Below are 113282 nucleotides of genomic sequence, written 5' to 3'. Positions count from 1 at the left end.
TGCCTTTCAGGCCGCAGGCCAAACCGATATCGACGTTGCGGTCTTCATAAGACGCAATCCAGGGCGTGTTCTTGATGTCGCCCTTGGGCAGCATCGGCCCAGCCTCCATCGAAGTGTGAATTTCATCGCCAGTGCGATCCAGAAAACCGGTATTGATGAAGGCGACGCGCGATTTCGCGGCGCGAATGCACTCTTTCAGGTTCACCGACGTGCGGCGTTCCTCATCCATGATCCCCAGCTTTACGGTGTTGCGCGGCAAGCCAAGGATGTATTCGACCATGTCGAAAATCTCGACCGCAAACGCAACCTCTTCCGGCCCGTGCATCTTTGGCTTCACAACATAGACCGACCCTTCGACCGAGTTACCCCCATCCCGTTGCAGGTCATGCATTGCGATCACAGTGGTGCAGAGCGCGTCCATCAGCCCCTCGCCAATCTCGCGCCCTTCGGCGTCCAGAACGGCCGGGTTCGTCATCAAGTGGCCGACATTTCGCACCAGCATCAGCGAACGACCTTTCAGGGTCGCCTGCTCACCTGTCGGTGTGGTGAAGGTCAGATCTTCTGCCAGTTTGCGGGTAAATGTGGTGTCGCCCTTGGTGACGTCTTCGGTCAGATCGCCCTTCATCAGGCCCAGCCAGTTGCCATAGGCCACGACCTTGTCTGCCGCATCAACACAAGCGACCGAGTCTTCGCAGTCCATAATCGTTGAAAGGGCGGATTCCAGCCGGACATCGGCGATACCTGCGCGATCAGTGGCACCGATAGCGCCAGTCGGATCGATCATGATCTGAATATGCAGGCCATTGTTTTTCAGAAGCACAAAATCCGGCTTGTCTGCCGCGTCACCGAAACCAACAAATTGAGCAGGGTTTGCCAGTGCCGGGGAAAGAACACCTTCTTCGACATGCAGTCCCGACACGTCGACCCAAGACCCACCAGCCAGAGGAACAGCGTCATCCAGAAAAGCTTTCGCCCATGCAATCACCCGTGCACCGCGCGCCGCATCATACCCACCGCCTGTTGGCAGATCGCCTATCGCATCGGTGCCATAAAGCGCATCATACAGGCTGCCCCATCGCGCATTCGCCGCGTTCAGCGCAAAGCGCGCGTTGGTTATCGGCACAACCAGCTGCGGACCCGGCGTCAGCGCAATCTCGGGGTCGACATGCGTCGTGTCGATCTGAAACCCGTCGCCTTCCTCGACCAAATAACCGATTTCCTTCAGAAAAGCCCGATAGTCAGTGGGATCAATGCTCTGACCCTCGCGCGCAATATGCCAGCTGTCGATGCGCCCTTGAATCTCGGCGCGCTTGGCCAGAAGCGCGCGGTTCTTCGGCCCCAGTTCAGACACCAGTCGCGCCAGACCCGCCCAGAAATCCTGCGCCGACACACCCGTACCCGGCAATGCCCGCGTCTCGATAAACTCTGCCAGTATTGGATCGATCTGCAGCCCGCTCAGGGTTTGTCTGCCACTCATCTTCCTGCTCTCCCGCGATTGTGTGCCATTGTATGCGTAAGTGACTTAGGCCGAAAGTTTCCGATAGGCAACTTTCGACTTTGCGTTAGGGTTATTCGGATCGAAGGGAAGCTGTTTCAAAAACAACAAGGGAATGGCGGGGGCCAGTTGCAGCTCTGGAACGATGCCCCTAACGTCGCGCCAGACACGAACCGATGCGAGGCCCCCATGCGCGACGCTGCCCCCACCACGATCTTCCTGAAAGACTACACTCCGTTTGGTTATCTGCTGGACAGCGTACACCTGACCTTCGATCTGTCCGCACATGCAACACGGGTCACGTCGCGTATCGCGTTTCGTCCAAATCCCGACGCGACCGATCGCACCTTTTTCCTGCACGGCGAAGATCTGAACCTGATCCGCGCGTCCATCAACGGATCCGAAGTTTCGCCTGACGTCACGGACAAGGGCCTGACCTCCGATGTTCCCGACGCCCCGTTCCTCTGGGAAGCCCAAGTTGAGATCGATCCGGGTAACAACACGGCGTTGGAGGGGCTTTATATGTCGAACGGCATGTATTGCACCCAGTGCGAGGCGGAAGGTTTCCGCAAGATCACATATTACCCGGATCGCCCCGATGTCATGTCCACCTTTACTGTGCGTATCAATGGCGACCTGCCGGTTCTGCTGTCGAACGGCAACCCCTCGAACAAGGGCGAAGGATGGGCCGAATGGACCGACCCGTGGCCCAAGCCTGCCTATCTGTTTGCGCTTGTCGCTGGTGATCTTGTGGCCCATCCCGACCGGTTCACCACCAGATCAGGCCGGGATGTGGCGTTGAACCTGTGGGTGCGTCCGGGGGATGAGGGCAAATGCGCCTTCGGCATGGAGGCGCTGAAGAAGTCCATGAAATGGGACGAAGATGTCTATGGCCGGGAATACGATCTGGACGTCTTCAACATCGTCGCCGTCGATGACTTCAACATGGGCGCGATGGAAAACAAGGGGCTGAACATCTTTAACTCTTCGGCTGTTCTGGCCAGTCCTGAAACCTCGACCGATGCCAATTTCGAACGGATCGAGGCGATCATCGCGCATGAGTATTTTCACAACTGGACGGGCAACCGCATCACCTGCCGCGACTGGTTCCAGCTGTGTCTGAAAGAAGGTCTGACCGTCTTCCGCGATGCACAATTCACATCCGACATGCGCTCGGGCCCTGTGAAACGCATTCACGACGCCATCGACCTGCGCGCGCGGCAATTCCCCGAGGATAACGGCCCGCTCTCGCACCCGGTCCGGCCCGAAAGCTTTCAGGAAATCAACAATTTCTACACGGCCACGGTTTACGAAAAAGGTGCCGAAGTCATCGGCATGTTAAAGCGGCTGGTCGGGGATGAGGCCTATGCAAAGGCGCTGGACCTCTATTTTGACCGCCATGACGGGCAGGCCTGCACGATCGAGGATTGGCTGAAAGTGTTCGAAGACACCACGGGCCGCGACCTGACCCAGTTCAAACGTTGGTACAGCCAGTCGGGCACACCGCGTTTGACCGTATCTGAAGATTGGGCCGACGGGACCTATACCCTGACGCTGAAACAGCGCACCGATCCCACACCGGGTCAGGCAGAGAAACTGCCCCAGGTGATCCCGGTCGCCATTGGCCTGCTGGGGTCAAACGGGGATGAGGTCCGCGCGACCGAAGTGCTGGAACTGACAGAGGCCGAGCAGAGTTTTCAGTTCACCGGGCTTGCGACAAGGCCCACAGCTTCGATCCTGCGCGATTTCTCGGCACCGGTCATTCTGGAACACGATCATTCAAACGCCGAACGCGCGTTTCTGCTGGCGTATGACACAGATCCGTTCAACCGCTGGCAGGCTGGCAGATCGCTGGCGCAGGACACCTTGCTGCGGATGATCTTGGACGAAGCAACCCCGGACGCCGATTACCTTGACGGGCTGCTGGCCGTGCTGCGCGACGACACGCTGGACCCGGCCTATCGCGCCTTGATGCTTGGGCTGCCGACGCAATCCGAACTGGCTGCGGCGTTGCATGAACGCGGCCAGACGCCCGATCCGATGGTAATCTGGTCAGCGGTCGAAACGCTGCGGCAGTCCACGGCGCAGCATGTGCAGGATCTGCTGCCCCGCCTGCACAGCGAGGCGTTGGTTGATGGCCCCTACAGCCCGGATGCCGAGCAATCCGGCAAACGCGCCCTTGGCAGCGCGGCATTGGCGCTGACCTCTCGGCTGGACGGGGGGGCAATGGCGGCCAATGTGTATGCCAACGCGGATAACATGACCCTGCAACTGACAGCCCTGTCCTGCCTATTGCGTGCCCGCAAGGGCGAGGCCCAACTGACCGCCTTCTATGACCAATGGCATCATGACCGGCTGGTCATGGACAAATGGTTTGGCTTGCAGGTGACCATGGCCGCCCCCGAGGCGACACCGGAAACGGCGAAGGCATTGACCGGGCATCCCGATTTCAACTGGAAGAACCCGAACCGGTTCCGCGCTGTCATGGGGGCCTTGGCGATGAACCACGCAGGGTTCCACCAGCCGGATGGTGCCGGGTACAGCCTGCTGGCCGATTGGCTGATCCGCCTTGATCCTGTGAACCCGCAAACCACGGCACGGATGTGTTCCGCCTTCCAGACCTGGAAACGGTACGACACCGGGCGTCAAGGCCAGATGCGCGCGCAGCTTTCTCGCATTGCAGAAACACCGAACCTGTCGCGCGACACGACGGAAATGGTATCCCGCATCCTCGGCGCATGACACCCTACAGCTTTACCCGCCGCAACCGGAACACACGAACACTGGTCATTCTGGCCAGTGTCTACGCGGCCCTGCTGGCGCTGGTCATCCTGTTCGACGCGGCTTGGTGGGTTGTTGGCTTGCTGTCTCTTGCCACTCTCCCCGCAATCTGGGACGTGATCCAGAATACCAGCGCTGGCGTGCATCTGGACCGGGATGCGGTGCGCTGGTTCACGGGCAATCGTAAGGGAGATATCCCGATGCGGGATATCGACCATTTCCGATTTGACACCCGGTGGGACTTTTCCGTTCGCGTATCCATCGTCCTGAAATCCGAGAAACGAATCCGGCTGCCAGATGAGTCTCTGCCACCGCATCGGAATCTGGAAACCATTCTAAAACAGGAAGGTTTTCGCGTAGACCGTCATCATTTCACTGTTTTCTGAAACACTGCGTGATCTACGGGCTCATTGGACACAAAAAACAAAGTTTATTAAGCAAATTACTTGAATTGAACCCAAGACCTCGCCAGAATTCGGACTCAGTTAAGTGTTTTTACAGTTTTGAGTTTTACCATGTTTCGGTCGATAAGGGCGCTGTTTGCCCAGCCTTCATCCAATCCCACGGACGCCTCAGAAGATCTGTGCGCAACGAAATCCGCGTTGGCTGCTGCACTGCCTGAACATGGGCAGCTCAACATTCCAGTGGCAACGTCGAATTGCGACAATCTGATTGGACACTCAACAATCGAACATGGGCGCTATCTGGCCAGACAGGATCGCTGGACCGAGTTGTCCGACGAAATGCGTGCAGCGGATCAGGATCGTGCTGCCGTGTCGGATGGTATGCCGATTGCCGATCTTTTGGCGTTCGGGGCCCGATCTGACGTGGTTCTGGCTGCGGAACATGCGCTGTCGGACGGCAAGGCCATATCTGACTACGATTTGCTGGGTGGTATTTCGGAACTGGAAGGCGAGTTGTCAGACAATCCCGGCGATCCGATGATCGCTGCTGTTGTGGCGCTGGCCCATATCGATCTGGCCTGGGCTTGGCGCGGGAACGCCACGGACACGGCCTTGCCGCCCTTGCACCGCTCGCGATGCGCCGCTCATTTCGACCGGGCCGCTGCGATCCTTCCCAAATGCAAGGCGGATGCACCGGACAGCCCTCTGATTGCGGCCGCCGGTTGTGCCCTGTTGGCCGGGCAGCGCAAGTCAAACGCCCGCGTTGCCGATGAGTACGAGCGCCTGATCACACTGGACCCGCGCAATCAGCGTCACATGCGCGCGATGGGCAGCCACCTTTTGCCCCGGTGGTTCGGCAGCTACGCAGAACTGGAATTGCAAGCCTTGCGCAATGCCGTCCGGACACAGGATGTCTGGGGCGCAGGTGGATATACGTGGGTGCAATTCGATGCCATCGCTTTGGACGAAGAGGCCTGCGCGCAGGTCGATGTCGAATATTTCCTTGAAGGATTGCGCGATATCGTAGGTTTGCGCCCTGACCAACAGATGATCAATATGTTGTCGGCCTATTGTGCAATCACCATTCAGAATGGTCGCGGGCTGAACGAAAAGGCAGACAATGTCCGTGCCCATATGCGCGACACCGCAAACTGGCTGATCCGCGATCACCTGACCGAGCTTCACCCCCTGATCTGGGCCCATGCCGCCAACGGGTTCAACAACTCTGTCCGCATCAACTCGCCCGAGCGGTTTGCTGCGCGCGGTCAGCGCGACGCGCTGCGCGCCATCTCGGATTTGTTCCGGGATGAACTGCGCAGCGGCAAGGATGTAACCTTCACACCGTCCGGTCTGCAGTTTTCCAAGAACTGAACGCGTCAGGATTCCCCCTTGCCCCTAGGCCCTGCCGGGCCTAATACGCAGGTTTAGACTTCTGCGGAAATGAGGCGCGCCATGCTCGACCTGACATACGAAATGCCCAAACCCAAAACCATTGCCGGGGCCAAGCACGATTGGGAACTGGTGATCGGGATGGAGGTGCATGCGCAGGTGTCATCCAATGCCAAGCTGTTCTCGGGCGCGTCCACAAAATTCGGGGCCGAGCCGAACTCGAACGTGGCTTTCGTGGATGCGGCAATGCCGGGAATGCTGCCGGTGATCAACGAGTTCTGCGTGGAACAGGCAGTGCGCACCGGGCTGGGCCTGAAGGCGGATATCAATCTGAAATCGGCCTTTGACCGCAAGAACTATTTCTACCCTGACCTGCCGCAAGGTTACCAGATTTCCCAGCTTTATCATCCCATTGTGGGCGAAGGCGAGGTTCTGGTCGAGATGGGTGACGGCACTGCGCGCATGGTGCGGATCGAACGCATTCACATGGAGCAGGACGCCGGCAAATCGATCCACGACATGGACCCGCACATGTCCTTTGTCGACCTGAACCGGACCGGTGTTTGCCTGATGGAGATCGTCAGCCGCCCTGATATTCGCGGGCCAGAAGAGGCTGCGGCGTATATCGCCAAGCTGCGCCAGATCATGCGCTATCTGGGCACCTGTGACGGCAACATGCAGAACGGCAACCTGCGGGCGGATGTCAACGTCTCCATCTGTTTGCCGGGCGCGTATGAGAAGTATCAGGAAACACAGGACTTTTCGCATCTGGGCACCCGTTGCGAGATCAAGAATATGAACTCGATGCGGTTCATCCAGCAAGCCATTGAGGTCGAAGCCCGCCGCCAGATCGCTATTGTCGAAGCCGGTGGCAAGGTCGAGCAGGAAACCCGCCTGTATGATCCGGACAAGGGCGAAACCCGGTCGATGCGGTCCAAGGAAGAAGCGCATGATTACCGCTATTTCCCCGATCCCGACCTGCTGCCGCTGGAGATCGAGCAGGCATGGGTGGACGATATCGCCGCCCATCTTCCAGAGCTGCCTGACGACAAAAAAGCGCGCTTTATCAGTGAGTTCGGCCTGACCGACTATGACGCCTCGGTACTGACTGCCGAAGTTGAATCGGCGGCCTATTTCGAAGAGGTCGCGCAGGGCCGCAATGGCAAACTGGCCGCGAACTGGGTGATCAATGAGCTTTTCGGACGTCTGAAAAAAGAAGACCACGACATCACGGAGTCGCCCGTTTCTCCGGCGCAGCTGGGTGGGATCATCGACCTGATTTCCTCTGATGCCATCTCGGGCAAGATCGCCAAGGACTTGTTTGAAATCGTCTATACCGAAGGCGGTGACCCGGCGCAGATCGTCGAGGATCGCGGGATGAAACAAGTCACCGACACCGGTGCGATCGAGGCCGCACTGGACGAGATCATCGCGGCCAATCCGGCCCAGGTCGAGAAGGCCAAGGTGAACCCGAAACTGGCGGGTTGGTTCGTGGGTCAGGTGATGAAAGCGACCGGCGGCAAGGCCAACCCGAAGGCCGTTAACGATTTGGTCAGCAAGAAGCTGAGTTCCTGAACCTTACATTTTGTACAAGCCTGCCAGTGGCAATTGTCAGGTTTGTACAATCAGATTTCCACGATTTTTTAAGAAATGGGGTCAGCTCATCGGCTTGACTTCGCCCGTGATTGCACCCTTTCTTCCGCCCCAGAGAGGTGAGGTATCATGCAGAACAGATTTGATCAGGAACTCGAAGATCGGCTGGTGCGTTACGCGGCGATCGACAGTCAGAGCGACGAGACCTCGGCGACCACGCCGAGCACCCCGATACAGTTCGACATGCTGAACCTGCTGAAGCAGGAACTGACCGAGATCGGCGCTAGCGATGTGACGCTGACGGGTGACAGCGTGGTCGTCGCGACCATCCCCGGCACCGCACCCGGCCCGACGGTGGGCTTTCTGGCGCATGTGGATACGGCCCCCCAGTTCAATGCAACGGGCGTCAAGCCGCGGGTGATCAAGGGATATAACGGTGGCGACATTTCCTTTCCGGACGACCCGGATCTGGTGCTGTCCCCGGACGAGAACCCCTATCTGGCCGAGAAGATCGGACATGATCTGATCACGGCATCGGGCACCACCCTGCTCGGCGCGGATGACAAGGCCGGGGTGTCGATCCTGATGACCATGGCCCGGCATCTGATCGAAAACCCGGATATCCCGCACGGACCTATCCGCATTGCCTTTACCCCGGATGAAGAAATCGGGCGCGGCGTTACCGAACAGCTGCCCAAGGATCTGGGGGCGGATTTCGCATATACTCTGGACGGTGCCGAAGTGGGCGAGATCGAATATGAAAGCTTTTCGGCCGACCGTGCCGTGATCCGGATCGAGGGGGTATCAATCCACCCCGGACTGGCCAAGGACAAGATGGTGAACGCAGCCCATCTGGCGGCGAAGATCGTGCAGACTTTGCCGCAGGCCACCATGACGCCCGAAACAACCGATGGCCGCGACGGGTTCATTCATGTCACCGACATGAGCGGTGGATCGTCCGAGATGGAAATCAAGCTGATCCTGCGCGATTTCGAGATGGAGGGCCTTGAGGCACAACGTGACATCGTACGGCAGGTCTGTGCCGCCGTGCAGGCCACGGAACCGCGCGCGACCATCACCTGCGATATCAGCCACCAATACCGGAACATGCGCTATTGGCTGGAAAACGACATGACACCGGTTGATCTGGCGCGCGACGCCTGCCGCGAGCTGGGGATCGAGCCGCTGTCGGTCCCGATCCGCGGCGGCACCGACGGGTCGCGCCTGACCGAGTTCGGCACCCCCTGCCCCAACCTGTTCACCGGAATGCAGTGCATTCACGGGCCGCTGGAGTGGATATCGGTACAGGACATGGCAGTGGCGACCGAGCTGTGCCTGTCGGTTGTGACCAAGGCGGCACAGGCTGGCGGCAATAATCAGGGCTGAAAACCGACGGTCGGGCGACGGCTCTTTCACCCGGGGGTCAGCGTGGTAAGTTGGCGTGAACAGGTATTTAGGAACACTTGATGCAGCTTTTTGAATACAAGGTCGTCCCCGCGCCGCAAAAGGGCGTGAAAGCCAAGGGCGTGAAAACGGCCGAGGGCCGCTTTGCGGTCTCGGTCGAACAGGTTCTGAACCAGATGGCGCAGGACGGCTGGGAATACCAGCGCGCCGAGCTGCTGCCCAGCGAGGAACGCTCGGGCCTGACCGGATCGACCACAAACTGGCGCAATGTGCTGGTGTTCCGGCGGGTCGTGGCCGAGGAAGTCGATGCGTCGGTGATCGGAGACGTACCCGAGTTTGACGACACCCCATTGGCCCAACCGATCCCCGGCCCCGGTGTGGTGGCCGCGCCGAAACCAATTTCGGAAGACGCGAATGAGCCGCCCTTGTCGTTGAAAAGCCGGGAACAGGTTGACCAGGACACGGATACCGCGGGCGACAAGAAAGACGCCTGAGACGGATCAGGGTTTGACGTGCGGTTACACCTGCAACACGGTGTGCATCGCAGTTTGAGCAGCCCGCCCGCGGGCAGGTTTGGCGCTGCGGGCGCGATATGTGCTTATCAACCCAGCGAAATCTGTGGCATGTTAACCGGACAACCGGGAGGGACTTTGAAATGGGTATTCGGCAGACACAGGGGCGGGCACGCCTGTATGACAGCATCCTTGATACAGTCGGCGACACGCCCTGTATCCGGATCAACCGGATCGCGCCGGAGCATGTGACCGTTTATGTGAAGTTCGAAGCGTTCAACCCGGCAGGGTCCGTCAAGGACAGGCTGGCGCTGAATATCATCGAGGCGGCAGAACGGGATGGGCGGCTGAAACCCGGTCAGACGGTTGTCGAGGCGACATCGGGCAATACCGGGATCGGGCTTGCCATGGTCTGTGCGGCCAAGGGATATCCGCTGGTTGTGACGATGGCCGAAAGCTTTTCGGTCGAGCGGCGCAAGCTGATGCGCTTTCTGGGCGCGAAGGTTGTTCTGACCCCCAAGGCACAAAAGGGGTTCGGCATGTATACCAAGGCCAAGGAACTGGCCGAGGAAAACGGGTGGTTTCTGGCCAGCCAGTTCGAGACTGCCGCCAATGCCGATATTCACGAGAATACGACCGCGCGGGAAATCCTTGCGGATTTCGAAGGCAAGCAGCTGGATTACTGGGTGACGGGCTATGGCACCGGTGGCACGGTCGCCGGAGTATCACGGGTGTTGCGCAAAGAGCGCCCCGATACGAAAATCATCCTGACCGAACCGGCAAATGCCGCCATCGTGTCATCAGGCTATGTAAACACGCGCAACGACGATCACCAGCCCACCGAAAGCCACCCCAATTTTGAGCCGCACCCGATTCAGGGCTGGACGCCGGATTTCATTCCATGGGTCCTTCAGGAAGCCATCGACAACGCCTATAACGACCAGCTGATCCCTGTTCCGGGGCCGCAAGGGATTGAATGGTCACGCCGCCTTGCCTCGGAAGAGGGGATATTCACCGGCATCTCGGGCGGGTCGACCTTTGCGGTGGCGATGAAGCTGGCCGAAACCGCAGCGCCGGGATCGGTCATGCTGGTGATGCTGCCGGATACGGGCGAGCGTTACCTGTCGACGCCTCTGTTCGAAGGGGTCGAAGACGTCATGACGGATGAGGAATATGCGATCTCGGCCTCGACCCCATCCGCGCAGATGAGCGCAGAATAGGGCGCAGCGTCAGGTTCCAATATCCAGCGCCAGCGCGTGGATGCGGGGCACGATGTCGCCCAGCGCCTTGTGCACGGCCCGGTGGCGGGCGACACGGGATTGACCGGCGAATGCGGCGGCGCGGATGCGGACGTTGAAATGGCTTTCGCCGCCTTCCCTGTGGCCTGCATGGCCGCGATGGCTTTCGCTGTCGTCGATCACGTCAAGTTCATGCGGGTCAAAGGCGGCTTGCAGGCAGGTTCGGATTTCGTCGGTCACGCTCATTTTTTTGCTCAGCGGCAAAATTTTTGCCGCCCCCCTCTTCTACTTTCGGCTGCTTAGACTAAACTGCTGCCTCCGAGTCGAAAAGATGCGTTCGTGAGGATAGAGCATGGCGAAATCAGACCCCTTCGGATTCGATATGTCCGTTTCCAGCGCCAAGAAAAAGAACCCGCGTGGGCGCCGGGGCATGTCGGGCGCGTCCGAGACCTCGGTCCGGATCTGCGATCACGACGGGTGTGACGAGCCGGGCAAGTTCCGCGCGCCCAAGGCACCGGATGTGCTGGATGACTATTTCTGGTTCTGCCAGCAGCACGTGCGCGAGTATAACCAGAAGTGGAATTTCTTCGACGGCACCACCGAGGCCGAGCTGAACGCGCAACGCTCGAAGGACAAGGTTTGGGAACGTGAGACCAAGCCGATGGGAGACCCCGAGGCGCGCGCCTGGGCCCGTCTGGGCATTGAGGACCCGCATCAGGTACTGGGCGCCAACAGCACGCAGAACAAGGGGCGCACCTCGGGTGGAGGTGGACGTCGCCTGCCCCCCACTGAACGCCGCGCAATCGAGATTCTGGAGGCCAATGACAGCTGGACCAAGGCCGAAGTGCGCAAAGCTTACAAGAAGCTGATCAAGGTGCTGCATCCGGACATGAATGGCGGCGACCGGTCGCAGGAAGAGCAGCTGCAAGAGGTCGTCTGGGCCTGGGACCAGATCAAGGACAGCCGGAATTTCAAGTAAGGTCACCGTCAGTCGCCAGCTGTTTACACAGTTTGAACGGATTGTGAGGATGCTGTCTGGAAACCTGTTTCAATTCCCGCGATAGTGGCAGGGTATAGAACCAGAGCTTTTCCCGGAGCGTCCACCGTGCGTATGCCTTTCTTACTGTTGCTTGCCTCTCTTTTCGGGCTGGTCGTGGCGCAGTTCTATCCGACCGAGATGGACTGGCTGTTTCTTTTGTCCCTGCTTTGTGTGTTCGCCAGTACGATCCTTTTGATCCGGGCTTGGTTCGACTGGCGCAGGGCCAACACATGGATCATCGTGGACGGGTCAAACGTGATGCACTGGAAAGACGGCGCCCCGGATCTGGCGACGTTGCGGCAGGTTCTGGCCAGTCTGAAGCAAGCCGGGTTCAAACCGGGCGTCGTGTTCGATGCGAATGTCGGGTACAAGGTTGAAGGGGAATACATGAACGACCGGGCGCTGAGCCGCGCCCTGGGCTTGCGGGCCAAGCGGGTCATGGTCGCGCCCAAAGGCACGCCGGCAGATCCGCTGATCTTGCAGGCCGCGCGGGACAGCAGGGCGCGTATCGTGACAAATGACAGGTTCCGCGACTGGGAGGACGAGTTTCCGGATGTGTTGAAAGCGGATCGCCTTGTGAAAGGTGGTTTTCGCAAGGACGAGCTTTGGTTTTCGCTTTGACCACGCGACCACAGCTTTACGCAACGATCCGGGTTTCGTAGCGTTCAGGAGTGATACCGACGGGCCCCTGCCCCGAAATAACCGTGTTGGATGCAAGCACCGTGGCACGCAAAGAGCAGAAACCGCCAAAAGCCAAGATCCCGCCGGATCATCCGTTTTCTGACATCGTCAGCGAAGCCTACAGGGTTTTCGCCTATCCAAAGCCGAGCAGTATCGAGGTTTGCGAAGGCTGCTGCATGGACGCCGATATTGAGGCGGATTTCTTTACACCGCCCATTTCCGAGCTTCCCCTGCATTACGTTCAGGACTGGTTCTTTGCCGCTTGTGATCCTGCGGGGATAGCCCGCGACACATGGGGGTACCTGCTGCCCCGGATCCTTGAGATTCTGGCCGTGGACGAAGACCCCGCCAGCGTTGGGCTGGAGGTGAGCCTGAACCGGTTTGAAACCGGCAACCCGAAGAACTGGTCGCCCGAGGAATGGCAGGTTCTGGACCGGTTCCAGCGTGCATATCTGAAACGCGAAATGGAACGGGAACGCGGCTGCCTGGACGATACGCTTTGCATGTTCGCCCTCGCAGGATGGCCGCTGGAGTCGCTGTTCGAACAGGTCGCCGCAAGCCCGGATACCGAATTGGTGCTGCGTCTGTGGCGCGATTGGTGTGCATATTGTATTCCGGGGCGGGACTCGATCTGGATTACCGCATTCTGGAACAGCCCCGGCAATACGCGGGCCTTTGAGTTTTACACCTCGGAAGCGATGCACGACAGGATGACCCGCATCGCGTTCGCCGAGGTCACACCGGAGGATATCGCGGAAAAGGCGCTGGCCGTAGCCAGTGTTATCGAGACCCATGCCGATTGGGCAATGGGTGGGTTGTCGACCTAAGGTCTGAGCCATGCGCGAATGATGTTGGGTTGATGTCCCGGAGGATGAAGGCGTCAAACCTTGTTCGGTTGATCCCCGATTGGCAACTACTGCACTAATGCTGTTAACAGCGCGGCGTGATCCGGGTGCGCACCAACAATGGCGCCACGATTTCCGCAACGTGGGCCTAACCTGCGAACATGCCTCGCAACGCGCGTGCCTCGCGCCCGGTCAGGCAGCTTAGGCGCGTTTGGGGGTGTGGTCCTGCGTCTGAACGCAACACCGGAAAGAGCGCGCGCAGTTCCTCGACATCGTCGCGATGCAGTGATTTCAGCGCCATGTCACCCGGAAACAGGCTTTCGCTTTGCAGACCGTGCGATGTGAGGATCACATGTTCGGCGCAGGCGATGTGATAATATGTCACCGCCTCGCCCGTGGTCACCTGCCGGATGGTATCATCGTTGACCAGATGAATGGCCGCGCAGAACACGCTTGGTGCGCCAAAATAAAGCTCGGCCCGCCAGCCCCCCAGCACAACCCGGTGTTGCGGAGAGAGGTAAAGATCCCTGTCCGGCAGGCCCTTGCCCAACGCATCGCGCCGGATGCAGACCGGGTTGAATTGGGGCCGAACCCGCAGGATTTGCGCGCTGAGCGTTCGTTTGCCGATCCATTCGATGGGCAGCGGGGTCCCACCGGCCACGCAAACCCTGTCACCCACGGTCAGATCTTCGACCGGGCGCAGGCCGCAATCCGTTTCGATCAGGGTGCCCGAAACAAAACAGGGCGGATCGGTCGGGTTCAGATCATTCGGGGTGATCTTCCAGTTGCCCGTGGTCATCGGACCGGTTGGGTTATTGGCATCCCAGGCGTAAATCTGTCCGCCGACCTGAATGAATTCTCCGGTTTCCCCGGTTCCGCGATAGTTTCCCTGACCAAGATAGGTGTAAGGCTGGAAAGTCGCGCCCCCGTCAAACGACACCATTGATCCGCTGATGATTGCGGATTGTGTCGTGTTCTGGACGATGAGATCGTTCTGGCCCGTTGTTCTGGCCGTATGGAGAAGAACGTTAAACGCCACCGGGCGTCACCAAGGCCATGCTGGCAGATATCGACGCCTGCTGATCACTCGACCCAGAGCAACATTGCAGACGGAGCCGCACCCGGCATTCCCGTTTCACCAACACCCGATCACTTATAAAACGCCCCATAAGACCATTTTATATGTCTGATAAGGTCACTTTCCACAACATATAGTTTACCGAATGCCCACCTGCATGCAGCATTTCGGACACATGGTTCGGCATCTGCATCCGATCAGGCCGCGCTGTCATTGAGGAATGCAGCGTGATCTGTGCCTTGTACCCGTCGCAGTTGAGGATCACCCGCGCGTCGATAGGGCCAGTTTGAAAGAAAAACCTGCTCACCTTTCCGAGCGGGCGGCTTTCCCTTGCCCTTGCCCGCAATATGTTGCACCACACACGGGTTCAAACCCGGCAATGCGGGCCAAAGGATAAGGACAAGGCGAATGGCTGACGGATCGATCGATGTAAACGCAAAACCCACCGAAGATATCTCGGTCCGTGACGTATTTGGCATTGAGACGGATATGAAGGTCAAAGGGTTTGCCGAAGCCACCGACCGAGTGCCCGTCATCGACCCGACCTACAAGTTTGACCCAGAGACGACATTGGCGATCCTGGCGGGTTTTGCCCATAATCGCCGGGTGATGATTCAGGGTTATCACGGCACCGGCAAATCGACCCATATCGAGCAGGTCGCCGCCCGTCTGAACTGGCCCGCCGTGCGCGTGAACCTGGACAGCCATATCAGCCGGATCGACCTGATCGGCAAGGACGCGATCAAACTGCGCGATGGCAAGCAGGTGACCGAATTCCACGAGGGCATCCTGCCCTGGGCCCTGCGCAACCCCGTCGCCATCGTATTCGACGAGTATGACGCGGGCCGGGCCGACGTGATGTTCGTGATCCAGCGCGTGCTGGAACATGACGGCAAGCTGACCCTGCTGGACCAGAACGAGATCATCACGCCGAACCCGTGTTTCCGCCTGTTTGCCACTGCAAACACCGTGGGTCTGGGCGATACCACGGGTCTGTATCACGGCACGCAGCAGATCAACCAGGCGCAGATGGACCGCTGGTCGCTGGTCTCAACCCTGAACTATCTGAGCCATGATGCCGAGACGATGATCGTGCTGTCGAAGGCGCCGCATTACAACACCGCCGAGGGCCGCAAGACCGTCAGCCAGATGGTCACCGTGGCCGACCTGACCCGGACCGCCTTCATGAATGGCGACCTGTCCACCGTCATGAGCCCGCGGACCGTGATCAACTGGGCGCAGAATGCCGAGATTTTCCGCAATGTGGGCTATGCGTTCCGCCTGTCGTTCCTAAACAAGTGCGACGAGTTGGAACGTCAGACCGTGGCCGAGTTCTATCAGCGCTGCTTTGATGAAGAGCTACCCGAAAGCGCCGCGAGTGCGAGCTTGGGCTAAGCGCCCGGATTGCGCCCGTTCCGGGCGCAATGCCTCCGGCGGGGATATTTTTGGCCAGATGAAGTCGGATCCGTTACAGTTTTCCGCGCCGGGCAGGTCACTTTGATGAGGGCTTAAGGACATGGCACAGAAGAACGACAACCCTGCCGATCCCTTCAAGAAGGCCTTGGCCGAGGCCACCAAGGTCATGGCCGATGATCCTGAACTGAACATTTCATACACGGTCGATCCATCGGGTCTGTCCGGAGAGTCGATGCGGCTGCCGCAGGTGTCTCGGCGTATGACGCGGGAAGAGGTTCTGCTGGCGCGCGGCACGGCGGATGCTTTGGCGTTGCAGCGCCGGTATCATGATGATGCAACCCATGCGCGCTATGCGCCTCCGGGGGATATGGCGCGGGATTTGTACGAGGCGATGGAGACGGCGCGTTGCGAGGCGATGGGCGCGCGGGATATGCCCGGCACCGCCAGCAACATTGACGTCAAGATCGGGCATGAGGCGATCCGGCGCGGCTATGACCAGTGCAAGCAACCAGCCGATGCGCCTTTGTCGGTCGCGGCGGGTTATCTGATCCGGCATCTGGCCACCGGGCGCGATCTGCCGCCTGCGGCCGAGAATATCATGAACCTGTGGCGCGGGTTCATCGAGGAACAGGCCGGTGGCGTGTTGGAGAACCTTGATGACGTGCTGTCGGATCAGGCGGAGTTTGCCAAGTTCGCGCGGCAGATGATCAAGGATCTGGGCTATGGCGACCAGCTGGGTGATGACCCTGATGAGCTGGACGACGAGCAGGAAGATCAGGCCGAGGACGACGCCGAGGAACAGCCCGATCCCGACAGCACCGGTCAGGATGATCAGGACGAGCAGGACGCGGATGCGACGCCTGAGCAGACGCAGGAAGAGCAGCAGGATCAATCTCAGGCGCAGGTCTCGATGGATGAGATGGCCGAGGATGAGCTGGGTGACGAGGCGGAGATGCCTGATGGCGAAGCCCCGCTGGAGCCGCCTGCCCCGCCGCCCGCATCCGAGGCCGATCCGGATTACAAGGTCTATCTGAGCACGCATGATGAAGAGATTGCCGCCGAAGATCTGGCCGAACCTGCGGAACTGGAACGGCTGCGGGCCTATCTGGATCAGCAGCTTGAACCTTTGAAAGGGGCGGTTTCGCGCCTTGCCAACAAGTTGCAGCGCCGGTTGCAGGCGCAACAGAACCGCAGTTGGGAGTTCGACCGCGAGGAAGGCATTCTGGATGCGGGCCGTCTGGCGCGCGTTGTCGCCAACCCCACCACACCGCTGAGTTTCAAGGTCGAGAAGGATACCGAGTTCCGCGATACGGTGGTCACGTTGCTGCTGGACAATTCGGGGTCGATGCGGGGGCGTCCGATCTCGATCGCGGCCATCTGTGCCGATGTTCTGGCGCGGACGCTGGAGCGCTGCAATGTGAAGGTCGAGATTCTGGGCTTTACCACGCGGGCGTGGAAAGGCGGTCAGGCGCGCGAGGCGTGGCTGAACGATGGCCGCCCGCAGCAACCCGGCCGTCTGAACGACCTGCGCCACATCATCTACAAGGGGGCCGATGCGCCGTGGCGGCGGGCGCGGCCCAATCTGGGTCTGATGATGAAAGAGGGTCTGCTGAAGGAAAACATCGACGGCGAGGCGCTGGAATGGGCGCATCGCCGGATGATCGCGCGGCGCGAGCAGCGCAAGATTCTGATGGTGATTTCGGATGGGGCTCCGGTTGATGATTCAACCCTGAGCGTGAACCCCGCCAACTATCTGGAAAAGCACCTGCGCGATGTGATTGCCATGGTGGAGAAGCGCAAGATGGTCGAGTTGCTGGCGATTGGGATCGGTCATGATGTAACCCGGTATTACGACCGTGCGGTGACAATCACCGATGTGGAACAGCTGGCCGGTGCGATGACGGAACAACTGGCGGCCCTGTTCGACAGTGATCCGCGCGCGCGGGCGCGGGTGATGGGGATGAAGAAGGTCAGCTAGGCTGGCCTTGCCTCCGGCGGGAGTATTTCCCAAAAGATGAAAAGGCGGCGATATCGACCGCCCGGCTTAGGGAGGTGTAGTATGTTCCAGTCCTTTGAGGTGACCGCGCGGCCCGAACAGGGGCCGCCGCGTCTGGCTGCGTTGCGCGCAGAGCTGGCGCGCGAAGGGTTGGACGGGTTTCTGATCCCGCGTGCTGATGCGCATCAGGGCGAGTATGTGGCCCCGCGGGATGAACGACTGGCCTGGTTGACCGGATTTACGGGATCGGCCGGGTTCTGTGCTGCGCTGACCGGCATGGCTGGCGTATTCGTCGACGGGCGGTATCGCACGCAGGTCAAGGCGCAGGTCGCGGATGTGTTCACGCCGGTGCCGTGGCCTGACGTGAGCCTGAGTGCATGGCTGAAAGAGCAGTTGCCCGGTGGTGGCAAGGTGGGTTTCGACCCGTGGCTGCACGCGGCAGGGCAGATCTCGTCCACGCTGGGTGAGCTTGAGGGCGCAGGCATCGAACTGGTGCGCTGCGGCAATCTGGTGGACCGTATTTGGGCGGATCAGCCTGAACCGCCGATGCAGGCCGTCAAGGCGCATCCGATCGAGTTTGCGGGCGAAACCGCTGACAGCAAGATTGCCAGACTGGCCGCAGACCTGCGGCAGGCCGGACGAAAGGCCGCGGTGATTACATTGCCGGATTCGATCATGTGGCTGCTGAACATTCGGGGGTCGGATATCGCTTACAACCCCGTGGCCCACGGGTTTGCGATCCTGCATGACGATGGCTGGGTCGATCTTTTCATGGCTGCGGCAAAACTGTTGGACGTGCAGGATCATCTGGACCCGAAGGTGACGGTGCACAACCCTGCGGAATTTCTGGAGGCGGTGAAAGCGCTGGACGGTGTGGTACAGGTGGATCTGAGCACGGTGCCGCAGATCGTGGCCGATGCGTTGGGTGATGCCACGGTGGATGGTGGCGACCCCTGTGCCCTGCCCAAGGCCTGCAAGAACCCGGCCGAAATCGCGGGCAGCGCCGAGGCGCATTTGCGTGATGCGGTGGCGGTGGTCGAAACCCTGTGCTGGCTGGACGCACAGCCCCCCGGCAGCCTGTCCGAGACGCTGGTGGTCACGCGGCTGGAAGAAAACCGCCGCAGGGACAATGTGTTGCAGGATATCTCGTTCGATACCATTGCCGGGACGGGTCCGAACGGAGCGATCATGCATTACCGCGTGACGGACGAGACCGACAGCCGGTTGCAGGATGGTCATCTGCTGGTGCTGGACAGTGGCGGGCAATATCTGGATGGCACCACCGATATCACGCGGACGCTTGCCATCGGCACTGTCGGGGCGGAGGAAAAGACCTGCTTCACCCGCGTGCTGAAGGGCATGATTGCCATGTCGATGCTGCGCTGGCCCGCAGGGCTGGCCGGGCGCGACATCGAATGCGTGGCCCGCACGCCGCTATGGGCGGCGGGGCAGGATTTCAACCATGGCGTCGGACATGGCGTCGGGGCCTATCTGAGCGTGCATGAAGGGCCGCAGCGCCTGTCGAAGGTCAGCCATGTCCCGCTGCAACCCGGCATGATCCTGTCGAATGAGCCGGGATATTACCGCGAAGGGGCCTTTGGCATCCGCATCGAAAACCTTGTGGTGGTGGAAGAGGCCCCGGCCCTGCCCGGTGGCGACGTGGAACGCGCGATGCTGTGCTGGCGCACCCTGACATTTGTGCCAATTGACCGCAGGCTGATCATGGTGGATATGTTGACGCCTGACGAACGCGGCTGGCTGAACGCCTATCATCGCGACGTCGCGGAAAAAATCCGCCCAAGGCTGGGACATGACGCGCAACTGTGGTTGGATGCCGCAACTGCGCCGATCTGACACCCGCCTGTTACATAGAACGGGCAGAGGAGAGGCCCCAATACGTCGACGGAAGGACCAGAGATGACTGAGATCACGATCCAAAAAGCGCCGGGCAAATGGACTGTCCGTTCGGGCGGTGCGATTCTGGGCGAAACGAGCAACGCGCTGGAACTGCACGAAGGCGACAAAGCTCCGGTGATTTACTTTCCGCGTGGCGATGTTGCGATGGCGTTTCTGGACCAGACCGACAAGGTGACGCATTGCGCCGGCAAGGGTGACGCGACGCATTTTTCCATCGTCAACAAATCCTCGGTGACCGAAAACGCGGTCTGGAGCTATGAGGACCCGATTTCCGCCGTGGCCGAGATCAAGGGATATCTGGCGTTTTATCCGGTAGACTCGGTGAAGGTGGAGCAGATCTAGAGGTGCCGGACAGGGTTTCAGCGGAGGCTTTGGGAACGCTTGTCCCGGTCGCGGGAGCCTTATGAATGTTCCTCGGCCGCGGTGGCTGCAAGGGCCCGGTTGTACGCCTTGAGCGCGTCGACATGGTAGAGCGCGCCGACGGGTGTCTCGGACCCGTCCTGTTCCAGAACGATAACCGGAATGCAGGGTATGTCGTCGCGGTCGAAATAGAGCATCGCGGCCTCAAGCGTGGCGCTGGCCTGAATGCACAGGCCCTGTTCGATCAGGGCGCGCGCCTCGTCCGCAGTGATTGAGCGGTCATCCCCGATGGGGCGCATCACCGCCCCGGCGCGCAGCATCGCCAGCAGATAAGCCTGCGGCCCGGCGGCCAGGTGGACATCGCGGCGTTCCAGCTGGGTCAGGAAGAACGACCGGTCCACAAGGCGCGACGCCAATGCGGTGGATATGGATACAGTCACCATCACGGCAAGGCCGATCTGCCAGTCTCCGGTCAGTTCAAAGACGATCAGAGTGGTCGAGATCGGGGCACCCAGAACGGCAGCAGCCACCGCGCCCATTCCGGCAAAGGCATAAAGCGTATGCGTGCCGGACACATCCGGCAGCAGCCCAGTGGCGATCAGTCCGAACGCCAGCCCGGTCAGCGCGCCGATCATCAGGGACGGTGAAAACACCCCGCCCCCCATGCGCCCGCCCATGGTGATCGCCACAGCCACTGTCTTGGTCACCGCAAACAGGATCGCGGTAGTCAGCACCAGATCACCGGTCAGGGCGCGGATCGTGGTTTGGTAGCCGACACCGATGATATGCGGGAACCAAATCGCCATCAGCCCCAGCATCGCGCCGGACACGGCCGGGCGCAGCCAGCCCGGAATGGACAAGCGGTTCTGGATATGGCTGCCGATATCTTCAGCAAAGAAGATCGACCGCATAAGCAGCAGCGCGACAAAGCCGCAGATCAGGCCGAGGATCAGGAAGGCGGGAAGTTCGACATAGAATTGCAGCGATCCGGGCGTTTCCAGCGTGAACTCGGTAACGTCGCCATATTCCAACCGGTTGATCACCGTTCCGGCGACCGAAGCGATGACGATCGGGGCAAAGGCATGCACGGCGAAGTGGCGCAGCACAACTTCGAGCGCGAACAGGGCCCCGGCGATGGGGGCGTTGAAGCTGGCTGATACGGCGGCTGCGACAGCACAGCCCAGCAGGTCGCGGCCCGTGATCCCGTCGGCATGGATGCGGTTGCTGACCCAGGTGGAGATGACCCCGGCCATATGCACCACGGGGCCTTCGCGGCCCGTTGACCCGCCCGAACTGAGCGTGATCAGCGAGGCAAAGAACGAGGCGATGCCGGCCTTGACCTCGACCCGCCCGTCGGTGATGGCGGACCCTTCGATCACATCAGCGACGGACCTGACGCGCCCGTCATTGGTGAACCGGTTCAGGATCAGGCCCACGACCAGCCCACCGATGATCGGGATGATCAGGATCATGAACCACGGCAGTTTCTCGGCATGGCTGTGCAGCAGCAGAACGTCGTCGGTGTCATAGAGATAGGCCTGCAACGCGCGGATGGCCTTGCGGAATCCAAGCGCCATGAAACCGGCAGCGATACCGATGACCAGCGCGATGAACCAGAACTGGATCTGGCTTGGTCCCCGGCGCAGCATCACCCGCCACGCATCCCTGATCGCGGCCAGAGCCTGATTGAGCTGGTTGCGCAGAACGGTGCGGGTCGACTGGGTCATTGGCCCTCGGGGATCATCACGTAACCCTTAGTAAGCCACGGAGCACCCTAATAAAAGTGAGATAGCGACAGTGTGAGGCCATTTCGTGCCACGGGCGCATCAGGCCTGCAGCAGGGCCCGGGCGGCGGCGCGGGCCTCGTCCGTGATGGTGTCGCCCGCCACCATGCGCGCAATCTCGTCCACCCGGTCGGGTTGGGCCAGAGGGATGACGGTGGACAGGGTTTGCCCGTCCGTGACCTGTTTCTGCACCCGCCAGTGATGCGCCGCACGGGCGGCGACCTGCGGGGAATGGGTGACAACCAGCACCTGCCCGCCCTGCGCCAATGACGCGAGCCTGCGCCCGACCGCGTCGGCAGTGGCCCCGCCGACGCCGCGGTCAATCTCGTCAAAGATCATCGTGCGGGCGCTGTCATCGCCCGACAGGCACACTTTGAGCGCCAGCAGGAAGCGACTGAGTTCACCCCCTGACGCGATCTTGTTCAGAGGCGCGGCAGGTGCACCGGGGTTGGTGGCCACGGTAAAGGCCACCGCGTCGGTTCCTTCGGGGCCGGGTTCGGCTGGGCTGAGTTCGGTCCGAAACACCGCGCGTTCCATCTTGAGCGGGGCCAGTTCCGCCATGACGGCGGCATCCAGCTGCCCGGCAGCCGTCGCGCGGGCCGCGCTGAGGTCGGCGGCGGCATTATCATAAGCCTTCTGCGCGGCGTCCACGGCGGCACGCCTGTCTGCCAGGTCGGCATCGCCTGCTTCCAACTGGTTGAGGCGGGTGCGCAGAGTGTCGGCAAACGCGCCCAGATCATCCGGGGCCACGTCATGTTTGCGGGCCAGTGCGCGGATGGCAAACAGGCGTTCCTCGGCCTGTTCCAGTTCCGAGGGGTTGAAGTCCAGCGCCTGAAGGCAGGCGTTCACGCCATCCTGCGCCTCGCCTAGCTCGATCATCGCGCGCCCCAGCGCGGCAATCGGTTCGTCCAGCTGACCACCTGCGTTGCCGGACACACCTTCCAGCCAGCGGATAGCGTCGGACATCGCCCCTTCGGCACCGTCCCCGGTCAGCATGGCATAGGCGCGGGCGACATCATCGCGGATACGCTCGGCCCCCTGCATCATGCGGCGGCGGGCATCAAGTTCGGCATCCTCACCGGGCTGAGGATCAAGCTGATCCAGCTCGGCAACCGCGTGGCGCAGGAAATCTTCCTCACTTCGGACGGCAGCCAGAGCGGCCTCGGTCTCGGCCAGTGCCTTGCGGGCGCGTGACATGTCGGTCCAGGCCGCACGAACGGATGTCAGCCCGTCCGAAACCCCGGCGAAATCGTCCAGCATGGCCCGGTGGCCACGCGGGTTCAGCAACCCGCGGTCATCATGCTGGCCATGCAGTTCGATCAGGGTTTCCGACAGCGCCCGCAGCACATCGCCCGAGCAGCGGCGGTCATTGACCCAGGCGGTCTTGCGCCCCTCGGCGGTGTTGATCCGGCGCAGGATCAGCTCATCCCCGCCCGGCAAGCCCGCTTCGGCCAGTATCGCATGTGCGGGATGATCGGGGGAAAGTTCGAACTCGGCCACAACCTCGCCCTGCGCCGCACCCTGCCGCACCAGTTCGGCCCGCCCGCGCCAGCCCAGAACAAACCCCAGAGAATCCAGAAGGATCGATTTGCCCGCGCCGGTTTCGCCGGTCAACGCATTCAGGCCCGGCTGAAAACTGAGTTCCAGCCGGTCGATGATCAGCATGTCGCGGATATCAAGGGCGCGCAGCATCGGGTCTTCAGCGTCCCAAGCCTAATGCCATGGCGATTACAACCACTCACCCTTGATGGTCTGACGATAGATCGTGCTGAGCCAGTTGTTGCCACGGCTCTTGAGCTGGAGCCCGCGTGAGGTCAGCAGCTTGTAGGCATCGTCATACCATTCCGAGGATTGGTAGTTGTAGCCAAGGATGGCACCTGCGGTTTGCGCCTCATCCAGCAGGCCGAGGGACAGATAAGCCTCGACCAGACGATAAAGCGCTTCGGCGGTGTGGGACGTGGTCTGGAAATCCTCGACCACGACGCGGAAGCGGTTGATGGCGGCGACAAAGTGATCCTGACGCAGGTAGTAGCGCCCGATCTCCATCTCTTTGCCGGCCAGATGGTCAAAGGCCAGATCGAATTTCAACACTGCCGAGGTGGCATATTCGCTGTCGGGATAAACCTCGATCACGGTTCGCAGCGATTGCAGCGCCTGAAAAGTCAGCCCCTGATCGCGCCCGACCTCGTCAATCTGGTCATAATAGCTGAGCGCCAGCAGATACTGGGCATAGGCCGCGTCTTCGTCCGTTGGATAGAAGTCGATATACCGCTGGGCCGCGGCCCGGCTTTCTTCGTAGTTCTTGTCGGAATGGAAAGAGAACGCCTGCATGATCAGCGCACGCTTGGCCCAGTCGGAATAGGGATACAGACGCTCGACCTCGGAGAAATACCAGGCCGCGTCATCCGAGCGATTCTGCGACAGTTCGTATTCGCCACGGGTGTAGATCTGTTCCGGTGTGAACCCTTCCAGATTCTGATCCCGGTCCGCGCCCTTGTTGCCAAAAAGGCCGCCTGCGTTTCCACATGCCGTCAAAACTGCTGCCAGAAGAACCGCGCCTGCGAATCTGACTGCCGCCTTGCTGCCAACCATACCGCCCATCCTTGTCGTCTTACTTAAGAGGGTTCGCCCCGAATTGAGCCATGGTCTAGCACAGAAAATTCCGGTGCAAAACGCCTTATGCAACATCTGGCGCAAATGTCGTCAGAGTTGATCTGATCAGGCGACTTCGGGAATTTCGTTTACGATCAGGCCCTGCCCCGGCAGACGCGCGGCCTGTTCCGGTGTGCACAGAACCGGACGCACAGCACCGGGTGTTTCAAACAGATTGCGCAGCAATGTGTTGGTCAGCGAATGACCCGACTTGTCGCCCGTGAAATGGCCCAGAATCGGCCCGCCTGCCAGGTAGAGATCACCCAGAGCATCCAGCATCTTGTGGCGCACGGCTTCGTCGGCGCGGCGGAACCCGCCGGGTGTCAGCACCTCGTTGCCCTGCACCACCACGGCGTTATCCAGGGTACCGCCAAGGGCCAGCCCGTTTTCGCGCATGGCTTCGACATCAATGCGGCGGCAGAACGTGCGGCAATCGCTGAGTTCGCGCGCGAACGACCCGTTGCGCATATCCAGTGTCTTGGTCTGGCTGCCGATTGCGCTGTCTTCGAAATCGATGTGAAAGTCGATGATCAGCCCATCCGCGGGCGCGATGCTTGCGCTGGCCCCTTCACGCGATGCGGTGACGGTCTTCAGCACCTCATAGGCCAGCACCGGGCTGGCCTGACGGCGCACGCCCCGGGCCATGATACCGCGCACGAAATCGATCGAAGACCCGTCCATGATCGGCACTTCGGGGCCGTCGATTTCAATCAGTGCGTTGTGAACGCCGCACCCGGCCAAAGCAGCCATGATATGTTCGATTGTGGATACCGACACCCCGGCGTCATTGACCAGACGGGTGCAAAGCGGGGTCCGTTCGACCACGTGATAGATTGCCGGGATCATCGCATCGCCCAGATGGATATCCGTCCGTTTGAACCAGATGCCATGACCAGCTGCAGCCGGTTTCAGGATCATGGTCGCAGGCTTGCCGCTGTGCAGCCCGACGCCTTTAAACGTGACCGGAGATTTGAGCGTATGTTGCAAAATGGGCCTCGGCGAGTGGTGTCCAGCCTTCTGGGGCTGTGTTGGACACTCAGTTAAGGAAGCCCGCGTCAAGGCTCAACTCACTCTTTGTAACCGAATGAAACATGTATGTAACAGATCGGCAAAACCCTGCTTACCTATTCGTAAGCCACTGTTTTAAAAAGAATTAGGGCCGCCAAATGGCGACCCCATGAGTGGATTTTGTTACCGCGATCAGTTGGCCTGACGGCGCAGGAAGGCCGGAATTTCGATACGATCCTGATCCGGGTCGGCCTCATCGTGAATCGGTGCCGTGGCCTCGGACTGGCGCAGAACGGGCTGCTGACGCGGCGGTTGGGCCGGTGTGTCAGAGGCGTGCCCGGTCATCCGGTCGATCAGCCGATTGAAGCCAAACCGCGAGCGTTCTTCGGGTTCGTGATGCGAAACCGCCGCTTGCGGGCGGGGCGCTGCGGCGCGCTGAGCTGCCGAGGGAACCTTCTGAACCGCTGCCTGCAAACGCTGGAGCGCTTCCGGCGACGGGGTGCCTGCGACAGGCGCGCGTGGGGCAACAAATGCCTCGGGCGCCGGTTCGACCTGCTCGGGCTGCGGCTCGAATTCGGCGACGCGCGGTTGATAGGCCGGGGGCGGCAGGTCATCCTCATCCCGCTCGTCAAGCGGCTGGAACTGCGGCTGGGCGGGCTCTTCCGCGGCTTCAAACAGCGAAGGTTCGCGGTTTTCTTCCATCTGCGGCGCGGGCTCTGCCATTTCGGCGGCTGCGGGTGCTTCTTCGCGACCATATTCTTCGGCCGAAACGGTGCGGGTCAGCGGCTCGGACATCGAGCGGCGCGCGACCGGGACATCAGCCGTTTTTTCGGTGGCGTCGATGCCGGTTGCAACAACCGACACGCGCATACCGCCTTCCATGGCAGTATCCAGCGTCGAGCCGACGATGATGTTCGCCTCGGGGTCCACTTCCTCGCGGATGCGGTTGGCGGCTTCGTCCAGCTCGAACAGGGTCAGGTCGTGCGAACCGGTGATGTTGATCAGAACGCCTTTGGCGCCCTTGAGGCTGATTTCGTCCAGCAGCGGGTTTGCAATGGCTTTTTCCGCCGCCTGGATGGCACGGTCTTCGCCTGTTGCCTCGCCGGTGCCCATCATGGCTTTGCCCATCTCGTCCATTACGGCGCGCACATCCGCAAAGTCGAGGTTGATCAGGCCCGGACGCACCATCAGGTCGGTTACGCCTTTGACACCCTGATACAGGACATCGTCGGCCATCGAGAACGCCTCGGTAAAGGTGGTCTTTTCATTGGCGAGGCGGAACAGGTTCTGGTTCGGAATGATGATCAGCGTGTCGACGACCCGTTGCAGCGCCTCAACGCCGTCTTCGGCCTGACGCATCCGCTTGGCACCTTCGAACTGGAAAGGCTTGGTTACGACACCCACGGTCAGCACACCCAGCTCACGCGCGGCCTGCGCGATGATCGGAGCAGCGCCGGTGCCTGTGCCGCCGCCCATGCCTGCAGTGATAAAGCACATATGCGCGCCTGCCAGATGGTCGACGATCTGTTCGATGCTTTCTTCGGCAGCTGCGGCACCCACGGCCGGACGGGCCCCTGCCCCCAGACCTTCGGTGACCTTCACACCCAGTTGAACCCGCGCCGAGGACTGGCTTTGCTGCAGCGCCTGCGCGTCGGTGTTGGCGACGACAAAATCGACGCCGTCCAGCTGTTTTTCAATCATGTTGTTGACAGCGTTACCGCCCGCACCGCCAACGCCAAATACTGTAATCCGAGGCTTCAGTTCGTCTTGCCCGGGCATCGAAAGATTCAATGTCATGCTCTGTCCGCCTGTATTTATGTTCCGCCAAAGCGGTGTTTTTCTTACCTATCCTTGCTCGATTCTAGCGGGCTGATGCGAAAAGGTCACGTCAAAAATCGCGATTCACCACAAAATATGGAGGAAATAAGGCAGAAACCGGCGGCATTTCGCAGGTACTGCCAGATATAGCGGAAACGCCGGCGACCATCACAAGGCAGACGGTCCCGGCGCGAGGACTCAGCCGTTCGTCACGCTTTGGTCGACCGTCATTTACACTGCGGAAAACTGCTCAGGTCCTGCCGCGAGGCCTCTGCCGGGCCTTGTGGATATCTTGAGGGATAAATCGGCGCGCCGCAACCGGATTTTTCAACTGAGCGGCGCACTTGGACAGTTCAGGCTGGTTTCGGTGATGCTGCGCACCTCCTGGATTTCGCTTTCTGCAAACGAGGCCAGACGCACCATCAGACGGCCTTCGTGCAGGAAGGGCCACCAGCAGACGGGAATACCATCCGGGTCGTTGTCATAGAGAAAGCAGATCTGACCGTTTGGCGTGGTGATCTGCCCATAGACACAGCCCTGCCCTTCTTGCCGCCAGACCGAGATGTGACGGTTCAGAAATTGCTCGGTCCCGACGAAATAGCCGCTGCGAATCTCATGGAAGGTGAGCGTTTTGCCGACGGCGGCATCCAGAAATGCCTCGGGTGTGATGATGGTCTGGGCCGAAACCCACCCCGGCAACAGGGCCGCACACAAAGCGGCCCGGTACAGGGGGCTACCAATTGTCACGGAACCACCGGACGGCCCGCTTGAACGGGCGCGCGGCGTAGGTGTCGACCGGGATTTCGAAATCCCACCATTCGTCCTGTGGGTGCGCCGCAAATAGGCTGAGCCCCACAGAGGACGAGAACGCCGGACCTGTCGCCGATTGCGGCAGGCCATGCACCCGCAGCGGGCGGCCCAGACGCACGCGTTGACCAAGGATGCGGGTCGCCAGACCGTCCAGCCCCATGATCTGACTGCCGCCACCGGTCAGAACGATCTGCTGGCTTGGCATGTGTTCAAACCCGGCCGCATCCAGACGCACGCGGACCTCTTCTAGAATTTCCTCGACGCGCGGACGCATAATGCCGATCAGTTCGGCCCGACTGACTGTGCGGCGGTCGTGTTCCCAGTCACCGGTATCGCCGCCGATATCGATCATGTCGCGGTCATCAGCGCCGGTCGCATGAACGCCGCCATTGAACGTCTTGATCCGCTCCGCAACTGCTGCGGGCACACCCAACCCCATCGAGATATCGGCGGTCACGTGATCGCCGCCCATACGCACGCAATCGGCATAGATCATGTGTTTCTTCATGAAGATCGAAACGCTGGTGGTACCGCCGCCCATGTCGATACAGGCCGCGCCGAGTTCCTGCTCATCTTCGACCAGCGCGGAAATTCCCGAGACATAGGCCGAGTTCGCAATCCCGGCGAGTTCCAGATCGCAGCGTTTGATACAGCGCACGATGTTCTGGATCGCCATCGCATCGACGGTCAGCATGTGCATATCGACCGCAAGGCTTTGGCCCATCTGCCCGCGCGGGTCGATCAGGCCCGAGCGGTTGTCGAGCGCAAAGTTGACCGGCTGTGCGTGCAGCACCTCGCGCCCGTCGCCGTAATCCGGCACGTCGCATGCGTTCAGAACACGACCCACTTCGGCCTCGGTCACCAGCTGGCCATCCAGATCAACCTGTGCGTCCAGCCCGTAAGAGCGCGGGTTGGCCCCCGAGAAACAGGCGATGACGTGATCGACACGGATATCGGCCATCTTCTGTGCGGCCTGAAGCGCGGTGCGGATGGCGCGTTCGGTTTCCTGCATGGCGGTGACTTCGCCAAACTGTACGCCGCGCGAACGTGTCGTTGCGGCCCCGATCACCCGAAACCCCGTCTGCCCCGCCATTGAGCCGATGGTGTTATCTTCACTCAGCCGGCCCGATCCGTCAAAACGCAGAACGAGGCAGGCAATCTTGGAACTGCCCACATCCAGAATCGCGATCACACCGCGTTGCAATGCCTGGCGCCGCATCTGACGCATGGCGCGTTGGGACTGATAAAGATCGGTCATCATGCTCGTTACTGCCCGTTACTCATTGTCACTTTTGTATTCCACCAGTCTTCGCTGGCGGCTTTGGTCATTCGAATGGTGGGACGCTGGCCAAGGCGCATGTCGACCACGGCCACGTCGCGTTCCAGAAGGTCCTGCACCTCGTTCACCGCAAGCACGCGTTCCAGCGCGCGCACCGGGCGTTCGGTCGGCAGCATGATGCGCTGGCCACGGTCCAGGACCAGATCCCAGCGTCGTTCACCTACGCGCACCAGCCCGCGCACACGGTTGCCCAGGCTGCGGGCGGTCTGGAAAATCTCGAGCGCCTGCGCCACATGGGCATCCGCACCCGCGCCCGCGATCAGCGGCAGGTCGGCATGGTCCTTGCGAGAGGTGGTTTCCTTGACATGCGCGCCGGTCTCGTCGAGCAGTTCGAGGCCGTCATGCGTCCGCCAGACAATCACTGGCTGACGCTCGACCACGTTGACCTGAAGGATGCCGCCCGGACGGATGCGTACGGTTGCCGATTTCACCGGATCAAGCCCGGTGATCGTGTCGCGCATCTGTTCGACATCCAAATCCCAGGAACTGATCGGAAAATCCAGAGGCACGACCTCGCGGATATCATCGGACAGGCTGGTGCCTGCCCCGTCGATGGCCATCAGGTTAACCATGAACTCGGGGCGTTCCTGAATCGAGGTGCGAATATCGGCGATATACGTGCCAAGCGCTTCGCGCCGGTCCTGAGAGGCAAAATAGACACCAACTGCCGCAGCAATGGCACAGATCGGCAGGCCAAGCTTGACGCCCAGACGGATGCCCGGTGTCAGCATCCAGCGCTGAAGACGATAGCTGAGGCGCGACGGGGCCGGATCGCTGCGGCGTGCGGTGCGGGAAAACACCCGCGCCCCGCGCAGACGCAGAATGGGCTGGGTGTCATGCGGTTCCGTATCGGCCGAGGCAAAATCGGCATCCGGCCCGGCAAGGGGTTTGGTGCGATGGATTTCCAGAGAGCGGCTGGCGATTAACGGTTGCATGAGGCGTCCTCAACCATCCAGGCGCAGAGCTGGCCAAATGTCATGCCCAGATGCGCGGCCTGTTCCGGGGCCAGTGAAGTGGGCGTCATGCCCGGCTGGGTATTGGTTTCCAACAGAAACAGCCCATCAGCACCCGCGCTGTCATCCCAGCGAAAATCGGTGCGGCTGACGCCCCTGCAGCCCAAAGCATCATGCGCGCGCAGGGCATAATCCATGCAGCGATCAAAGATGTCCTGCGGGATATCGGCGGGGACCACGTGCCATGATCCGCCGGGTTTGTACTTGGCGTCGTAGTCGTACCAGCCGCCATCGGTCATGATCTCGGTTACGGTCAGGGCGCGGTCGCCCATCACGGTCACGGTCAGTTCGCGCCCGGCCACGTATTTCTCGACCATGATCTGGTCGGGCATGTCTTCGGACAGCTGCGGCGGGCCATTGGCGTTTTCGTGGACGATGTAGATGCCGACGCTGGACCCTTCGTTATTGGGTTTGGCCACATAGGGCGGTTCCATCACGTGGGCGCGGGTCACCTCGGCCCGTGGAACGATCACGCTGGGAACTACGGGCAGACCCTCGGCCTGATAGACGTCCTTGCTGCGTTGCTTGTCCATGGCCAGGGCCGAGGCCAGAACGCCCGAATGGGTATAGGGAATCCGCATCCATTCCAGCATCCCCTGCACGCAGCCATCTTCGCCCCAGCGGCCATGCAGGGCGTTGAAAACTACATCCGGCTGAATATCCAACAGGCGCGCATAGAGGTCGGGACCAGCGTCCAGTACGACCACTTCAATACCTTCTCCCACAAGGGCGGCCGCGCATTCGCGCCCAGAGCTGAGAGACACCTCGCGTTCCGCCGAGGGGCCACCCATCAATACCGCCACTTTGGGGTTTGTCCTGCTCGACATACCCAACGTGCGCCTCAATGTCCCCGGACCTTATGTGGTGGTCCGTACTGCGTTTATGCCTTTGATCCGTCGCCTGAATTTGCCTGTTTTGGTCTGACGGTCGGGGCTTTATTCTTTTAGCGGATCACCGACCCGCATGATTTCCCACTCTAGCGTGATGCCGCTTGTTTCGTAAACCTTTTTTCGCACCTCTTCACCCAGACCTTCGAGGTCATCAGCGGTGGCGGTGCCGGTATTGATCAGGAAGTTCGAGTGTTTCGGGCTCATCTGCGCCCCGCCGCGTGTCGCGCCGCGCATTCCCGCATCATCGATCACTTTCCACGCCTTGAGGTCATGCACGTCATCAGCCTGCCCGGTCGAGGAAAACCCGGCCGGGTTGCGGAAGGTCGATCCGGCACTGCGGTCTTTGGTGGGTTGGGTTTCGTCACGCTTTTTCAGTTGCGCTTCCATTCGGGCATGAAGGTCATCGGGATCGCCGGACGGGCCTTCGAACGTGGCCGAAATCAGAACGGCGCCTTCGGGCAGGTCGGACTGGCGATAGCGAAAGTTCAGATCCTCGGGCGTCAGGTCCCGCAGGTCGCCCTGTCGGGTGACAATGGTGGCCTTGCGCAGCACATCCGCTGTGTAGCTGCCATAACAGCCCGCATTCATCCGCACCGCGCCCCCGATCGAGCCGGGGATGGTGCGCAGAAAGGTCAGGTCCACGCCCGCATCCGCCGCCTTGCGCGCAACATGTGCATCCAGCGCCGCCGCGCCCGCGGTGACGGTGTTGCCCTCAACCGAGATGGCGTTGAACCCACGCCCCAGCCGGATCACAACGGCCCGCATGCCGCCATCGCGCACGATGAGGTTCGAGCCGACCCCCATCGGAAAGACCGGCACATCATCCGGCAGATCGCGCAGGAAGACCTGCAAGTCTTCGATATCGGCAGGTTGAAACAGGTAATCCGCCGGCCCACCGACGCGGAGCCATGTGAGGTCGTTTAGGGGTCGGTTTTCAGTGAGTTTGCCGCGAGGTATCGGGATACAAGTCATGGCACGCTGGTATTACGCTACAGATGATTTGTCACCTGTCAGCTCCCTGTTTTTGGCAAGACTGGCAAACATGCGTCTGACTAGACCTGTCGTAATGCCAAAGGTTAATCCGAGCGCCAAAGGGACGGCTGTACCGCTCAAGTAAGTCGACGTTACGTTGAACTCATGCACTGAACTTCCTGGTGTCGCAAGAAGCTCAAACGATACAGCAAGCGCATAAACCCCCGAAATCACCACAAACAGAAACAGAAAAACCGGCCCTCGAATCTTGCCCCGCATAACAAACTTATGAGAAGCTATCAGAGTTAGTAGGGTCACGGGTGATGTTCCGATAAGCATCCCCGAAACGATATCCATATTGTTAGGCATATTGATTCCTAGTCTTCATCTCCGCCTGCAAATGACGCACCGATTCTTCTTAGGCTTGAGCCAGCACGAGCACATGCAATAAACCGTAGAAGTTCGAGGCTGCGCTTTCGGAAATTGGTTCAGGCATCCGATCCGGTATTCCTGTTTGGGTGCGCTCCGCAGAACCATCGCATCAGGGCGCGATGCAATAGACCCGTGCATATGCCAACACTCAATCCAGCACCCAGCGGTATAAGAGTTGCAATGAGATAAGTGGCAGATGCGTATTTATAGACAACCGGGTCAAACCCATAGAGCATCCTGTCAAATGACAATGCCGTACCTACCGGCACTGATAAAATTAGAAATAACAGAATGTATACTGGCCCTCTGAACTTTCCCTTTTTTAGACGTATGTGAGCCGCCATCCAGATCAGAAAGAAGGGTATTGCACGTGCGATGCTAAAAAAGGTAGCGCTTCCCAATTCAACCCCCAAAGCCCGAGCGCAACCAACGGGTCAGATAAATCACCGGCCAGCGCAGCACGGACATGCCCATTGCCAGCACCAGCAGCCCGATCCAGGGGCCGTTTTCATAGGTGACATAGCCGACGATTGGAATGCCCACGATGATCAGGATATAGGCGCGCGTCCAGTGGTTGTCTGTGCTGGGGATCAGCGCAAGAACGTTGGCGGCAATGCCCCACAGGGCTGCCAGAGCGATAGACCATGTCATTCTGCGACCTCGCGCCCTGCCCATTTGCGCCAGTAATACCGGATGGGGTTGCGGAACATCGACACGAACCCTGCAAATGCCGCGACCGACCAGAACCAGCCGTGGACATACCCAAGCCACACGATAAGCATTGGTGCGCAGACCAACAGGACAAACCCCGGCGGGAATTGCAGCCGCATCGGCAACATTGCCACAATGGTGGCGCAGATCACCCAAAGCGCTGCAAAGATCATCGAATAGTCCATTCGCCCCTCCGAGGACACGCGACTGTTGCGGTCAGAGTATCACACCTTTAAGTTGTGCGACAAAACAAATGACGCGTCAAACAGCTTGTTTTCTTTGCAATCTCTCGGGCAGGCCATTGGCCCAGGCGCTGATCGTACCGGCGCCGAGGCAGACGACCATATCGCCGGGACGGGCCTGTTCGCGGACGAGGCGTTCAAGGTCGTCTTCATCCAGCAGCGCGCGGGCGTGGCGGTGGCCGTGACGGATCAGGCCCTGCACCAGATCGTCGCGTGACGCACCTTCGACCGGGTCTTCGCCAGCGGCAAAAACCTCGGCAATGGCCACGACATCGGCGTCGTTGAAACAGGTGCAGAAATCGTCAAACAGGTTGGACAGGCGCGAATAGCGGTGCGGCTGATGCACGGCGATCACGCGGCCTTCGGTCGCCTGACGGGCGGCCTTGAGAACGGCGGCGATTTCGACCGGGTGGTGGCCGTAATCGTCGATGATGGTGACACCGTCGATTTCTCCGACCTTTGTAAAGCGACGGTTGACGCCGCCGAAATTGGCCAGCGCGTCGCGGATTTCCGCAGCTTTCATACCCAGATGACGGGCGACGGCAGCGGCGGACAGCGCGTTTGAGACGTTGTGATCGCCGGGCATCGGCAGGGTGCAGCCTTCGATCATCTTGTCTTCGTATTGCAGATGGATGTCGAAATGCGCCACGCCACCTTTGTAGGTCAGGTTCACAGCCCGCACATCCGCCTGCGCGTTGAACCCATAGGTTCGCACACGGCGGTCGGTGATGCGGCCGACAAGGGCCTGAACCTCGGCATGATCGGTGCAGCAGACGGCCAGACCGTAGAATGGCAGGTTCGAGACGAATTCGTAAAAGCCGTCGCGCAGCCTGTCGAAATCACCCCAATGCTCCATATGCTCGGGGTCGATATTGGTAACAATGGCGATGGTTGCGGGCAGCCGGTTAAAGGAACCGTCGCTTTCGTCGGCTTCGACCACCATCCATTCGCCCTGCCCCATCCGAGCGTTCGATCCATAGGCGTGGATGATGCCGCCATTGATCACGGTCGGATCGAAATCGCCTGCCACCATCAGTTCGGCCATCATGGTCGTCGTGGTGGTCTTGCCGTGCGTTCCGGCAATGGCAATGTTCGAGCGCAGGCGCATCAGTTCGGCCAGCATGTCGGCGCGGCGGACAACCGGCAGACCTTGGGCGCGGGCTTGGTCCAGCTCCGGGTTGCCCGGTTTGATCGCAGTCGAGACGACCACGACGGCCGCGTTTTCAAGGTTTTCGGCGCGCTGGCCGACGAAAATCTCGGCCCCCAAACTGGCCAGACGGTCAGTGATCTTCGAGGCTTTCAGATCGGAGCCCTGCACCTGATACCCCAGGTTCAGCAGCACCTCGGCGATGCCCGACATACCAATCCCGCCGATGCCCACGAAGTGGATCGGCCCTACGTCCTGCGGCAGTTTGGTTGCTGGGTTCATGTGGTCTCCTTCTGCGCCAGCTGCTCGACCAGAGCGACCAGACGCTGGGTGGCATCGGGCGCCCCGACCGACAGAGCGCCATGGGCCATTTTCTGTGCGGCTTCGGGGTTCGTAAGAACCGTGGTGATTTGCTGTGTCAGCGTGGGAACGTCAAGCGCATTTTCCGGGATCATGATGGCCCCGCCGGCCTGCACCAGCCCGCGCGCGTTGGCGGTCTGATGATCCCCGGCGGCAGCAGCAAACGGAATCAGGATCGAAGGGCGACCGATGACCGAGATATCGGCCACGCTGGACGCGCCCGAGCGCGAGATCACCAGCTGCGCATCCGACATGCGGCGGGGAATGTCATCGAAGAAGGGCTGAACGTCGGCGCGGATACCATGGTCTTGGTAGAATGCGCTGACCCGTTCGCCATCTTCATCCCGCGCCTGATGCGAGACACGGATATGCGCGCGAAGGTCTTGGGGCAGCGCGGCAATCGCACCGGGCACTATATCGCTGAGGATGCGCGCGCCCTGCGAGCCACCCATCACCAGAACCGACATCGGATAGTCACCCGGCGGGATATACCCGGCGGCGGCACGGTCCAGGACCGCGGCACGCACCGGGTTGCCGGTGTGAATGCCATGCGCGCCTTCGGGCAGATCCGTCGGCCAGACGCCGCAGGCCACCTGCGCAACGCGGGTTGCAAACAGCTGGTTCACGCGGCCCAGTACCCCGTTCTGTTCATGGATCATCCGCGGTATTTTCAGCAGGGTCGCGGCGCCCAGCGCCGGGATCGACGGATAACCGCCAAAGCCCACGACAACATCGGGTTTGTCGCGCATCATCTGGAAGATCATGCTGGTGACACCACCAGCGATAATCGGGCCAACCATCGCCTTTGCCGCCAGGCCGCCACGGGCGAAGGTGGCCGAGGACGCCTCGACAATTTCAGTCGAATGGGGAAAGCCACCGGTATAGCGCGCACCGCGCGGGTCGGTGGACAGGCGCACGCGCCAGCCCTTGTGCAGCATCGCCTCGGCCAGCGCCTGAGCGGGAAACATATGGCCCCCGGTGCCGCCAGCCGCAATCAACAGGTAAGGGTTCCCCATTATCCTCGTCCGCGCAGAATATCGCCTAGTTCGCCCTGTGGGCGGGTTCGGGTGAAGGCCAGCAGCATGCCAACGGCAATACCGCCAGCAATCAGGGACGAGCCGCCATAGCTGACGAACGGCAAAGTCATGCCCTTGGCGGGCAGCAGACGTACCGCAACACCCATGTTGATCATCGCCTGAACGCCAAACATGCAGGCCAGACCGGTACCGGCCAGACGAATGAACATGTCGCGTTCGCGCATCAGCCGCAGCAGCGAGCGCACGACGATCAGCGCGTATAGCGCAATGATGATCATGACAAGGATCAGGCCGTATTCCTCGGCCGCGACGGCGATGATGAAATCGGTATGGGCATCGGGCAGCGACCATTTCACCTGCCCCTCCCCCACGCCGACGCCGAACAAGCCGCCCTCGCGGATGGCATTGGTGGCATAGCCCAGCTGGGTGGTCGGATCGACCTCTTGATTCAGAAAGCCGTCGATGCGGCGGGCAAAGTGTTCAGAATTCGAATAGGCCAGCATCCCGCCCAGAACGACAACACCGGCCATGCCCAGCAACAGCAGCATCGGGGCCCCGGCCACGAAATACATAACGCCCCAGCCGAACAGGATCAGGCAGGCCTGACCGAAATCGGGTTGCATCACCAGCATGGCCACGATGGCCATGCAGAGCGCAAAGGACCACAACCGCCCCGGAGGGCCGTTGATTTCCTGTGAGGCCGCCAGCAGCCAAGCGGCCACGACGACAAAGCCGGGTTTCAGAAACTCGGACGGTTGCAGCGAGGCAAAGCCCAGCGAATACCAACGCACCGCACCCTTGCCGAAATCCGTTCCGAACACCGGCAGGAAGACCAGAGCGACGAAGGCCCCCAGAAAACCAAGAACGGCCAGACGCCGCACCAAGGTTGGAGACATCATCGAGGTCAGCAGCATCGCGATCAGCGCCAATCCGCCGAACAAGGCCTGACGCTCGACATAATGGAAGGGGTCGAACCCGTTGCGACCGGCCAGTGGCGGCGAAGAGGCCAGCCCCAGCAACAGCCCGATGGTAAACAGGATCAGAACGCAGGACATCGTCCAGCGATCGATAGTACGCCACCACTTCGGTAGAATCGGTTCTCCGCGCTGGTCCTGGACCGCGCCATACACCATCTCAGTCATGAGATACCGCCACTCTCTGCCTCGTTAACGCCCCGTTCTCGGGGTCTGGCTACGAGTCTACATGCAATTTGGCGATCAGGCCAGCCTGTTCGCGGGCAAATCGGGATTTCCCGCGCAAGACCCGCGCCGCAGACCCAGACCGCCTGTCAACCGTGTTGCGACGGCCACCGGGCGGGAGGCGGCGGGCTGTCAGACTTTGGTCAGCAGCAGCGGCACATCCAGCAGCCCCGCCACACCGAACAGTTCGGCCCTGGGGGGAGGCGTGTAACCGTTGATCGCGTCAGCTTGCAGGGTTCCTGCGGCAGAGGACCAATACCAGTGGGTGTTGTCGAAACGCGTTGCAGATGTTTCGAGGTTCTTGAAGATGGCTTTGATCTGCACCCCATTGAGAACATTGGGCGACTTTCGTTGCATCATCGCGATTGCCCCGGCAACGAGGGCCGAAGCCCCCGAAGTGCCGCCGAATTCGGTATACAGACCGGCGGGATCGTCCACGGCCTTTTTTCGGGTTTCGACAGCCGCGGCAAGGCTGCCTTCGACATAACCCCGGGGGCCCGGCACGTCCAACGTCACCAACCGTTGAGGTGCAAAATCGACAATCGGGATCGCGTCACCACTGCCATCGCGTTTGAGGTGATGTTTGGGAAGAGCGGCCCGATCCTCCAGATGGAAATCAGTGGCCGAGGCCGCGTCCCGGTCCAGACGTATTTGATAGCGGTTGTAAATCTCACCGTCATCCGAGGGGGCGGACACGGTCAGATCAGCAGAATAGTTCGAATACCCGGACCGGTAGCCATTATAGTTGACGGCCCCCACGGAAATGATCCCGTTGGCTGGATCACCGGACAGGCTGGCGGGGTAAATCAATTCACTTCGACCGTCATTGCCAGCCGCGCAGACCACCGGAATTTTCGTGCTGACCCATTCGACGACCTTGTGGAGCGTCGACCACGCCACTGAAATATCGCGCGCGTCACCGTCGGGTTCATCGCGCATCGTCTCGTGCAGGCGCGTCTTTTCGTGCCTGTCCAGACCCGGATAGAACGCTTCGGTAACAGTGGCAGGACGGTCATCATACCCGGGCCAATGGTCCGGGTTCGCTATGTCGCGCGGAAACAGGATGACATGAACATCCTTTTCATGAGCATATAGAAACGCCGCAATCAACTCTTCCGGGCTGGGTGAGATCGACGTCGTGATCGGAATAATCCTGCTTTTGGGATCAACCCCATAATATGCCGCGATATTGCCGGTATTGCCGAATTGATCCGCCGCAAAGCTGGTTCCGCAGGCCAGCCCGGCACAGCTGGTGCCGTGCCCGGCATAGCGATCATCATAAGCATCGATGTAACGCTTGACACCGAACCCCGATCTCAATCCGGCAATCACCCGCTGTTCCTGCGACGTCAGGCCCGGAATGCCCAAGGGGTTCTGAATGCCCGACAGATGTTGCACATGTTCTTCGATATGTTCTGCCCCTGCCCCAACGGCCGACCGGTCGATGTATTTGACACCGAACGGGTGGCTGGCCAGATCAAGGGCTTCGTCCCGAATGACCCTGTCCGCCGGAACCGGTCCGGTGTCCGGCGCTTTCAGGTTTGGGTGATGCGGGGCCACGCCCATGTCGATCAAGGCGATCTTCGCCTCGGCCAGAGCAGGGCCTGTGAAATCCCAGATCGCGCTGTCAATTTCCGGGCAGGTCTCTCCGTCAGCGGGCGGGGGCGCCTTGACGGTCAAGGCTTTGATCGCGACCAGGTGCCAGAGATAGTAATATCGTGCGTAGTCTTCGTTTCCTGCGGTCATTTCGTCACCTCGCGTTGATCCTTAACCCAGCCATTCGTCTTGTGCTTCGTCCATCAGTTCGTCCAGAACCTCGGTCAGGTAAGCCACGGTTTTTCTGGCCAGACTTCGCCCGGCGGCTGTGTCGCTTGGGTAGTGCAGACCAGCCCATTCGCGGTTTTCAGCAATCCGCTGGGCGCGGTGGAACAAAGCGACAGTGCCCGGATGTTCAGGGATCAGCCGCGAGAACAGTTCGGCAATTGCGAAGGATTGGTAGGAATGGTTCGAGGGGTAAGCCGCATGAAAAGGCACCGGGATAAAGGGCCGGATCAGCGGCTGGATGATATTGGGTCTGGGCCGACTGAAGCGGTTCTTGTAGGTCAGGCCAATCTCATTCGTCAGTTCCAGCAGGATCGTCATCAGCGCACGTGTCGCATCAAAGCCACCCTGCTCGTCAATGCCCAGCGGGCTGAGATAGTCATCAATACCAAAGCCAGCCTGCGCCACGATTTCCTCGCGCCGTGTCGCCTGATTTGACCATTTGAGCCGACCTTGCAGGATCAGCAGGTATTCGGTTTCCTTCATGCTTTCGTCAGGGCCCGGGGGCGGCAGAAGGTCGATGTTTTCCCAGACCTTGCCCAGCAGACCGGATGCGGGCAGCATTCCGATCCGGCACAGATCGCGCATCTCGCGCCAGCCGAAGGAGGCATCACTACCGCCAAAGTCAAAATCGCTGCGGTTCCGGTTGCGATTGCGATTTCTGTTTCGGTTGCGGTTTCTGTTGCGATTGCGGTTTCTGTTGCGATTCCTGTTTCGATTCAAAGCAAACGCCGAAGATGCGCTCATCGCGATTGAGGCCGCGCCGAGGGCAGAACGTTTCCCGATCTCATCGTCTTTTGCATCTTTTACGCGGCTGTCGGATCTGAAGGGATCAATGAACTCTTCGTTCTCCATGAAATCAGTAAGGTCGCGCAGTTTCCTATTATCCACCAAATCGGGATTCAGTTCATGGATAACATTGAGGTATTCAATAAAGGTTTTCCGCTGCGCGTCGTAAATGAAGTTGTCCAGCGCTGATCGGTTCTCTCCCGATGTGGTGCTGAGGCCTCTGGAGTTTCTGGCAAGGTTCATCAATCTGATTACTTTGCACGAGATCAGCTCACCACGTCGGACCATCATGCCAAAACCGTTGAGCGTGGAAACGTAAGACATAAGTAAACCCCCTACTTTTACCCCTACTTCAAGCGTGTTGCGGCAATCCGATCCTGGACAGGCCGCTTTCCATCAGTTGCGCGCTGAACCGTGTTGGCACCGGGAACCGGTCCTGCTGGATGCAGGCCAGCGACATGTCCGGTTCCAGATTGGTCAGCCGCTGCAAGGCGAACTCGCCTCGCTGCTGGTCACCTGCGTGCCCGTAAGCCGCAGCCAGATAGCGCATGACGGTCTTGAACTGCGGTTGAACCTCCATCACGGATTCGCCGAACCTGATGGATTTCTCGAACTCGCCATTGACCAGCGCGGCGACACATCCTGCCCCGTCAAACAGATGCCGGTACGGGCTGTGCCGTCCGATAAGCCGTGCCTTCTGCGCAGCTTCCACTGCCAACGCCGGACGATCCGTGTAGCAATAGAGCATGGCGGCGGAATCCCAGCTCATCGCACGATACGGGCTGAGCTCGAGCGCACGGTCGACAAGATCCTGCGCCACCGAAAACTCTCGAAACACGTAGGAATGCACGTGGGCGACAAGGCCCAGAACAGTGCCGTTATCCGGGTCAGCCTCGACAGCGCGGCGGGCCAGATCGCGCGCCTGCGCTTCCAGTGTAGCATCCCAGGTTCCGTACCGTTCGCCGACCTTGAATGTTGTGACATAAGCCAGCCACGCAAGGTAGACCGGCTTGGGATCAAGCTCGTAAGCCGCCAGAATATCCGCCTCGAGCTGGTCCAGCCCCGGCCCGGTCATCGTCAGCAGGTGATGCACGGCGGCAACGGCGGTTTTCGCCGCGTGATGGGAGGCCGGGTCGCGCATGTGACGCCCGTTCAGCAAAGCCGTCAGCAAAGCGTCGGTGGCATAGCTGATGAACGATGTCAGACCCGAGCAGTTTTGCCCCAGAAAGTCACCCTGATCGGCCACCACATTCTGGCTCCAGATCACTTTTCTGTCTTCTGACCGCATTGCGGTGGCGGACACTTGTAACATGCTGCCACAGGTCGAAGCGCGACACTGAAGGAAAAGATCAGGCCCAGCCGACAGTGGTTCCTTTGGAAGCGCGACCTGCGGCACCCGGTAATCCTGAACCTCGAGCGCTTCGGTTTCGGTAAGGGATTTGGACAGCTGTTCCGCAACGATGTTGGACACGAATGTCGCGGTTTCGGAACTGCCACCGACATCCGGAGACAACAGACCTATCACGAAATTCGGGCGCGGTAAGGTGTACGACAGCCGTTCGGACCGGAAGGCCGTTGGGTTGGCGGGAACAGGAACCGGCTGTTCTTTTCCGTCCTTCTCATATGGAACGTCGATTGTTGCGCGGGCCACTTTGAACAGCTCGAGCGAGGCACCGATATTCTTGAGATTGGGCCGCCCGATCGAGTTGAACAGGAAATCCTGCCGCCCGCGCAACGCATTGCGCACAACGCTTGAGACCAGAACCTCGCCGGATGAGCCGACGCTTTCGATCCGGGCCGCCGTATTCACAGCGTCACCGATGATCTGCTGGTCAACCTCGAACGTGTCGCCCAGATGTATCCCAATTCGATACCCTTTGGCGTAGCGGTCGGGGGCATGGGTCAGGACATCCTGCACCCCCAGCGCAGTTTCGACGGCGGCACGCGCACTTGGAAAGACGGCGCACAGCCCGTCACCGGTCAGGCCGGTCACCCGACCCCGAAAGCTGTTAACCAGATCGCTGACGCAGTTCAGATCGCGGCGGATTCTGGCCAGCGTTTCAAGCTCGTCCTCGCGGACGGCGGCAGAGTAATCACATGCATCAAGGAACAGGATCGCCCTGAGCCGCGCCTTGGGAAGGTCGCCTGGATTGTTCAAATTCAGATTAATACCCATGATCGTGTCTCGGAACTCTTTAACTTGTTGAAATGTGCCACCCCGAAAACAGGCAGGCTGGCACGCATCAAAGGCGTGTTGCGATTGCAAATGCAGCCGACGGGTGTGAATGGCGCTGCATTGCGCGGGACGGGCCACGGGCCTGAATGGAAATCACGAGGCATTAATCGGCCCGCTGATGAGATTTGGTTTCTAAAATGCGTTAAGTTCAAAATAATAAGGGTTATTGTATTGTTTTAGTGAACTTCCGTCGACATATTTTTATTTTTGCACATATTTTTCGGTGCAATTTGGCCAAATTACCCGGCATCTGTGGCGCTTTGTGCTTGGCGGGAAAGACGGGCTGACGCGGCAAGACTTCCCGTTAGGAGTGCGCGAGGGCTGATCCCGGTCAAGCACTTGGTATTGAACCGGCCCGATACTTTCGAACCAAGCGGGTGGCCCGACACAGTTGCGGCTAACTGGTTCCGAAAATCGATTCTCCAAAAAGTATCCGAAAGTTGTAATGCCTTCACCGTTTCTGCCAGACATGCCTGCCACCACCCTGTTCGGTGGCCCCACTTGTGGTGGGATCAAGTGCCTTGCACAACCTGAACGGTGCCGCAATTTGACCGGACTAGGGAGTGGTTTTCTGCGATCTGCACCCTTCCAATCCCGCCCCGAGACGCGCGCGCAAAATCCTGACAACCAGCCCAAACCGGCCCCCGTGCAAGGGTGTCACCGCCCGCAGGCCCCGAATTTCCGGGAATCATTCACCTGACAACTAAATCCTTTGCCTCGGGCCCGATGCGCCGGGTTTCACCCTTGTCATCGCCGAAAATCCACGCCAAGGGCGGTGCATGAGGTTCGATACGATCATATTGGGTGCCGGAGCAGCAGGCATGATGTGTGCGGTCCGTTGCGGTGGGCGGGTGCTGGTAATCGACCACGCCAAGGCGCCGGGCGAGAAAATCCGCATCTCGGGCGGAGGGCGGTGCAACTTCACCAACATGTATGCGGGGCCGGGCAACTTCCTGTCGCAAAACCCGCATTTCTGCAAATCCGCGCTGGCGCGGTTTACGCAGTGGGATTTTGTCGATCTGGTGAACCGGCACGGCATCAAATGGCATGAGAAAACGCTGGGGCAGTTGTTCTGTGATGGCTCTTCAAAGCAGATCATCCAGATGTTGCTGGACGAGATGAGCCGCGCCGGCGCGGAGCTTTGGGTGCAGACCGCGCTGCGTGATCTGCGCAAGGAGGACGCCGGATTCGCGCTGGAGGTCGAGCGTGAGGGGCAGCGCCTGCATCTGACCTGTGCCAATCTGGTGCTGGCCACGGGGGGCAAATCCATCCCCAAGATGGGCGCGACCGGGCTGGCCTATGACATTGCCCGACAGTTTGGCTTGCGGGTGACCGACACCCGTGCGGCGCTGGTGCCGTTCACCTTTTCGGATGGCCGGTTCAAGGACCTATCCGGTGTTTCCCTGCCCGTGCGGCTGTCCAATGACCGCACAAGTTTTGACGAAGCGCTGTTGTTCACCCATCGCGGCCTTAGCGGACCGTCCGTTTTGCAGCTGTCCTCTTATTGGCGCGAAGGTGAGGAGATCGGCGTGAACCTGATCCCCGAACTGCCCCTGTTCGATCTGCTGCGCGCGCAACGGCAAAACGCTGGGCGCAGGGCGCTGACAACGGAACTGGCGCGGCATCTGCCGTCCCGGTTGGTTGAATACCTGAGCCAAGTCATCCCGATGTCCGGCAATCTGGCTGATCAGTCGGACGCGAAGCTGTCTGAACTGGTCGCGGCCCTGTCAGATTGGCGGCTGGTACCGTCGGGAACCGAAGGGTATCGCACCGCCGAGGTCACACTGGGCGGAATAGATACCGATGATCTGTCGTCGAAAACGATGGAGGCCAAGGATGTCCCTGGCCTCTATGCGATTGGCGAAGCGGTGGATGTCACCGGGTGGCTGGGCGGCTACAACTTTCAATGGGCATGGTCATCAGGCCATGCCGCAGGTGTCGCCATTGCCGCCATGAATTAACCTACGACGTTGTAGCCGCGACCGCGCATGCAGTTGCGCACGATCACTTCCTGATTCTGGGTGTTGCTGATCGCACTGGCACCCACACCGACCAGAGCACCAGCGGCCGCCGCACGACCCAGATCGCTGGCGCTGTTGTCGATAATTGCCGTGGTTGCCGCAGCACCGGCCGCGCCAATGGCGGCAGCGCCCGCGGTGTTGCTATCCAGCGTCGGACGGGACCGGGCCAGCGCCTGACAATTGGCCAGATCGGACTGGTAGTTCGGGCCCACAGGCCCGTCGATGATAGGAACATAATTCGCCCCGCTATTGGCGCAGGCCCCGGCCAGCGCAACAACGGGAAGGATGGAGAGAATTTTGCGTGCAGACATTTTCCGCTTCCTCTTTATTGAACTTAAGGTGACGCAACCTCAATTCCAACAAAGTGTCAATCTGACTGAAAAATGTCCACACGTACCGGCGGGCTGTTGCAGGTGCGGTGTTAGCCCAGCCGTTTTTGCACCTGCGCTGTGAAATCGTCGCCACGCTGTTCGAAATTGTCATATTGATCGAAACTTGCCGCGGCCGGGGCCAGCAGAACGGTCTCGCCCGCCTGCGCATCCTCCATAGCCTGCGCCACTGCCGCCTCCATCGTGGTACAAACCTGTGCGTCGGACGTCAGCTGCATCGCAAAGCCAGCTGCCTCACGGCCGATGACATAGGCTTTGATCACTTGATCCGCTGCTGCGTTCAGGGCTGCGACACCGCCTTCTTTCTCAAGCCCGCCACAGATCCAGCGGATCTTTTTGAACGCCATAAGCGCTTTCAGGGCGCTGTCGACATTGGTCGCCTTGGAGTCGTTGACATAGGTTACTCCGCCCGCCTCAGCGATGATCTGGCTGCGGTGGGGCAGGCCCGGGAACGAGTGCAGCGCGTCTTCGATCACGCGCGGCGCAAGGCCCAGCGACCGGCAAGCCGCATAAGCCGCACAGGCGTTCTGGTGGTTATGGGCACCGGGAAGGCCCTTGATCGCGCGCAGGTCGATAGACCCGGCCTGCCGCCCCTTGCGGTATTCCGACAAAAACCCCTTGCGCGCAAAGACCTGCCATCCCGGCCCGGTCAGCTTTCGCGCTACCGAGATACGGATCACCCGATCATCCGCCGGCCCTTCGGCCAGCTGGCCAGCCAGAAAGGCGCCTTCGGTTTCATCGATGCCAACGATCGCGCGGTCCGGGCCGCCTTCGGCAAACAACCTTCGTTTGGCCGCGAAGTATCCGCCCATGCCACCGTGGCGATCCAGGTGATCTGGCGAAAGGTTGGTGAACACCGCCACATCCGGGGTCAGCGCACGGGCCAGTTCCGTCTGATAGCTGGAAAGTTCCAGCACCACGACCGAGCCATCGCCACCCGGATCGATATCCAAAACACCGCGCCCTATATTTCCGGCCAGCTGCGCCTCGCGCCCGGCCTCGGTCAGGATGTGATGGATCAGCGCCGCGGTGGTGGATTTCCCGTTCGAGCCGGTGACCGCGATGACCCGTGGCGGAGTGTCATAATTGCTCCATTCCGGCCCCGCAAAAGAGCGGAAGAACAGCCCGATGTCATTGTCGACCGGCACGCCTGCGTCCAGAGCTGCGGCAACCACGGGGTTGGGTTCGGGATAAAGATGCGGAATGCCCGGTGAAACGATGAGCGTGGCAATCGTGTCAAACGCCCCCTGTTTGCGCAGGTCGGCAAAGGAGAACCCTTCGCCCTCGGCGTTGGCGCGGGCTGTGGGGTTGTCATCCCAGCAGACCGGTTCCGCCCCGCCTGCGCGCAAGGCGCGTGCGGTTGCCAGACCGGACCGGCCCAATCCCAGAACCGCAACTTTTTGCCCTGAAAAGCCTTTGACCGGGATCATTCTAGCCACCTTCTTTGATTTGGATTTGGAGGCCACACTGCACTGAAGAAATTCACAATGACAAGGGGCGTGTCAGGCTTGCGCTGTGGCGCGAGCCGGGCCCAACAGGTGGCAGGAGGGCCGCAGGCCCACCGAACCTGGCGGGAGCCTTACCGCACCTTCAGCGTTGCAAGACCGATCATCGCCAGGATCAGCGAGATGATCCAGAAGCGGATGACGATTGTCGGCTCGGCCCAGCCCTTTTTCTCATAATGGTGATGGATCGGGGCCATCAGGAAGACCCGCTTGCCGGTGCGTTTGAAGTAGAGGACCTGAATGATCACGCTCAGCGCCTCGACCACGAACAGGCCGCCGACAACAGCCAGAACAAGCTCGTGCTTGGTGGCCACGGCAATAGCGCCTAGCGCGCCGCCCAGCGCCAGCGATCCGGTGTCGCCCATGAATACCGCCGCCGGGGGGGCGTTATACCATAGGAACCCGAGACCCGCGCCAAAAAGCGCTGAGGTGAAGATAAAGATCTCACCCGTGCCGGGCACGTAATGCACATCGAGATATTCGGTAAAGTCGACGCGGCCCACCGCATAGGCGATCACGCCCAGCGTCGAGGCGGCGATCATCGCTGGCATGATGGCCAGCCCGTCCAGACCGTCGGTCAGGTTTACTGCGTTGGCGGCCCCTACGATCACGACAATCGCAAACGGAATATAGAAGATGCCCAGATTGACCAGCGTGTCCTTGAATACGGGTACAGCCAGCTGGTTCTGCAACGCTTCGGGGTGGTGCAAAGTCGCCCAAAGCGATGCCAGCACGGCAATAATCACGCCCAATGCGAGGCGCATCCTGCCTGAAACCCCCTGCGTGTTCTGTTTTGAGACCTTCGCGTAGTCATCCGCGAATCCGATGGCCGCATAAGACAGGGTCACGAAAAGCACCATCCAGACATAAGGGTTATCCAGACGCGCCCAGACAAGGGTCGAGGTCACAAGAGCCCCGACAATCAGCAAACCGCCCATTGTTGGCGTGCCTGCCTTGGAAAAATGCCCCTCGGGGCCATCATTACGGATCGGCTGGCCCTTGCCCTGCTTTCTGCGCAGCACGTTGATCAGGGGTTTTCCGAAGATGAACCCAAAGATCAGTGCCGTCATGAAGGCACCGCCTGCGCGGAAGGTGATATACCGGAAGAGGTTCCAGAAATCCCCACCATCCGACAGGGCGGTCAACCAGTACAGCATGACAATACCTTTCTCACACGAGGCGCATGGGCGTGATCACCCATCAAGCGCGCCCCCTTGCCCCATTTTGCGCAGACCGTCAACAATCGAGGCCAATCCCATGCTGAGAGAGCCCTTGGCCAGCACAGTATCGCCGTCCCTGACCAGCGAAGGCAACCGTTCGGCCATCTCGGCGCTGGTTTCAGACCAGAGGCCGCGTTTCGCCGGGGGCAGAGCGTGGTGCAGTGCCCGCATCAACGGGCCGATACAATGCACCTGATCGACATGCGCCATAGCTTTGGCATCGGCCATGGCGGCGTGCATCGCCTCTTCCTGCGTGCCGAGCTCTTTCATATCGCCCAGAAAGGCGATGCGGCGTTTGCCTTGTGAGGCGGCGAGCACGTCCAGCGCGGCCTCCATCGAGGTCGGGTTGGCGTTATAGCTGTCATCCAGCAGTTCGATCTGCCCGCCGCCGGGCAGAGGAATGCTTTCCCGTACACCGCGCCCCTTGACCGGGGACCATGCACGCAGCCCCGCGATAGCGTCATCCAGATCGACACCCAGTTCCACGCAGGCAGCCAAGGCCCCCAGCGCGTTCATGGCGAAATGCGTACCGGCAGAGTTCACCGCAAAGCGGAGTACCTGATCACCAACGGCAGCTTCGACAGTCACGGTGTTCGCCCCCTGCTGAACGTCGGTCAACCGGTAATCCGTTGCGCCTTGGCCGAAATCCACGATCCCGGCCCCCTGCCCAAGTGCCGTTTGGCGCAGGATGTCCGCGTGCTCGATATCTGCGTTGACGATTGCCGCGCCACCGGGTTCGAGCCCTTCAAAGATCGCAGCTTTTTCATGGGCGATGCCAGCCACATTCTCGAAGGCTTCCAGATGCACCGCCGCCACGGTTGTAACCAGCGCCACATGCGGGCGGGCCTGCCGGGCCAGCGGGGCAATCTCGCCCGGATGATTCATGCCAATCTCGATCACCGCGAATTCAGTGTCGCGCGGCATCCGTGCAAGGGTCAGCGGAACGCCCCAGTGGTTGTTGTAACTGGCCACGCTGGCATGGGTTTTGCCTTGCGCTTCAAGGATCACGGCCAGCATTTCCTTGGTCGACGTCTTGCCGACACTGCCGGTCACCCCTACCACACGTGCATTCGTTCTGGCGCGTGCTGCCTGCCCCAAAGCCTCGAGCGCCGCCTGCACATCATCAACGATCAGCAGTGGTGCGTCTGGCGATACGTTGTCGGGAATATGCGAGACCAAAGCCGCGCCCGCGCCTTTCTCAAGCGCTTGGGCAACGAACTCATGCCCGTCCCGCGCCGCTTTCAGCGCAACAAACAGATCACCGGGTTGAAGGGTGCGCGTGTCGATGGAGACACCATCAGCGGTCCAGTCGGTCGTGACCCGTCCACCCGTTGCCTGAGCGGCCTCGGATGCTGTCCAGAGCGTCATGCGACCCTCCCGTCCAGCGCGGCGACGGAAATGCTGGCCTGTTCGGCATCATCGAAGGGCAGCACCTGATCGCCAACGACCTGCCCGGTTTCGTGGCCCTTGCCCGCAATCAGCAGTGCGTCGCCGGGTTGCAGGGCATCGATGCCGCGCAGAATGGCTTCGGCGCGGTCGCCGACCTCGGTCACGCTGACGTCGCCCGCTGCCTCGAGCGCACCTGCCATGACAGCGGCGCGTATGGCGGCGGGGTCTTCGCTGCGTGGGTTGTCGTCGGTGACGAAAACCATATCTGCGTGGTTGGCAGCTGCCTTTCCCATCAGCGGGCGTTTCGTGGCATCGCGGTCGCCGCCCGCGCCGACAATGGCGATCAAACGACCCATCACATGCGGACGCAGCGCCTTGAGAGCGGTGGCCACGGCGTCGGGGGTGTGCGCGTAATCCACAAAAACCGTCGCGCCGTTTTCGCGGGTTGCGGCCAGCTGCATACGCCCGCGCACGGTGGTCAGATGCGGCAGCGTTTCAAAAACCCGTTCGGGGCTGTCGCCCGCGGCAATCACCAGCCCGCAAGCCAGCAGGATGTTTTCGGCCTGGAACCCGCCGATCAGGTTCAGGCGGGTCTGGAAGGTCCGGCCCTGCCACGCAAATCGCAGATCCTGCCCGGTGGCATCGAACCGCTGGTTGATCAGGCACAGATCGGCGTCGCCCAACCCGACGGTCAGCACCGATTGACCGCGCGCCTCGGCGATCCGGCGGACCCGAGACCCCTTGGGATCGCTCAGATTGATGACCGCGGTGCCATCCTGCGGCAGAACCCGGTCGAACAACCCAGCCTTGGCTGCGAAATACGCTTCAAAAGTCTCGTGGTAATCCAGATGATCCTGCGTGAAGTTCGAAAACCCGGCAGCGGTCAGGTGCACGCCATCCAGGCGGCGCTGTTCGAGGCCGTGGGACGAGGCCTCCATCGCGGCGTGGGTCACGCCGTTTTCGGCGGCTTCCGCCATACAGCGATGCAGGGTGATTGGCTCGGGAGTGGTATGGGCCAGCGGTGCGGTCCATGCCCCTTCGACACCGGTTGTCCCAAGGTTGACGGCGGCATGGCCCAGTTCGGTCCAGATCTGGCGCACAAAGGTGGCAACCGAGGTTTTACCGTTGGTTCCGGTGACCGCGACAATGGTCTGCGGCATCGCGCCGAACCACAACGCGGCGGCCCCGGCCAGCGCCTGACGCGGGTCTTCGACAACCACCAGCGCCGCATCCGACGCCGCAAGTTCAGTTGTTGCGATATTCGCCCCTTCGGCATCGGTCAGGATGGCGGCGGCCCCCATGCGCAGGGCGTATTGAATGAACGTGCCGCCATGAACCCGCGTGCCGGGAAGAGCTGCAAACAGGAAACCGTCTTTCACCTCGCGGCTGTCAACGGCCAGACCGGTGATCTCGGGGTTAACCCCGCCTCGCGCGGTCAGGGCCAGTTGGCTGAGTTTCTTTGTCCTTGTGCCCATGACCCACCTCTTGCCGGACAGCCTAGTTTGAGGTCAGCGTTATAGCAGCGCCCGCCTCAGGCTCAAGCCGGGGACGCAAGCCCAGCAGAGGTGCCACGCGACCGATAAGTTCGGCAGCAACAGGCACTGCTGTCCAGCCTGCGGTGCGGCGTTTTTCGCCGTAAGCCACGATTGAAGGTTCATCCAGCGTGACGATCAGAACATATTTCGGATCGTAGGCCGGGAAGAGCGTTGCGAAAGTGGCGATGACCTTGTCTTCGTAATACCCGCCGCGTGGCTTGGGCTTGTCTGCCGTGCCGGTCTTGCCAGCCACGTCATACCCTTTCACCTCGCCAAAGCTGGCAGTGCCATCCGTCACCACTTTGCGCAGCATTTTCTGCGCCTGACGCGCGGTTCCCTGCGACATCACGCGAGGGCCGTATTGCGGGCCGTTCTGGCGCAGGATGGTCGGGCTGACATAATGCCCGCCATTGGCAATCGCCGCATATCCCGCTGCAAGGTGCATCGGGCTGGTTGACAGGCCGTGGCCGTAGGAGATGGTCACAGTGCTCAGCTCGCCCCATTTCTTTGGCTTCAGCGGCACACCGCCCGTGGCCTCGACAATCTCGAACGGGGTCGGGTCGAACATGCCGAGCGCATTCAGAAAATCCTGCTGCCGCTGCGCGCCGATCTGCAACGCCAGACGCCCGGTGCCACGGTTCGAACTGTGGACGATCACATCCGCCACGCTGATCTTGCCGTAATTCTTGCCGTTGAACTCTCCGATCGGGAAGCGCCCGATCTTCATTGGGCCGGATGTATCGATGATGGTGTTCGAGTTTACCAGCCCAAGTTCAACCGCCTGCGCGGCGGTGAAAATCTTGAAGACCGATCCCAGCTCGTACACACCCTGCACATAGCGGTTGAACAGCGGGCTGTCCGAGGGATCAAACCCCGAGGTCGGCGGGCGAGGGCGATCATTGGGATCGAATGAGGGCAGCGAGGCGGCGGATAAAACCTCGCCCGTATGCGCATTCATCAGAACCGCCGACGCACCCTTGGCGTTCATGATCTTCATACCGCCGTAGAGCACCTGTTCGACCGCGGCCTGAATGGTCAGGTCCAGCGACAGTTGCAGCGGCTTGTTGCCATTGGCTGGGTCGCGCAGATAGTCGTCAAACTGCTTTTCCACCCCGGCCACACCGATCACCTCGGCGGCGCTGACGCCCTCGCGGCCAAAACCGGAGCCGCCCAGGATGTGCGCGGCCAACTTGCCGTTGGGATAGAGGCGCATCTCGCGCGGGCCAAACAGGATGCCGGGATCACCGATGTCGTGCACGGCCTGTTTCTGTTCGGGCGAAATGCGTTTCTTGATCCACAGGAACTTGCGCTTGCCAGTGAAATCCTTGACCAGACGCTCTTTATCCAGATCGGGGAAGATCGCGACCAGCTGATCTGCTGCCGCAATCGGATCGATCATCAGTGGCGGCTGCGCGTAGACGGAATAGGTATCCAGATTGGTGGCCAGAATGCGCCCTTCGCGGTCGACGATATTGGCGCGCTGCATAGCAATCGCGGCCCCCGGCGCATTGGCCAGTGGCTCCTGCACCTCGGACGTTGCCAACATGCCCATGCGGACGCCAACCACCGAGAATGCGCAGAAGAAGAACAGCCCCAGCACCAGCAGACGCCCTTCGGCGCGGGCGCGGGCGCGGTCTTTCATGTCTTCGTGGCGCTTGCGGATGTTTTCACGCTCGATCGCCTTTGGGTTTTCGCCACGGGCGCGGGCGTCAAGGATACGGGCCAGTGGACGAAGGGGCGTGCGTGTCATGGGATCTGCACCTCGCCCAATGCCTGAATGTCGGTGATGGCCTGCAATTCAATCGGGTCAACGATGGGCAGGTCCGGGTCTTCGGCAAAGGCAATCTGATCGGCGCGCCCGAACTGTTCGGCCCGCAGAGGCAGCAGACCAAGGCGTTCAAAATTCAGGTCCGCCAGTTCTCGCAGCCGGTCGGGGCGGTTCAAATAAGCCCATTCTGCGTTCAGGACCGCCAGCCGCACCTGCGCCATGCCGATCTCGCGTTGCAGGGATTGCGTTTCCTTCACCACCTGTTGGGTGCGATAATTCTCCTGATAGGCCCAAAGCGCCAATCCGAACACGGACAGAGCAGTCAACACATACAAAACACTCTTCATCTTGCCCTTCCCCCAAGTTGAGGCATTCCAATGGCGCGGGCCTCAATTTCCCCCGCCGGAGCATCGGTGCGGATCGCAACACGCAGCTTGGCCGAGCGCGCGCGCGGGTTTTCCTGCAATTCCTGTTCGTCTGGCCCCACGGCCTTGCGGGTCTTCAGCGTGAATTGCGGCTGGTCCTGTTCCATCTCGGGCGCATAGCGGTTCGCACGCCCTGTTTTGCCCGCGCGCGACTGAAAGAACCGTTTGACCATCCGGTCCTCGATGGAATGGAAGGTGACAACAGCCAGCTGCCCACCGGGTTTCAGCGCACGTTCGGCGGCCATAAGGCCCTGAAACAGCTCTTCATATTCGGCATTCACCGCGATCCGCAGGCCCTGAAAACTGCGCGTTGCGGGATGCGATTGCCCCGGTTTCGGGCGCGGCAGACAGGATTCGACAATCTCGGCCAGACGCAGGGTGGTTGTGATCGGCGCCTCGGTTCGCGCCCGGACAATCGCCTTGGCAATCCGGCGGCTGGCGCGTTCTTCGCCATAGTGGAACAGGATATCGGCCAGTTGCGCCTCTGTCGCTGTATTTACCAGATCGGCGGCGCTTTCACCTTGCTGGCTCATCCGCATATCCAGCGGACCGTCCTTCATGAAGGAAAACCCGCGCTCGGCCTGATCCAGCTGCATCGAGGACACGCCAAGATCCAGCACAACGCCATCCAGATCCTGCGCGTATTCGTCCATGCGCGAGAATACGCCGGGCTGCATCACCAGCCGGTCGCCGTAATCCTGCGCCCAATCTGCCGCCATTTCAAAGGCCAGCGGGTCACGGTCTACACCGATTACCTTGTCTGCCCCGGCCTCCAACAGCCCGCGCGTATAGCCGCCCGCGCCAAACGTGCCGTCCAGCCAGATGCCCGTGACCGGCGCAACCGCAGCCAGCAAGGGGCGCAGCAGAACGGGGATATGTGGTTTTTCAGATGAGGACGCAGCGCCGGCCATGCCGTTACGCATCCCCGGTGCCGTCTAGGAACTGCATCGGGTCAAAATCGTCCGGCAGATCATCCATCCATTCTTCGGTCTTGGCCAGTTCCTCGACCTCGTAGGTCTCGGGCTTCCAGATCTGAAAGGTGTCGCCTGCGGCGATAAAGAACGCCTCGCCTTCGAGGCCGATCTTGCTGCGCAGCTTGGCGGGCAGCACAAGACGCCCGGTTTCGTCCACGTTGGTCGGGAAGGACTGACCATGGAACATGCGCTGCAACATCCGCCGCTGCATCGAGCCGCGCGGCAGGGCATCAATCTTGGCATCAACCTCGTCAATCGCCTGCATGGTATAACATTCAAGGTATTTGCGGCGGTGGTCACCATAGACAATCACCAGTTCGGGGTTGTCACCGGGCTGCCAGTTGGGATCGGACGATTCAAGCACACGGCGAAACGAGGCCGGGATCGACACCCTGCCCTTCGTATCCACCTTGTGGTGGCTTTCACCTCTAAACCTGCGCGCCAAGACGACTGTCCCTTTCGCTTGCGCCCCACCTTGAATTCACGTTCCCCCCGGATGAAAAACGGCGGGTTGATCTGCTGCCACTGATCAACCCGCCGCATTGACCCGCTTTGCGGGATGTCCAGCTGCGCGCGCCACCTGGGGGGATGTCTGCTCGCCCGCGCGCCGGATCTCTTGGTTGATGAAAGCGAGATGCCTGTATGAAACCTGAATATTTTTGGTCGGGGTCGTTTGGTGCCCCTGCTGCCTCGTCCTCATCGGATGTATAAGGGATGACATGGGAATTCATGGAAATCAATAGGAATTTTGCGCAACGTGTCATGAGAAACACGGCCAGACTGGATTGTCATTGAAGGATTCGAGCTTCGTGACACCAGTTTTAGCGGGTGGCGAATAACACACCCCTATATATTGGGAAATTCATCGGTCGAAATTTTTCCCGCGATTTCCCAAGAATTTTGCCCACTTTTCTTTTGGACTGGAAATATTGGCCTCAAATGCACAATCCGCCCTTCGAATCGTTCAGAATTTCGGGTCGTTTTCCAGCAATCTCCCCCACGCGACCACATCGCCCCATGATTTCCCACGAGCGATTCACCCAAGCCTTGTCAACATCAGAACGGATATGTTTTGCCCATTTTCCCGCCGAGTGCGCTCAATTCAGAGGCAGACCATCGGGAAGGGCCAGATGCCGCCGACAAAGCTGACCTAGGGTCGACCCCATATTTTCAAGGCGCATCGCGGCAAGAAGAAAAAACTGAGCCAATCTATGCATTTGCTGCATAGCAGCATTGATGTCGTGACCTATTGTGCAATTGCAGCATTTGCCTATCTTCAATCTCAAGCAAGGGCCGGACGATACCGGCAAGACAAAAAGATACGGATGATGAGCATGGCAGTCGCAAGCACGCATACAGCAGTAAAGAACGCACCGGCGTTCGGGCTTGGCGCAGTTCTGGAAAACGCAAAGACCCGGTTCGTACGCTATCGTTTGTACCGCCAGACCGTCAATGAACTGTCCGCTCTGTCGAACCGCGAGCTGGCCGATCTTGGCCTGCACCGCTCGATGATCCGCCGCGTTGCCATGCAGGCGGCAAACGAACAAACCGCGCGATAAGCGCAACACGCATACTGAGATCAGGCCCTTCCTCCTCCCTTAGGGTCTGTAATCAGCGGCAACGTCTTCCTCCTCCCTGACGTTGCCGCACCTTATACCGGCCTCAACCCGCCGGACACGGATACATCGGGGCGTCCTCCTCCCTGCCTTGATGTTGAAAGCGCGCGGCGATGTCTTCCTCCTCCCTGACATCGCCGCGTCTTCCTCATACCGGGTTCAAACCCGGGCTCGCATACATCAGGGCTCTCCTCCTCCCTGCTCTGATGTTGACAAGACGGCGGTTCCCTCTCCTCCTCCCTGGGAACCGCCGTTTTTTGTTTTTCGGACACTGGTGTAGGATGGCGTCCTGACTTCTGATGCGGAGGATGCCATGGCCGCCTATTTCATTGCACAGATCAACATTCACGACCCGGACGGGTACCAGGCCTATCTGGCGGGTTTCATGCCGATCTTCGACCGCCACGGCGGTCGCCTGCTGACGGTCTCATCCAAACCGGTCGAACGGATCGAAGGCGATTGGCCCGAAGGCGGGATTGTGTTGATGGAGTTTCCGGATCTTGCAGCAGCGAAAGCCTGGAAGGACGACCCGGATTACATTGAGCTGGCGAAGATCCGACAGGCCACCGCAACCACCAATCTGGTTCTGGTCGACGGGATATGACGGTTCAGAACGGGACGTCATCCTTGTTGGTCAGAAAACGCGAGACCACTTTCTTGATGCCCGCCTTGTCGAAATCGACCTCGACCTTGTCACCTTCTATCCCGATCACCGCGCCGTAGCCGAATTTCTGGTGAAACACCCGTTCGCCCAGCGTGAAACTGGCCAGTGCGGTGGCGTCGATCACCGTGTTGCGGCTTTCGCGGGGTTGCGACATGCCATATTGGCCCTGCCGCGCCTGCAACCGTCTCCAACCCGGTGAGTTATAGACATTGGCTTCGGCCGCGCGGGTTTCTATGCCCGCCGTCTGATGCCCACCGCCATAAAGGCCCGGAGGTGTCAGCACCTCGACATGGTCCTCGGGCAACTCGTCAATGAACCGTGACGGCATGGAATTCTGCCATTGCCCAAATACCCGCCTGTTGGCGGCGAAGGAAATCGTACAAACCTCTTCGGCACGGGTGATGCCGACATAGGCCAGACGGCGTTCTTCCTCGAGCCCTTTGAGGCCGGTTTCGTCCATCGACCGCTGCGAGGGGAACAGCCCGTCTTCCCAGCCCGGCAGGAAGACGACGGGAAACTCCAGCCCCTTGGCCGCGTGCAGGGTCATGATCGAGACCTTGGCCCCGTCACCGTCCTGTTCATTGTCCATGACCAGGCTGACATGTTCCAGAAACCCTTGCAGGTTCTCGAAATTGTCCAGTTGGTTGACCAGTTCCTTGAGGTTTTCCAGACGCCCCGGCGCTTCGGGGGTCTTGTCGTTCTGCCAATGGGCCGTGTAGCCGGATTCGTCGAGGACGATCTGTGCAAGCTCAATATGCGTATGCTCGGGCGCGCCATAGCGGATCGGCGAAACCCCGTCATCAATAACCGTGTCATCATCGACTTCAATCCGGGGACCGCGTGTCATCGCATTCCACCGGGCCAACCCGTCGATCAATTCGCGCAGGGCTTTGCCGCCCTTGCCCTTAATCAGCCCGTTTTCGACTGCAATCCGCGCACCTTCGACCAGAGACACGCCATTCTCACGCGCCACAATCTGAATGGTCTGCTGCGCCTTGTCGCCCAATCCGCGTTTCGGCGTGTTCACGATCCGCTCGAAGGCCAGATCATCTTCGGGGCTGACCACCAGCCGGAAATAGGCCATGGCATCGCGGATCTCCATCCGCTCGTAGAAACGCGGGCCGCCGATCACCTTGTAGGGCAGACCGATGGTCAGGAACCGGTCCTCGAAGGCGCGCATCTGGTGGCTGGCGCGCACGAGAATCGCCATCTCATCAAGGTTCATCGGACGGATACCGCGCGTCCCGCCCTGCATCGCGTCGATTTCCTCGCCGATCCAGCGGGCTTCTTCCTCGCCATCCCAATGACCGATCAGGTTGACCTTGTGGCCGTCTTTGGCATCGGTCCAAAGCTCTTTACCCAAACGGCTTTCGTTGCCCCGAATGACGTTCGATGCAGCCGCCAGAATATGCGGGGTCGAGCGGTAGTTCTGCTCCAGCCGCACGACATACGCACCGGGAAAGTCCTTTTCGAACCGCAGGATGTTGCCGACCTCGGCCCCGCGCCAGCCATAGATCGACTGGTCGTCATCGCCCACGCAGCAGATGTTCTTGTGACCCCCGGCCAGCAGCCGCAACCACAGGTACTGGGCAACGTTGGTATCCTGATACTCATCCACAAGGATGTAGCGGAACCAGCGCTGGTATTGTTCCAGAACATCCGGATGGGTCTGAAAAATCGTGACCATGTGCAACAGCAGGTCGCCGAAATCCACCGCATTCAACTCGCGCAGGCGGGTCTGGTATTGGGCGTAAAGTTCTTGATTCGTGATCAATCGCCTACCGATTGCACCGCTATATGGATTTCGATTTTTGAATTTATACTTCTTTGACGTTTCGCCCATTTCCTGATCAGAATAAATACGGTCTGACCAAAGCTCATTCACTTCCCTAGATGGCACCTTGCTTGGAAGAATAGCGCGGTTTTTCCAATCGTCTATTTGGCCAGCCAAAGCGCGCGGTGGATGCCGTTTTTCATCGACGTTTTCAGCAATAAGAATCTGCTTCAGCACTCGTTTCTGGTCGTCGCTGTCCAGTATCGTGAAGTTCGATTTCAGATCGACCAGTTCCGCGTGGCGGCGCAGCAGTTTGACGCAAATGGAATGGAAGGTGCCCAGCCATGGCATTCCTTCAGCTGGCTGGCCCAGCAAGCGGCCCACTCGTTCTTTCATCTCGCGCGCGGCCTTGTTGGTGAAGGTCACCGACAGAATCTCGTTCGGGCGCGCGCGCGCCGTGTTGAGCAGATGCGCAATCCGGGCCGTCAGCGCCTTGGTCTTGCCGGTCCCCGCCCCGGCCAGCATCAGAACCGGGCCGTCCAGACGTTCGACCGCGTCACGTTGCGCCGGGTTCAGATCATCCAGATAGGGCGAAGGGCGCACGGCCATAGCCCGCGCCGACAGGGATGCGCCTTCGAAGGCGTCCATTTCGTCAAAACTGCTCATGACCCCAAACTACGCCGGATGGAGGCCGAGGGAAAGAGTTTGTTCACGGCTTGTTCGCAAGGATTTTTCACGTCTTTTTGCATTCAATTCTAAACAAAGATGCCGCCGCCCTGTGGGGCTGTTAACCCTCTGTCAAGTCCTGGCCCGGATGCTGACCCCATTGCTGCGGGAGTGGAACAGATGGAAGCGAAGGAACTGACGGGCGGGTCGTCACGGCTGAAACTTGTGGGCGTTACCCTGATTCTGATCGGGCTGACAGCAGCAGCGGGATGGGGCATCTATGCGGCCCCTGCCCCGGTTGTGGACCGCATGTTGGAATCGGATTTGCGAAAAGACGCCATGCAGCTAAGCCGTCAGGTCGAAAGCCATCTGGACGATCTGGATGCAACGTTTCGGTACCATGAGCTGCACGAGCATGACGCGGAATTCCTGATGCTGCTGCCCGAAACCTCGGACATCTACCGGTTCAAACTGTTTGATGCGTCCGGTCAGGTGTTCTGGTCGACCCGTGCCAGCGATGTGGGGGCCGTGAATACAAAACCGTACTTCCAGTCGGTCGTCGCCGCCGGAAGCATTTATTACAATCACGCGGAAAAACCCGCGGCAGAGGTTGACTCGATCGACAATGACCCAGCCGGACATGCAAGCCCAAACACCAGACATGTGGCCGAGGTTTATACACCAATCGTCAGGGACGGCGTTTTCCTTGGCGCTATCGAATTTTATTCGGACATCACCAATGTCAGAACCCTGTTCATCACGCGCGTGCGCCTGTCGCTGGCGTTGCTGAGCAGTGTCGCATTGCTGGCGCTGACCACGGTCATCCTGATTGTCCACCGCACCAACCGCCGTCAGATGCGTGATCTACACAAGCGCGCCGTGAAAGAACGCGAACTGATGGGAGAACAGCTTCGCCTGGCGCGTGAGGTGCGCCTGCTGGGCGAGTTGAACGAGTGGCTGCAATCAAGCCGCTCACTGGATGAGCTTTTCGACATGGTGGCGCGCTTTATGACCCATATCCTGCCCGAGGCCGAGGGGAGCGTGTACGTCTATTCCAACTCGCGCGATGTGCTGGACGGGAGTGCCAGTTGGAACGGGGGAACGCACAAGTCTCATATCCATCCGGAAGGATGCTGGGGTTTGAGGCGCGGCCGGACTTATGAGTTCGGTGCCTCTGAGATCGATTTTGTCTGCGAACATGCCGAACCGCATGACGGGCGGCCCTATTTCTGTTTTCCCATTCTGGCCCACGGGGAAACCGTTGGTCTGTTGCATCTGCGCGCGGCTGAGGGGCGAGAGGCCTGTTTCCATAAAAGCCGCAAGCTGGCGCAGCTGTGCGCCGAACAGATCAGCATGGCAATCGCCAATGTCCGTATGCGCGATCAGCTGCATGACCAATCGGTGCGCGACCCGCTGACCGGGCTGTTCAACCGCCGCCACATGACTGAGACATTGCGCAAGGCCATCAGCCGCAGCCAGCAGACCGGCGCCGCGCTGAGCCTGATTGCCGTGGACGTCGATCACTTCAAGAAATTCAACGACACGCATGGTCATGACGCCGGAGACATGGTGTTGCGCGCGGTCGGCGCGGCGCTGGAACAGGGCTGCGACCGGGACGAGATCGCCTGCCGCATCGGCGGTGAGGAATTCATGCTGATCCTGCCCGACAACAGCCCCGAAGATGCCATGACCCGGGCCGAGCAGTTGCGCCAGTCGGTCGAGGCGGTCATTGTCCGCTATGGCGAAAAGGCCCTGCCCCGTATCACAATCTCGGTCGGGGTCGCGCATTACCCCGCCCACGGCACCATGCCGCAGGATCTGATGCGAGCCGCGGATGATGCGCTGTATGTCGCCAAGGACAAGGGGCGCAATCAGGTTCACGTCGCCGCCGGGGCGCTGGAGCAGGCCAGGCGCGTTCCCGCAACGGGTAAACGCCCATCGCCGGAAGCCGCTTGAAAACCTTGCCGAATCGCCCCGCAGGCCGGATCAATCCTTATGGACCTGCACAGTACCTATCCCGGTATTCCCGATCTGAAACGCCGCGCACGCCGTCGGCTGCCGCACTTCGTGTGGGAATATATCGACAGTGGCACCGGGATTGAAACGACGCGGCATCGCAATCGCAAGGCACTGGATGATGTCCGTCTGAGCCCCTCGATCCTGCATGGGGACCTTGAATTCGATACGTCGGTGAAAATCCTGGGCGGCACCTGTCCTTTGCCCTTCGGTATTGCGCCGATCGGGATGTCCGGGCTTGTCTGGCCTGATGCAGAGCGACTGCTGGCGCAGGCCGCCGCCAAGGCAGGCATTCCTTATTCGCTATCGACGGTGGCCAGTCAGAGCCCCGAAGACCTGGCCCCCTATCTGGGCGAGACCGCGTGGTTCCAGCTGTATCCGCCAAGGGACCCAGAAATTCGCATGGACATGCTGAACCGGGCGCGCGGGGCGGGATTTCGAACTCTGGTTCTGACCGCTGACGTCCCTGTCGCCTCGCGCAGGGAGCGGCAGACGCGCTCGGGCCTGCGGCAGCCGCCGAAACTGACACCGCGCCTGCTGGCACAGATCGCCCAAAGACCTGCATGGGCCCTGGGCATGCTGCGCAGCGGCGTTCCGCACATGCGCACGCTGGACAAATATATCGATGACCCTGGTGATCTGCCGCCGACGGCCCATGTCGGATACCTGCTGCGGACCTCGCCGGATCTGGATTACGTCAAATGGCTGCGCGATCATTGGGATGGACCGTTCGTCGTGAAAGGCATCCTGCGCCCCGAGGACACGGACAGGCTGGAACGGGTGGGTGTGGACGCCCTGTGGGTGTCGAATCACGGGGGCCGACAGTTCGACGCGGCCCCGGCCAGCATCGAGGTTCTTCCCGCGATCCGGAACGCGACCCGCCTGCCGCTGATTTTCGACAGCGGTGTCGAAGGCGGGTTGGATATCCTGCGTGCGCTGTCGCTGGGCGCGGACTTTGTCATGCTGGGGCGTGCTTTTTTGTACGGTCTTGCGGCACTTGGCGCCAAAGGCCCGGCGCATGTGATCGAAATCCTGAGGCAGGATCTGCACGCGAATATGGGCCAGATGGGACTGGCCGATCTGTGTCAGTTTGAGACGAAACGCTAAATTATTGATGCTGCAACGCGGCATCCCTATAAGTGTGCCGAGGCCAAAGGGCGTTTGCGAGCGATAACATGCCGGTTCTACCCAGAAGAACGGATGTACCTGTGCGTATTCTCCGCCCATTAAGACGCCCAAACACCAAAGACCGGGACCTGATATGACAGACTTCAACAAGATCCTGATCGCCAATCGCGGCGAGATTGCCATCCGCGTCATGCGCGCAGCAAACGAGATGGGCAAACGCACCGTCGCTGTTTACGCTGAAGAAGACAAACTGGGCCTGCACAGGTTCAAGGCGGATGAGGCCTATCAGATTGGCGAGGGCATGGGTCCGGTCGCGGCGTATCTGTCGATTGACGAGATCATCCGCGTGGCCAAGCATTGCGGCGCGGATGCGATCCATCCGGGCTATGGCCTGCTGTCCGAAAACCCGGATTTCGTGGATGCCTGCGTCAAGAACGGCATCACCTTCATCGGCCCCCGGGGCGAGACCATGCGCGCATTGGGCGACAAAGCCAGCGCGCGGCGCGTGGCCATCGCGGCCGGTGTGCCTGTCATTCCAGCCACCGAAGTTCTGGGTGATGACATGGACGCGATCCGCAAGGAGGCCGCCGAGATCGGATACCCGCTGATGCTCAAGGCGTCCTGGGGTGGCGGCGGACGCGGGATGCGCCCGATCCAGTCGGAGGATGAGCTGGAAGAAAAGGTTCTGGAAGGCCGCCGCGAGGCTGAGGCCGCCTTTGGCAATGGCGAAGGCTATCTGGAAAAGATGATCACCCGTGCCCGCCATGTCGAGGTGCAGATTCTGGGCGACAAGCATGGTGAGATTTATCACCTGTACGAACGCGACTGCTCGGTCCAGCGCCGGAACCAGAAGGTCGTCGAACGCGCCCCTGCCCCTTACCTGAGCGAGGAACAGCGCGCCGAGATTTGCGAACTGGGCCGTAAGATCTGCGCCCATGTGAATTACGAATGCGCGGGCACTGTCGAGTTCCTGATGGATATGGAGACGGGCAAGTTCTACTTCATCGAGGTAAACCCCCGCGTACAGGTCGAACACACGGTCACCGAAGAGGTCACCGGCATCGACATCGTTCAGGCGCAGATCCTGATCGCCGAGGGCAAAACGTTGGCCGAAGCCACCGGCGCCGCCAGCCAGGCCGAGGTGCATCTGAACGGTCACGCGCTGCAAACACGGATCACCACAGAAGACCCGCAGAACAACTTCATCCCCGATTATGGCCGGATCACCGCTTATCGCTCGGCCACGGGCATGGGCATTCGTCTGGATGGCGGCACGGCCTATGCGGGCGGTGTCATTACGCGGTACTACGACTCGCTGCTGACAAAGGTCACCGCCTGGGCGCCGACGCCCGAGAAGGCGATCAGCCGGATGGACCGCGCCCTGCGCGAGTTCCGTATTCGCGGCGTCAGCACCAATATCGATTTCGTTATCAACCTGCTGAAGCACCCAACCTTCCTGTCGAATGAATACACCACCAAATTCATCGACACGACGCCGGATCTGTTTGCCTTCAAGCGCCGCCGCGACCGGGGCACCAAGGTTCTGACCTATATCGCCGATATCACGGTGAATGGTCATCCCGAAACCAAGGACCGCCCCGAGCCGCGCGCCGACCTGAAAGTCGCCAAGCCCCCCGCGCAGAAGGCCGAGCCGCGGATGGGCACGCGCAACCTGCTGGAGCAGAAAGGCCCGCAGGCCGTGGCGGACTGGATGAAAGCGCAGCGGCAGCTGCTGATCACCGACACCACCATGCGCGACGGGCACCAGTCGCTGTTGGCGACCCGGATGCGGTCGATCGACATGATCAAGGTGGCGCCAACCTATGCCGCGAACCTGCCGCAGCTGTTCTCGGTCGAGTGCTGGGGCGGTGCGACGTTCGACGTGGCCTACCGGTTCCTGCAGGAATGCCCCTGGCAGCGTCTGCGCGATCTGCGCGAGGCGATGCCGAACCTGATGACACAGATGCTGCTGCGGGGCGCAAACGGGGTTGGTTACACCAATTATCCCGACAACGTGGTGCAGGAATTCGTGCGCCAGGCGTCGAAAAACATCGACGTCTTCCGCGTCTTCGACTCGCTGAACTGGGTCGAGAACATGCGCGTTGCGATGGATGCTGTTATCGACAGCGGCAAGATCTGCGAGGGCACCGTTTGTTATACCGGCGATATTCTGGACCCTGACCGCGCCAAGTATAACCTGAAATACTATGTCGGAATGGCCAAGGAGTTGCGCGACGCAGGCGCGCATGTTCTGGGTTTGAAGGATATGGCGGGCCTGCTGAAACCTGCCTCGGCCAAGATTCTGATCCGGGCGCTGAAGGAAGAAGTTGGGTTGCCGATCCACTTCCACACCCATGACACGGCCGGTATCGCCAGCGCGACCATCCTTGCCGCCTCTGAGGCGGGCGTGGACGCGGTGGATTGCGCGATGGACAGCTTCAGCGGCAACACGTCCCAGGCAACGCTGGGCACTGTGGTCGAGGCACTGCGCCATACCGACCGTGACACCGGGTTGGACATCAAGGCGATCCGCGAGATCAGCGATTACTTCGAGGCTGTGCGTGGCCAATATGCGGCCTTCGAATCAAGCCTGCAGGCCCCGGCGTCCGAAGTGTATCTGCACGAAATGCCGGGTGGTCAGTTCACCAACCTCAAGGCACAGGCACGCAGCCTGGGTCTGGAAGAGCGCTGGCACGAGGTCGCGCAGATGTACGCCGATGTGAACCAGATGTTCGGTGATATCGTAAAGGTAACGCCCTCGTCGAAGGTTGTTGGTGACATGGCGCTGATGATGGTCAGTCAGGGCCTGACCCGCGAGCAGGTCGAGGATCCGGCGACAGATGTGGCCTTCCCCGACTCGGTCGTCGACATGATGCGCGGCAATCTGGGTCAGCCTCCGGGCGGCTTCCCGAACACCATCATCAAGAAGGTGCTGAAGGACGAGGCCCCCAACACCCAGCGCCCCGGCAAGGACGTGCCTGCCGTCGATCTTGAGGCCACCCGCGCCGAGCTGTCCAAGCAGCTTGAGGGCAAAGAGGTCGATGACGAGGATCTGAACGGGTACCTGATGTATCCCAAGGTGTTTCTGGATTACATGGGCCGTCACCGGATTTACGGCCCGGTCCGCACCCTGCCCACGCGCACCTTCTTTTACGGTATGGAGCCCGGCGAAGAGATCACGGCCGAAATCGACCCCGGCAAGACGCTGGAAATCCGGTGTCAGGCCATTGGCGAAACGGATGAAAAGGGCGAGGTCAAAGTGTTCTTCGAGCTCAACGGCCAGCCGCGTGTGATCCGGGTGCCGAACCGGATGGTCACATCAACCACTCAGGCGCGCCCCAAGGCCGAGGTCGGCAACCCCGATCATGTCGGTGCGCCGATGCCGGGTGTTGTGGCCACTGTTGCCGTGACCGCGGGCCAGCAGATCAAGGAAGGCGACATGCTGCTGACCATCGAGGCGATGAAGATGGAAACCGGCATCCATGCCGAGCGTGATGCGACCGTCAAAGCCGTGCATATCCAGCCCGGCGGCCAGATTGACGCAAAGGACCTTCTGATCGAACTGGAATAAGACGGAAAACAACCTAATGTTCATCGGGCCGTGTGGGAGACCGCACGGCCTTTTTCTATGATTGAGCGGAGACCCATTATGCTTGCAATCACCCCGATCTATGCGGCCCTGATCGCAATTCTCTACGTCACACTCAGCGTCAAAGTGATCCTGCAACGACGCAGCGACAAAATCTCGGTCGGAGACGGCGGCGGCAAGCTGATGATCAAGGCGATACGGACACACGCGAACTGCGCCGAATACGCCCCGATTTCCCTGCTGCTGATTGCTATGGTCGAGTTGCAAGGCGCGGCCGGAATATTGGTCCATCTGCTGGGGCTGATGTTGCTGGCGGGGCGTCTTTTGCACGCGTACGGATTTGGACGGACGCCACAGATCGTCATCCTGCGGCAGGCCGGCATGAGCCTGACCTTCCTCGCCATTCTGGGTGCGGCTTTTGCAAACCTGATTCTGGCGCTTTAGGCCGTCTGGCGGGTGTTACCCTGCCAGAACGGTTGTTTCGATCTGCGGTGCACCCAGCAGAACCGGTGTGAACCGGTCATGTTCATGCCGGTCCGGTTTCAGGATGGCAGCCCCGATCAGAATCATCGCAGCAAGCATCACGATCTTCAGGTCTGCAACGGATATCATGACGGCACCTCCTGCCTGTGTTTTGTTGATTTGAGTTACGGGTTGAACGGGTCACGGGCCGGATTCCGTCGAAAAGATTTTTCCCGCTTTTTGTGTTTTTCCGCTTGCAGCCCCGCGTGGGAATTTATACATCCCTCCTCACTCAACGGCGCGGGCGTAGCTCAGGGGTAGAGCATAACCTTGCCAAGGTTAGGGTCGGGCGTTCGAATCGCCTCGCCCGCTCCATTGAGAGGTCTTCGGACCACATATGTATCTGATGCGGGCGTAGCTCAGGGGTAGAGCATAACCTTGCCAAGGTTAGGGTCGGGCGTTCGAATCGCCTCGCCCGCTCCAGATACCAAACCTTCCGAACATGCTGGTTCTTCTGCCCCCGTTGCGGCATTCTGAATGCAATTTGCAACACGGGATGTTCGCATGTCTGATTATGTTATCCGCCCCTTGACCGCTGATGAGTTGCAGGAGGCTGTGGATTGGGCCGGGCGTGAGGGGTGGAATCCGGGCCACCACGATGCCTTGTGTTTTCGCAGTACTGACCCTTACGGGTTCCTGGGCGGTTTTCTGGATGGCGAAATGATCGCGTCTGTCTCGGCGGTGAATTATGACGATGATTTTGCCTTTTTGGGTTTCTACATCGTCAAGCCGGAATACAGACACCATGGCCACGGGCTTGAGATTGCGCAGCATGCGCTGGCCCATTGCACCGGGCGCAACATGGGTCTGGATGGCGTGGTCGAGCAGCAGGACAACTACCGGAAATCCGGATTCGCCTTTGCCTATAACAACTACCGCTTTTCAGGGCGGGTTGCCGATATCTTGCGCGCGCTGGCACCGACCGCTGGTGTTGCCGTGCTGAGCACGGTTTCTGATGCGTTAAGGGACTATGACCGTCAGCTTTTCCCAGCCCCGCGCGATGCGTTCCTGCATGGTTGGCTGAGCGCAAGCGGCCATGTGTCCCGCGTGTTTTCCGAAGACGGGCAGATCAAAGGCTATGCCACGCTGCGCCCCTGTCAGACCGGATACAAGGTTGGGCCTCTGTTTGCGGACCGCGCCGACATTGCCGAAGCGCTGCTTGCTAGCGTGTTAAAGGCTCTGCCCGAAGATCAAAGCGGGCAAGAGGTGTTCATCGACATGCCACAGCCCAACAACGCCGCCTTTGCATTGGCCGACAGGCTGGGGCTTGTGAAAGTGTTCGAAACGGCCCGGATGTATTCCGGCGATCAGCCGGATATCGACCTGAGCCGCATCTATGGCGTGACAACGTTTGAATTGGGTTAGAACGCCTTGAACGTCATCGTCGTCAGCGAGCGTTCGATATCGGGAATCACCAGCAGGTGTTCGTTGATGAAATGGCCCACATCCTCGGTTTCGGGGATGTAGAGCTTGAGCATCAGATCAAACTCACCGCTGGTGGAGTAAAGCTCTGAATGTATTTCGCGCAGGGCGATTTCCTCGGCGACCTTGTAGGTGGTGCCGGGTTTGCAGCGGATCTGGATGAATACGCAGGTGGACATGGCTTGGCCCTGTTGGTTCATGTTGTCTGCAAGCTGACATGGTGCCGGGCCGGGTGCAATCCCTTGCAACAGTTTGCAGCGATTGCAACGCATGGTCTGGATCAACCCACCCCACCCCGTCTATAAGCGCGCCTGTAGCAAAAGGATTTCGCCCATGCGCACCGCTTCGATCAGCCGCAAGACCGCCGAAACCGATATTTCGGTCAAGGTCAATCTGGATGGCACCGGTACATATGACAATCAGACCGGCGTCGGGTTCTTTGACCATATGCTGGACCAGCTGGCGCGCCACTCGTTGATCGATATGACAATCCGCGCCAAGGGCGACTATCACATCGACGATCACCACACGGTCGAGGATACCGGCATCGCGCTGGGTCAGGCTTTGACACAGGCCCTGGGCGACAAGAAGGGTATCCGGCGCTATGGCGAATGCCATCTGCCGATGGATGACGCGCAAGTGCGCTGTGCGCTGGACCTGTCGGGCCGCCCGTTCCTGATCTGGAATGTCGATCTGCCGACGCAAAAGATCGGTACGTTCGACACAGAACTGGTGCGCGAGTTTTTTCAGGCGCTCAGCACCCATGGCGGCATCACCCTGCATATCGACCAGTTGCACGGCTTCAACAGTCACCACATCGCCGAGGCCGCGTTCAAGGCCGTTGCACGCGCGTTGAGGGATGCGGTTGAGACCGATCCGCGCAAAGCGGATGCGATTCCGTCGACCAAGGGCGCGTTGTAAATGCTCACAGCCATAATTGATTACGAAAGCGGCAATCTGCATTCAGCGGAAAAGGCGTTTCAGCGCATGGCGCAAGAGGTCGGCGCAGGTGACGTTGTTGTCACCTCGGACGCGGATGTAGTTGCGCGTGCGGACCGACTGGTTCTGCCCGGTGATGGTGCCTTCCCGGCCTGTGCTGCCGAGCTGCGCGGCCACAAGGGTATTTATGACGCGATGGTCGAAGCGGTCGAACAGAAGGGCCGCCCTTTTCTGGGCATCTGCGTTGGCATGCAACTGATGGCAACCAAAGGCCATGAATACACCGAGACCGATGGTCTGGGCTGGGTGGCAGGCGATGTTGTTCGAATCGAACCGTCAGATGCCGCTTTGAAAGTGCCGCATATGGGCTGGAACGATCTGGTTCTGGAAAGCGATCACCCGATCTTTGCCGGGGTGAAATCAGGCGATCACACCTATTTCGTCCATTCCTACCATTTTCGCGTGTCCGACCCGGCGCAGCGATTGGCTTATGTGGACTATGGGCAGGACGTCACGGCCGTGATTGGCCGCGACACGATGGTTGGGATGCAGTTTCACCCCGAGAAAAGCCAGGATGTTGGCCTGCGTATGCTGGGCAACTTCCTGACCTGGAAGCCCTGAGGCTTACTGAACCCGCGTCCAGGTTTGCCCGCGGCAGATCAGGCCGCCCGCCACACAGCCCTTGACGGTCAGCGCATTCTGGCCGTCCAGAGACATTTTCGAGTTGTAGGTTTTGTCGCGGTCGGGGGCCCAGATCTTACCGCTGTCATAGCTGCCGCCCCCTTCGGGGACCATGTCCCAGATGATCTTTTTGCCAAGGTTCTCATATTCCAGCTGCTGGTTGCCATCCGCGTCGAACGCGCTGTCGATGGTGCCGCAGATCGCACTGCCGCATTCGGAAATCGTCACATGCAGATAGCCACCCGTGTCGCCCGGCGCGGTTTTCCACAGGCCGTCAACCGGATCGTCCGCAAATGCAGCTGTAGCAAGCAGCATCAGGCCCGCTGAAAGAGTAAAAGTCTTCATGATTTTCTCCCTGTTTTGTGGGCAGTCTGACCCGCTAATGGGCGGCGGGCAAGAATGACCCAGCGTCGCGTTGCATCCCCTGCCCTGCTTGTGCGATATCCCGCGCGTGTAACAGTGATATAGGGCCGCCTGACATGATCCTCTACCCCGCCATCGACCTTAAAGACGGCCAGGCCGTACGCCTGCTGCGTGGTGAAATGGACAAGGCCACCGTGTTCAACGAAGACCCGGCCGCTCAGGCCCGTGCCTTTGTCGAGGCGGGGTGCGAATGGCTGCATCTGGTCGACCTGAACGGCGCATTCGCAGGCGAGCCGGTCAACGCAGCACCGGTTGAGGCAATTCTGAAAGCGTGCAAGGTGCCTGCGCAACTGGGTGGTGGCATCCGCGACATGGCCACGATCGAAACTTGGATCGAGAAGGGGCTGGCGCGGGTCATTTTGGGCACTGTCGCTGTCGAAAACCCCGGTCTGGTGCGCGAAGCAGCCAAAGCCTTTCCCGGCAAGGTCGCTGTCGGCATCGACGCACGCAACGGCATGGTGGCCACCAAAGGCTGGGCCGAAGAGACCAATGTTCAGGTTACCGATCTGGCCCGTAGTTTCGAAGACGCGGGCGTGGCCGCAATCATCTACACTGACATCAACCGAGACGGTGCCATGCAGGGCCCGAACATCGAAGCGACCGCAGCCCTGGCACAGGCCGTTTCCATCCCTGTGATCGCCTCGGGCGGTGTCAGTTCACTGGACGACCTGATCGCCCTTCGCGATTGCGGCGTTGCGCTGAACGGCGCGATTTCAGGCCGGGCGCTTTATGATGGCGCAATTGACCTGGCCGAGGCCATCCGCGCCCTGTCGTGATCGGTTATTGCGCGGCTGCGGCGGTCAGCTTGGCCAGTGCACCGCGCATCTTTTCGATGACCGGTGATTTGTCGACATCGTTCAGGTCGTCCAATGTCTCTTTCGGGTCTTCATAGATTAGCCAGACCTGACCATTGGCATCTTCGTACGCCTGCACCTTGAGAGGCAGAAACAGCCCGGCGCGCGGGTCGATCTGCATGGCTGGCGTACCCAGCGCCGGGTTGCCGAAGATCAGCACCTGATTGGCAGGAATGGACGTACCGATCTTTTCCGCCCCGGCCGCGTGGTCGATGCGGGCAAACACGGTTGCGCCTGCATTTCCGACGACGGCTTCCAGCGCGTCCAGCGCCTCGGCCACGGATTTGTCGGTTTGAACCTTGATCAGATCATCTGCCATTGCGGTCAGCGCGCCTCCGATTGAAAAAACACAAGCCAGTATCAGTCTACGCATATCGATATTCCTTCTGTGAAATTCACCCCAGTTTTCACAGAATTGAGACCTCTCACAATCACAAGTCTGGCATCGGCAGGGCTTTGCCGCTAGAGGTGCGCCCATAAAGGATATCCTATGCTGAAAACCCGGATCATTCCCTGCCTTGATGTTGCCGATGGCCGAGTGGTCAAAGGCGTAAATTTCGTGGGCCTGCGCGATGCGGGCGACCCGGTGGAATCGGCCAAGGCCTATGATGCTGCCGGAGCGGACGAGATCTGCTTTCTCGACATTCACGCGACCCATGAGAATCGCGGCACCATGTTCGATGTGGTGCAGCGTACGGCGGAACAGTGTTTCGTGCCACTGACCGTGGGCGGTGGGGTGCGAACAAAAGACGATGTGCGCGCCTTGCTGCTGGCGGGGGCGGACAAGGTCAGCTTCAACTCGGCCGCGGTTGCCAATCCGGATGTGATTGCCGAAGCGGCAGATCAGTTCGGCAGTCAGTGCATTGTCTGCGCCATCGACGCCAAGACAGTCAGCCCCGGCAAGTGGGAGATCTTTACCCATGGTGGGCGCAAACCCACCGGCATTGACGCGGTTGCCTTTGCAAGAACCGTGGTCTCCAAGGGGGCCGGTGAAATCCTGCTGACCTCGATGGACCGCGACGGCACCAAATCCGGGTTCAACCTGCCGCTGACCCGCGCCATTTCCGACGCGGTGGATGTGCCCGTGATCGCCTCGGGCGGTGTTGGTACTTTGGACCATCTGGTCGAGGGCGTCACCAAGGGCGGTGCAAGCGCCGTGTTGGCGGCATCGATTTTCCATTTCGGCGAATACACCATCCGCGAGGCCAAGGAACATATGGCCGCAGCTGGCATCCCCATGAGGCTAACATGAGCATCTTGCACGATCTGGCCGCCACGATCGAGGCACGCAAGGGGGCTGATCCCGAAAGCAGCTGGACGGCCAAGCTGCTTGCGAAAGGCCCTGAGAAATGCGCCGAGAAATTCGGTGAAGAGGCCATAGAGGCCATCATCGAAGCCGTAAAAGGGGATCAGGTTAAGCTGACCTCGGAAGCGGCGGACGTGTTGTATCACCTTCTGGTCATGCTGGCCGCGCGGGACGTGGCGCTGGATGATGTTCTGGCCGAGCTGGACCGCCGTCAGGGCACCAGCGGTATCGCCGAAAAAGCTGCCCGCCCCAAAGGGTAACGTCCGGGTTCCGCACTGGCTCCTGGGCCGTTATACTCGGATGCCAGACTGTCAGGGCGAAGGCGCGTTATGATCCGAATTTTGATGCTTGTGGCAACCCTTGCCATCGTCGCTGGCTGCGCCGCGCCGCCGCGCTCGACCGGGGATGAGGTGCAGCGGCTCGCCACGGAGATTCAGGGCCTTGGCCCGGATATCGACCCTGAGGAGGCCCGACGCGCAGCGGGAATTGCTTACGCCTATACCGCTCAGCTGGTCGAGGAATACCAGATCACAGACCCGCCCCTGATCCATAACATGAAGGTCAACAAGGGGCTGCGCCCGCGTGGGCTGTGCTGGCATTGGGCCGAGGATATCGAGCGGCGGCTGAAACAGGAAAACTTCCGGACACTGGAGCTGCACCGTGCCATTGCAAACGCGGACAACCCGACGCGGATCGACCACAGCACCGCAATCATCAGCGGTAAAGGTGCGACGCTGTATGACGGTGTCGTATTGGACCCGTGGCGTTATGGCGGCGTGTTGTTCTGGTCTCCGCTGGTCGAGGATACCCGGTATGACTGGGTTCCGCGCGACGTGGTGCTGGAAAAGCGGCGGAAGGAACAGGTCGCCCGTCTGAAACCTTACGTCCCCGCCAAACCCTAAAGCTTGGACGAGATGATCCCGGTCGAAAATCCGCCCATGCGCAATTCGCCAAACAGGCGCTGATATTCGATCTTTGGGCAACGGTTCATCACCACATCCACGCCACGGGCCTGAGCCTTTACCGCCGCTTCAGGGTGTTCCACGCCAATCTGCATCCAGATCGTACCGAGCGACGGGAAAGCCTCCAGCGCCTCATCTACAATGGGTGGCACGGCCTCGGACCGCCGGAAAATGTCCACCATGTCTACAGGCTCGGAGATCTCTGACAGGCTGCCGCGAACCGTCTGACCAAACAGGTCTTTGCCCGCGTGGCCCGGATTGACGGGAATCACCTTGAACCCTTTCAGCGACAAATAGCGCGCCACGTAATAGCTGGGTCGCACAGGGTTCATGGAAACGCCGACAACGGCCACCGTCTTGGTGCGTTGCAAAATAGCCTTAAGGTACTGATCGGAATAGTCTGGCATGCCCTATCCTTAACAGGGTTCCAAAAAGAAAAAAGCGCCCAAGAAAGCTTGGGCGCCAGTTGTTGGAACGAGGGACAGTGAAATGACCCGCGGCAGTTCCGTTCCGCGGTCACTGTGACATTTAAGCATGGATCCGTTAAAAAAAAGAGGGGTGGCGCATTTTTGTGATGACTTTTCACAATTAGCTGAACCCTGCCTACTCCCCATAGAGAATTGCGGGCCAGTTTTCTTCTGCCATCGCAATGTATCCTGTTTGATTCTGCTGCCAGATTTCCTCGACCGCGGGTGAATGCGTCAGGTAAAGACGCCCATCGACCACCTGCCACGTATTCGGATCCGTGCTTTTCAACACACCCATCGCCATCCCGTACGAGCAATAACCACCGAACTGCGGCGCAAAGGCGCGCGGGTTGCCTTCAAAGAGCTCGCGATTTGCCTGCGATTTGAAATGCCACCGGGCGCCCTTCCACATGACCGCGTTTTCGGGTGCCCCTTTTGAAGGCGCGTCGCTGTCAAAATAGGACACGGGATCATACCCCGCCAACGCCACACCGTCAGTGGCGTAATACACGGGATTGTCCTGCGCAAACACGGCAGGAGCCAGCAATACAGTGCTCAGCGAGCTCATAAAAGTACGTCGGTTCAGCATCGTCATATGGGAATCTGCACATTCAAGACCATCAAGATGCAACTTTTCGCGTTTTTCGGAACCCCTGTTGACGCGGATGTGAACGAGTGTTCGCCAGTTGAAACTTAGTCAAAGATGTCTTCGATCACGTCCCATGCTTCGTCGAACACGCGCGCAAGCATGGTCTTCTTCCTCTTTTTGCGCTTTGTTTTCCGCGGGGCAGCATGAGACACAGCTACGCGCAGCGGTTCGGGTTTGTGTACTTTCCGCGCGGGCAACATCTTCAGGTTGTGCAGCGGCGCTCCACAGCTGGAGCAGCTAAGCTCGTGCCGTTCCTTGCCTTTCAGGATCAAGGCAGCCCGGGTGCCGCAATAGCAGCAGGTCGCGATTTTGGCAGGACCGGGAATGACGCTCTCCTTTGCTCAGGGTCGCGATGCATATAAGGCGATTGCCGCAGCATTTGAGACGTTCAGCGAACCAAATCCCCCGGCTGCGTCAATTTTAACCAACTGATCCACGGTTTCCTTTGTCTTCTGCCGCAGGCCCGGACCCTCCGCGCCCAGCACAAGCGCGACAGGGCGGTCACGGCCATCGCTTAGCGCACCTTCGATTGTCACATCGGCTTCTCCGTCCAGCCCAAGGACCAGAAAGCCCATGCCCTGAAGCTCGACAATCGCGTCCGCAAGGTTGCGCACCCGCAGATAGGGCTGCCGCTCAAGCGCACCGCTGGCGGTTTTTGCCAGTGCCCCGGTCTCGGGCGCGGAATGGTGGCGTGTGCCGATCACAGCACTGGCCCCCAGAACTTCGGCCGAGCGCAGAATCGCCCCGACATTGTGCGGGTCGGTGACCCGGTCCAGCAGAATGACGCGAGGGTTTTCGCGACCGATGCAGTTATCTGCCAGACTGCCCCATTCCAACGGCTTGACCTCCAGCGCTGCGCCCTGATGCACGGATCCAGCATCGATGGGCGCAGAAAACTTGCGCGGGTCGACCATCTCGGCCCCGATCCGCGCAAATTCAATAGCTTCCGCCAGTTTGTCACACGCATTCCGCGTCACCATCAGGCGTAGTTTTTGCCGTTTTGGGTTCATCAGCGCATCGCGAACCGCGTGCAGGCCAAACAGCCAGACTGTTTCCGCAGCAGCAGCTTTGCGCGCCTGTTCCTTTTCGACGACCCATTTGGGTTTCTTCATTTTACGGGCCTCCGGGCCGGGAATTCGGTTTCCTGCGTCAAAGGGAAATTTTCCTGTTGACGCTCCTTTGGTGCGCTAGTAATCACGCCTCCACGTCAGGTGCAACGCCTGACAGTGGGCGACAGGCCGCAAGGTGTGGCAGGGGACTGTAACTCCCTCGCGGAGACGCACGCCTGGTTCGATTCCAGGGTCGCCCACCATCTTTCCAACATATTCCGAAGATGGTCCGGACGCGTGTCCCGCGCTGCGTTATTCTCTGGCAGCTGTGTCATTGCTGTTGGTCTGCCGCCATTCTCAGATGCGGCAGCCCTGATCCGTTTTACAGATATTAACCCGGCGCTAACCCGACCGGATTGTGAACGAAGGGGGCCGCGTGGTCTTCGCCACCTCATGTCATGACGTTCAGATCAATGCGCCGGTCGATTGCCCACCTATTCCGCAGCCGGGCGCATCTGCGCTATGCGGTTGAACCAGCCTACGATGTCGTCCAGATCCGCCGGGAGGGCTTCCGCTGCGCCTTCGGCGAAAGCGTTGAACTTTTCCGCGTTCAACCCGTTCACGCCGACCAGCACCGGAATATCCAGCGCCAGCGCTTCGCCGATCACCGGGCGGAACCCCCGCCCATCGGATTCATGTTTACCGAATTTGTTGATAATCAGCAGGTCTGGTGCGTTCGCAAGCGAGGCAGTCACATACCCAACCGCCTGTTCCAGCGCAGCGGGGTCCAGACGGCAGCCGCGCGACTGGGTGCCCAGTGATTGTGAGATTCGGATGGTTTCACCATCCGGCAACACGCGGACATCCATGTCGCACTTGCTGCTGTCGGTACATTCCGTGTTCGTTTGCACGACACCGGCCAGTTTCGCGCCAGACGCCAGCAGACGTTCAGCAACAGCGCTGAGCAGGCGATCCGTCGCGCCGCGGTCGGTGGTGGTGACATAGGCCAGATGCATCTTGGACCTCTTGTAAATCGATTGTGACGTTTCAAATAGCACGCAAGGTGCTGCCCGACCACTCCCCCAGTCAAGGCAGCGGCGACAGACCGATCACAGGTGCGTGCAGGTGAAGAAGAACCGCATAAGCGGCCAGTGCGGTTAGCCAGATCCAAGGGCGTGGCCATGGACGCGGAAAGCGCAGTGAGAACCGCGCCGTATTTCGCGACAACCGGACCCATTCAAAGCCAATCTCACGCGATTTACGCCTGTCGATCAGGATCGTGCCTATAACAGAAAATCCGGCAAACAGGCCAAACAGGATCACATGTGACAGGCTTCCATTGGCCAGAAGATGCGCCAAAGACCACAACAGCAGCGCGGCAAGGATCGGGTGGCGGGTGGTGCGCAGAATACCGGGGTGTTCGGGGTCAAAGGGCCTTTTGCCCATCCCTCCGAAAGAAAACGGATTCTGGATCGCAAGCCCGGCCACAGCCAGCCAGCACACCACTGGCATGATCAGTATCGGCACCCAGCGCAAGACTGCGAACGGTGGAATGACCTCGACATAGGGGGCGTTTGCCGCGGCGACAATCAGCCAGGCCAGCACGACCAAAGACAGAAGTGAATAGGCCGAGAAATACCCCCGGCGCCCGAGTGTGCCGATCAGCCATCCCCGCACGGTGGGCCGTACAGGAATTGCATGGCTGAGCAGGAAAACGATGAGTGCTGCAAGAAATAGGCCCCAACCAGTCATGATATTCTCCAAACGTGTTGGGGTCGGTCTATACTGGGAGGACAGCGACTTCCTTGCCCGAAATCAAGTTGGGTCGCAGGGGCGGACGCACCGCCCCTGCGCTGTATTACAGCCCAAGCGCCGCGCGGCGTTCTTCGGCAAAGCCCTGCACGATGCGGTCGGCAATCAGTGCCAGAATCGCCATCGCGGCCCCGGCCGAAATACCAAGCCCCACATCCGCCTGGCCCAGCGCCAGATAGATCGACTGGCCCAGACCGGTGGTCCCGATCAGTGCCGCGATGACCAGCATGGCAAAGGCATAAAGGATGGTCTGGTTCAGCCCCAGCAGGATGGTCGGGGCCGCATAAGGTGCCCGCACATCGCGCATGATCTGCCACTCGGTCGCACCGCTTGAAATTGCGGCCTCCATCATCTCATCCGGTGTATTGACCAGCCCGTGCCGCGTGTAGCGGATCATCGGGACAATCGCATAGGCACAGATGGCCAGAAAGGCCGAGAACTCGCCAATCTGGAACACCATCAGCACCGGGATCAGGAACACGAAAAGGGGGATCGTCTGCAACATGTCGCAGATCGGGCGAACCACGTTCCACACAGGCTGCCATACCGCGCTGGCAAGGCCGATCAGCCCACCTGCCAAAGCGCAGGTAAACACCGCTGCACCGCTGAGATAAAGCGACAGCAGCGCCCTTTCCCACAGGCCTGAGACGAGGATGGTGCAGAGCAACCCCACGCAGAGCGCGGCCAAGCGCCAGCCCCCGGCGACCCACCCCAGCGCAGCAGCGCCGGTCAGGACAAAGGGCCACGGCAGGTTCGCGATACCGGTTTCCAGCATTCCGATCAGGATCATAACAACCAGCCCGCCAGTCAGCTGCCCGCGCCACGCCATCAAAAGCGCAATCCCGGCACCGGCTGCGAACAGGACATAGCTCATGCTAGACGTCCACTGGAAACCCCATGTGAAGGGCAGCACCGCCTGATCCAACCCGATCCGCAGCGGCAGCAGAACATAGAACAGCGAGTTGTTCTTGAGCGCGTCCAGCCACTGGCCGTTGGCCTGCGTGAATGCGGTCAGGCCGCTGTCCACGGCTTCGGCCATCGGGTCCAGCAGGGTCAGTTCCGCAGGGTTTGGCAACCACGCCCAGAAGGCCGCCGTGAAGACAACAGCAAAGCCCAGCATCGCCCAGACAACACGGCTGTCATAGCGTTTACGCTCGGTCGCCAAAGTGCCGCTCATCCGGTCGATCACAACGGCAAAGACCACGATAACCAGACCCGCCATCAGCGATTCGCCAAACTGCGCCTTGCGCATGGTCAGCAGAACCTCCCAGCCGATATCGTTGAACCCACCGATGACGGCGGCGATGATAACCATCGACAGAGCAGCCATCAGGCATTGGTTTACACCGACCATGATTTGAGTGGTGGCGGCAGGGATTTCGACCTGGAACAGTTGCTGGAACCGAGTACCGCCGGACATTATGGCGGCCTCTTTGATCTCGGGCTCTACCCGTTCCAATCCTAGCATCACATTGCGCGCCATGGGCGGTGCGGCATAGATGGCCGAAGCAATCAGTCCAACAACAGGACCAAATCCAAACAGCAGCAGCAGCGGTGTCAGATAGGCAAAGGTTGGCACCGTCTGCATGATGTCCAGCACGGCCTGTACAAAGGTTTTCACCTTTGGCACTTCGTTGGCGAGGATGCCGATGCCGCCCCCAATGACCAACGCCACAGGGACAGAGACGGCAACAAGCGCCAGCGTATTCATGCTTTCGGCCCAATAGCCCGAGGCCAAAACAAAGCTGAGGCCCAGAAAGCCAAGTGCGGCCATGGACAAGCCGCCCAGATACCAGCCCAACGCGGTCACAATCCCGATCAGGATAGGCCATGGCGTTTTGCCTAGCACGAAATTCGCCCAGTTCATTGGGTGGGTCATCAGGTCCGAAAACAGCCGCATTGCCGGTTTGATCAGGTTCAGAAACCAGTCCAGAAACGCGCCAACCCATTGGGTTGCAGGCAGTTCCCACGCGGCGGGCCACTTGACCAGCCACGGGGCGATACCCTCGAGCGCGAGGCAAACTGCACCGACGATAACAGTTATCAGGGCGGCCTTCGCACCTGCCGTCAACTGCGCACTGCGCCGTGTCGGGAGGTCGGTTATGGCGGTCATGTCTCGTCCACCTGGAGAGCTGCGGCCAGATCGGACGGATGCACCGTGCCGACGACATTGCCTGCCTCATCCCGTACGGGCACGGGTTCATACAGCTCCATGCAATGCGCAAGGGCTGCGTCCAGCGTCATCGAGGTGGTGAGGCCGGGATCATCCGGGCCACATTCCGCCTCGCTCCGCATGACCGAGGCGACTTTGGCGTGCTGACCTTTGGCGACATCCTTCGAGAATTCGCGCACGTAATCATCCACCGGGCGCAACACGATATCTGTGGGCGTTCCGATCTGAACAATCTTGCCGTCGCGCATGATTGCAATGCGGTCGGCCAGCTTCAGCGCCTCTTGAATGTCATGGGTGATAAAGACGATGGATTTCTTCAGCGTCGCCTGAATGCGCAGGAATTCATCCTGCAACTGGCGGCGGATCAATGGGTCGAGGGCCGAGAACGGTTCATCCAGAAACCAGATATCGGGATTTACGGCGAGGCTGCGGGCAATGCCCACACGCTGGCGCTGGCCACCTGAAAGCTGGCGCGGAAAGCTGTCTTCGCGCCCTTCCAGACCGACCAGTGAGATCACCTCCTGTGCGCGCGCCAGCCGTTCCTTCTTGCCCACACCCTGCACGCGCAGCGGATAGGCCACGTTTTCGGAAACGGTCATATGCGGGAACAGGCCGAAATGCTGGAACACCATGCCCAGTTTTTTGCGGCGCAACTCGGTCAGGGCCTTCTTCGAGGCTCCGATGACATTTTCGCCGTCCACCCGAATCTCACCGCCCGTGCCGGGCAGCAGCTGCGAAATGCAGCGGATCAGCGTGGATTTGCCCGAGCCTGACAGGCCCATGATGACGAAAAGCTCGCCCTCCTGAACTTCGAAGTTGGCATCCTGAACTGCGGGAATCAGCCCCTGTTCCCGAAGGGCGGCGGCAGCCTTGTCGGCGTCATTCCCTGACCGAGACAGCGCGTCGGTCAGGGCTTTGTCAGCGCCGGGGCCAAACACCTGCCAGAGATTCCGGCAGGCGATGGCTGGCATAGTCGTGTCCGTCACTTACGCGGGCTCACTGGGTTGCCGCGTCTACAACCGGACGCCATTTGCCTTCGTTTTCAGCCATCCATGCGGCGACAACTTCTTCGACCTTTCCGCCGTCAACGTCGATCGCGCCCATCATCGGCTGCTGGTCTTCAACCGCCAGCTGATAGTTGGTCAGGATTTCAAAGGCTGCTGGCCATTTCTCTTCCATACCGCTCCAGCCGGCTTTGAAGATGCGCGAGGGAGAGAAGTCGCAGTCATTGACAGCGTTCGGATTCGGGCCCCAGGCCGGATCACTGAAGCACGCCTCTTCACCGGCGGGCAGTTCAACGAATTGAACGTCATAGGCCGACATCGCCCAATGCGGCTGCCAGAAGGTGATCAGCAGTGGCGATTTGCGTTCGGTCGAAGCGCGCAATTCCGCGATCAGCGCCCCTTCGGACCCTGCTGGTACGGCTTTGAACGGCAATTCCAGACCGGTCATGCGATCCGCGCCCGGAGTACCCCAATCGGCCGGGTAGTCGACCAGACGACCACCGGGCAGAGTTTCCGCCGTCGCAAAGACCTGTGCACAATCTTTCAGCGCTTCCCATGCGGGCAGGCCCGGGCACAGATCGGCCACATGCGCCGGGTATGCGATGCCTTCCTTGGCATCCAGACCCAGATCACCGATTTCGACCACAGTACCTTCACCGATTTTCTTGGCGTATTCATCGGAAACGTTGGAAGACCAGATTTCCAGTGTCGCGTCGATGTCGCCATCGGCCAGCGCCTGGAACTGGTTCATCATACCCGCGGTCACATATTCGACGTTGTACCCGGCTGCCTTGAGCATCTCACCCGCCACATGCGTGGTCACGTGCTGGCCGGTCCATTCGTTGATCGCCAGTTTGATCGGTTCATCCACGGCACCCATATCCGCCGCCTGCGCTGCGCCTGCAACGCTCAGAGCCATTAGGCTTACACTTAGTTTTTTCATGGACTTAACTCCCTGTCATATTTGTTTTGCCCATCCCGGCAAGGTTTTCCCCGCCGGTCTTTCTGTCTGATGACAATGCCATGCCGCAGCATGCACAAATTTGGCTGGAAAAGAACAGTGATCCGTTTCCAAATTGTGGAAAAGATCTTGCTGCCAGTTTGTTTCCCCTTCCCGGCTCTCTTTATGCATCCAACCCGGCTTGCCCTTGTTCCATTTCGCTAAGACGGGACGTTGACTGACGAGTCAATCAGAAAACATTTTGCCACCTTTTGTCGAGAACTTCTTTCAAAAATCCGCATTTTTCTGCGAATCCTATTATTCGGGGGACTGCATCAAATCTGGGAGAGGTCAGATTTTTCGTTGCCAAACAAGAACAAAAGATAAACATTCAATGTCGGGCAACATCAAGGTTAGACAGATGCGAACGTTTGACGAAATCTTTGAAATCGCAGCCGCGCGCCACGGCGGTCCAGAAGCACTGGACGCAAAACTGAGCAAACCGAAAACCCCCGCGGAACTGGCAGCGATGCCTGAGGACCGCTGGCTGTCGGTCATCACGAAATGCATCTTTCAGGCCGGTTTCAACTGGAAAGTCATCGAAAACAAATGGGACGGGTTCGAAACAGCCTTTGACAGGTTCGACGTGGGGCGATGCGCGTTCATGGATGATGAGAAGTTTGACACCCTGTTGCAGGATACGCGCATCGTCAGGAATGGAACCAAGATCGCGGCTGTACGGGATAACGCTGCGTTCCTGCTTGAGCTGCGCGAGGAAGGCGGCGTGGGTAAAGTGCTGGGCGGCTGGCCATCTGATGACTACGTCAATCTTCTGGCCATGTTGGCCAAACGCGGGGCCCGACTGGGCGGCGCTTCGGCGCAATACGCGATGCGGTTTGCCGGGCGGGACAGTTTCATTCTGTCCCAGGATGTCACCGCCCGCCTGATTGCCGAAGGTGTGATCGACAAGCCTGCCACCTCGAAGAAAGCGATGGAGGCGGTTCAGAACGCCTTTAATACATGGATGGGTCAGTCCGGGCGATCATTAACGGAAATCAGCCGGGTTCTGGCCATGAGTCTGTGAAAACGGTTTGCGGAATACCCGCAGCGGAATAAGATTCAACTTATGGTTCTGCGTTTATTCTTTGCTTCTCTTTTGTTGCTGGCCGCCTGCGGTCGAGAGTTGACCGAGCAGGAGCGCGATTTTGCGGAGACCATCCAGGGGGGAACCCTGAATCTGGATCACATCCGTCTGGTCGAAGGTGCCCCGGTTACCAACGTGACGTATTTCCGCGAAGAACGCCCGCGACTGGCCTGCCGCGAGCGCATTCTGCCCCCGGTGGACCCCGGGCCGGTGACGGGCAAACCTGCCGCCGTGGCCCTGTTCAACAAAGTCTATTTTACCCGCGACTGGTATCTGGAGGACTATATGTCCGACTTTCCGGATCAGATGAACCTGCTGGCCGCGATGCTTTTGGCCCATGAGTTGACGCATGTCTGGCAATGGCAGAATCGCCGGACCACGGGTTACCACCCCCTGCGCGCTGCGGCGGAACATGGGGGCCGAAGGGATCCGTATCTGTTCGACCTCGAAACTTCTCCGGATTTTCTGACCTACGGGTTCGAACAGCAGGGCGCGATCGTCGAGGAATACGTGTGCTGTCGCGCGCTGGCCCCTCAGGCCAAGCGCACTAAAAGACTACACGACATGCTGGGTGCCCATTTTGATCTGTCGCCCCTGCCGGAACAGGGGCGCGAGCGCCCGGTCCTGATCCCGTGGAGCGAAGCCAGGATCGAAGGGATTTGCAGTTAGTTCCGGGCGCGCTGCAGGGTTTCCAGATACGCCACCAGATCAACGATCGGCTGGCTGGTCAGGATCGGCTGACCTTCCGGTGTTTTCATGGATGTGTCCTGCCCGTCAAAATAAGGGCCATAGACCGGCATCGGGCTGCCATGGCTGACCAGCGGATCCCTGCCGTCGATGCGGGCGACAACGCGGGCGGTCGGGAACACCCCGCTTTCGCCGGACAATGCGGTCAGATCGGACGGCTGAACAACCAGCACGCTGGCCATCGGCCCCTGCCCGGTTGCGTCAATCCCGTGACAGGTCGCGCAGTAATGCAAATAGAGTTCCTCTCCGGTCACGGCATCCTGCGCCCAAGCAGCCTGTGCGGCAGCAGCCGAAACCCCGAGAACCAGCATACCGATCGTTGCCTTGAACATCGTATCCTCCTGTCACAATTGACATTTGCAGGGTTGCCCGACAGGCATATGGGCGCAATGATCCAGATCAACGAAACAGGTGCAGAGGGTTCGGGCAATGACACAATACGCAGCCATCATGCTGGCCGCCGGATTTGGAATTCCGATACTGGCCGCTCTTAACGCGGCCCTTGGCAAGGTCATCGGATCACCGACAACGGCAGCTGTGGTGCTGTTTGCAATTGCCCTGGCCGCCTCGGTGCTGACCATGCTGTTGTTTCCCGGTTTTGCAGCCTTGTCCAAGGTTGCGCAGGCCCCGAAACACCTGTTGTTCGCTGGCATCCTGATTGCATTCTATGTGTTGTCGATCACCCATGTCGCCCCGCATTTCGGTGTGGGAAACGCCGTGTTCTTTGTCCTGTTGGGGCAATTGATCAGTGCCGCGGCAATCGATCACTTCGGCCTGTTCGGCGCACAGGTGGCGCCACTCACCCTGATGCGGGCGAGTGGTATCGCGGTCATGGCCATCGGTGTTGCAATCACTCAACTGGCCTGAGCACGCCGCCCTCAAGCCGGACCATTCGGTCCATGCGCGCCGCCAGTTCGAGGTTGTGGGTCGCGATCAACGCCGACAATCCCTCGTCCCGCACCAGTGTCATCAGCGCATCGAACACCTGATCCGAAGTTTCAGGGTCCAGATTGCCTGTCGGTTCGTCAGCCAGCAAAACACGCGGCGCGTTGGCAAGCGCCCGGCAAAAAGCCACGCGTTGTTGTTCACCGCCCGACAGCGCCGCAGGGCGGTGGCTGGCGCGCGGGGCGACGCCCACACGGTCCAGCAAGTCCAATGCCCGTGCCTGAGCAGCTTTTTCGGACGCGCCATTGGCCAGTTGCGGCAATGTGATGTTTTCCAGCGCCGTAAACTCGGGCAGCAGGTGATGGAACTGATATACGAACCCGATATCCTGCCGACGCAACGCCGTTCTGGTTCGGTCGCCCTTGCCGTTCACATTCTGCCCCCCGATTTCCACGGTTCCGTTGTCAGGCCTATCCAGCAGACCGGCGATGTGCAGAAGCGTCGATTTACCCGCCCCTGACGGCGCAACCATGGCCACAGCCTCACCCGCGCGCAGTTCGAGGTCGACCCCGCGCAGAACCTGCACCTCGCCCGGTGTGCCTTTGAGGTAGGTCTTGGTCAGACCGTTCAGTCGCAAGGTGACATCATTCATAGCGCAGCGCCTCGACCGGGTTCAGCCGCGCCGCGCGGCGGGCGGGGAAATAGGTGACGATGAAAGACAGGCCAAGCGACAGGCCCGTCGCCTTGAGCACATCGCTCAGATGCAGTTCGGCCGGCAGGGCGTAGATGCCACGGATCGACGGATCCCACACGCCACCGCCCATCACGTAGTTTACGAATGAGAAAATCGGATCAATGTAGATTGCAAAGAGGCATCCCAGGATAACCCCCATTGCAGTGCCGATCAGGCCGGTGAACGCACCGCAGATGAAAAAGACACGCAGAACCGATCCTTCGCTCAGGCCAATCGTGCGCAGGATACCGATATCGCGCCCTTTGTTCTTGACCAGCATGATCAGGCCCGAAACGATGTTCATCGCAGCAATCAGAACGAGGATCGACAGGATGATGAACATCACATTATCCTCAACCTCGAGCGCGCGCAGAAAGCCGCCGGATGCGTCCTGCCACGTCCAGATCTGGCTGCGCTCGCCCGACGCCTCAAGAATGGGAATCAGGATCGGGCCAAGATCTTCGGGCTTGTCCACCATCACTTCGATCTCATCCGCCACACCTTCACGGTTGAAAAAGCCCTGCGCCTGCGAAAACGGCATGTAGACGCGGGTGCGGTCGATGTCATAGCGGCCGGCCGAAAACACATAGACAACGCGATAGGCATTCACGCGCGGCGACGTGCCAAAGGCGGTTTTGACCCCGTTGGGCGAGGTCAGTTTGACCACATCCCCGACAGTGGCCCCGATGCTGCGGGCCACACCCGATCCAATGGCGATGACATCCTCACCCGTCTGGAAGTCCGACAGGTCCCCCGCCGCCTGTTCCGCCTGCGCGATACCCGGCAGGTCGAGCAGATCGTCGGGTCGGATGCCAAACACCTCGACCCCGCTGCTGCTGTCGCGGTTGGTGATCAGCACCTGCCCCTTCACCAGCGGTGCGGCACGCTCAACTCCGGGCACCTGCGCTATGCGGTCGGTGCGTTCCTTGTAGTCGGCAATTGTTCGATCCACCCGGCCCTGCGCGTCAAATTCACCCGAGGAATAGACCGTCACATGCGCATTGGCGCCCAGAATGGTGCCGACGAATTCAGAGCGAAAACCTGAACGGACAGCCAGCGTAGCGATCAGGGCAAACACGGCAAGCGTGATCCCGATCAAAGAGATCCATGTCATCACGCTGACACCGCCTTCGGCCCTGCGCGCGCGCAGATATCGCCAGGCGATTTTCCATTCAAAAGGGGCAAAGGGCGGGGGTGTCTTGGCCATGCCTGCTCCGGGTTTTCTTGTTTGCGGCGACCCTTTCGGCATTTCGCCCAATGGTCAAGCCGGTTGTCACTCTGAACTCGTTCCTCAGCCTGAAAGAGCCGAATCGTTTCAGGACATGACCAAAATACACGTGCAAAACAGGTGTCTTCCAATTCGGGCGCTACACCATGAGTTGTGAAGCGCATCACAGACAGAAGGTGATTGTTTCAGGTATGACGTTAATCATCGCACATCGTGAGCCACTGAATCGTAAAGGCAACAATAAGTGTGAAATTTTATTACTCTTTTTGATTATTTTCAGAAACTTTGCCACCCTAACCAAGGGGGAACACATTTAAAGAGCGGGGGTCGCTCAATGAATTTACGAATTTCAACCAATGGCGCGGGTGCAATTTCGACCCGCCAGGCTTCAACAGAATTGGATTGTGAAACCGCAGCCTTGCTGCGCGCGGCCATCCGGCCGATCTTTGTCACCGCGGCAAGCTGGGGCAATCTGGCAGACATCCTGAAAGACAAAGGATATCGTCTGGTTTTCCGGCAAGGCCGTTTGTGTATCACGGATCGGGCAACCGATGCGCGGATTTGCGGATTGCGCTTTCTGGATATTGAGTTTCGCGAACTGATCAGCCGCCTTGGCCGCCCGATTGTTGTGGCCACAGGTGACGGAGCCAACGGAGACGTCCTGGCCGAACGCCCGACGTCGGATCAAAACTGAGAACCGACCGACTGACGCGGTCGGCCTTCAGGTAGCTTGGGAAGGGCCGCCAGGTCTGAGCCTCCGGCACCCCTTCCGGATCACGGGGCGTATTTCAACGCCCGCTTCATGCAGCAACTGATGGTCGCTCAGGCGATCTTCTGGTAAATCTCAGCAACTTTGGTGACGGCCGCTTCGGGGCTCAGTTCCTCGCTTTCGCCAGTGCGGCGGCAGGTCAGTTCAACCACACCATTCTTCAGACCGCGCGGGCCAACCGTGATGCGCCAGGGCAGACCGATCAGGTCCATCGTGGCGAATTTACCGCCAGCGCGTTCGTTGCGGTCGTCATAAAGCGGCTCCAGACCCAAAGCCGTCAGCGCCGTGTAGATCTTGTCACAGGCTGCATCGGCTTCTTCATCGCCCTGCTTGAGGTTGACGATACCGCAATGGAATGGGGTCACGCCCTCGGGCCAGATGATGCCCTTGTCGTCATGGCTGGCCTCGATGATTGCTCCTACAAGGCGGCTGACACCGATACCATGGCTGCCCATGTGAACCGGAACCGGTTTGCCATCCGGGCCTTGGACAGTCGCGCCCAAGGGATCGGAGTATTTGGTGCCAAAGTAAAAGATTTGACCCACCTCGATGCCGCGCGCCACGCGGCGGCGTTCTTCGGGGATCTGATTGAACAGCGCCTCGTCATGGGTTTCATCAGTGCGCGCGTATTTCGAAGTGAACTCTTCCAGAATGGCCTGACACTGTTCGCGGTTGTCATAATCGATGTCACGGTCGCCAAAGGTCAGGTCAGTGACAGCACTGTCATAGAAAACTTCGGATTCGCCGGTATCGGCCAGAACCAGGAACTCATGCGTGTCATCGCCACCGATGGGGCCGGAATCGGCGCTCATCGGAATCGCCTGAAGTCCCATCCGTTCATAAGTGCGCAGATAGCTGACCAGATGGCGGTTATAGGCGTGCAGCGCATCTTCCTTGGTCAGGTCGAAATTGTATCCGTCCTTCATGTAGAATTCACGGCCCCGCATCACGCCGAAACGCGGGCGGATTTCATCGCGAAACTTCCACTGGATCTGGTAGAGCGTCAGCGGCAGATCCTTGTAGCTGCTGACGTGGCCGCGGAAGATATCTGTAACCAATTCCTCGGCCGTCGGCGTGAACAGCATGTCCCGGTCATGCCGGTCCTTCATCCGCAGCATCTCCTGACCGTAATCGTCATAGCGCCCGGATTCACGCCACAGATCCGCCGACTGGATGATGGGCATCTGGATCGCGATGTGACCGGCCCGCGCCTGTTCCTCGTGGACGATGTTTTCCAGCTTGCGCAGCACTTTGAAGCCCAGCGGCAACCAGGAATAAATCCCGGCAGAGGCCTGCTTGATCATCCCTGCACGCAGCATCAGCCGGTGGCTGACGATCTGAGCCTCGGACGGGGTTTCCTTGAGAACGGGCAGAAAGTAACGGCTCAGGCGCATGGACGGACCTTCAAAGGTAAGAATTCGACTGGACAGGTGATTATGCCAAAGCCCCGCCGGGGGCAATCGCGCATTGGTGTTTTTCCGACCTTGCGGCAGTCGGTTTTTTGATTGACCCGCCAATCGGGAATCCCAATGGTAGCGGAAACGCAAATTCCATGAGGCGCCAATGCAGACCATTCAGGAACCCGCACGCCAAATCCCCGTCATTCATCAAACCGATGTTCTGGTCGTCGGTTCCGGCCCCGCCGGGTTGGCCGCAGCGCTTGCAGCGGCACGTGCGGGGGCCGAGGTATCTTTGATTGATCGGTTCGGCTGCATGGGTGGCAACATCACGGCGGTCGGCGTCGAAGGATTTGCCTGGTACCGGCACGAGCAAACCGTCGAGGCAGGCGGCATCGGGATGGAGTTCGAAACCCGCGCCAAGGAGATGGGGGCCGCCGTTCCGGAAAGCCAGTCGCTAAGTTATGAGTTGGACAGCGAAGGCTTCAAACTGGTCGCCGACAAGCTGGTCGAAGAGGCGGGCGTGCACCCGATGCTGCACCGACAATTCGTCGCGCCGATCCTGGATGGAGACCGGATCACCGGCGTCATCACAGAATCCAAGGCCGGGCGCGAGGCGATTTTGGCCAAGGTCGTCATTGATGCCACCGGCGACGCGGATGTAGCCCATCGTTCGGGCGCGCCGACCCACAAAACTCCGCGCGAGGACATGATGGCGGCCTCGGTCATGTTTCACCTGGCGGGCGTTGACAAGCGGGCCTTTATGGAAGGTGTGAAAGCTGACCCGCAGACCTACAAGGACTGGGGCGGCGGCGGAGAGTGGAACATTGAGACCTCGGGGAAAGAGGACGACATGTTCTCACCCTTCGTGCACAAACCGTTCCAGCAAGCGATTGATGAGGGGCTGATCCCGCCGCACCTGAATACCATCGCCGGAACCTGGGGCGCGATGCATGACACGGGCGAGCTGACCTACATGAACCTCATCCATCTGGCCGAGATCGATGGCACCGACCCGGACAGCCTGACGCGCGGCGAGATTGAAGGTCGCCGCCAGACCATGCTGGCCATCGAGGCGCTGCGCCGGTTCATGCCCGGTTGCGAAAACGCGCGTTTGCGGAATTTCGGGATGACCATCGGCATCCGCGACACCCGCAAGATCGATGCCGTTTACAACATGACCGAAAACGATGCCCGCCATCAGGGCCGGTTCGAGGATACGATAGGTATCTATCCCGAGTTCATCGACGGCTATGGCATTCTGATCCTGCCAACTACGGGGCGGTATATGCAAATCCCCTATCGGTCGATGCTGCCCAAGGGCATCAAAGGTCTGCTGGTTGCAGGACGCTCACATGGCGCGGACCGGGTGGCGCATGCCGCAACGCGAAATATGGCCTGCTGCGCCGTCATGGGTCAGGGCGCGGGCATTGCCGCTGCGGTCTCACTGAAAAGCAATCAGGAGCTGGACCAGCTGAATCTGGCACCGGTTCGCGCTGAACTGCAACGCCAGGGGGTGAGGATTCATTGATGGACAGTATCCCAACGATTGATATCGCGCCTTTGACTGCACCAGGAACCGCAGCCTATGACACAACGGTCCGGCACATCCTTGCGGCCTGTCAGGGGATCGGCTTTTTGTCGATCACCGGGACTGGCATATCCCGGCAAACCGTGGATCAGGTGCGTCAGATCACCCGACAGATCTTTGCCGTCGATGACGCACGAAAATGGGATCAGGCCATCACCCGCGCCAACTATCGCGGCTATATTCCCATGGGGTTTTTCACACCCAATGATGGATCGGGCGAGGCCGACAAATACGAAGGCTACAAACTGCATCACGAGGTCGCGGCTGACGATCCGGTGCGTGAGGATTGCGCGTTATACGGGCCAAACATCTGGCCTGGCGACGTACCCGGTGCGAAAGAGGTCATTCTGGGTTACTGGCGGCAACTGGATCGCGTCACCGATCTGTTGCTGGGCGCGTTAGAGGCAGGGCTGGATCTGAAATCCGACGCGCTGCGCAGCGCATTCCGGGCCCCGATGACCAACATGACCCTGCTGCATTACCCGCCTCAGGCCGAGGATGAGGCGGGCTATGGCATCCATCCGCACAAGGATACCGACGCCTTGACCATCATTGCCCCCGATCCGGTGGGCGGGCTTGAGGTGCAGACCCGCAGCGGTGGCTGGATCTCGCCCGATTGCCCGCCCAGTGGTTTCGTGGTGAATATCGGTGACATGCTGGAGCTGTGGTCGGGCGGGCGGTTGAAATCCACGCCCCATCGGGTTGTGAACCGGTCGGGGCGGGAACGGTACTCTTTTCCCTATTTCGCGGTGCCCCGTCACGACGTCGTCGTCGCGCCTTTGCTGCCGCCCCTGCCCGGCTTTGACCGTCCGGCGGTTCATTGCGGTCACTGGTCGGCCGAGATTTGGCGCACCAACTGGCCCGACGAAACCGCCACCGAAGACACCCCGGAATTGGGAACGTTGCGCGGCTGACCTCTGTAAACGCAAGCGCCATGAACCGCTTGCATCATGGGCTTTGATGCGCCAAGAACACCTGCAAGGGCCTGAACAAGGGGATCGCCATGGCTTTGCCGGTTAAGGATCAGCTGAGATACTGGAGCATCGCCGCTGCGGTTTTCGCGTTGATCCTGTGGGCGCTTGGGGATGTCTTGTTGCCTTTTGTCATCGGTGGGGCCATTGCCTATTTCCTTGATCCGGTCGCTGACCGGCTGGAGCGGCTGGGCCTGTCGCGTATGGCCGCTACGGCGGTCATCACGGTCGTCGGTGTTCTGGGGTTTGTACTGGCAATTCTGATGGTGGTCCCTGCGCTGATCACCCAGTTGTTGGATCTTGTCGATGTACTGCCTGATCTGTTCAAACAGTTGCGCAGTTTCATAGAAAAACAGTTCCCGTCCTTGCTTGACCGGGAATCGAGCACGCACGCGATGCTGGTGTCCTTTGGCGAAACGCTGAAATCCAAGACCGGGGACGTTATGCAGACGGTGCTGTCCTCGCTGGGTTCCGCGATCAACATCGTTGTTCTGTTGGTCATTGTGCCGGTTGTGGCCGTCTACTTGCTGTTGGACTGGGATCGCATGACCGCCCGCATCGGAGAACTGCTGCCACGTGACCACGCCCCCATCATCAGGCGGCTGGCGGGTGAGATCGACGCGGTTCTGGCCTCGTTCGTGCGCGGCATGGGAACAGTCTGCTTGATCCTTGGCACCTATTACGCGGTTGCACTGATGCTTGCTGGCCTGCAATTCGGTCTGATTGTGGGCTTTATCGCGGGCCTGGTCACGTTCATTCCCTATCTGGGTGCCCTTATCGGAGGCTCGCTGGCCATCGGGCTTGCGCTGTTTCAGTTCTGGGGTGACTGGGCTCATATCGGGCTGATCGCGGGTATCTTTGCCGTTGGGCAGGTCACCGAGGGCAATTTCCTGACACCCAAGCTGGTCGGCAGCTCTGTCGGGCTGCACCCGGTTTGGCTCCTGCTGGCCCTGTCGGTCTTTGGCGCGCTGTTCGGCTTCGTCGGCATGCTAATCGCTGTCCCGGTCGCCGCAGCATTGGGCGTGCTGGCCCGCTTTGCCACATCGCTATACCTCGACAGCAGATTGTACACTGGTCTTGAAGGTCTGGATCAGGAAACCGAGTAAATGGCCCGACAACTCAGCTTTGATCTGCCCGCCAAAACTGCGCTCGGGCGAGAGGATTTCTTTGTGTCACCGGCCAATGCGCTGGCGGTGGCAATGATCTCGGCCACGTCCTGGCCCGGCAACAAACTGGTGCTGAGTGGGCCTGCTGGCGCGGGCAAAACCCATCTGGCCCATGTCTGGGCCGCTGAAACCGGCGGGCGTATCCTTCAGGCCAGCAATCTAAGATATGACGATGTGCCAGACCTGGCGCGTATGCCGATTGCGATCGAAGACGTGCCTTTGATCGCCGGCGATCTCGAGCTGCAAAAAACGCTGTTCCACCTGCATAATCTTGTTCTGGCCGAGGGGCACCCCCTGCTGATGACAGGCCGTCTTGCACCGAAATTCTGGGAGTTGCCGCTGGCCGACCTGCAAAGCCGGGTCGAAGGCGCCCATCACGTCGCACTGGATCCGCCCGATGACGCATTGCTGGGCGCAGTACTTGCCAAGCTGTTTGTCGACAGGCAGCTCAACCCCGGCCCCGATGTCATCGCCTATCTTGTCAAGCATATGGACCGGCGGTTTGAAAGCGCAGCCGACGTTGTATCCCAACTGGACCAACTGGCCCTGGCTGAAAAACGCGACATTACACGCGCGCTTGCCATTCGCGTACTGAACACGGCCCCGGATGAGGTCGAGACCAATGATTGACCCGCTGACGTCAATTTCGCATCCTCAGGCAGAACTATCTGGAACACACATGGATCAGACCGTCAAAACCGATATCCCGGACTGGGGAACGTTCGGAAAGCCCCTGTTTGACAAACCGGACGCACGGGCGCTGTCGCGCGTCGGGGTTGTCGATGTCGGGTCGAACTCGGTCCGGATGGTCATTTTCGACGGGGCGGCCCGATCACCGGCCTATTTCTACAATGAAAAGGTCATGTGCGAACTGGGGGCGGGCCTGTCCGAAACCGGGCGACTGAACCCGCGTGGCCGCGAACGCGCCTTGTCGGCACTACGACGGTTCCAGCACCTGGCAATGGATCTGGATTTGCCCGGTTTGCATGTTGTCGCCACCGCTGCTGTGCGAGAAGCCTCGGATGGGCCCGAGTTCTGCGATCAGGTGCAGGCTGAAACCGGTTTGCAGGTGGCCATCATTGACGGTGACGAAGAAGCCCGCCTGTCGGCACAGGGTGTCCTGTTGGGATGGCCCGGAGCTTATGGGCTGATCTGCGATATCGGCGGGTCGTCGATGGAATTGGCCGAAATCGGCGGTGGTCAGGTCGGCCGCCGAGTGACCTCGCCACTTGGGCCGCTGAAACTGCGTGACATCAAAGGCGGGCGACGTGCGCGAAAAGCGCATATCAAGGAAACGATGGAGGATCTGCGCAATCAGATGGGCCAGCAGCGGGACCGTCTGTTTCTGGTCGGCGGCAGCTGGCGCGCCTTTGCGCGGCTGGACATGCTGCGGCGGGGCTATCCGCTGAACGTGCTGCATGAATACCGCATGACCACCAAGCAGGTGCGCGAGACGATCAAATACATCGAAAAACACGATAGTGAAAAGTTGCGTGCTCAGGCGGGCGTGTCCAGCTCGCGCATGGCGCTTATCCCTTACGCGATGGATGTTCTGGCACGGCTGATCCGTACGTTCAAACCCAAAGATATCGCCATCTCAAGCTATGGTATCCGCGAGGGGTTGCTGTATGAGCAGATGCCGCAGGAAGTGCGCGACCGCGACCCGCTTATCGAAGCCAGCCGGTTCTCGGAAGCCAAGGACGCCCGCCTGCCGGGATTTGGCAGCAACCTCTATGATTTTGTCATCCCGCTGTTTAGATCGGCACCGCCCAGCAGAGTGCGCCTGATCAAGGCGGCCTGCCTGCTGCACGATGTAAGCTGGCGCGCGCATCCCGACTATCGGGCCGAGGTGTGTTTCGACAACGTCACGCGCGCCAATCTGGGTGGCCTGAAGCACTCCGAACGTGTTTTCATCGGTTTGGCACTGCAACACCGCTATCGCAACAAACGGGAAGGCAACCGGTTCTCTCGGCTTTACGAATTGCTGGATGAAAAAAGCCAGAAACAAGCCGAAATTCTGGGCAAGGCCATGCGCTTTGGCGCGATGCTGTGGATGCACAACGATGCCAATATGGGGCAGCTCAAGTTTTTCCCAAAAAAGCGAGAACTGGAACTGTATCTGCCCGAATCCGCTGCCCCCCTGTTCAGCGAAGTGGCTGAAGCCCGGTTCAGCGCTTTGGCAGCAGCACTGAAATCTCAGACTCGCGTGATTATCAGGGGCTGACCTTTAACCAGGTCAGATGTCTGTGGGTCCTTCTGGCACCTCGATATCCCGCTTTTCGGGCTCGGATGGCTCTTGGGTCAGTTTTCTGCGGATAATGATATCGCCATTGGGCAGGATCTCGGGCGGTTCATAAACGCTCCAGTCCTTGACCTCGGCCGCCAGTTCAGCAAGTGCCGGGCCCATCTGCTGCAAGAAGGACTGCATCGCCGGGCCAAGCTCTTCCGCCAGACCCAGCAAGTTTTCCAATGCCGGTTCCATTTCCTTGCGCAAACCTTCGAAAAACAGTTCGGCCCCCTGTTCCATCAGGGATTTTTCATTGTCTTCCTGTGCCATGGAGGGCGCAGCAAGGAACATGGAGATCGTGCTGATCAGCAATATGCGTTTCATACCTGACATATAAGGCCCGTGTGGCAGGCTGGAAAGGTCACAGTTCAATATCCAGCGTGACTGGAAAATGATCGGAGGCTGTCAAAAGCGCCTGTCGCAATTCCGGTTCAGCCCAACAGGCGGCATCCTGAAACGGGTGCCAGATACGCCAGGACGGGCGATTTGCTTGCAGGTCCGTGGTAATCATTACGTAATCCAGCAAAGCGTCCAGAAATTTGCCTTCCTCCGGACGGGCAAAGCGCGCAGTGGCAGGCACCGGCCCGGGCCGAAACCTATAGGCTGTGACGGCGTTCGGATCGAACAATCCGGCTTGCAGCAACACCTCGACCGACGAGCGGCCAAAGAGGTGTTCAAACTCATCCAACCCGGGGCCATCATTCAGATCCCCCAGCAAGATGACGGGCTGTTTTTGCGCGACATGCCATTCGACGCGCCGTGCAAGCCAGATCGCTTGCGCCAGCTGTTTGCGGCGATTGGCAATCGAAATCCGGATCGCCTCGTCCCGCGATTCGGCACCGTGCGGTGCCTTGGATTTCAGATGTGCCCCGATCAGGCGGATGTTGTGCCCCGCTTGCGTCGTCACCGCCAGTTCCATCGGCGGTTTGGAGAACCGCACGACATCCTCGGTCGCATCAATGTCGAGGTCGATTTTGAATACACCATCGAACCGGGGGGCTGTGGTATCTGCAATATCTCCCTTGGGATCGTGGCGAACACTCAGCACCGTTCTGTCATAGAGCAATGCCAGTTCCTGATGCGTGTCGTTTGCATAGCCCATCACCGCATCAGACGTGCGCAAGTCGAACGCTTCGGCAAAGGCTTGCAGGGCCCGAACCGTGTTCTGGCGTCTGCCCGTGTTGGGCGCCTCGACGATTACAATCGCATCAGCGTCAATGGCAGTCAGAACCTTGGCAATCGCTTCGATCTGCTGCGCTTTGGTGACGTCGTGCCTGCCGGACCAGCTGTCATCGACGATCAGCCTGTCTTTCTGGTCAAACAGATTGGCGAACCATTCGATATTATAGGTCGCCAGCCGCATCTGATCAGGCCCGCGCGCCGTTGATTTCATCCCAGGCGCGATTGATGTCGATCATCTTTTTCTCGGCCAGCCGGATCGCCTCTTCGGGGACACCCCGGGCCATCATGGCGTCGGGGTGCGTTTCCCGAACCAGCTGCCGCCAGACATTGCGAATGTCGGGCAGCGGCATGTCATGTGGAACGCCCAGAACCGTGTAAGGATCGTTTGGCGCATCCGGAACAAAGCGCGCCCGCAGTGCTTTGAACTGCGCGTCGGTTTGCCCGAAAATCTGGCTGACATCTTCGAGAAACGCGTTTTCGTTCGGATGATAGAAACCATCCGCCATCGCGATGTGAAAAAGACCTTCCATCAGGTCACACAGGGTTGTGCTGTCTTCGGAAAACATGCGGGCAATTTTGCGGGCGTAGTCCTGATATCCCGCCACGTCCGTACGGGCCATGTTGAAGACGCGGGCTGCACCTTCCTCATCTTCGCGCGCGATCTGAAACACGTCGCGAAAGGCGGTGACCTCATCACGGGTCACCTGACCGTCTGCCTTGGCCATTTTGGCACCCAGTGCGATGACCGCAATCGTAAAGGCCACGGACCGTTCCGGTGGCGAGCGTAGTTTTTCAAAAACTGCGGTCAGGCTTTCGCCCTGGGCAAGCGCGCTGAGCGCATCGGATATGCGAGTCCAGATCGACATGACCGCACCCTAGCGTCACAATTCGGGACTGTCAGGTGCAACAGGTCATTCAGCACCAAGAATTTTCTGCATCAGCACAAGGTCCAGCCGCTGGCCGAACTTAAAGCCGACTTCGGGCATCACCCCGACTTTCGAATAGCCAAGTGCGGCATGAAACGCCTCAGCCCCCGGATTGGCCGAGGATATGCCCGCGACCAGAACATGAACGCCTTGGGCTTGCGCGACTTCCTCCAGCTCTGACATCAACGCACGTCCCAGCCCTTTGCCCCACGCATCCGGTGACAGCTGGATCGTATGTTCGCAGGTTTGCGCATAACCGGGCCCGGTGCGGAAAGGGCCATATGTGGCAAAGCCGATAACGTGGCTGTCGTGCTCGGCAACCAGAAAACCGGGCGAGCGTGCCTTGATATCTTCGGCAATCTGGGCGGCGCTGCGTTCGTCCGTCGTGAAAGTGACCAAAGTGTCCCGGATGATCGCATTGGTGATCCGGGCAATGGCTGGTGCATCTGACGCTGTGGCCGGGCGTATGTTCATTCCAGCACCCGAAGCCCATGAGGAGTCTCGATCTCTGCCTGCAAAGCGGCGGGGCCGGTATCGAACACCACATGATCCAGTTCACCCAGTTGACGGGCCAGTATCAGGGCATCGGGGTGATAGACAACCAGACGCCGCAACCGGCACGCGCTGTCCTGCAACATGTTTGCCGGGTGCAGGTCGCCCTGCCATTCGATAAGGGCGGGAAACAGATTGTCGAACGGCAAACGCCCCGTTGGCGGAACCGCCATGCGCCATTGCAACGCGCCGCGGGTCAGGTCGATGGGCTCTCCGGTGCTATCGGGAAAGATCGACAGTGTGGCCTCGATATCCTCGACCCGGCATATCCAGTTCGTCAAACGCGGGCCGCCCTGAAAATTGTCCAGATCGAACCATCGCGGCCTACCCGGAGGCTGCGCCTGCGGATCGATGGCAATCGCTTCCAGATAGAGCCCGTCCCTGAGCCCCAGCAGCCTGTTATGTGTCCCGAATTTTTCGTGTTTCCCACCGGGTTGCAGTGCAACACCAAGCGCCTGTTCAATGTGTGCAGACGCTTCTTCAAGCGTTTCGCCCGCGACGGCCAGATGATCGAGTAACATGCGCACCCTCCTGCGAAAACGACCGGACCCAAAGGGATCCGGTCGCATGTTTTCGCCATTGGCGCAGGATCACAAGAGCTTTCGTTGAAAGACTTGCCTTGTGTCAGGGCCGTGCCTGGCGGATCAGGCGCAGAATGTCCTGAGCGGCCTCGGGAATGTTGGTGCCCGGACCAAAGATGGCCTTGACCCCATGGTCATACAGGAACTGGTAATCCTGTTGCGGGATCACCCCGCCACAGATCACGATGATATCGTCGGCCCCTGCTTTCTTCAGCTCTTCCACTAGCTGGGGTGCCAGTGTTTTATGCCCCGCCGCCTGCGAGGAAATGCCGACCACATGTACGTCATTGTCCACCGCGTCCTGCGCGGCCTCGGCAGGTGTCTGGAACAGCGGGCCAACGTCCACGTCGAACCCGATATCTGCAAAGGCCGTGGCGATAACCTTGGCACCGCGATCATGCCCGTCCTGCCCCATTTTGACCACCAGAAGACGGGGGCGGCGGCCTTCGGCCTCGGCAAAGTCCTCGATGGATTTCTGGATCGCGGCAAAGCCTTCGTCGCCCTCATAAGCAGCGCCATAGACACCGGCCAGGGTTTTCACCTCGGCGCGGTGGCGGCCGAATTCTTTCTCCATTGCCATGCTGATCTCTCCTACGGATGCACGGGCGCGGGCGGCTTCGACCGCAGCGGCCAGCAGGTTTCCGCCCTCCTGGGCGGTCTTGGTCAGGGCGTCCAGCGCGGCTTGGCACGCGGCTTCATCACGGGTTGCGCGAATGCGTTCCAGCCGCGCCACCTGCGCCTCACGCACGGCGACGTTGTCGACATCCAGAATGTCGATCGGGTCTTCCTGTTCCTTGCGGTACTTGTTGACGCCGACGATCACTTCGTCGCCCCGGTCGATCATGGCCTGACGACGGGCTGCGCTTTCCTCGATGCGCAGCTTGGGCATACCCGAGGCAACCGCCTTGGTCATGCCACCCATCTCTTCGACCTCTTGCATCAGGGCCCAGGCTTTTTCGACCAGTTCATTGGTCAGGCTTTCAACATAGTAAGAACCGGCCAGAGGATCGACCACATCAGTTACACCGGTTTCTTCCTGAAGCACGAGCTGCGTGTTCCGCGCAATGCGGGCCGAGAAATCGGTGGGCAGCGCAATTGCCTCGTCCAGAGCATTTGTATGCAACGATTGGGTGCCACCCAGAACTGCGCTCATCGCTTCATAGGCGGTGCGGATAACATTGTTGTAAGGGTCCTGTTCCTGAAGCGAAACGCCGGAAGTCTGGCAATGGGTGCGCAGCATTTTCGACCGTTCGGACTTTGCCCCGAACTCGGTCATTACCCGGTGCCATAGCGTGCGAGCGGCGCGCAGTTTGGCGATCTCCATGAAGAAATTCATGCCGATGGCAAAGAAGAACGACAAACGGCCCGCGAACTTGTCCACGTCCATCCCGGCCTCAGTCGCGGCACGGACGTATTCACGCCCATCAGCCAGCGTATAGGCCAGTTCCTGTACAAGGTTCGCCCCGGCCTCTTGCATGTGATAGCCCGAGATCGAGATCGAGTTGAACTTGGGCATCTCGTTCGACGTGTATTCGATGATGTCCGAGATGATCTTCATCGACGGTTCAGGCGGGTAGATATAGGTGTTGCGCACCATGAATTCTTTCAGAATGTCATTCTGAATGGTGCCGGACAGAACGGATTTGTCATGCCCCTGCTCTTCGCCAGCAACAATAAAGCTGGCCAGAATCGGGATCACCGCCCCGTTCATCGTCATCGAGACCGAGACCTTGTCCAGCGGAATGCCGTCAAACAGGATCTTCATGTCCTCGACGCTGTCGATGGCGACACCGGCCTTGCCCACGTCTCCAACCACGCGCGGGTGGTCGCTGTCATAACCGCGATGCGTCGCCAGATCGAAGGCAACCGAAACGCCCTGCTGGCCCGCCGCCAGATTGCGCCGGTAGAACGCGTTCGACTCCTCGGCGGTTGAGAAACCCGCATATTGGCGGATCGTCCATGGACGCCCGGCATACATCGTGGCCTTAACACCGCGAGTAAACGGGCCAAAGCCCGGCAACGACCCCATATGCGGCAGATCGGCGGTGTCTTCCTGGGTGTAAAGCGGTTTGACCGCGATGCCTTCCAGCGTTTCCTTGGTCAGGTCGTCCAACGGACGTCCGCGCAGCTCTTTCTCGGCAAGCGCTTTCCAGTCCTTCGTGTCGGTCATTTCGATTTCCTCTCGTCAATACGGATGGCGGCCGCTGAAAGCGCCCGCGCCAAGGTCCTGCACTTGGCCTGGTCATTCAGGCGCAAGCGCGAAAATGTGGTCACCCGGCGCAAATCGCCGGTCGCAATCGCGGGCACAGGGGCTATATTCGAAAGAACAGGAGGCCACATGACACGCACGCTTGCCTTTGTTTTCTCGGCACTAATCCCTCTGGCCGCCTTGGCGGCAGACGGAACCGCGCCGTCTGATGACAGCTTTGTCCGCCCGGTGGGTGAAAGTGAACTCAGCGAGTTTTTATGGGTAAAACGCCCCATCGTAGTTTTCGCTGACACGCCCGCCGATCCGCGGTTCCAGCAGCAGATCGATATGCTTGTCGCAGAAGAAGCAGCCATGCGCGACCGTGATGTCATCGTGCTGACAGACACGGACCCGTCTGCCCGGTCTCCGATCCGGACCAAGTTGCGCCCGCGTGGATTCCAGATGGTGTTCGTCGACAAGGACGGCGTGGTCAAGTTGCGCAAACCCAGCCCGTGGAGCGTGCGTGAGATTGGAAGGTCTATTGACAAGACCCCCCTGCGCGAACGCGAGATTCGCGAACGGCGCGAAGGGGGCTGAACGCTTTCGCCATGTCCAAAGGCCCCGGTGCGATGCGCCGGGAACTTTGGATTGTATGTCGAAAGCGCCAACATGGTCACTCGAACTCGATGATCACGTCGTCCACAGCAAGGCTGTCACCGGGACCTGCATTGACCTTGGCGACCACGCCCCTCTTTTCAGCGCGCAGGATGTTTTCCATCTTCATCGCCTCAATTGTGCATAGTGCCTGACCTTCTTGCACTTCCTGCCCCACTTCGACGTCAATCTTCACGACAAGGCCGGGCATCGGACAGAGCAGCAATTTCGAGGTATCTGGTGGCAGTTTTTCCGGCATCAGCTTGGCCAGTTCCGCCTGCCGTGGGCGGCGCACATGTACTTTCAAGTCCGCGCCGCGGTTGCGAACGCGGAAACCGCCCGAGACCTTGCCGATTTTCAGAACCAGCGGGCTGCCATCCACGTCCAGAACCGCAAGTTGATCGCCCGGCGTCCAGTCCGACGCGACACGCAGGGACGATCCGTCGTCAAACTTGACCGTTGACCCCTCTTTGTCGGCATTGACCTGCACGGCGAAATCCTGCCCCTGCAATGTCACAACCCAGCGCTTGCCTACTTTGCGTTCGTGATTGTCCATCCGGCCCGACACGCGGGTGCGCCGGATTTCGGCGACGCGGTGCATCGCGGCGCAGGATGCAGCAATCCGGCGCAGATCCACTTCGGGCAACGTTACGCCCTCGAACCCGTCTGGATATTCTTCAGCGATAAAGGCCGTTGTCATGTCACCGCTTACAAACTTCGGATGATCCATCACTGCCGACAGGAACGGCAGGTTGTGACCGATGCCTTCCACTTCGAAACTGTCCAACGCCACGCGCATCGCCTCAATGGCTTTTTCACGGGTCGGCGCCCAAGTGCAGAGCTTGGCGATCATCGGGTCGTAATACATGCTGATCTCGCCGCCCTCGTAAACACCGGTATCGTTGCGCACGGCGGTTTCACCATCGGGTGCTTCACCCTGCCATTTGCCGTTGACCAGCAACGGACCGGCCGCGGTTTCCTGCGGCGGGCGATACCGGGTCAGACGACCGATCGACGGCAGGAAGTTGCGATACGGGTCTTCCGCATACAGACGGTTTTCAATCGCCCAGCCGGTCAGGGTCACGTCATCCTGCGTTATCGATAGCTTTTCACCCGCTGCGACACGGATCATCTGCTCGACCAGATCGACGCCGGTGATCAGTTCCGTGACAGGGTGTTCCACCTGCAGGCGCGTGTTCATTTCGAGGAAGTAGAAGTTCTTGTCTCCGTCCACAATGAACTCGACCGTACCAGCACTCGCGTAGTTCACGGCCTTGGCCAGAGCGACAGCCTGTTCACCCATCGCCTTGCGGGTTTCGGGATCAAGGAAGGGTGACGGCGCCTCTTCCACCACTTTCTGGTTCCGGCGCTGGATCGAGCATTCACGCTCACCCAGGTAGATGCCATTTCCGTGACTGTCGCACAGAACCTGAATTTCGATATGGCGCGGCTGAGTTACGAATTTTTCGATGAAGATCCGGTCATCTCCGAACGAGTTTGCGGCTTCGTTCTTGGACGACTGAAAGCCTTCGCGCGCCTCTTCATCGCTCCACGCGATGCGCATGCCCTTGCCACCGCCACCGGCGCTGGCTTTGATCATGACCGGATAACCGATGTCGTTCGAGATCCTGACCGCCTCGTCCGCGTCCTCGATCAGCCCCATGTAACCCGGAACGGTCGAAACTCCGGCCTCCTGTGCGATCTTCTTCGAAGTAATCTTGTCGCCCATGCTTTCGATTGCACCGACAGGGGGCCCAACAAAGGCAACACCTTCGGCCTCGAGCGCCTCGGCGAACTTCGAATTTTCCGACAGGAAGCCATAGCCGGGATGAACCGCCTGCGCGCCGCTTTGACGGATGGCATCCATGACCTTGTCGATCACAATGTAGGACTGGTTCGCCGGGGGCGGACCGATATGCACGGCTTCGTCGGCCATCGACACATGCAGCGCGTTCTTGTCCGCGTCCGAATAAATGGCAACGGTGCCGATACCCATCTTGCGGGCGGTCTTGATGACCCGGCAGGCGATCTCGCCCCGGTTGGCGATCAGGATCTTATTGAACATGAAACGTCCTTTGGCTTGGTGTTCCGGAAACGCAAAACGCCGCCGCAGGGTACGATCCCCACGACGGCGTGATGCGCAATGATGGCTGAGGCGCCAGGCGCCCCGAAGGATATGCGTTAGTTACAGTTGTTCTGCGTCTTGCAGTACAGCACGTTGCCCGCTGCACCGACGGCCGCGCCAAACAGCGGGTCGGCATTGAGGACCGCGGCCCCCACAGCCCCGGCACCACCGCCGAGGAGTGCCTGTTCGCCCGTGGTGTCACCGCACGCGGCCAGACCCGCACAGGTCGCCGCAACAAGGATGAGTTTCGAGAATCGCATTGTGTCTGCCCTTTTAGGTTTCTTGGTTCGTTTGGAATCAGATGCGCGAAATGGGGCCTGTTATTCAATATCAATGCAGTTGCAGGCAGGTTTTGTGCAGGTTTTCGCTTCTCTTTGGCCATGGGAGCCAAAAAGAAAAACGCGGACAGGTTTATGTGGGGAACACAAGCCTGCCCGCGCAAGGAAGGGGTACGGAATAGTAGGTGCATGTACGGCGCAGGCAAAGTAGAGCCGCACGGCCTATTCAGTTTGCACGGCACAATCCGTTGGGCAATCACAGTATTGTTTCCTAGGGACAACTCGGCTGGTTTCTGCCCAAGCCGCAAAAGGGCGCGCAACTTCGTGCCGACAGCATTCAAGTGAATTACCTGCGCGAAAGCCCCGTTCACCGTCACAGTTTCGTTACAAAACGGGCCGCTGCCGATGCTTTCTGCGGTTGCAGCATCACGAATCGCCGCCACTCCACCGGCGGAGGAATTACGGCGCAGCAGAGCGTTAGATAACAGGTTCAAGACGCTGTGATTCAAGAAGTCGAAAAAGGCACATTTTCTTGAGAAATCAGATAGTTCTATTCTCTTTCTCGTGATTTCCAAAGATTTCTGCTGCGTGAAACGGTCCCTGGGCACACTCGCACTCAAAGGAACACCCACATGACTATGACTAGAAAAAAGGCACTCCTGCTCGCTGCCTCTGCGCTCAGTGTGACCGGCACGTTTGCTGTCGCCCAGGACGCCCAGACCCAGGCCGAACTCGACGCTTTGCGCGCCCGGGTCGAGGCGCTGGAAGCCGACAAAAGCGGCCCCGCCAACGGAGATTTCCGCATCGGCAACACCGTTCTGGACGTTTACGGATACGTGAAGGCCGATTTCTTCTATGACTTCGACTACGATCAGGGGGATACGGCGTTCGTGAATGCTATCGGCGAACCCTCTGCCGCAACCGACGGCACCTTCGGGGCAACCGTTCGCCAATCGCGGATCGGATTGCGTACCACCACCCCAAGCGGGATCGGTGACATTGGCGGACAGCTTGAGCTTGACCTGTTCGGTTCCGGCGGCACGGCTGAATTGCGCATTCGCCATGCCAACATCACCATCGGCGATCAGTTCCTGATTGGTCAGTACTGGACCAACTTCCAACCATTGGACACCTACCCGACCACTGTCGAATTCAACGGCCCGGTGGGTATCGCATTCGCTCGTGTCCCACAGTTGAGATACACCGGACAGCTTGGCAGCAATGCACAGTTTGCGGTCTCGATCGAAGAGAACGTCAGCGGGTCGAATTCCGATGATCCCGTCCTGACGGCCTCGGCGGAATATAACGACGGTACGTACATTGCCCGTGGTGCCGTTTTGTACGGTAAAGCCAATTCCGGCAATGTCGAAGTGGATCAAACCGGCTTTACGCTTTCCGGCGGCATTCGCCCCTGGCAAGGCGGGTTGTTCCAAGTCAACTACGTCACAGGTGAGGCGCTTGGCCCGTACCTGATCGGTCTCGGCGATGCCATCGTCGGTGGGCAGGCCAACGATGTGGATGGCTACACCGTGGAATTCAGGCAGGACATCGGTGCAAAATGGAATGTCGGCATTGCTTACGGTCGTGAAGACTATGATCTGCCGACCTCGACCGGCACGCTGTCCTTCACCGAACTGGAAACCATCCATGTCAACGCGTTCTACAAGGCGACAGACAGTCTGACGCTCAGCGCCGAATACATCTATGGCGAGCGGAATGACGCGCCCACCGGCAGAACCTTTGACGGCAGCCGCGTTCAGCTTGCAGCCCAGTTGAACTTCTGAGACCACACATAAATCCTGCCCGGTTTCGGGCAGGATTTTCCCGAAACTGGCAGTGATCGGATTATGTGCGGCAGCGAATGTCACAATCAGTCCATCCCGTCGATGATGTCCGGGAAGGATGCGCGCGCAGCGTTTACGTCGATAACGAGCAAGGCATCATAACTGGCCGGATCAAAGGGGTCTTCTGCCGGGATGACTTCGCGCCCGAACAGCCAGCTCAAACGCCCAGCATCCAGATTGCCCCGTTCGAACGGCTGGTCGCCGAAATGGGCCCAAAGGGCTTCCATGAACGCACTATCAGCGCGCCTGTCCGCAGGTTTACGGTCCCGAAACCGCTCGCGCCGCGTTAACGGTGTAGCGCCCTTTGGGTTGGCGCGACGAATGGTGAACTGAAAGTCAGTGCCTGAAAGGCGACCGGGGAAACCACGATGCTTCAGCATGAAAGGCCCTCTTGTGTCATACTTGCAGACAAAAGCAATTCGAGCCCGAAAAGGGATGGGGTCATGATGCGCACCTCCAAAGCCGCACAGTTGGTCTGAGACGCTTTGTACTCATGGATTCCTGCGGTCATGGTCAAAGCCCCTCCCAGATACACTGGGACTGCTCCAGCCGGTAGGCCTCAAAAAACTGGGTCGCATCAGGGGCGGCATCACCAAACTCTACCGGGCGATCGGACAAAGAGATCACGACCCGCGCCGGATGCAATTCATGCTGCGCGACATATGGAACGGCCAGAATCTGGCACAGGTGCTCCATATCCTTCGACGCCACATCATATCCGATCCGTCCCACTGACGCGCCTATTCTGGGCGCGATAAAGCGAAAGCGCAGCCAAAGCTCGCCGGGATTGTTGTCCAGCAGGACATCGCTCAGTTGCACTGGCTGGCCCGACGGAACCGGCAGCAAAGTATCGGAGTCTGCAAAAGCAGGATGGCTGAAGGCGAGAGCAACCAGACAAATGGCGCGACCCCGGACCCACCAGCGGCGAGCTCCTCCTTCCGGGGTCGCGCGCGCAGTACGATTGGTCTGCGCGGTTCTATGTCTGACGGGTCGGATCATTCAACTATTTGCCGGTTTTTGTCAATTCCGCCTCAATTTGAGGGCGTTTTAGCATCAGAGCCGCTGTGGCAGTCTAAGATTGAGCGGGGCGGGCCACCCCGCCCCCAGAAGGATCACAGCGGGATATTGTCGTGCTTTTTCCACGGGTTCTTCAGCTGTTTGCCGCGCAAGCTGGCAAATGCCCGGGATACACGACGGCGGGTCGAATGCGGCATGATCACCTCATCGATGAAGCCGCGCTCGGCTGCCACGAAGGGATTTGCAAATCGGTCTTCGTAATCCTTGGTGTGAGATGCGATCTTGTCCGCATCCCCCAGATCGGCGCGGTGAATGATCTCGGTCGCCCCTTTGGCCCCCATGACCGCAATTTCGGCGGTGGGCCAGGCATAGTTGAAATCACCGCGCAAATGCTTGGAGGCCATAACGTCGTAAGCACCACCATAAGCCTTTCGGGTAATCACCGTCACCTTCGGCACGGTTGCCTCGCCATAGGCAAACAGCAACTTGGCCCCATGTTTGATGACGCCGCCATATTCCTGGCTTGTTCCCGGCAGGAAGCCAGGAACATCGACCAGTGTCAGGATCGGGATTTCGAAGCAGTCACAGAAGCGTACAAAGCGCGCAGCCTTGCGCGAGGAGTCGATATCCAGACACCCGGCCAGCACCATCGGCTGGTTTGCGACGACGCCTACGGTCTGACCTTCCAACCGGATGAACCCGGTAATGATGTTCTTCGCAAAATCTTCCTGAATTTCATAGAAATCGCCCTCGTCCGCCACTTTGGCGATGAGTTCCTTCATATCGTAGGGCGTGTTCGGATTTTCTGGCACAAGAGTGTCCAGCGAAGCCTCGATCCGGCCGGGTTCGTCAAAGAACGGGCGCACGGGCGGCTTTTCGCGGTTGTTGAGGGGCAGGAAATCCACCAGGCGCCGCACCTCGGCCAAAGCTTCGACGTCGTTTTCGAACGCGCCATCAGCGACTGAGGATTTCTTGGTATGGGTCGAGGCCCCGCCCAATTCCTCGGCAGTTACCACTTCGTTGGTTACGGTCTTCACCACATCCGGGCCGGTCACAAACATGTAAGAGGTGTCTTTGACCATGAAGATAAAGTCGGTCATCGCCGGGCTGTACACCGCGCCACCCGCGCAGGGCCCCATAATTACACTGATCTGCGGCACCACGCCCGAGGCCATGATATTGCGCTGGAACACTTCGGCATACCCCGCCAGCGAAGCCACACCTTCCTGGATGCGTGCGCCGCCCGAATCGTTGATACCAATCACCGGGGCACCGTTCTGGACCGCCATGTCCATAATCTTGCAGATCTTCTGAGCATGGGTTTCCGACAGCGATCCGCCAAAGACGGTAAAATCCTGGCTGAACACATAAACCATGCGCCCGTTGATCGTGCCCCAACCGGTGACAACACCGTCACCCGCAGGCTTTTGTTTTTCCATCCCGAAATCGGTGCAGCGGTGGCTGACAAACATGTCAAACTCTTCAAAGCTGCCCTCGTCCAACAGCAGTTCGATCCGTTCACGCGCGGTCAGTTTGCCGCGAGCGTGCTGGGCATCGATCCGTTTCTGCCCACCGCCCAGACGCGCGTTATCGCGGCGGCCTTCCAGTTCGGAAAGAATGTCTTTCATGACGACTATCCCCTTATAAATTTGACGGGACCCTACCTGCTTGAGCCGCTCTTCCAAAGCTATTTTCGGCAAATTTGCAAAATTTCAGCAACAGTAATTTGGATAACTGCAAAACTGCGAACTCTCACAGGCAATTTTGCGAATGGCTGGCTTTCCGAAAATCCAGGGCTATACATGTGAACCATGCAGTTCAGCTCTGACGCGGTCCACCGCACACCACCCACATTGGCGACGCTTGTTTTACTCTCGGGCCTGTCCGCCCTGAGCATGAACCTGTTTCTGCCCAGCCTGCCAAACATGGCCGAGTATTTCGAAACCGATTACAAGGTCATGCAGCTGTCGATTGCGCTTTATCTGCTGATCAATGCCATTCTGCAAATTCTTATAGGTCCAATTGCGGATCAGGCAGGACGCAGACCAGTTTTACTGTGGGGCCTTGGCCTGTTCCTGATGGCGACCCTTGGGTGCATCTTCGCCCCCAATGCCACGGTTTTTCTGGCGTTCAGGATGTGTCAGGCGGTAGTGGTCGTCGGTATGGTTCTCAGCCGCGCAGCGGTGCGGGATATGTACGATCAGGATCAAGCTGCCTCGATGATCGGTTATGTGACGATGGGCATGGCCGTGGTTCCGATGATCGGCCCTGCCATCGGCGGCTTGCTGGAAGTGAGTTTTGGTTGGAAAGCGAATTTCTGGCTGCCCTTTGCCGTGGGTCTGCTGACTATGGCACTGACCTATTCGGACTTTGGGGAAACATCGGCAAAAAGCGGCAAAACGCTCGTCCAGCAATTCAAGGAATACCCCGAACTTCTGACCTCGCCACGGTTCTGGGGATATTCACTGGCTTGTGCCTTCTCATCGGGTTCGTTTTTCGCCTATCTCGGCGGCGCACCTTTCATCGGCACCGAATTGTTCGGGTTGAGCGCGGCACAGGTTGGCATTTATTTTGGCGCACCTGCGGTTGGGTATTTTGTTGGCAATTTCATGAGCGGGCGTTTTTCAGTGCGGTTCGGTGTGAACCGCATGGTGCTATGGGGAAGCCTGCTCAATGCGTTTGGCGTCGCTGTGTCGGCATTGCTGTTTCTGGCCGACCGTGGAACCGCACTCAGTTTCTTTGGGTTCATGACATTTGTGGGCGTCGGCAATGGCATGGTCATCCCCAACGCAACCTCGGGCGCGCTATCAGTGCGCCCTCAACTGGCTGCAACCGCCTCGGGCCTGAGTGGCGCCATCATGTTAGGTGGCGGTGCCGGGCTGAGCGCGCTGGCAGGTGCCCTGCTGACACGTGAAACCGGCGCGATGCCGCTGCTTTGGCTGATGCTGGCAACAGCAGTTCTGGCAATCGTCGCAATTTCAACTGTCGTACGAAGAGAACGTCAATTGGGGCTGTAATCGCTTGCCCCAATGACTTTGCAAAGTTAACCTCGGAAATTGGAAAACTTGCAAAGGCACCCAATGGCCACCCAAAAGCTCTATGCCGGCGCGAAACTGCGCGAAATGCGAACGCGCCTGACCCTGACGCAGCGTGAATTTGCCGCCAAACTCGGCGTTTCACTGCCTTATCTGAACCAGATGGAAAACAACAACCGGCCGATCTCGACCACGGTTGTGCTGGCTCTGGCGCAGGAATTCGGAATGGATGTTACCGAACTCAGCACTGGCGACAGCGAACGTCTTGTTTCAGACATGCGCGAGGCGCTGGCCGATCCAGTTTTTGCCGACATACAGCCCCCTCTGGCCGATCTGCGCCTGACGGCATCCAACGCCCCCGCCCTGGCGCGCGCGTTTATCGAATTGCACAAAACCTACCGGCAGACACATGAACGCCTTGCCTCGCTGGACGAGGCTTTGGGCCGCGAAGATGCGCGTATTCAGGCCAGCCCTTGGGAAGAAGTGCGCGATTTCTTCCACTATTGCGACAACTACATCGACGCTGTGGACAGGGCCGCGGAACTGTTTGCCAACCGCGCCGACGGGCCTGGTGGTATCCGGCAAGCCGCCCTGAGCAGCCTTTCAGAGCGCGGAATTCAGGTGGTTTTTTCAGATATGGGCCCATTGCGCGCTTATGATGTCGACAGCAAAATTTTGCGCCTGTCCTCCCGTGCAGCGCCGCAGACGCAGGTGTTCCAGCTTCTGTTGCAGGTCGCGCTGATCAGTCAGGACCAGTTGCTGGAGGCGACGCTGGATTTCGCCAAATTCCAAAGCGACGAAGCCCGCGCCATCGCCAAGATCGGTCTTGCCAACTATTTCGCTGGTGCCTCTCTGATGCCTTATACCGCGTTTTTGACCGCCGCTCAGGAAGAGCGTCACGATCTGGAGCTGCTCAGCAACCGGTTCGGGGCGTCGGTCGAGCAGGTTGCACATCGGCTGTCGACACTACAGCGTCCCGGCGCCAAGGGCATCCCGTTCTTCTTCGTTCGGGTTGATCAGGCGGGGACGATCACCAAGCGGCACTCGGCCACACGCCTGCAATTTGCGCGCTTTGGTGGGGCTTGCCCGCTTTGGAACGTGCATCGGGCCTTTGAAACACCCGGTCATTTCCTGCGGCAGCTGGCGGAAACGCCTGATGGTGTTCGCTATATCTCGCTGGCGCGGGATGTCTCAAAATCGGGGGGCTCGTTCGGTGCACCCGTCAGAAGGTATGCCATTGCGCTGGGATGCGAGGTCCGTCATGCCCCGGCGCTTGTTTATGCCGACAACCTCGACATCAACAATGCCAGCGCCTACGAGCCCATCGGAATTTCCTGCCGCATCTGCGAGCGGCAAACATGTCACCAGCGTTCGGTTCCGCCGCTGGAACGTCGTCTGAGCATCGACACCCATATTCGCGGCACCCTGCCCTATGAAGTGACCTGATCTTAGTCTGATTTATTATCCCACCGCAGTCGCGTCTCTGGCGACGACGGGGGCAGAGCCCCCGCCAGTGGTTTAAGCCTTGGACAGGATCGCCCAGATCTCATCCTTTAGCGCGGCGCGTTTTTTGCGCAGATCAACCTCGGCCAGTTCCTCCATGGGTTCGACATTGGTTTCGGCGCGGTGTACTTCGCGGTTGACCTCATGATACTCATCGGCCAGCCGGGCAAAATGCGCATCCGACTGCTTGAGCTGGCTCATCAGTTCAACTTTGTCCGGAAACTCTTCGGCCAGTTCATGCGGGGTGTGAGACATCTCTGTTCGCTCCTTCATATGTCGTTGCAAATCAGTGATAGAAGCGTGATCGGGTTTTCGCTTTGACCCGGATCAACTAGCCGTAATAATCCCGCGAATTTCAAAACAACGCCACGCGCCGTCCTGCCGTGCAGGGGGCAAGTTGTTCTGAAACGTGGCTCAGGCTTATCTGGACAGGAACACTGAACTTTTTGCCAGCATACCCCCGGCAACCGCCGAAAATTTACGCATTCAACCGGGGGCAGTTCAGAAGGATTAACGCTGAGCGGTTGCCCAGCCGGGGTGAATCCACGGGCGGTCATTGGCCTTGGGCAACGGGTCTTTGCCCAGCAAAGAATCCGATACTTTCTCGCCAACCATGATCGAGGGCGCGTTGAGATTGCCGTTGGTGATCTGCGGGAAAATCGAACTGTCCGCGACGCGCAGCCCGTCCACGCCGATGACGCGACCCTCGGGATCGACCACCGCACCTTTGTCATCCGCACGCCCCATCCGGCAGGTGCCGCAGGGGTGATAGGCGCTTTCGGCATGTTCCGCGATAAAGGCGTTCAGCTCTTCATCCGTTTGCACAGCGGCACCCGGCTGAATTTCCTTGCCCGCATAGGGTTTGAAGGCGTTTTGCCCAAAGATTTCGCGGGTCAGCCGGATACAAGTGCGGAAATCTTCCCAATCTTCTTCGTGACTCATGTAGTTGAACTTGATCACCGGCGCGTCTGCGGCTTGGGCAGAGCGCAATGTGACCGCCCCGCGCGACGGGGACCGCATCGGGCCGACATGCGCCTGGAACCCGTGCCCCTCTGCCGCTGCCTGCCCGTCATAGCGAACTGCGATCGGCAGAAAGTGGTACTGAATGTCGGGATATTCCACGCCCGGTTTCGACCTGATGAACGCCGCGCTTTCAAACTGGTTCGATGCGCCCAAACCTGTCTTGGTAAACAACCATTGCGCCCCGATCAGGCCTTTGCTGAACAGGTTCCAGTGCTTGTAGAGCGTGATCGGCTGCAGCGAAGCTTGTTGAATATACAGCTCCAGATGGTCCTGAAGGTTCGCACCCACCCCCGGACGATCCGCAACGACGTCGATCCCATGCTCGGCCAGATGCGCGCCCGGTCCGATTCCGGACAGCATAAGCAGCTTGGGCGAGTTGATCGAGGACGCGGCCAGAACGACCTCGCGCCGGGCCTTGATGATTTCTTTCTTGCCGCCACGGATCAATTCCACGCCAGTGGCGCGACCGTTTTCCATAACAACCCGAGACGCAAGACCCCGCACGATATCACATTTGTCGCGTTTGAGCGCGGGCTTCAAATAGGCATTTGCCGCCGACCAGCGCCGCCCTTTCCAGACGGTCTGCTCCATCGGGCCAAAGCCTTCCTGCTTTTCTCCGTTATAGTCGCCGGTGACCTCGTATCCCGCCTGCTGGCCTGCATCGACAAAGGCCTGAAACAGTGGATTTGCGCGTGGGCCGCGTGACACATGCAACGGACCGTCAGTGCCGCGCCAGGCCGGATCACCGCCATGACCACCGTCATGCCAGGTCTCCATACGTTTGTAATAGGGCAGAACATCCGCATAAGACCAGCCGTCAGCCCCCATCTCGGCCCATGTGTCGAAATCACGCGCGTGACCGCGCACATAGACCATGCCGTTGATCGACGATGACCCGCCGATCACCTTGCCGCGCGGGCAGGCCAGACGGCGGTTGTTCAGATGCGGTTCAGGCTCGGATTGATATCCCCAGTCATAGCGCGACATGTTCATCGGATAGCTGAGCGCGGCAGGCATCTGTATAAACGGCCCCATGTCGGTGCCACCGTGCTCGATCACCAGAACCGAGGCCCCACCTTCGCTCAGACGATATGCCATTGCGCAGCCTGCGGACCCCGCGCCAACGATGACAAAATCTGCTTCCATATTCACAACTCCTCGCCCGCCGGGTATGACGCCTCCGGCGGGAGTATTTTCATAAAGATGAAAAAGTTACTCGCCGCGTGGGAACCGGGCGTTTTCCTCGACGATGTTCAGATCCATGTGATTGCGCATGTAACGTTCGGACGCTTTTTGCAGCGGCTGATAATCCCAAGGGTAGTATCCGCCGTGCCGCAGCGCTTCGTACACAACCCAACGCCGCGCCTGACTGGCGCGGACATCCGCGTCGAAGCGCTCCAAATCCCATCGGGCCTCGGATTTTGCGCGCAGGGTTTGCAGTGTGCCCGCATGTTCGGGGCTGCCTGCCAGATTGGTCAGCTCATGCGGGTCTGCCTCGAGATCAAACAGTTGATCCGGGTCCAGCGCACATCGATTGAATTTCCACTTGCCATAGCGCAGCGACACCAGCGGCGCGTAAGATGCCTCGGCCGCATATTCCATGGCCACAGGCGCGGTTCGCGCGCCACCTTGCGCCAATGGCACCAGGTTTTCGCCGTCCGTCCATGGGGCAATCTCGGCCATGTCAACGCCTGCCAGAGCCCCAAGTGTGGGTGTGACATCGATGGTGGAAACTGGCGTATCGATCCGCCCCGCAGGCAAGTCCGGGGATGAAATCATCAAAGGAACGCGCGCCGAGCCTTCGTAGAAGTTCATTTTGAACCAGAGGCCACGTTCGCCCAGCATGTCACCGTGATCCGAGACGAACAGGATGATCGCCTCTTGCCGTGTCGTTTCGAGCACTTCGAGGATTTCACCGATCTTGTCATCGAGATATGTGATGTTGGCGAAATAAGCACGGCGGGACTTGCGAATGTCTTCCTCGGTGATGTCGAAGCTACGCCAGTCGTTGGCATCAAAGATCCGCTTGGCGTGAGGGTCCTGATTGTCGTAGCCGATATCAGCGATTTCGGGCAGCAGATGCGCGCAATCCTCATAGAGATCCCAGTATTTGCGGCGGGCCACGTATGGATCATGTGGATGGGTGAAGCTGACGGTCACGCACCAGGGGCGATCATCCTTGCCGCGCGCCAGATCGTAGAGCTTGGCCTTGGCGTTGTAAGCCACCTCGTCATCGTACTCCATCTGGTTCGAGATTTCGGCAACACCCGCGCCGGTCACCGACCCCATGTTGTGATACCACCAGTCGATCCGCTCACCCGGCTTTCGGTAGTCTGGTGTCCAGCCAAAATCGGCCGGGTAGATATCAGTTGTCAGGCGATCCTCAAACCCGTGCATCTGGTCCGGGCCGACAAAGTGCATTTTACCTGACAGACAGGTGTAATATCCGGCCCTGCGCAAATGGTGTGCGTAAGTTGGGATATCGCTGCGGAACTCTGCCGCGTTATCGTAGACACCAGTGTGCGAGGGCAATTGACCGGACATGAAGCTGGCCCGCCCCGGCGCACAAAGCGGCGACGCTGTATAAGCGTTGGCAAAACGGGTCGACCTTTCGGCCAGTTTCTTCAGGTTCGGAGCATGAAGCCAGTCAGCGGGACCGTCGGGAAAGAGGGTTCCGTTCAGCTGATCCACCATCAGGATCAGAATGTTCGGTTTTGTCATTTTTCAGCCTCGAGCAGAGTATCGAGCACGCGCATAGCGTGATTCACGGCCAATTGCGGTTCTTCCGGGGCGCTGAGCGCTGCGCGAATATAGAGCCCGTCAATCAGGGCAATCATGTTCTCGGCAGCCTCAATCGGATCCTGCATCCTTGGACGCAGGGCATGAACCAGATTCGATCTGATGCGCGCCTGATAGATCTGCCACAATCGCAGCGCGTCACTGTTGGTCTGCGCCAACACATAAAACGTCATCCAAGCGGCAGTCACGTCAGGTGTGAAACACGAAGGGGCAAAACAGGCGTGGATAATCGCCTCTGCCCGGTTGCCCGGTTTGGCCGCTTTCAACTGGGCCCTGGCTTCGTCGCTGAAGTCGGCGAGGATCTGACGCATTGCGGCCAGAAATATCTGATCCTTTCCGCCAAAATAATGGTGGGCCAATGCGCTGG

The 113282-nt window shown here is 59.6% G+C and carries 105 protein-coding genes and 3 tRNA genes (2 of these 108 only partly in view); 44 read left to right on the top strand and 64 right to left on the bottom strand.

All coding sequences use genetic code 11. The annotated features are described in order from the left end of the window. Positions 1-1477: the 5' portion of a malate synthase G gene (locus ACR0AP_RS07665; RefSeq protein WP_480506279.1), read on the bottom strand. It extends 659 nt beyond the left edge of the window; only the first 1477 of its 2136 coding nucleotides appear in the window; it begins with the start codon at positions 1475-1477; the stop codon falls past the left edge of the window. 207 nt (positions 1478-1684) lie between these two features. Here ACR0AP_RS07665 and pepN point away from each other — a divergent pair, with 207 nt between their 5' ends. The 7 genes from pepN (at position 1685) to ACR0AP_RS07630 (ending at position 10798) form a co-directional block, all read left to right on the top strand. After that, on the top strand, positions 1685-4237 hold the full coding sequence (pepN, locus tag ACR0AP_RS07660; protein WP_480506278.1) for an aminopeptidase N: 2553 nt from the start codon (positions 1685-1687) through the stop codon (positions 4235-4237). Further along, complete coding sequence (locus tag ACR0AP_RS07655; RefSeq protein ID WP_480506277.1) at positions 4234-4662, top strand: hypothetical protein; 429 nt, start codon at positions 4234-4236, stop codon at positions 4660-4662. The genes pepN and ACR0AP_RS07655 overlap by 4 nt, the downstream gene beginning before the upstream one ends. A gap of 129 nt (positions 4663-4791) precedes the next feature. Beyond that, complete coding sequence (locus ACR0AP_RS07650; RefSeq protein WP_480506276.1) at positions 4792-6051, top strand: hypothetical protein; 1260 nt, start codon at positions 4792-4794, stop codon at positions 6049-6051. Between the two features lie 81 nt (positions 6052-6132). Then, the gene (gene gatB, locus ACR0AP_RS07645) at positions 6133-7644 is read left to right on the top strand and encodes an Asp-tRNA(Asn)/Glu-tRNA(Gln) amidotransferase subunit GatB (protein ID WP_267365910.1); all 1512 of its coding nucleotides are present in this window, start codon (positions 6133-6135) and stop codon (positions 7642-7644) included. A 147-nt stretch (positions 7645-7791) separates the two neighbouring features. Continuing rightward, the gene (gene pepT / locus ACR0AP_RS07640) at positions 7792-9048 is read left to right on the top strand and encodes a peptidase T (protein WP_480506275.1); all 1257 of its coding nucleotides are present in this window, start codon (positions 7792-7794) and stop codon (positions 9046-9048) included. An 80-nt stretch (positions 9049-9128) separates the two neighbouring features. After that, positions 9129-9560, top strand: coding sequence for a DUF4177 domain-containing protein (locus ACR0AP_RS07635; protein WP_480486266.1), 432 nt, complete (start codon positions 9129-9131; stop codon positions 9558-9560). Positions 9561-9721: 161 nt separating this feature from the next. Further along, positions 9722-10798 carry a PLP-dependent cysteine synthase family protein gene (locus ACR0AP_RS07630; RefSeq protein ID WP_480486268.1) on the top strand — a complete coding sequence of 359 codons (1077 nt, stop codon included), beginning with the start codon at positions 9722-9724 and terminating at the stop codon, positions 10796-10798. A 9-nt stretch (positions 10799-10807) separates the two neighbouring features. Here the strand turns inward: ACR0AP_RS07630 and ACR0AP_RS07625 are convergent, their stop codons facing one another. Next, entirely contained in the window at positions 10808-11062 is a 255-nt protein-coding gene (locus tag ACR0AP_RS07625; protein ID WP_267365906.1) for a BolA family protein, read from the bottom strand. Positions 11063-11168: 106 nt separating this feature from the next. Between ACR0AP_RS07625 and ACR0AP_RS07620 the strand changes: the two genes are divergently transcribed. From ACR0AP_RS07620 to ACR0AP_RS07610, 3 genes are all read left to right on the top strand, one after another. Then, positions 11169-11795: a J domain-containing protein gene (locus ACR0AP_RS07620; RefSeq protein WP_480506274.1), complete on the top strand. Its 627-nt coding sequence runs from the start codon at positions 11169-11171 to the stop codon at positions 11793-11795. A 132-nt stretch (positions 11796-11927) separates the two neighbouring features. Next, positions 11928-12476 (top strand): NYN domain-containing protein, encoded by a 549-nt coding sequence (locus ACR0AP_RS07615; RefSeq protein WP_480506273.1) that lies wholly within the window; start codon positions 11928-11930, stop codon positions 12474-12476. 101 nt (positions 12477-12577) lie between these two features. Beyond that, complete coding sequence (locus tag ACR0AP_RS07610; RefSeq protein WP_480506272.1) at positions 12578-13363, top strand: hypothetical protein; 786 nt, start codon at positions 12578-12580, stop codon at positions 13361-13363. A 166-nt stretch (positions 13364-13529) separates the two neighbouring features. Here the strand turns inward: ACR0AP_RS07610 and ACR0AP_RS07605 are convergent, their stop codons facing one another. Continuing rightward, the gene (locus tag ACR0AP_RS07605; protein ID WP_480506271.1) at positions 13530-14420 is read right to left on the bottom strand and encodes a Hint domain-containing protein; all 891 of its coding nucleotides are present in this window, start codon (positions 14418-14420) and stop codon (positions 13530-13532) included. Positions 14421-14559: 139 nt separating this feature from the next. Then, entirely contained in the window at positions 14560-14766 is a 207-nt protein-coding gene (locus ACR0AP_RS07600) for a hypothetical protein (RefSeq protein ID WP_480506270.1), read from the bottom strand. 101 nt (positions 14767-14867) lie between these two features. Here ACR0AP_RS07600 and cobS point away from each other — a divergent pair, with 101 nt between their 5' ends. From cobS to ACR0AP_RS07580, 4 genes are all read left to right on the top strand, one after another. Then, the gene (gene cobS / locus ACR0AP_RS07595) at positions 14868-15854 is read left to right on the top strand and encodes a cobaltochelatase subunit CobS (protein WP_209504507.1); all 987 of its coding nucleotides are present in this window, start codon (positions 14868-14870) and stop codon (positions 15852-15854) included. Between the two features lie 121 nt (positions 15855-15975). Further along, positions 15976-17853 (top strand): cobaltochelatase subunit CobT, encoded by a 1878-nt coding sequence (cobT, locus tag ACR0AP_RS07590; RefSeq protein WP_480506269.1) that lies wholly within the window; start codon positions 15976-15978, stop codon positions 17851-17853. 81 nt (positions 17854-17934) lie between these two features. Then, on the top strand, positions 17935-19725 hold the full coding sequence (locus ACR0AP_RS07585) for an aminopeptidase P family protein (RefSeq protein ID WP_480506268.1): 1791 nt from the start codon (positions 17935-17937) through the stop codon (positions 19723-19725). 63 nt (positions 19726-19788) lie between these two features. Beyond that, positions 19789-20130, top strand: coding sequence for a DUF427 domain-containing protein (locus ACR0AP_RS07580; protein ID WP_267363889.1), 342 nt, complete (start codon positions 19789-19791; stop codon positions 20128-20130). Positions 20131-20189: 59 nt separating this feature from the next. Here the strand turns inward: ACR0AP_RS07580 and ACR0AP_RS07575 are convergent, their stop codons facing one another. The 19 genes from ACR0AP_RS07575 to ACR0AP_RS07485 all read right to left on the bottom strand — a co-directional run bounded on the left by ACR0AP_RS07575 (position 20190) and on the right by ACR0AP_RS07485 (position 42348). Next, positions 20190-21875, bottom strand: a complete 1686-nt coding sequence (locus ACR0AP_RS07575) for a chloride channel protein (protein ID WP_480506267.1) — start codon at positions 21873-21875, stop codon at positions 20190-20192. Between the two features lie 99 nt (positions 21876-21974). Continuing rightward, positions 21975-23624: a DNA repair protein RecN gene (gene recN, locus ACR0AP_RS07570; protein ID WP_480506266.1), complete on the bottom strand. Its 1650-nt coding sequence runs from the start codon at positions 23622-23624 to the stop codon at positions 21975-21977. A gap of 36 nt (positions 23625-23660) precedes the next feature. Continuing rightward, positions 23661-24524 (bottom strand): outer membrane protein assembly factor BamD, encoded by an 864-nt coding sequence (locus ACR0AP_RS07565; RefSeq protein WP_267363885.1) that lies wholly within the window; start codon positions 24522-24524, stop codon positions 23661-23663. A 126-nt stretch (positions 24525-24650) separates the two neighbouring features. Next, positions 24651-25571 (bottom strand): UDP-3-O-acyl-N-acetylglucosamine deacetylase, encoded by a 921-nt coding sequence (gene lpxC, locus ACR0AP_RS07560; protein ID WP_480506265.1) that lies wholly within the window; start codon positions 25569-25571, stop codon positions 24651-24653. Positions 25572-25784: 213 nt separating this feature from the next. Further along, positions 25785-27389 carry a cell division protein FtsZ gene (gene ftsZ, locus ACR0AP_RS07555; protein ID WP_480486280.1) on the bottom strand — a complete coding sequence of 535 codons (1605 nt, stop codon included), beginning with the start codon at positions 27387-27389 and terminating at the stop codon, positions 25785-25787. A 348-nt stretch (positions 27390-27737) separates the two neighbouring features. After that, the gene (locus ACR0AP_RS07550; RefSeq protein ID WP_480506264.1) at positions 27738-28157 is read right to left on the bottom strand and encodes a hypothetical protein; all 420 of its coding nucleotides are present in this window, start codon (positions 28155-28157) and stop codon (positions 27738-27740) included. After that, on the bottom strand, positions 28144-29478 hold the full coding sequence (gene ftsA, locus ACR0AP_RS07545; RefSeq protein WP_480475961.1) for a cell division protein FtsA: 1335 nt from the start codon (positions 29476-29478) through the stop codon (positions 28144-28146). The genes ACR0AP_RS07550 and ftsA overlap by 14 nt, the downstream gene beginning before the upstream one ends. Positions 29479-29486: 8 nt before the next feature. Continuing rightward, on the bottom strand, positions 29487-30494 hold the full coding sequence (locus ACR0AP_RS07540) for a cell division protein FtsQ/DivIB (RefSeq protein WP_267363880.1): 1008 nt from the start codon (positions 30492-30494) through the stop codon (positions 29487-29489). After that, positions 30482-31399, bottom strand: a complete 918-nt coding sequence (locus tag ACR0AP_RS07535; protein WP_480506263.1) for a D-alanine--D-alanine ligase — start codon at positions 31397-31399, stop codon at positions 30482-30484. Before ACR0AP_RS07535 ends, ACR0AP_RS07540 begins: the two co-directional genes overlap by 13 nt. A gap of 108 nt (positions 31400-31507) precedes the next feature. Next, positions 31508-32434, bottom strand: coding sequence for a UDP-N-acetylmuramate dehydrogenase (gene murB, locus ACR0AP_RS07530; RefSeq protein WP_480506262.1), 927 nt, complete (start codon positions 32432-32434; stop codon positions 31508-31510). Positions 32435-32446: 12 nt separating this feature from the next. Continuing rightward, positions 32447-32803 (bottom strand): hypothetical protein, encoded by a 357-nt coding sequence (locus ACR0AP_RS07525; protein WP_480506261.1) that lies wholly within the window; start codon positions 32801-32803, stop codon positions 32447-32449. A gap of 465 nt (positions 32804-33268) precedes the next feature. Next, a complete protein-coding gene (locus tag ACR0AP_RS07520) occupies positions 33269-33517 on the bottom strand; it encodes a DUF2484 family protein (protein ID WP_480506260.1) in 249 nt (82 codons plus the stop codon). Next, on the bottom strand, positions 33514-33762 hold the full coding sequence (locus ACR0AP_RS07515) for a DUF2484 family protein (RefSeq protein ID WP_480506259.1): 249 nt from the start codon (positions 33760-33762) through the stop codon (positions 33514-33516). Before ACR0AP_RS07515 ends, ACR0AP_RS07520 begins: the two co-directional genes overlap by 4 nt. Before the next feature lie 76 nt (positions 33763-33838). Continuing rightward, on the bottom strand, positions 33839-35248 hold the full coding sequence (gene murC / locus ACR0AP_RS07510; protein WP_480506258.1) for a UDP-N-acetylmuramate--L-alanine ligase: 1410 nt from the start codon (positions 35246-35248) through the stop codon (positions 33839-33841). Further along, positions 35245-36342 carry a UDP-N-acetylglucosamine--N-acetylmuramyl-(pentapeptide) pyrophosphoryl-undecaprenol N-acetylglucosamine transferase gene (locus ACR0AP_RS07505; RefSeq protein ID WP_480506257.1) on the bottom strand — a complete coding sequence of 366 codons (1098 nt, stop codon included), beginning with the start codon at positions 36340-36342 and terminating at the stop codon, positions 35245-35247. Before ACR0AP_RS07505 ends, murC begins: the two co-directional genes overlap by 4 nt. Then, a complete protein-coding gene (gene ftsW / locus ACR0AP_RS07500) occupies positions 36342-37505 on the bottom strand; it encodes a putative lipid II flippase FtsW (RefSeq protein ID WP_480506256.1) in 1164 nt (387 codons plus the stop codon). Before ftsW ends, ACR0AP_RS07505 begins: the two co-directional genes overlap by 1 nt. Positions 37506-37694: 189 nt before the next feature. Beyond that, the gene (locus ACR0AP_RS07495) at positions 37695-39308 is read right to left on the bottom strand and encodes a S8 family serine peptidase (protein WP_480506255.1); all 1614 of its coding nucleotides are present in this window, start codon (positions 39306-39308) and stop codon (positions 37695-37697) included. Positions 39309-39329: 21 nt separating this feature from the next. After that, on the bottom strand, positions 39330-40496 hold the full coding sequence (locus ACR0AP_RS07490) for a phosphatase PAP2 family protein (RefSeq protein ID WP_480506254.1): 1167 nt from the start codon (positions 40494-40496) through the stop codon (positions 39330-39332). Positions 40497-40524: 28 nt separating this feature from the next. Beyond that, complete coding sequence (locus ACR0AP_RS07485; RefSeq protein WP_480506253.1) at positions 40525-42348, bottom strand: adenylate/guanylate cyclase domain-containing protein; 1824 nt, start codon at positions 42346-42348, stop codon at positions 40525-40527. Positions 42349-43187: 839 nt separating this feature from the next. Between ACR0AP_RS07485 and ACR0AP_RS07480 the strand changes: the two genes are divergently transcribed. Next, positions 43188-44369 (top strand): BaiN/RdsA family NAD(P)/FAD-dependent oxidoreductase, encoded by a 1182-nt coding sequence (locus ACR0AP_RS07480; RefSeq protein WP_480506252.1) that lies wholly within the window; start codon positions 43188-43190, stop codon positions 44367-44369. On the opposite strand, the gene ACR0AP_RS07475 is transcribed toward ACR0AP_RS07480, so the two are convergent. From ACR0AP_RS07475 to mraZ, 9 genes are all read right to left on the bottom strand, one after another. Next, the gene (locus ACR0AP_RS07475) at positions 44366-44740 is read right to left on the bottom strand and encodes a glycine zipper family protein (protein ID WP_480475937.1); all 375 of its coding nucleotides are present in this window, start codon (positions 44738-44740) and stop codon (positions 44366-44368) included. The two genes, ACR0AP_RS07480 and ACR0AP_RS07475, sit on opposite strands and share 4 nt — an antisense overlap. Positions 44741-44850: 110 nt before the next feature. Beyond that, positions 44851-46248 carry a UDP-N-acetylmuramoyl-L-alanine--D-glutamate ligase gene (gene murD, locus ACR0AP_RS07470; RefSeq protein ID WP_480506251.1) on the bottom strand — a complete coding sequence of 466 codons (1398 nt, stop codon included), beginning with the start codon at positions 46246-46248 and terminating at the stop codon, positions 44851-44853. 149 nt (positions 46249-46397) lie between these two features. Then, positions 46398-47480: a phospho-N-acetylmuramoyl-pentapeptide-transferase gene (gene mraY, locus ACR0AP_RS07465; RefSeq protein WP_480506250.1), complete on the bottom strand. Its 1083-nt coding sequence runs from the start codon at positions 47478-47480 to the stop codon at positions 46398-46400. A gap of 36 nt (positions 47481-47516) precedes the next feature. Beyond that, complete coding sequence (locus ACR0AP_RS07460; protein WP_480506249.1) at positions 47517-48911, bottom strand: UDP-N-acetylmuramoyl-tripeptide--D-alanyl-D-alanine ligase; 1395 nt, start codon at positions 48909-48911, stop codon at positions 47517-47519. Further along, positions 48908-50407, bottom strand: a complete 1500-nt coding sequence (locus ACR0AP_RS07455) for a UDP-N-acetylmuramoyl-L-alanyl-D-glutamate--2,6-diaminopimelate ligase (protein WP_480506248.1) — start codon at positions 50405-50407, stop codon at positions 48908-48910. Before ACR0AP_RS07455 ends, ACR0AP_RS07460 begins: the two co-directional genes overlap by 4 nt. 22 nt (positions 50408-50429) lie before the next feature. Continuing rightward, a complete protein-coding gene (locus tag ACR0AP_RS07450; RefSeq protein WP_267363330.1) occupies positions 50430-52217 on the bottom strand; it encodes a peptidoglycan D,D-transpeptidase FtsI family protein in 1788 nt (595 codons plus the stop codon). Then, entirely contained in the window at positions 52214-52582 is a 369-nt protein-coding gene (gene ftsL / locus ACR0AP_RS07445; protein ID WP_209504535.1) for a cell division protein FtsL, read from the bottom strand. The genes ACR0AP_RS07450 and ftsL overlap by 4 nt, the downstream gene beginning before the upstream one ends. After that, entirely contained in the window at positions 52579-53571 is a 993-nt protein-coding gene (gene rsmH / locus ACR0AP_RS07440) for a 16S rRNA (cytosine(1402)-N(4))-methyltransferase RsmH (RefSeq protein WP_209504536.1), read from the bottom strand. Before rsmH ends, ftsL begins: the two co-directional genes overlap by 4 nt. A 4-nt stretch (positions 53572-53575) precedes the next feature. Continuing rightward, the gene (mraZ, locus tag ACR0AP_RS07435; RefSeq protein WP_267363323.1) at positions 53576-54079 is read right to left on the bottom strand and encodes a division/cell wall cluster transcriptional repressor MraZ; all 504 of its coding nucleotides are present in this window, start codon (positions 54077-54079) and stop codon (positions 53576-53578) included. 889 nt (positions 54080-54968) lie between these two features. On the opposite strand from mraZ, the gene ACR0AP_RS07430 reads away from it, so the two are divergent. Next, complete coding sequence (locus ACR0AP_RS07430) at positions 54969-55193, top strand: DUF1127 domain-containing protein (RefSeq protein ID WP_480506247.1); 225 nt, start codon at positions 54969-54971, stop codon at positions 55191-55193. 370 nt (positions 55194-55563) lie between these two features. After that, positions 55564-55854: a DUF1330 domain-containing protein gene (locus ACR0AP_RS07425; protein ID WP_480506246.1), complete on the top strand. Its 291-nt coding sequence runs from the start codon at positions 55564-55566 to the stop codon at positions 55852-55854. Positions 55855-55858: 4 nt separating this feature from the next. Here ACR0AP_RS07425 and ACR0AP_RS07420 read toward each other — a convergent pair whose 3' ends face one another. After that, positions 55859-58354, bottom strand: coding sequence for an ATP-dependent helicase (locus tag ACR0AP_RS07420; protein ID WP_480506245.1), 2496 nt, complete (start codon positions 58352-58354; stop codon positions 55859-55861). A 180-nt stretch (positions 58355-58534) separates the two neighbouring features. Between ACR0AP_RS07420 and ACR0AP_RS07415 the strand changes: the two genes are divergently transcribed. The 4 genes from ACR0AP_RS07415 (at position 58535) to ACR0AP_RS07400 (ending at position 65531) form a co-directional block, all read left to right on the top strand. Then, positions 58535-60310: a sensor domain-containing diguanylate cyclase gene (locus ACR0AP_RS07415; protein ID WP_480506244.1), complete on the top strand. Its 1776-nt coding sequence runs from the start codon at positions 58535-58537 to the stop codon at positions 60308-60310. A 39-nt stretch (positions 60311-60349) separates the two neighbouring features. Continuing rightward, positions 60350-61477: an alpha-hydroxy acid oxidase gene (locus ACR0AP_RS07410; RefSeq protein WP_480506243.1), complete on the top strand. Its 1128-nt coding sequence runs from the start codon at positions 60350-60352 to the stop codon at positions 61475-61477. Positions 61478-61631: 154 nt separating this feature from the next. Further along, complete coding sequence (locus tag ACR0AP_RS07405) at positions 61632-65069, top strand: pyruvate carboxylase (protein ID WP_480506242.1); 3438 nt, start codon at positions 61632-61634, stop codon at positions 65067-65069. Between the two features lie 78 nt (positions 65070-65147). Then, on the top strand, positions 65148-65531 hold the full coding sequence (locus ACR0AP_RS07400) for an MAPEG family protein (protein ID WP_480506241.1): 384 nt from the start codon (positions 65148-65150) through the stop codon (positions 65529-65531). Positions 65532-65546: 15 nt separating this feature from the next. On the opposite strand, the gene ACR0AP_RS07395 is transcribed toward ACR0AP_RS07400, so the two are convergent. After that, positions 65547-65699 carry a hypothetical protein gene (locus tag ACR0AP_RS07395; protein WP_209597812.1) on the bottom strand — a complete coding sequence of 51 codons (153 nt, stop codon included), beginning with the start codon at positions 65697-65699 and terminating at the stop codon, positions 65547-65549. A 150-nt stretch (positions 65700-65849) separates the two neighbouring features. Here ACR0AP_RS07395 and ACR0AP_RS07390 point away from each other — a divergent pair. The 3 genes from ACR0AP_RS07390 to ACR0AP_RS07380 all read left to right on the top strand — a co-directional run bounded on the left by ACR0AP_RS07390 (position 65850) and on the right by ACR0AP_RS07380 (position 66974). After that, positions 65850-65924, top strand: a tRNA-Gly gene (locus ACR0AP_RS07390). Between the two features lie 33 nt (positions 65925-65957). Further along, positions 65958-66032: transfer RNA gene (locus tag ACR0AP_RS07385), tRNA-Gly, on the top strand. A gap of 81 nt (positions 66033-66113) precedes the next feature. After that, positions 66114-66974, top strand: a complete 861-nt coding sequence (locus tag ACR0AP_RS07380) for a GNAT family N-acetyltransferase (protein ID WP_480506240.1) — start codon at positions 66114-66116, stop codon at positions 66972-66974. On the opposite strand, the gene ACR0AP_RS07375 is transcribed toward ACR0AP_RS07380, so the two are convergent. Further along, positions 66971-67210 carry an Lrp/AsnC family transcriptional regulator gene (locus tag ACR0AP_RS07375; RefSeq protein ID WP_209504547.1) on the bottom strand — a complete coding sequence of 80 codons (240 nt, stop codon included), beginning with the start codon at positions 67208-67210 and terminating at the stop codon, positions 66971-66973. The two genes, ACR0AP_RS07380 and ACR0AP_RS07375, sit on opposite strands and share 4 nt — an antisense overlap. 154 nt (positions 67211-67364) lie before the next feature. On the opposite strand from ACR0AP_RS07375, the gene hisB reads away from it, so the two are divergent. Further along, positions 67365-67952 (top strand): imidazoleglycerol-phosphate dehydratase HisB, encoded by a 588-nt coding sequence (hisB, locus tag ACR0AP_RS07370; RefSeq protein WP_480506239.1) that lies wholly within the window; start codon positions 67365-67367, stop codon positions 67950-67952. Beyond that, positions 67953-68591, top strand: coding sequence for an imidazole glycerol phosphate synthase subunit HisH (gene hisH, locus ACR0AP_RS07365; RefSeq protein WP_480506238.1), 639 nt, complete (start codon positions 67953-67955; stop codon positions 68589-68591). A 3-nt stretch (positions 68592-68594) separates the two neighbouring features. Here the strand turns inward: hisH and ACR0AP_RS07360 are convergent, their stop codons facing one another. Then, positions 68595-68996, bottom strand: coding sequence for a DUF2147 domain-containing protein (locus tag ACR0AP_RS07360; RefSeq protein WP_480481901.1), 402 nt, complete (start codon positions 68994-68996; stop codon positions 68595-68597). Between the two features lie 134 nt (positions 68997-69130). On the opposite strand from ACR0AP_RS07360, the gene hisA reads away from it, so the two are divergent. Beyond that, complete coding sequence (gene hisA, locus ACR0AP_RS07355) at positions 69131-69850, top strand: 1-(5-phosphoribosyl)-5-[(5-phosphoribosylamino)methylideneamino]imidazole-4-carboxamide isomerase (RefSeq protein WP_480486320.1); 720 nt, start codon at positions 69131-69133, stop codon at positions 69848-69850. A 4-nt stretch (positions 69851-69854) separates the two neighbouring features. Here hisA and ACR0AP_RS07350 read toward each other — a convergent pair whose 3' ends face one another. Beyond that, positions 69855-70301, bottom strand: coding sequence for a DUF302 domain-containing protein (locus ACR0AP_RS07350; protein ID WP_480506237.1), 447 nt, complete (start codon positions 70299-70301; stop codon positions 69855-69857). A gap of 117 nt (positions 70302-70418) precedes the next feature. On the opposite strand from ACR0AP_RS07350, the gene hisF reads away from it, so the two are divergent. The 3 genes from hisF (at position 70419) to ACR0AP_RS07335 (ending at position 72136) form a co-directional block, all read left to right on the top strand. Then, positions 70419-71180 carry an imidazole glycerol phosphate synthase subunit HisF gene (gene hisF, locus ACR0AP_RS07345; RefSeq protein ID WP_209504552.1) on the top strand — a complete coding sequence of 254 codons (762 nt, stop codon included), beginning with the start codon at positions 70419-70421 and terminating at the stop codon, positions 71178-71180. Continuing rightward, positions 71177-71494 carry a phosphoribosyl-ATP diphosphatase gene (locus ACR0AP_RS07340; protein WP_480481906.1) on the top strand — a complete coding sequence of 106 codons (318 nt, stop codon included), beginning with the start codon at positions 71177-71179 and terminating at the stop codon, positions 71492-71494. The genes hisF and ACR0AP_RS07340 overlap by 4 nt, the downstream gene beginning before the upstream one ends. A 69-nt stretch (positions 71495-71563) precedes the next feature. Then, on the top strand, positions 71564-72136 hold the full coding sequence (locus ACR0AP_RS07335) for a hypothetical protein (protein WP_480481908.1): 573 nt from the start codon (positions 71564-71566) through the stop codon (positions 72134-72136). Here ACR0AP_RS07335 and ACR0AP_RS07330 read toward each other — a convergent pair. The 3 genes from ACR0AP_RS07330 to rlmB form a co-directional block, all read right to left on the bottom strand. Continuing rightward, a complete protein-coding gene (locus tag ACR0AP_RS07330) occupies positions 72133-72603 on the bottom strand; it encodes a CoA-binding protein (RefSeq protein WP_480481910.1) in 471 nt (156 codons plus the stop codon). The genes ACR0AP_RS07335 and ACR0AP_RS07330 overlap by 4 nt on opposite strands. A gap of 196 nt (positions 72604-72799) precedes the next feature. Beyond that, entirely contained in the window at positions 72800-73231 is a 432-nt protein-coding gene (locus ACR0AP_RS07325; protein ID WP_480481912.1) for a YHS domain-containing (seleno)protein, read from the bottom strand. A gap of 422 nt (positions 73232-73653) precedes the next feature. After that, positions 73654-74424 (bottom strand): 23S rRNA (guanosine(2251)-2'-O)-methyltransferase RlmB, encoded by a 771-nt coding sequence (rlmB, locus tag ACR0AP_RS07320; protein WP_480506236.1) that lies wholly within the window; start codon positions 74422-74424, stop codon positions 73654-73656. 116 nt (positions 74425-74540) lie between these two features. Here rlmB and ACR0AP_RS07315 point away from each other — a divergent pair. Beyond that, a tRNA-Tyr gene (locus ACR0AP_RS07315) sits at positions 74541-74624 on the top strand. Positions 74625-74855: 231 nt separating this feature from the next. Here the strand turns inward: ACR0AP_RS07315 and ACR0AP_RS07310 are convergent. From ACR0AP_RS07310 to ACR0AP_RS07290, 5 genes are all read right to left on the bottom strand, one after another. Further along, positions 74856-75377, bottom strand: a complete 522-nt coding sequence (locus ACR0AP_RS07310) for a DUF2478 domain-containing protein (RefSeq protein ID WP_480506235.1) — start codon at positions 75375-75377, stop codon at positions 74856-74858. Positions 75378-75447: 70 nt separating this feature from the next. Continuing rightward, complete coding sequence (locus ACR0AP_RS07305; RefSeq protein WP_480506234.1) at positions 75448-76113, bottom strand: NnrU family protein; 666 nt, start codon at positions 76111-76113, stop codon at positions 75448-75450. Positions 76114-76219: 106 nt separating this feature from the next. Then, positions 76220-78286 carry an ABC transporter permease gene (locus ACR0AP_RS07300; RefSeq protein WP_480506233.1) on the bottom strand — a complete coding sequence of 689 codons (2067 nt, stop codon included), beginning with the start codon at positions 78284-78286 and terminating at the stop codon, positions 76220-76222. Beyond that, on the bottom strand, positions 78283-79332 hold the full coding sequence (locus ACR0AP_RS07295; RefSeq protein ID WP_480475875.1) for a quaternary amine ABC transporter ATP-binding protein: 1050 nt from the start codon (positions 79330-79332) through the stop codon (positions 78283-78285). Before ACR0AP_RS07295 ends, ACR0AP_RS07300 begins: the two co-directional genes overlap by 4 nt. Positions 79333-79342: 10 nt before the next feature. After that, positions 79343-80293, bottom strand: a complete 951-nt coding sequence (locus tag ACR0AP_RS07290) for an ABC transporter substrate-binding protein (RefSeq protein ID WP_209504562.1) — start codon at positions 80291-80293, stop codon at positions 79343-79345. Positions 80294-80711: 418 nt separating this feature from the next. Here ACR0AP_RS07290 and ACR0AP_RS07285 point away from each other — a divergent pair, with 418 nt between their 5' ends. Together ACR0AP_RS07285 and ACR0AP_RS07280 are read left to right on the top strand one after the other, a co-directional pair. Then, positions 80712-81374: a DNA-3-methyladenine glycosylase I gene (locus ACR0AP_RS07285; protein ID WP_480506232.1), complete on the top strand. Its 663-nt coding sequence runs from the start codon at positions 80712-80714 to the stop codon at positions 81372-81374. A gap of 42 nt (positions 81375-81416) precedes the next feature. After that, the gene (locus ACR0AP_RS07280; RefSeq protein ID WP_480506231.1) at positions 81417-82103 is read left to right on the top strand and encodes a hypothetical protein; all 687 of its coding nucleotides are present in this window, start codon (positions 81417-81419) and stop codon (positions 82101-82103) included. Here the strand turns inward: ACR0AP_RS07280 and ACR0AP_RS07275 are convergent. Beyond that, entirely contained in the window at positions 82100-82513 is a 414-nt protein-coding gene (locus ACR0AP_RS07275) for a c-type cytochrome (protein WP_480486343.1), read from the bottom strand. The two genes, ACR0AP_RS07280 and ACR0AP_RS07275, sit on opposite strands and share 4 nt — an antisense overlap. A 97-nt stretch (positions 82514-82610) precedes the next feature. Between ACR0AP_RS07275 and ACR0AP_RS07270 the strand changes: the two genes are divergently transcribed. After that, positions 82611-83048, top strand: coding sequence for a DMT family transporter (locus tag ACR0AP_RS07270; protein WP_480486344.1), 438 nt, complete (start codon positions 82611-82613; stop codon positions 83046-83048). Here ACR0AP_RS07270 and ACR0AP_RS07265 read toward each other — a convergent pair. After that, a complete protein-coding gene (locus ACR0AP_RS07265; RefSeq protein WP_480486346.1) occupies positions 83032-83718 on the bottom strand; it encodes an ABC transporter ATP-binding protein in 687 nt (228 codons plus the stop codon). The genes ACR0AP_RS07270 and ACR0AP_RS07265 overlap by 17 nt on opposite strands. Then, a complete protein-coding gene (locus ACR0AP_RS07260) occupies positions 83711-85006 on the bottom strand; it encodes a lipoprotein-releasing ABC transporter permease subunit (protein ID WP_480481931.1) in 1296 nt (431 codons plus the stop codon). Before ACR0AP_RS07260 ends, ACR0AP_RS07265 begins: the two co-directional genes overlap by 8 nt. A gap of 355 nt (positions 85007-85361) precedes the next feature. On the opposite strand from ACR0AP_RS07260, the gene ACR0AP_RS07255 reads away from it, so the two are divergent. Then, positions 85362-85721, top strand: coding sequence for a hypothetical protein (locus ACR0AP_RS07255; RefSeq protein WP_267366022.1), 360 nt, complete (start codon positions 85362-85364; stop codon positions 85719-85721). Positions 85722-85849: 128 nt separating this feature from the next. Here ACR0AP_RS07255 and proS read toward each other — a convergent pair whose 3' ends face one another. Beyond that, the gene (gene proS / locus ACR0AP_RS07250) at positions 85850-87190 is read right to left on the bottom strand and encodes a proline--tRNA ligase (RefSeq protein ID WP_480506230.1); all 1341 of its coding nucleotides are present in this window, start codon (positions 87188-87190) and stop codon (positions 85850-85852) included. Between the two features lie 169 nt (positions 87191-87359). Between proS and ACR0AP_RS07245 the strand changes: the two genes are divergently transcribed. From ACR0AP_RS07245 to ACR0AP_RS07225, 5 genes are all read left to right on the top strand, one after another. After that, positions 87360-88724, top strand: coding sequence for an FAD-dependent oxidoreductase (locus tag ACR0AP_RS07245; protein WP_480506229.1), 1365 nt, complete (start codon positions 87360-87362; stop codon positions 88722-88724). Next, a complete protein-coding gene (locus ACR0AP_RS07240; protein WP_480506228.1) occupies positions 88724-89698 on the top strand; it encodes an isopenicillin N synthase family dioxygenase in 975 nt (324 codons plus the stop codon). Before ACR0AP_RS07245 ends, ACR0AP_RS07240 begins: the two co-directional genes overlap by 1 nt. Positions 89699-89787: 89 nt before the next feature. After that, positions 89788-90861, top strand: a complete 1074-nt coding sequence (locus ACR0AP_RS07235; RefSeq protein WP_480506227.1) for an AI-2E family transporter — start codon at positions 89788-89790, stop codon at positions 90859-90861. After that, positions 90862-91551: an HdaA/DnaA family protein gene (locus ACR0AP_RS07230; protein WP_480506226.1), complete on the top strand. Its 690-nt coding sequence runs from the start codon at positions 90862-90864 to the stop codon at positions 91549-91551. A gap of 49 nt (positions 91552-91600) precedes the next feature. Then, positions 91601-93145, top strand: a complete 1545-nt coding sequence (locus ACR0AP_RS07225; protein WP_480506225.1) for a Ppx/GppA family phosphatase — start codon at positions 91601-91603, stop codon at positions 93143-93145. 12 nt (positions 93146-93157) lie between these two features. Here the strand turns inward: ACR0AP_RS07225 and ACR0AP_RS07220 are convergent, their stop codons facing one another. The 6 genes from ACR0AP_RS07220 to scpA form a co-directional block, all read right to left on the bottom strand. Next, positions 93158-93532 (bottom strand): hypothetical protein, encoded by a 375-nt coding sequence (locus ACR0AP_RS07220; protein ID WP_480506224.1) that lies wholly within the window; start codon positions 93530-93532, stop codon positions 93158-93160. A 37-nt stretch (positions 93533-93569) separates the two neighbouring features. After that, positions 93570-94571: an endonuclease/exonuclease/phosphatase family protein gene (locus tag ACR0AP_RS07215; protein WP_480506383.1), complete on the bottom strand. Its 1002-nt coding sequence runs from the start codon at positions 94569-94571 to the stop codon at positions 93570-93572. 4 nt (positions 94572-94575) lie between these two features. Beyond that, on the bottom strand, positions 94576-95256 hold the full coding sequence (locus ACR0AP_RS07210; RefSeq protein WP_267365678.1) for a molecular chaperone DjiA: 681 nt from the start codon (positions 95254-95256) through the stop codon (positions 94576-94578). A gap of 45 nt (positions 95257-95301) precedes the next feature. Then, positions 95302-95790, bottom strand: coding sequence for an N-acetyltransferase family protein (locus tag ACR0AP_RS07205; RefSeq protein ID WP_480481948.1), 489 nt, complete (start codon positions 95788-95790; stop codon positions 95302-95304). Further along, positions 95787-96389: a VOC family protein gene (locus ACR0AP_RS07200; RefSeq protein WP_480506223.1), complete on the bottom strand. Its 603-nt coding sequence runs from the start codon at positions 96387-96389 to the stop codon at positions 95787-95789. The genes ACR0AP_RS07205 and ACR0AP_RS07200 overlap by 4 nt, the downstream gene beginning before the upstream one ends. A gap of 103 nt (positions 96390-96492) precedes the next feature. Continuing rightward, positions 96493-98619, bottom strand: a complete 2127-nt coding sequence (gene scpA, locus ACR0AP_RS07195; protein ID WP_480506222.1) for a methylmalonyl-CoA mutase — start codon at positions 98617-98619, stop codon at positions 96493-96495. Positions 98620-98787: 168 nt separating this feature from the next. Here scpA and ACR0AP_RS07190 point away from each other — a divergent pair, with 168 nt between their 5' ends. Next, complete coding sequence (locus tag ACR0AP_RS07190; protein ID WP_267365674.1) at positions 98788-99234, top strand: DUF4174 domain-containing protein; 447 nt, start codon at positions 98788-98790, stop codon at positions 99232-99234. Positions 99235-99310: 76 nt separating this feature from the next. Here the strand turns inward: ACR0AP_RS07190 and ACR0AP_RS07185 are convergent, their stop codons facing one another. Together ACR0AP_RS07185 and ACR0AP_RS07180 are read right to left on the bottom strand one after the other, a co-directional pair. Then, on the bottom strand, positions 99311-101356 hold the full coding sequence (locus ACR0AP_RS07185) for an ATP-binding protein (protein WP_480506221.1): 2046 nt from the start codon (positions 101354-101356) through the stop codon (positions 99311-99313). A 116-nt stretch (positions 101357-101472) separates the two neighbouring features. Beyond that, positions 101473-101676 (bottom strand): hypothetical protein, encoded by a 204-nt coding sequence (locus ACR0AP_RS07180; protein ID WP_209504584.1) that lies wholly within the window; start codon positions 101674-101676, stop codon positions 101473-101475. A gap of 650 nt (positions 101677-102326) precedes the next feature. Between ACR0AP_RS07180 and ACR0AP_RS07175 the strand changes: the two genes are divergently transcribed. Then, complete coding sequence (locus ACR0AP_RS07175) at positions 102327-103478, top strand: DcaP family trimeric outer membrane transporter (RefSeq protein ID WP_480506220.1); 1152 nt, start codon at positions 102327-102329, stop codon at positions 103476-103478. 86 nt (positions 103479-103564) lie between these two features. Here ACR0AP_RS07175 and ACR0AP_RS07170 read toward each other — a convergent pair whose 3' ends face one another. The 3 genes from ACR0AP_RS07170 to ACR0AP_RS07160 form a co-directional block, all read right to left on the bottom strand. Further along, on the bottom strand, positions 103565-103918 hold the full coding sequence (locus ACR0AP_RS07170; protein WP_209504586.1) for a hypothetical protein: 354 nt from the start codon (positions 103916-103918) through the stop codon (positions 103565-103567). A 133-nt stretch (positions 103919-104051) separates the two neighbouring features. Continuing rightward, positions 104052-104384, bottom strand: coding sequence for a DUF6497 family protein (locus tag ACR0AP_RS07165; RefSeq protein WP_480506382.1), 333 nt, complete (start codon positions 104382-104384; stop codon positions 104052-104054). Between the two features lie 266 nt (positions 104385-104650). Continuing rightward, positions 104651-106183: an acyl-CoA carboxylase subunit beta gene (locus tag ACR0AP_RS07160; protein ID WP_209597857.1), complete on the bottom strand. Its 1533-nt coding sequence runs from the start codon at positions 106181-106183 to the stop codon at positions 104651-104653. Between the two features lie 183 nt (positions 106184-106366). Here ACR0AP_RS07160 and ACR0AP_RS07155 point away from each other — a divergent pair, with 183 nt between their 5' ends. Further along, the gene (locus tag ACR0AP_RS07155; RefSeq protein ID WP_480506219.1) at positions 106367-107572 is read left to right on the top strand and encodes a multidrug effflux MFS transporter; all 1206 of its coding nucleotides are present in this window, start codon (positions 106367-106369) and stop codon (positions 107570-107572) included. Positions 107573-107635: 63 nt separating this feature from the next. After that, positions 107636-109036, top strand: a complete 1401-nt coding sequence (locus ACR0AP_RS07150) for a helix-turn-helix domain-containing protein (RefSeq protein WP_209504590.1) — start codon at positions 107636-107638, stop codon at positions 109034-109036. 72 nt (positions 109037-109108) lie between these two features. On the opposite strand, the gene ACR0AP_RS07145 is transcribed toward ACR0AP_RS07150, so the two are convergent. The 4 genes from ACR0AP_RS07145 to betI form a co-directional block, all read right to left on the bottom strand. Next, positions 109109-109348 (bottom strand): HP1242/YdcH family protein, encoded by a 240-nt coding sequence (locus tag ACR0AP_RS07145; protein ID WP_209504591.1) that lies wholly within the window; start codon positions 109346-109348, stop codon positions 109109-109111. 255 nt (positions 109349-109603) lie between these two features. Then, positions 109604-111262: a choline dehydrogenase gene (gene betA, locus ACR0AP_RS07140; protein ID WP_480506218.1), complete on the bottom strand. Its 1659-nt coding sequence runs from the start codon at positions 111260-111262 to the stop codon at positions 109604-109606. Between the two features lie 66 nt (positions 111263-111328). Continuing rightward, on the bottom strand, positions 111329-112837 hold the full coding sequence (betC, locus tag ACR0AP_RS07135; RefSeq protein ID WP_480506217.1) for a choline-sulfatase: 1509 nt from the start codon (positions 112835-112837) through the stop codon (positions 111329-111331). After that, on the bottom strand, positions 112834-113282 hold the 3' portion of the coding sequence (gene betI, locus ACR0AP_RS07130) for a choline-binding transcriptional repressor BetI (protein ID WP_480506216.1). Its footprint extends 124 nt past the window's final position; only the last 449 of its 573 coding nucleotides appear in the window; its start codon lies off the right edge, out of view; the stop codon is at positions 112834-112836. The genes betC and betI overlap by 4 nt, the downstream gene beginning before the upstream one ends.

Source organism: Ruegeria sp. AF7 (genome assembly GCF_056541885.1).
This window is presented reverse-complemented; position numbering and strand designations above follow the sequence as displayed.

Excerpts from the sequence above, each read along its gene's own strand:
- pepN (WP_480506278.1), top strand. The coding sequence starts at position 1,685 with ATGCGCGACGCTGCCCCCACCACGATCTTCCTGAAAGACTACACTCCG.
- ACR0AP_RS07655 (WP_480506277.1), top strand. The coding sequence starts at position 4,234 with ATGACACCCTACAGCTTTACCCGCCGCAACCGGAACACACGAACACTG.
- ACR0AP_RS07650 (WP_480506276.1), top strand. The coding sequence starts at position 4,792 with ATGTTTCGGTCGATAAGGGCGCTGTTTGCCCAGCCTTCATCCAATCCC.
- gatB (WP_267365910.1), top strand. The coding sequence starts at position 6,133 with ATGCTCGACCTGACATACGAAATGCCCAAACCCAAAACCATTGCCGGG.
- pepT (WP_480506275.1), top strand. The coding sequence starts at position 7,792 with ATGCAGAACAGATTTGATCAGGAACTCGAAGATCGGCTGGTGCGTTAC.
- ACR0AP_RS07635 (WP_480486266.1), top strand. The coding sequence starts at position 9,129 with ATGCAGCTTTTTGAATACAAGGTCGTCCCCGCGCCGCAAAAGGGCGTG.
- ACR0AP_RS07630 (WP_480486268.1), top strand. The coding sequence starts at position 9,722 with ATGGGTATTCGGCAGACACAGGGGCGGGCACGCCTGTATGACAGCATC.
- ACR0AP_RS07625 (WP_267365906.1), bottom strand. The coding sequence starts at position 11,062 with ATGAGCGTGACCGACGAAATCCGAACCTGCCTGCAAGCCGCCTTTGAC.
- ACR0AP_RS07620 (WP_480506274.1), top strand. The coding sequence starts at position 11,169 with ATGGCGAAATCAGACCCCTTCGGATTCGATATGTCCGTTTCCAGCGCC.
- ACR0AP_RS07615 (WP_480506273.1), top strand. The coding sequence starts at position 11,928 with ATGCCTTTCTTACTGTTGCTTGCCTCTCTTTTCGGGCTGGTCGTGGCG.
- cobS (WP_209504507.1), top strand. The coding sequence starts at position 14,868 with ATGGCTGACGGATCGATCGATGTAAACGCAAAACCCACCGAAGATATC.
- cobT (WP_480506269.1), top strand. The coding sequence starts at position 15,976 with ATGGCACAGAAGAACGACAACCCTGCCGATCCCTTCAAGAAGGCCTTG.
- ACR0AP_RS07585 (WP_480506268.1), top strand. The coding sequence starts at position 17,935 with ATGTTCCAGTCCTTTGAGGTGACCGCGCGGCCCGAACAGGGGCCGCCG.
- ACR0AP_RS07580 (WP_267363889.1), top strand. The coding sequence starts at position 19,789 with ATGACTGAGATCACGATCCAAAAAGCGCCGGGCAAATGGACTGTCCGT.
- ACR0AP_RS07575 (WP_480506267.1), bottom strand. The coding sequence starts at position 21,875 with ATGACCCAGTCGACCCGCACCGTTCTGCGCAACCAGCTCAATCAGGCT.
- recN (WP_480506266.1), bottom strand. The coding sequence starts at position 23,624 with ATGCTGCGCGCCCTTGATATCCGCGACATGCTGATCATCGACCGGCTG.
- ACR0AP_RS07565 (WP_267363885.1), bottom strand. The coding sequence starts at position 24,524 with ATGGTTGGCAGCAAGGCGGCAGTCAGATTCGCAGGCGCGGTTCTTCTG.
- ftsZ (WP_480486280.1), bottom strand. The coding sequence starts at position 27,389 with ATGACATTGAATCTTTCGATGCCCGGGCAAGACGAACTGAAGCCTCGG.
- ftsA (WP_480475961.1), bottom strand. The coding sequence starts at position 29,478 with ATGACCGATCTTTATCAGTCCCAACGCGCCATGCGTCAGATGCGGCGC.
- ACR0AP_RS07540 (WP_267363880.1), bottom strand. The coding sequence starts at position 30,494 with ATGCAACCGTTAATCGCCAGCCGCTCTCTGGAAATCCATCGCACCAAA.
- ACR0AP_RS07535 (WP_480506263.1), bottom strand. The coding sequence starts at position 31,399 with ATGTCGAGCAGGACAAACCCCAAAGTGGCGGTATTGATGGGTGGCCCC.
- murB (WP_480506262.1), bottom strand. The coding sequence starts at position 32,434 with ATGACTTGTATCCCGATACCTCGCGGCAAACTCACTGAAAACCGACCC.
- ACR0AP_RS07525 (WP_480506261.1), bottom strand. The coding sequence starts at position 32,803 with ATGCCTAACAATATGGATATCGTTTCGGGGATGCTTATCGGAACATCA.
- ACR0AP_RS07520 (WP_480506260.1), bottom strand. The coding sequence starts at position 33,517 with ATGACATGGTCTATCGCTCTGGCAGCCCTGTGGGGCATTGCCGCCAAC.
- ACR0AP_RS07515 (WP_480506259.1), bottom strand. The coding sequence starts at position 33,762 with ATGGACTATTCGATGATCTTTGCAGCGCTTTGGGTGATCTGCGCCACC.
- murC (WP_480506258.1), bottom strand. The coding sequence starts at position 35,248 with ATGAACCCAGCAACCAAACTGCCGCAGGACGTAGGGCCGATCCACTTC.
- ACR0AP_RS07505 (WP_480506257.1), bottom strand. The coding sequence starts at position 36,342 with ATGGGGAACCCTTACCTGTTGATTGCGGCTGGCGGCACCGGGGGCCAT.
- ftsW (WP_480506256.1), bottom strand. The coding sequence starts at position 37,505 with ATGACTGAGATGGTGTATGGCGCGGTCCAGGACCAGCGCGGAGAACCG.
- ACR0AP_RS07495 (WP_480506255.1), bottom strand. The coding sequence starts at position 39,308 with ATGACCGCAGGAAACGAAGACTACGCACGATATTACTATCTCTGGCAC.
- ACR0AP_RS07490 (WP_480506254.1), bottom strand. The coding sequence starts at position 40,496 with ATGTCTTACGTTTCCACGCTCAACGGTTTTGGCATGATGGTCCGACGT.
- ACR0AP_RS07485 (WP_480506253.1), bottom strand. The coding sequence starts at position 42,348 with ATGGGTATTAATCTGAATTTGAACAATCCAGGCGACCTTCCCAAGGCG.
- ACR0AP_RS07480 (WP_480506252.1), top strand. The coding sequence starts at position 43,188 with ATGAGGTTCGATACGATCATATTGGGTGCCGGAGCAGCAGGCATGATG.
- ACR0AP_RS07475 (WP_480475937.1), bottom strand. The coding sequence starts at position 44,740 with ATGTCTGCACGCAAAATTCTCTCCATCCTTCCCGTTGTTGCGCTGGCC.
- murD (WP_480506251.1), bottom strand. The coding sequence starts at position 46,248 with ATGATCCCGGTCAAAGGCTTTTCAGGGCAAAAAGTTGCGGTTCTGGGA.
- mraY (WP_480506250.1), bottom strand. The coding sequence starts at position 47,480 with ATGCTGTACTGGTTGACCGCCCTGTCGGATGGTGGGGATTTCTGGAAC.
- ACR0AP_RS07460 (WP_480506249.1), bottom strand. The coding sequence starts at position 48,911 with ATGACGCTCTGGACAGCATCCGAGGCCGCTCAGGCAACGGGTGGACGG.
- ACR0AP_RS07455 (WP_480506248.1), bottom strand. The coding sequence starts at position 50,407 with ATGGGCACAAGGACAAAGAAACTCAGCCAACTGGCCCTGACCGCGCGA.
- ACR0AP_RS07450 (WP_267363330.1), bottom strand. The coding sequence starts at position 52,217 with ATGACACGCACGCCCCTTCGTCCACTGGCCCGTATCCTTGACGCCCGC.
- ftsL (WP_209504535.1), bottom strand. The coding sequence starts at position 52,582 with ATGAAGAGTGTTTTGTATGTGTTGACTGCTCTGTCCGTGTTCGGATTG.
- rsmH (WP_209504536.1), bottom strand. The coding sequence starts at position 53,571 with ATGGCCGGCGCTGCGTCCTCATCTGAAAAACCACATATCCCCGTTCTG.
- ACR0AP_RS07430 (WP_480506247.1), top strand. The coding sequence starts at position 54,969 with ATGGCAGTCGCAAGCACGCATACAGCAGTAAAGAACGCACCGGCGTTC.
- ACR0AP_RS07425 (WP_480506246.1), top strand. The coding sequence starts at position 55,564 with ATGGCCGCCTATTTCATTGCACAGATCAACATTCACGACCCGGACGGG.
- ACR0AP_RS07420 (WP_480506245.1), bottom strand. The coding sequence starts at position 58,354 with ATGAGCAGTTTTGACGAAATGGACGCCTTCGAAGGCGCATCCCTGTCG.
- ACR0AP_RS07415 (WP_480506244.1), top strand. The coding sequence starts at position 58,535 with ATGGAAGCGAAGGAACTGACGGGCGGGTCGTCACGGCTGAAACTTGTG.
- ACR0AP_RS07410 (WP_480506243.1), top strand. The coding sequence starts at position 60,350 with ATGGACCTGCACAGTACCTATCCCGGTATTCCCGATCTGAAACGCCGC.
- ACR0AP_RS07405 (WP_480506242.1), top strand. The coding sequence starts at position 61,632 with ATGACAGACTTCAACAAGATCCTGATCGCCAATCGCGGCGAGATTGCC.
- ACR0AP_RS07400 (WP_480506241.1), top strand. The coding sequence starts at position 65,148 with ATGCTTGCAATCACCCCGATCTATGCGGCCCTGATCGCAATTCTCTAC.
- ACR0AP_RS07395 (WP_209597812.1), bottom strand. The coding sequence starts at position 65,699 with ATGATATCCGTTGCAGACCTGAAGATCGTGATGCTTGCTGCGATGATT.
- ACR0AP_RS07380 (WP_480506240.1), top strand. The coding sequence starts at position 66,114 with ATGTCTGATTATGTTATCCGCCCCTTGACCGCTGATGAGTTGCAGGAG.
- ACR0AP_RS07375 (WP_209504547.1), bottom strand. The coding sequence starts at position 67,210 with ATGTCCACCTGCGTATTCATCCAGATCCGCTGCAAACCCGGCACCACC.
- hisB (WP_480506239.1), top strand. The coding sequence starts at position 67,365 with ATGCGCACCGCTTCGATCAGCCGCAAGACCGCCGAAACCGATATTTCG.
- hisH (WP_480506238.1), top strand. The coding sequence starts at position 67,953 with ATGCTCACAGCCATAATTGATTACGAAAGCGGCAATCTGCATTCAGCG.
- ACR0AP_RS07360 (WP_480481901.1), bottom strand. The coding sequence starts at position 68,996 with ATGAAGACTTTTACTCTTTCAGCGGGCCTGATGCTGCTTGCTACAGCT.
- hisA (WP_480486320.1), top strand. The coding sequence starts at position 69,131 with ATGATCCTCTACCCCGCCATCGACCTTAAAGACGGCCAGGCCGTACGC.
- ACR0AP_RS07350 (WP_480506237.1), bottom strand. The coding sequence starts at position 70,301 with ATGCGTAGACTGATACTGGCTTGTGTTTTTTCAATCGGAGGCGCGCTG.
- hisF (WP_209504552.1), top strand. The coding sequence starts at position 70,419 with ATGCTGAAAACCCGGATCATTCCCTGCCTTGATGTTGCCGATGGCCGA.
- ACR0AP_RS07340 (WP_480481906.1), top strand. The coding sequence starts at position 71,177 with ATGAGCATCTTGCACGATCTGGCCGCCACGATCGAGGCACGCAAGGGG.
- ACR0AP_RS07335 (WP_480481908.1), top strand. The coding sequence starts at position 71,564 with ATGATCCGAATTTTGATGCTTGTGGCAACCCTTGCCATCGTCGCTGGC.
- ACR0AP_RS07330 (WP_480481910.1), bottom strand. The coding sequence starts at position 72,603 with ATGCCAGACTATTCCGATCAGTACCTTAAGGCTATTTTGCAACGCACC.
- ACR0AP_RS07325 (WP_480481912.1), bottom strand. The coding sequence starts at position 73,231 with ATGAGCTCGCTGAGCACTGTATTGCTGGCTCCTGCCGTGTTTGCGCAG.
- rlmB (WP_480506236.1), bottom strand. The coding sequence starts at position 74,424 with ATGAAGAAACCCAAATGGGTCGTCGAAAAGGAACAGGCGCGCAAAGCT.
- ACR0AP_RS07310 (WP_480506235.1), bottom strand. The coding sequence starts at position 75,377 with ATGCATCTGGCCTATGTCACCACCACCGACCGCGGCGCGACGGATCGC.
- ACR0AP_RS07305 (WP_480506234.1), bottom strand. The coding sequence starts at position 76,113 with ATGACTGGTTGGGGCCTATTTCTTGCAGCACTCATCGTTTTCCTGCTC.
- ACR0AP_RS07300 (WP_480506233.1), bottom strand. The coding sequence starts at position 78,286 with ATGACCGCCATAACCGACCTCCCGACACGGCGCAGTGCGCAGTTGACG.
- ACR0AP_RS07290 (WP_209504562.1), bottom strand. The coding sequence starts at position 80,293 with ATGAAAAAACTAAGTGTAAGCCTAATGGCTCTGAGCGTTGCAGGCGCA.
- ACR0AP_RS07285 (WP_480506232.1), top strand. The coding sequence starts at position 80,712 with ATGCGAACGTTTGACGAAATCTTTGAAATCGCAGCCGCGCGCCACGGC.
- ACR0AP_RS07280 (WP_480506231.1), top strand. The coding sequence starts at position 81,417 with ATGGTTCTGCGTTTATTCTTTGCTTCTCTTTTGTTGCTGGCCGCCTGC.
- ACR0AP_RS07275 (WP_480486343.1), bottom strand. The coding sequence starts at position 82,513 with ATGTTCAAGGCAACGATCGGTATGCTGGTTCTCGGGGTTTCGGCTGCT.
- ACR0AP_RS07270 (WP_480486344.1), top strand. The coding sequence starts at position 82,611 with ATGACACAATACGCAGCCATCATGCTGGCCGCCGGATTTGGAATTCCG.
- ACR0AP_RS07265 (WP_480486346.1), bottom strand. The coding sequence starts at position 83,718 with ATGAATGATGTCACCTTGCGACTGAACGGTCTGACCAAGACCTACCTC.
- ACR0AP_RS07260 (WP_480481931.1), bottom strand. The coding sequence starts at position 85,006 with ATGGCCAAGACACCCCCGCCCTTTGCCCCTTTTGAATGGAAAATCGCC.
- ACR0AP_RS07255 (WP_267366022.1), top strand. The coding sequence starts at position 85,362 with ATGAATTTACGAATTTCAACCAATGGCGCGGGTGCAATTTCGACCCGC.
- proS (WP_480506230.1), bottom strand. The coding sequence starts at position 87,190 with ATGCGCCTGAGCCGTTACTTTCTGCCCGTTCTCAAGGAAACCCCGTCC.
- ACR0AP_RS07245 (WP_480506229.1), top strand. The coding sequence starts at position 87,360 with ATGCAGACCATTCAGGAACCCGCACGCCAAATCCCCGTCATTCATCAA.
- ACR0AP_RS07240 (WP_480506228.1), top strand. The coding sequence starts at position 88,724 with ATGGACAGTATCCCAACGATTGATATCGCGCCTTTGACTGCACCAGGA.
- ACR0AP_RS07235 (WP_480506227.1), top strand. The coding sequence starts at position 89,788 with ATGGCTTTGCCGGTTAAGGATCAGCTGAGATACTGGAGCATCGCCGCT.
- ACR0AP_RS07230 (WP_480506226.1), top strand. The coding sequence starts at position 90,862 with ATGGCCCGACAACTCAGCTTTGATCTGCCCGCCAAAACTGCGCTCGGG.
- ACR0AP_RS07225 (WP_480506225.1), top strand. The coding sequence starts at position 91,601 with ATGGATCAGACCGTCAAAACCGATATCCCGGACTGGGGAACGTTCGGA.
- ACR0AP_RS07220 (WP_480506224.1), bottom strand. The coding sequence starts at position 93,532 with ATGAAACGCATATTGCTGATCAGCACGATCTCCATGTTCCTTGCTGCG.
- ACR0AP_RS07215 (WP_480506383.1), bottom strand. The coding sequence starts at position 94,571 with ATGCGGCTGGCGACCTATAATATCGAATGGTTCGCCAATCTGTTTGAC.
- ACR0AP_RS07210 (WP_267365678.1), bottom strand. The coding sequence starts at position 95,256 with ATGTCGATCTGGACTCGCATATCCGATGCGCTCAGCGCGCTTGCCCAG.
- ACR0AP_RS07205 (WP_480481948.1), bottom strand. The coding sequence starts at position 95,790 with ATGAACATACGCCCGGCCACAGCGTCAGATGCACCAGCCATTGCCCGG.
- ACR0AP_RS07200 (WP_480506223.1), bottom strand. The coding sequence starts at position 96,389 with ATGTTACTCGATCATCTGGCCGTCGCGGGCGAAACGCTTGAAGAAGCG.
- scpA (WP_480506222.1), bottom strand. The coding sequence starts at position 98,619 with ATGACCGACACGAAGGACTGGAAAGCGCTTGCCGAGAAAGAGCTGCGC.
- ACR0AP_RS07190 (WP_267365674.1), top strand. The coding sequence starts at position 98,788 with ATGACACGCACGCTTGCCTTTGTTTTCTCGGCACTAATCCCTCTGGCC.
- ACR0AP_RS07185 (WP_480506221.1), bottom strand. The coding sequence starts at position 101,356 with ATGTTCAATAAGATCCTGATCGCCAACCGGGGCGAGATCGCCTGCCGG.
- ACR0AP_RS07180 (WP_209504584.1), bottom strand. The coding sequence starts at position 101,676 with ATGCGATTCTCGAAACTCATCCTTGTTGCGGCGACCTGTGCGGGTCTG.
- ACR0AP_RS07175 (WP_480506220.1), top strand. The coding sequence starts at position 102,327 with ATGACTATGACTAGAAAAAAGGCACTCCTGCTCGCTGCCTCTGCGCTC.
- ACR0AP_RS07170 (WP_209504586.1), bottom strand. The coding sequence starts at position 103,918 with ATGCTGAAGCATCGTGGTTTCCCCGGTCGCCTTTCAGGCACTGACTTT.
- ACR0AP_RS07160 (WP_209597857.1), bottom strand. The coding sequence starts at position 106,183 with ATGAAAGACATTCTTTCCGAACTGGAAGGCCGCCGCGATAACGCGCGT.
- ACR0AP_RS07155 (WP_480506219.1), top strand. The coding sequence starts at position 106,367 with ATGCAGTTCAGCTCTGACGCGGTCCACCGCACACCACCCACATTGGCG.
- ACR0AP_RS07150 (WP_209504590.1), top strand. The coding sequence starts at position 107,636 with ATGGCCACCCAAAAGCTCTATGCCGGCGCGAAACTGCGCGAAATGCGA.
- ACR0AP_RS07145 (WP_209504591.1), bottom strand. The coding sequence starts at position 109,348 with ATGTCTCACACCCCGCATGAACTGGCCGAAGAGTTTCCGGACAAAGTT.
- betA (WP_480506218.1), bottom strand. The coding sequence starts at position 111,262 with ATGGAAGCAGATTTTGTCATCGTTGGCGCGGGGTCCGCAGGCTGCGCA.
- betC (WP_480506217.1), bottom strand. The coding sequence starts at position 112,837 with ATGACAAAACCGAACATTCTGATCCTGATGGTGGATCAGCTGAACGGA.